This is a genomic window from Shinella sp. (assembly GCF_035998705.1).
Classification (GTDB): Bacteria; Pseudomonadota; Alphaproteobacteria; order Rhizobiales; family Rhizobiaceae; genus Shinella.
On sequence record NZ_DASYHH010000017.1, the window covers coordinates 1 to 110605 of the forward strand.

Below are 110605 nucleotides of genomic sequence, written 5' to 3' on the forward strand. Positions count from 1 at the left end.
GCCGCGCAAAGCTTGACACATCACTCGAACGAACTGACAACAATTACTGCCTGCAGACCCCTGAAACAGGGGGCGAGATCATCCCGGAATCCGGGGGCGCAATCATCTCGGAACAATGGGGCGGCTTCATCGGAATCGGCAGGTATGCGAGCCTATTGAACACCAAGCGACCTATGTACAACTCGTTGTTCAAAATTCCGGTCCCTCTTCGCCGATGGCCTCGGATCGCCGTTCCTCTCCAAGCCTGCCCGCGAGGGCCAACTATACCCTTCTTGTTAAGCCTGTCGGCGATTACGTCCGGACTAGAGCCCTTTGCATACTGTTCGAATATCCAAACGATGACATCGGCTTCGCCGGGATTGATATCTCTCAGGCCTCGGATGGGCTCACCGTCTGCACCAATGACCTTTTTGATCGCGTAGCCGTAGCAAATGCCGCCAGGCACTCTTCCCTTTTTTGCTACCGTCTTCATTCCTTCTCTTGTGCGATATCGGACCTGTTCCAGCATCTCACTGTTGAGGACGGCCCTAAGGCCAAGCTCCATTGACGACACCTGCGAGCTGCCATGAACGGTCCAGAGTTCGATTTCATGAAAGTGCAACAGCTTCAGCACTTTCGCGCTGTGCTCGAGGTCTCGCGACAAGCGATCAAGGGTCAGGCAGAGAAGGACGTCGAATGCGCCTTCTCGCGCCCCCTTCAAGGCGGCCTGAAGACCTGGCCTTGTATCGAAGCTAGCGCCGCTTACTCCTGCATCGACAAATGTCTGATAAAGCGTCCAGCCACGCTCCAAAACAAATGACGTTGCCAAATCGATCTGGGTTTCAATGGACGCAGGGTTCTGCTGATCTGTTGAGTAACGCGCGTAGATGACCACTCTCTTGCACATGTCGGCCTCCCAAAGACGATGGAGGTGGAAGGTATCACGACCTGCGCTCTCAGTTGTCGGCGGAGAACAAGCTCATTGGAGAGGTCAAGGTGAGGAGACAACAGCGCTTACTGGGGACGGCCAAATTTGGGCATTGAGTTAATTGCGAAACCCTCCATGGTTGGAGGGGCTGCGCGATCCAGCCCTATTCAGATCATCCGGGAGGCCCATGCTAATCGACCATGATAGTGACCTGGATCAGTACGACATCCGCAAGAGCCCTGCTGGCCAATGGGAAATCTATGACCTTGATACTGGCCTCGTCGTTGTCCTGAACGGCTCTCCGCTCCACGGGTTGTTTGTCGAGGAAGCTCAACAGGCAGCTGAGTTACTCAATCAAGAGCGGAAGAGACGGATGCCAGGAGCGATACATTGAGCAAAGACACAAAGGAATTGGTCGAGGCCGTATCAGCTATACACGCTGCACATACCAACGCACTTATGATCCTGGTGAAAACGCTCCGAGAGGCCGGCGTGCTCGATCCCGCGCATTATGCTGCCAATATTCGGATGACGATCGACGCCAACAGAACCACCATTGGGCTCGGCGCTCAGTGACTGTTGATGGATATAGCCGGTTTGCTAGATATCGAAGAGGACTCAGGCACTGCCTGAGTTCCGCGGTCAGCACCATCGTTCGCGCCTGACTGTTGCTAGAGCTCAAAGCGCGAGCCGTTGTGCGCCCCTATCGCGTTCGTCGTTCATGGTCTCACCTGAAGCCGAGGAAGGACAGGACGACCAGGACGATAACAACGAGGCCAACAATGTAGATTATGCGGTTCATCTGTATGCTCCATTGATCGAATGGCCGAACGCCGCTTGCATGTGGAAGTTCCAACCTCGAACGCAATGATTATTTCAGGATTTCCGAAAATAAGCCCTAGGTAACGGAACATCGACTGCCTTACCCTGTTAAGAGGGGCGATCCACCAGTGTTCCCAACACCACTGCTGGCCGCAGGAGGGGGCCGCCCTACGTCCCAGCCCGGTGGCCTCCTCCTAGCAAAAGCTTGAACCTGTCCCGCTTCAGCCATTTGAACGGAGTGTTCGAACGAGCAGACCACTATTTACCAAGCCATGTCCGAAACCGCTCGTTTTTGGGCACTTTCGCCGACGCTGTCCATAATTAGGCAAAATCTATTTCGGACACGCGGCTCATTTCGGACAGCAATTTTGGACAGCTCCGCGCTTGCGTGTAGCTTCAGTAGCGTAAGCCGTACACGCCTCGACAGTTCGTATCCGTGCAGGAGTCGCGCCGAAATTTCTCAGATTCAGCCAGTATGGCTCCCCTCCCACGCGGTAAGGTCAATGTCGATAAGGCTGCGCAGAGTTGCGCGGACCGGCCAAGGGCGGAGCTTGATCGCGGAGGTCCGTCGCGCCTCCAGATCGATCCCTTCGAAGGCGCTGACAAGCCTCTCCACGGTCCAATCTGAGCGAAACAGGAGGCAGTCGGAGACTGAGGCTATCGTCTCGCTCCAGAGGCCCGCTCTCGTTTCCTCTCTCGCTGTCAGGCAGTGAAGGACCCTTGCGAGGTGATCGGCACCGTAGCGATCGAAAATGGACTGGATAGCACCGAAGGCATGTGTTTCGCTCTGCGCGCAGCGCTGTTGGACGGGCACGCACCGCAGGTCAAAGGCGGTCATGAGGGCAGAAGCCTTATTGTTCAGCACCGGAAAAGCCTCGCCGCGTGATATGTGGATACTTCCCCGGTGACAGGCAATGTTCTAGCGCGGGGTAACAGTTTCCGCCTGTCGGAGCTCAACGTTCTCGATTGTGGGAAACTTCTTCGCCCTAAAGAGCTTTTTGAATGCAGGCCCAATTTTGGATACGGCCTTCATGCAGAACGCTGCCCTGTCAGGAGCGGCTGCGATTATCGATGGCAGAAGCGTTTGTAACTCGGCAATCCTAACAGCGGCCTCGGCGGTCTTTGCTGGCTCTAAGGTAGAAGTAAAGGTTACCCCCTTAATTGCGGATATGGGCAGGATCCCGCCTAAGTCTCTGCGAATCTGGAAGTACATTCTCCACGCGTCAAACATGTCACGATGGATAGACTCTAGTCGGATCAGATCTGCGTGCAGGTCAAATTCGCCTTCACTCACCAGGACGGCAAGGCCACCTGGCGAAAATTCGCGATGGGGATACGTGCTGGCGTGCGGAGTAATGAACTTCCAATAGTCCTCTGGAGACACACCCGCATCAGCATGCGGCTTTATTGCATGCTCAAGATAACCCACAAGATTGAGCACCTCGGTTTCCATCGTGGCGGCTTCAGCGAGCAGCACATATGCCGCGCCCATATCTGCTCGCCGCCGCTCGGCGGTTTGGAATGCATAAGTACCTGCGATGGACAGAGCGCCCCCAACGACGGCACCCAAGAGACTTGCTATCACTTCCGAGTATGACGCAACGCTAATTTGAACCGGATTGAGATGAAGCGCCGACAGTGCCAACCCTGTGCAAAACGTGCCGCTTGCCAGCCCGGCCAAAGCAGCGCCCATCACAAACCGGTCGCCCATATCGTCCCCCTATGAATGCCCCGTCGCCATCGTACCAGCGTACCCGGATTATCGGCACCCCCCATCAGCACCGTCTCTGGTACTTTCCGCGTGCCGCCCGCGCATCGCAAGGCAGGACAAACCATCCTCTCCATATCCCTCGCTTAGCGTCGTGGGCGGCCTTTTGCAGGCTGGCATAGGCATAGTTGCTGTATCGGGGCCAATCCATTGCATGGCCTTGTTCGACCATCCAGGCGTTCACGTTCGTCCCATCGGCCCTGAAGCAGATCCCGACGAACCGCTTGTTACGGTCTCGCTCGATGAACTCACACCGGGTCGGGCGTGACGCCGCGAGGAAGTCGTCCAGCGCCTCGGCTGATTCCTTGCCGCAGCGGTATTCCTGGCCGGCCTCGTCCTCACAGCGTTGCCAGCTTTCCGGCGCATCCACCCCGTTGAGGCGCACCCGCTCGCCGCTGATATCGATCGTGTCGCCATCGACCACCGAGGCCCGGCCGATGACGGCAGGATCAGCAAGGGCCGAAGGGGGAAGGAGGAGACAGGCAAGGAGGGCGTATCGCTTCATGGCCTGGACGATGCAATGGCACCGGGGTTTCACGCAAGCTCCAATCGCCGCGCGCGGGCCTGTTCGCGCACATCGTCATCCGTGACCTTATGCGTCGGCATTCCCGCCGGCACCGGGCCAAGGCATTTGTGGATGCCGAGCAGGTGATCCGGGTGAAATTGAAGGATGCGTGCCGGGTTCAGCATCTCCACGATAACGGTGGGCTCGACATTGCCGGTCCAGACGAAGTTTCGCGGATCTGTCCAATATTCGACCCGTGGCCCCGCGATCAACCTCTTGATGAGGATCTGGTGATCACCCGGCACCGTAAACTCCCGGCGCTTGAAGATGGCCACGAAGTCGCCGTGCTTATACCGATCCTCACGGCTGAAAAGCAGCTTTTGGCCATGCATCAGAACAGGTTCAAGGCAATGCCCGTCGCCGGTCATAACGTAGGTGTCGGGCAACTCGCTCGGGTGGTAGTCGAAGGTGAGCTTGCTCATTGGCGAGACTCCCCGTCCTGGCCCAAGCAGCTCCAATCGGTGTCGAATTCGTCACCGTTGTAATCTTGCTCATCGCCGTTGAACTCGGCCGGGTCGCTGTCCTCGTCGTTCTCGTCCTCAAGCTCCCGATCGTCCTCCTCGACGTTGCGGAGACGAGTAGCGCCCTGTCCAGGCCATCCTTCAGGCCAACCGAGCGTGGGCTCGTTGTCATTGCCGGGTTCGAGATCAACGTCGCCATCGAGGAGATCGAGAAGCGCGATCAGCTCCTCAATCTTCGCTTCCACCGCGCGGCGGGCTACACCGATGGGCAACACCATCACGCGCCCTCCTCAAGATCGGCCCACATCGCATTGGCGAGCCACTGACCTGCCGAGAAGCGTTCTTCGGCGCCGAGGCCTGCGTAGACGCCCGTCGCCCTGATCTTGATGGCCAGGCCTGCCGGTGTCCGCGCACGAACGTTTGCCATCTCACTGACAAGACGGCGAAGGCGGCATTCGGCATTGTGGTAGCCGTCGATTGCAGACGCCAAACCCGTTGTTTGAAGTGCCGCCTCTGTGCCTGCCTCGAAGTCGAGGGCTATCGTATGCATCTTCCGAATGCTCTCAGGCATCTCCTCGTCCTTGAAAATCTGATCGAGGCGATAGGAAGGTATGACCATGACACGCCGGCCCGTCGGCCCTTTCATGTCCTTGAATTTCGTGCTGGCCGGATCACGGTAAAAATCGGCATAGCGCCAGCCGCCGAAGGGTTGGTGCTCCTCGCCCGATATCTCTATCGGGATTGGCGGCGCGATAGCGCGGAAGACGGGCGTCAATTCGTCCACGCGGGCTGATGCCTCGACGAGCCGGGCGTAGGCTGCATCGAACTCGTCGCCGAGGGCGATCAGATCAGGGTTTTCTACGGGCGCCGTGGACGCGGTCGCCAGTGGAGCCGAAGCGAGAGCGCTTGCAGCAGCGGCACCGCGGAGAAAATGTCTGCGGGTCGTTTCCATCACAGGGCCTCCAGATAGCGAAGCACGGCAAGGCGCATGGGGTTGGCCATGCCGTCGCAGAAATTCGCGTCACCGAAGAACTTCAGCGCAGCTATCGCGCCTTCCAGGCTGGCGGCTGGCTGGTCCCATGCGCAGAGACGATCCATTGCCTTGCCATATGTCGCCGCCACGACGGCATCTTCGTCAACACCGGGCTCATCAACGTCGGGATGCTCGCGGTACGCCTTGCAGCCGGACAGATAGTCGTTGATCGCCTCAACCAGCGGATCGGTGAAGCCGGGCAGCTTGACTATCGTGTGGACGCCGCGTTCGGTGATGACGACGCGCTCGGCAGCAACAGCAGGATCATCCCTGAGTACGAGCGAAATCCTGCTTGCAAGCCGCGTGATCGTCTGCATTGGGAATTCCGCTGGACGGCGCATGTCTTCCTGCGTCTGGCCGAAGCTGACAGCGAAGTCGTTGCCTGCGGGCTGGATCAGGGCGAATTCCTCGTCGCCAGTTTCCGCCAGCGCCACGGACAGTTGCTTGCCCAGTTCCCGGCACTTTTTCCAGTCTGCTGCATATTCAGGCGTGGAGCGGTCGCGCATAGCTTCGCCGACGGCCAACAAAGTCTTTGGCATGATGGTCCCCATAGGTCTGGAAGAGATGATGGTAAGGCGACGTCCACCCGGTCGGGCGGTCAGTCTCAGCCGGGCGGCGCTGTGCCTGTGACGGGCTCGGCGACGTGGAGCGAGCGAAGGAACGCGTCCTGCGTCCGGTGCCCGCCGTAGACTTCATGGGTGAGGCATTCCATGAGCGTGGTGCGCTCGCCAACGCTGCCATTCAAGACGTACGCCACCTTCGCGGCCACGTCCTCGGGATTAAGGCACTGCACGGCGGCGAATAGCTTGAAGGCCTTCACCTCAGCGCGGAGCGTATGCGCGGCGTGGGCTTTGTCGACAGCGATGCCGTCGGGGTCGAAGGATGCCTCGTCAATCTCCACAGCGCGGCGGTGGAGTGCGATGACGTCGGCGACGGTGCAGAGGGTTGTTGTCGAGTGGAAGCCCATCACGCGGCCTCCCCTTGCAATGTGGCCAATTCCGTCACGAGAGCCTTGCGCTCTGCCGTAATGGTGTAACGGAAGGAGCGGGCGTCCAAGGTCTGGAGCTGCCGTGTAAGTTGCTCGACGCGCTCAGCGGCGCGCTGTGATGCCGTCTTGAGAGCTTCAGCGGCGGCGCGCTTGGCAGCATCCCAGGCATTGGCGAGAGAATTGGCGAACCATTTGCGGCGGCCGAAAATAGTGCTGGGGCGAGCGGTGCGCGTCATGGCACCATAGATCGCCCAAGCGTTTTTCATGATTTGGGAGAGGTTGAAGCGTCGTCCGCGTCCTCCTCCGTCTCCATCGCTTTCTCCGGGCAAACCTTCGGCGGTTGCCTGAACGGGTGTGTTCGGCATGGCTGAAATCCTGTTGCTAACTGGTCACTACATCTGTATTCATAAACTACACATGTAGTCACGTCAACAGTCATCGCTACAGGCGTAGTGAAAAGGAGCAAGATGGCAGAGCTAACCCCTGAAGCGAACCGGGCCGCGCGCGCCATTCTTAAGTGGTCTGTCCGGGACCTAGCGGACAATGCCGGCATAGCCTTCTCAACCGTTCATCGCTTCGAAACCACCGGCATCGCGACCGAGACGACGAAGGACAAGATCAAAGCCGCCTATGCGGCTCATGACGTCGAAATCACCAATGGTGAATACACCGGTGCCCGCTTGAGGCTGTCGAAAGGCTGACGATGACGAAGATATTCATGAGGCGCTATCTCTGCGTGCTGACCAGTGAGGCCGGCATCTGTCGCGTAAGCGTCTCGACCGGCCCGCATGGACACCTCAAAAGCCTACAATTCTCAAGCGATTATCGGCTTAGCCTGGTCGAGACGTTCCAAGTCCCCGCTGCCGTGGCGGACGAGATCAAAAAGCGGGTGGCAGACCTGTTGAAGGGCGCGCGAGTGTTCGGCGAATGGTTCAAGGTCCCGCCGGAGACCGCAGTGGTGGCGCTCAGGTTAGCCGTAAAAGAGGTCACGGGTACTACGGTCGATGGATAGCAGCCAGCCCGGTGTTCGGTTGGCCGGAAAGGGCGCCCATGGCGAATGACCACCTTCATCCAGCGATCCATGGAGTCTTCCTTTGACGAGAAAAGCCGTTATTCCCCATGGAGCATGGCCCGCGCTTTTGCGCGATGAGCATGCTGCAGCATACGTGGGCGAAAGTTCCGTCGAAACGTTCATGTCTCGGGTTGGAACGTTCTGGCCGAAACCCTTTATGGAAACTGGGACAGGCAAGGGAAAGTACAGGGTCTGGAGAAAGAGCGACTTCGACCAGCTTATCGATCCTCAATTGGCTGGTGGGGATCCGCCCGGCTGGTAGCTCGTGCTGAGGCAATTCTACTTGTCCGCGAGCCGGAAGACTGGTTCGATGAAGGAGAGGTGGTGGTCGATCCCTAGAGGCTCGGCCGTGTGAAGGTGGTGGATCGTCTTTGCCGAAAGGTGAAGGTGCCTGAGGAGGGAGCGCAATGCGCACGCAAGAGAGCTATGACAACGCGATCCGTCGGATCGAGGACATGATCCAGGAAATCGAAAGCGCGGCCGAGCCGATGAAGGCTGGCAAGTTCACGCTGTTCAGCTATCGCGACGGTGAGAAAGTCGACGAGACGAGCGCCATCATCGAGCGAGACAGCCGCGTCGTCGAGGGCCTGCAGAGCCTGGTCGCTGTCATCAAGGCGAAGCGCGACGATCGGGACGACGCGGAATGATGGTGGTCCGTGCTCTTCCGCTGGCCGCTGGTCTCGTGCTTGCAATGCCATGTGCGGCAACTCACGCAGCCGAGTGGCAAACACCGTCGGGGGACATGCACATGAAGACCATCAGCGGGGCGGCGAATCCTTTCGTGCTGACCTTGGCCGGAGCCCCGATCGAATGCAGCGTGGCTGACTGGCCGACTACCGAGCCCGTGGGTAAGCTGGGTTGCTTGGATGGATCCACGCACACGATCGAGCTGCTGCACAAGCAGACGGTGAAGGTGGACGGGGTTGTGCTCTTAGGCGGGGTGGAATAGCGCCGCCATTGGACTTTGCCTAAAACCTATTCTGATCCTTCTCCGCTTTTTCAACCTTCGTTGCCCCAATCTTCCGGTTCCAGTCGGCGCGGATCGAAGTTCCCGGCATCTACGTCGCCGATGCGGGCTCTCGCGCTGATAGCGGCGACGGCGAGCCGCAGAAAGTTAGCCAATTGTGCTCGCCTTCGAGAAATCCAACCTCTCAGACAGTGGAGCGATTGCTGCCGCCAAGGGTATCTTTCCCTACGCACGCTCTTGCGCGAACGCTTTACGCCGGGCATTTTTCAGGATTGGCATGGGCCAGCCTTGGGAGGTTGCGAAGAGATGTTCACGGTAGGGAAGCGATACGATTTCCGGATGATCGAGGCCGCTGACGAGGTATCTTTCACTGGGACCATAGAAGCGTTCGAGTACCCACTCATAAAGCTTCAAGACGCCCCACGTCTCAAATCTGAGACCATCGAGACGGCAGACGGCGGACTGATGATTACAATGGTCGAGGACGAAGGCGCGGCGCCTTATCCTGGCAGGATTATCAACGTCACATCCCCACATTTCATCAGCGCGGTGGAGCGTCAGGATTGACGTTCCTGCCCCTACCCTCTCCTGAGGATAGAAACGATGTGCATCCGAAATTTATAAACACCTGCGGCTCGTTAACCTGTCCGACGAGAGTGCGGAGTGGGATCATCTACTCACGGCCCTTAGCCATAAAGAACGAAGATGCTCATCCAAGAAGGCGACAAGAGAACCCCAGCAACAGACTTGATGCTGGCTTCGATTCTGGCGTTCGTTGCTGGGGGCGTGAACAGCGCAGGGTTCCTAGCCTACCACTACTTCTCGGCCAATATGACCGGCAACGTCTCCATGACTTCAGACCACCTGGCAGTCTCGCAACTCGATCTAGCCCTCGGCTTCCTGACAATCGTCGCGATGTTCATCTTCGGCGCCTTCACAGCATCTATTCTTATCGAGATCGGCAAGCGACAGCGCCGCAGTAACATTTATGCCCTGACGTTGATTGTTGAAGCCGTCCTTTTGATACTCGTTGGGCTTGCTGTCGCCCTTAGCGCGCAGCCACTGAACGGAGTGCTGGTTGTGGGCCTCCTGAGTTTGACCATGGGCATACAAAACGCCGCATCGACCAGGATTTCCGGTAGCCGCGTGAGAACGACCCACGTCTCTGGCGTTGCCACCGATCTAGGAGTTGGCCTCGCGATGCTACTAGGGGTCAGTTCCGGCGCCGACAGGTTGGCGATTGTGCCGCGGTTGAAGCTCCACTTGGTAACAATCGTCTTCTTTGCCTTAGGCGGGGTCCTTGGGGTAATAGGGCACCAGCTCCTCGGAGGCGTGTCCTTCTGCGTTTTCGCAATACCCCTAATAATTCTAAGCGTTCGATATCTCAGGTGAGGCACAGATCAGGACATCTGAGCCGGACCGTTAAGCCCGGCCCCCGGCCAGTCGTGCTGAACGGTATTCACCGCTTAGCGGCTACGTCGCTCTCGTCACGTGTCAAGAATTGCAGCGTGACCGCGCCGATGTTCTCCTCGAGCCATTTTGCCATCGCCAATTCTTCATCGAGAATGCGGCGGCAAACGGTGGCTGTCTCCTCGTCCCCAACATGCTCGGCGGTGGCGATAAGAATTCTGTAGCTCGCTATTTCCATATGCTCAAAGGTGTAGCTGGCGAGCGAGCCTTTCACCACCTCATCGCTGGCAAACACGCCGCCCATTCCTTGGGCCATTGCAGTCAGCTTGCCGGCTGCGTCCTTGAACGCGGAGTTTCCTTCCCCGAGCCGATCGAGGCATCCCTTCAGCAAGGAAGCCTGTTGTTTCGTCTCATCGATGTGCTTCCCGATGCGGGCTTTCAAATCAGGATAGTTTTCCAACCGCTCGAACTGTGCGTTCAGCATCGTCTCGGCTTGCTCCTCCATCGCGTGGGCGTCTCGAAGCCATGCGATAAGGTTGTCTCGGGCGCTTGTAGCCATCTGTTCTTCTCCTCTTGTGAAGGAAGCGGAACCCAAGGCCGTGTTGATTTGTTCCCAACGAGAAAGGAGACCAGCCATGACAACATCGGATCAACACAAATCCGTCTCGCCGACGCCCGTCGTCGAAGACCCACATCCGGGCAGCATCTCAGACGGGACGCATCCCGCCGCGAAAGAGCATAAGCCTCCCCGCGCGGATGCACGTAGTGGCGTGGGTGAGCGCATTTCAGGAACTGCCGACAAGCCTGCCCTCAAAAGGGGGCAAACAGACGTCAACGATGAGGCGCCCCGACACCCGAACAAGGGCGCTTATGGATCATAAGCGCTAGCCTGCAGTTCCAATCAGGGCAAAGGAGCGTCAGGCAGCGGGCTGTCTTTGAGCACGTCGCGCGGCTGCTGCTCGGGCTGCGCGCCAGGTGCGGCAAACCAGGCGAACGTTCTGCCGGGGGGGCTTGCGTCCTGACCTTGCCGATTTCCTCTCGATTGCTGAAGAACCAAAAGTCGCCCTCACCTACACGTCAAGCTCGGCCGTAATCCCGCACCTTCTGGCGTACTGATTTGATAGCTGAACCGGCTAGAAACCGCACAGCACATTAACCTTGTATTAACCAAATAAGTGATTGTATCGCCTCAATAAATATCCGCTCATGACGAGCACCTCCCATTTCAATTGAGCATGCCATGACTTCCATTCTTACGAATGTGAGCGCGCTCTCCGCGCTCCAAAACCTGCGTTCTATTTCATCGTCATTGCAGAGCACGCAGAACCAGGTCAGCAGCGGGCTCCGGATTGCGGCGGCCAAAGACAATGCGGCCTACTGGTCTGTGGCGACGACGATGCGCTCGGACAACATGGCCGTGTCCGCCGTGCAGGATGCCCTAGGATTGAGCGCGAGCGTCGTCGGAACCGCATATTCCGGCATGGAGTCCGCCATCGATGTGATGCACGAGATCAAAGCCAAGCTCGTCGCAGCACATGAGGAGGGTGTCGACAAGGAGAAGATCAATGGCGAACTCGATCAGCTAAAGGATCAGCTCAGATCAATCGCGGAGAGCGCATCGTTCTCCGGGCAGAACTGGCTGAGGATGACCGACAATACCGACCCCAAGCAAAACGGCGTCAAGTATCTACCGGCTTCATTCGCCCGCAGTCCTTCTGGCGGTGTTTCAGTCAACAGCATCGAAATCGACATGACTGCAGAGTGGTACAGCACCGACAAGGTTTTTTATCTGATATCCGAGGACGGATGCGACGGCATAATCACCAATTCCGGCTTCTCCACTGCCGCAGGCTATAGCAATGACTGGGTCCTGATCCGCGGCGAGCATCACCCGTTTCATAACGAGATGGTGCTAACAAATGACACGACGAGCGATGACCTTGAGGAAATGACCGTCGTTGTCGAGATGATGACGAAGAGGATGACCGATCTGGCGTCAATATACGGCGCCCTAGAGAAGCGCATTGAAATGTCGGAAGATTTCCTGAACGTTCTCTCAGATTCACAGGATAAAGGAATAGGCCGACTCGTCGATGCCGACATGAACGAGGCTTCGATGCGTCTCAAGGCAATCCAGACCCAAGAGCAGCTAGCTCTACAGGCGCTATCTATCGCGAATACAAGCGCCGAGAACATCATGCAGCTCTTCCGATAGCATTCAGGCTAAAGCGATAGCCAGAACCATTGCGGACATAGCATTCTGTTCGAACGCTCGTAGCGGACAGGTTAGCCAGTGCCTCATTCCGATCGGTTGATGGCATTTGGTGTCGGTTCGACTACGGGCTCGCCTGGCGTCCAGAATATGATGTAGATTCCGGCAATTAGCACAGCTGCCGCCAGAATGGTTACAACGAACCGGCTCATGCCGGCCTTAGTTTTTTGCTCGGTCTCCATGACAAGCGAACCGCATCACCGGACAAAAGTTCCCACTGACACTCGGTTGCGGTCCCCCGAGCCCCTGTCGTTAAAGCGCTGCACAGGGCTTCTGTGATCCGGCCCCCACGTTTCCAGAGGAACGATGTCACGAGCAGCGAAAGAGCCCACCGTTCTGGCTTTGATGAGTAGGGCGTTCGGTCCGGGTGCTACCCTTGGATCACCAGGAGTTCACGCCCATCATCTCCTTGCCGCTGTAGACCTCGACTTTGTTGGGAGCAACGAGTCGCCAACGCTCGCAGACCTCCTTGCCGTCGTCCAGAGCTTCCCATGTCCGGCAGAACTCGTCGCCTTTGATCCGCCATGTCCCGTTGATCACGATCTTGTCGCCGCTGTCGGGTTGAGCGGAACCTTTACCCGTTCCGTCTGCGGCGAGATCCAACGTTCCGGTGTACCCCATGCCTTTGCCGCCAAGCTGTAAGGTCTTGCCACCTTCCAGAAGGGCTTTCAGTTCGCCTTCCTTCATGTCTTTCCCGGCCGCGTACGCAGATAATGCGCCAAAGCCCAAAATGACCAGTGCGGGAATGAGTATGTTGCCCATAGTCTCCTCCTCTAAACAACCGCATGTTGAATTAGAAAAGCGAGGAGTCAAGGCATTGCTAGGTGGTAGGCACTTCAAGCCGTGCGAGAGACTACGAAAAGGCCCGCCGGTGAGGGCGGACTAAGAATGTCATGATGCTGAAGGCGTAAGGTTATTTGATAAAAGCAAAAATCCCAGCCGCAGCGGCCACAGCGGCGAGTACCAAGCCAAATATGACGGCAATCATGTTCACGACCCATCCTTGGTCCGGCTTGCCATCTAGCTTGCTGTCGATGCGCGCGAGCTGGCGTTGGATGCTTTCCAGCGTTCCGCGAGTGTCGCGGGCAATATCTTCGAGTGCTTTTACACGCGCTTCCATACCGTCAAATGTGCCACCCCCGCTACCAGTTTGCAAGGCTATTGGTTCTTGGGACGCTTTTCTCTCTAGGCGGGAGAGGCGTTCCATAAGCTCGTGGCTAATCTTAGGATCACTCATCGGTTGCCTCGTAATCGACCAGGGTCCGCACGGCATTAATTTCTGCCGATATCAGAGCCGACGTTGCGCGAATGGCTTTGGTTACATTCGATGTCAGTTCTTTCGAGGGGTTGGATTGGGTGATGAGTATCTCAGCAATTGCTACCTGCGTCTCCTGGATAGATTGAAGCAACTCTGTGATGGTAAGGCGATACTCTATGAAGCCATCATCTAACATGACCCGGCTTGGTATTTTCTTTTTTTCAGTCAATGCGTCGTCCCCTCACGTCTGGCGATGTATTCGGCATTCAACAGCTCGACCAGGTCGTCGGCCTGCTCGATATCGAGCCCGTCTTGCGGAATGCCATTCACCTCGGCCGTCAGCCCGGTGAAAATGTCGTAGACCGCCCACATGCCGGTGCCGTCTTCGCGCATAGCGTAGCGGTTCTCTGTTTTTGGCGTTTTCATCGCGGCAACCTGCCACGGGGCGGCGAGGAGTCAAGATTGAAGTTGGCCGTCTGGACCAAGCCTCCTTCTTATGTCTCCTGTATCCGGCGTTTAAGGTCACGTATCGCCTTGCTGAGCGGCAGGACGTTTGATCCGCCCTGAACTCGCGGGGAAGGCGGGGCCTCCTCTCCCTGCCCTTCCTTGGCCGTTTCCTGAGCGATCGGCTTGCCCCGGACATGCTCGTGGGTGAGCGTGGGGCTGTCTTCGTACCCGAAGCACCGGATCATGAACATTCGCAGCGTGGCGGCCGTCTTGTGATCGCCTGCGGCCTTGGCATCGGCGATGTCCTGCATGACCTCCACGAACATCTGCTTGGCGTCGAAGGATGCCACCTCCAAGGCCTTCTGCGCGGCGAACTCGTTCAACTCCTTCACCCTCGCCATGATGTCCGGCTGGGCTGCAAGGCGAGCGGCATTGCTCCGGTTCTGCTTGAAACCGGCTTCCTCATAGGCGGCGTCGATGGTCTTGCCCGCTAGACGGAGCAGGCAAAACCTTTCGTGGCGTGGGTCCGACAGAGCGGGCATGCTATATTCTCCTCAGTACAGGCCGACGCCGCCCTTATCGATGGCGTCCCTGAAGTCGCCGCTGTCGCTGTAGAAGCCCCGGCCTTTCTCGTTCAGATCGCCATAACCAACGCCGCGCCCCGTGCCGTCGCCGCCCGGAGGGGTAGACGGGAACATGCTTTGCGGCTTTCCCATCATGACGTTAAACAGGGCTTGAAGAGGCGTTTCGCGAGGGCGCTCTGCGGCCCTGAGGTCACCAAGCTTGGCTCCGACCCCGCCTAGAGCCATGGCACCAACCGGGCCGGCAAGGACGCCGCCGATCGTCGCCCCGAGGAGCGAGCCGATGGTCTTGGAGTTCGTGAAGCTCTTGGCGAACCGGTCCCTGTTGATCGCGTCCTGCTTCTCTTTTTCCGTCTGGGTTTTCTGAGCAGCCTGATCGACGGCCTGTTCGGCGCGCATAGGAACGTCAGCGGTCGGAGTGGTCACTGCGCTGAAGTCCTGCACCGCCTCGGGCTGGGCATACTCGCGCACCTCGAGCGCCGGATCTTTCTGCACCTTCGTCTCGATCGGCTGCGAATAGGTCGGATCGGCCTGCACCTGGGCAACTCGCGGATGGCGGCTGGTCTTTTCGTTGATCTCTTTTTGAAGGACGTCGCCCGCAAGGATATCGTTCGAGGCCTTCATCATCCCGTATTTGCCGTACTGGTCTTTAAGGTGGTCCACCTGCGACCGGGACAGGCCGGCGTTCTCAACGGCGGCTTCCACGCCGGTCGGCTGCGACAAGGTGGGATCAGCCAAGGCGGGCGTATTCCCCTTCATGCCAGCCGTCTGCACCTGTTGCGCAATCCGGGCATCAAGGGCGACACGGGCTTCATTCGCCCGCTGCTGCAGGCTGGCGATATTCTCATCGTTGACGATAGTCGGGCCGGCAAAGCGTGCCGCGTCGAACGATCTTTCCAAGGCGACGTTCGGGTCGCCTAGTCGGCTCGGGTCGGAGTTTGCAATCTGCTCCTGCGTCGGGCCGGCGAAGCGATCCATGTTGAAGGACGCTTCAAGCGCTTCGTTCGGATCGCCCAAGGAAGGGCTGATGGCAGAGTTTGCTATGTCGGACACCATCTGCCCCGGCTGCTCAGCAAGTGCGCGTTCAGCGAACTGAGGCGTCGGCACCGAGGGCTCCGGATCGACCGAGAACATGGACCGCGGATCGACAGGATTTCCGTCCTCGTCTTCCATCTGGAAGTGGAGATGGGGGCCGGAGGAATTTCCCGTGGACCCGACCGTGCCGACGGGCGTCCCTGCTGCTACCTCGTCGCCGATGTTCAGATTGCCGGCAATGCTGCCAAGGTGGCCATAGGTGCTCGTGTACCCGTCGGGGTGGCGAATGCTGACCTTGTTGCCGAATCCGCCGGGCGTGTAGGAAATGTCGGAGATGACGCCTGCGCCTGCGGCCTCAGCGGGATAGCCGCTCTGGCCCGGCTCGAGTGACATGTCGATGCCTGCGTGGTTGCGTGAGCCTTTGCCGCGGGACGTCTGTGGAGCGGCGCGCAACCCGAAACCGCTGGTGATCCGGTCGCCTTGGGCGCCGAATGGGGAGCTGTAACCCTCTCGCTCCACGGCGCCAAGCTCATTGAGCCCTTCTTGAGCGACGGCGTTCTCTATTGCAGTCTGCGCGGCCGCATCGAGAGGGGCTTCGGCAACGGCATCGAATGCGGCCAATTCCGGTCGGCGCTCGGGGACAGCCGTGTATTCGGCGACTGTGCTTGCCACCTCGGGGAGCCGCTCCGGGTTCGGGAGCTTGAAGCCCTTTGCCGTCCGGATGCTCCTGAACATCGGATCTTCGTAGAACTGGTGGCCCGTCGTCTTGTCGACGAGGTTCTTGCCGGCGGAGATGACATGCGCGCGGTTTGGGGTCGCGTAAAAGGTGCCGGTGTGGATCGGGCCGACTTCCTGGACTTCGTCCCATGCCTCTTGTGCCAACTGGCGATATCTCTCGACGCCGGCGGGCAGCGCCTTGTTGTAGGCGTTGAATTCGGCTCGAACAGAGACGACGTCCTTCGGGGTGACGCCGAGCAGCGCGGATCGATTGTGGATGACGCTGGCGATCCCAAGGAAGTCTTGGAAACGCTCCTCTTTGGTGCCACTCACGCCTTCGCCGAGGAGGACGTCAACAACCGATTTTGCAAGTGTAGGCATGTCTCAGTCCTCGTGTTCGGCGCTCAAGCGCTCATGAGTAGGGGGCAATCGAAGTGGGCAGGGTTTTGGCCTCGCGCATGCGGGGCGTGGATGCGGCCTATGCGGACTGCCTCAGCGTGCCCATCGAGCACATGGCCCAGGCGATAGAAACCCTTGCGCGCAGCCGGCTTGATGAAGCCCTCGGCCACCAGGGCGCGCGTGGTGAAATCGTTGATGTGAAGGGTGCGGGACACCTCGTCGGTGCTAAGCAGCCAGTCGCGGAGGGCTCGGCCTCGGTTGAGCACCGTCATGCCGCCACCTTTGCGGCTTTGATGAACCGCTGGGCTTGGGTATAGGTGATCCCGCTCTTGTCCTCGACCCACCGCCGGAAATGGCCGTGCGGCAGTTCGTGCTTGACCCGAAGAAGATCGGCGCCAAGCTGTGCGGCCTTCTCCTCGGACACCCGCTCGTATGGTCGAGGCAGGCGCGGGCGCGCGGGCTGGTCGGTTTCCCTTGTGTAGGTGACCGCCGCGTAAAGCCGGCTGTGGGCTGCCCAGGCCGCTTTCTGCTGGTGGATCGGCAGCGCCTTGAACTGGCGAAGCGTCATGCCGAGCCCGAAGGCGGCGAAAGCCAGAGAACGGTTCTCCCGGTTGGCGATGCATTTGACCCGGGCAAGCTGGAAATTGTTCAGGTGGCGCATCACGCCAAGCCCTTCGACCTCGATTTCTGTGTGCATTCTCAGTCACCTCCGGCTGATTTCTCGCGTCGGATATTAACTGAAATGTCGTTAATCTGAAAGGTGGCTTTGCCGCTCGACCTACCATCTCGACAAAGTGCCGATCGCTGATCAGAATGGGGGTACGAGAGGGTGCACGATGAAGAATCTGATCAACGAGCTGAGAGTACCAGGTGAACGCTATCGCCTGCTGGGCGGCGTTGGCATGTCCTGCGGCTTTTTCGCGCCGATGGTCTATTTGGACAAAGACTACCTTTATAAGGCCTTCGGCACGATCTGGACGTGGGAATGGCTGGCCTATCCCCACGTGTTCCTCGCCCTCGCAAACATGTTGATTTATGTTCACATGTCCGACAGCAGCAAGCAGCCCGACGCTGAGTGGGAGCGCCCGGTGATGTACCGGGCTATCTCCTTCTCGGCATTCATCTGGTGGTCCTGTTGGCTCGCCGCGCATCTCAAGGTTTGACCTTCTTGCCGGCCTCGTAGAAGTCCTTACGGGCCTCGTTCATTACCTTCAGCTCCTCGGCGTCCAGGGCTTCGAGTTCCTTGGCCATCTTGGCAGGATCCATCTTGCTACCCTTGACCTTCCTGCGGTCCTTGTTGATGGCGCGCCGCTGCTTCTCGGCCCAATCGAATGTCGGGATTGCCTTGATCTCGTGCGCGTGATCCTTCTCGAAATCAGCAGGCACTCTGCCTTCGGCCTCGTAAGATTTGAGCTGACCCTTGATTTCCTGCACCCGCTCACGTTGGCCGTAATACTCACCGCGGCGCCCATCCTCATCGACCGATCCATAGAATGAGCGGACCCAAGGGGTTTTCTTCGGCTCGAAATCAAGGCTGGCCGCCCGCTGTGCCGTCTCGGCTGTCTGCGAAACGAAGCGACCAATGCCCCCCGTGAAGAAGCCCCATAGGTGCTCCAGCGCGTCAGGATAGATATCGACCATGCCTGGCACGATATCGTCACCACCGGTAAGCTCGTTCATCTCCTCCGTCGTCATTTTGAACGCGGGGTGTGTGCTCTTGAAAGCCGTGTGGCTTTTCGGCGCCGGGCTTTGATCGAAGGGGTTGCCTTCGGGATAGATCGGGGTGCCGAAGAAGTTTTCGTTCATGCCAAGATCCCAAGCGGGATCAAACATGGTCGGCATGACCATGCTCATAATCGATCCTGAGCCCATCGGGTTGAAGGCGTCGATCGCGACACGCGTGCTGTCGATGACGGCCGGCAGGGCGTCCTTCTCACCCATCGAAACTGCCGCGCCCTGGGTTCCGAGATGCCAGAAGGCGTTGAAGCCAAAGCCGAGCGGCATGGACAGATAATCCGTCGTGCCCGGAAGGAAGAACACGGCCTGTCGCTCCAGCTTCCAAGGCTCGTTGCGAAGCATCTTCAGGTAGGCGTTTTCACCATCATCGTCGTCGCCGGCCATTGTGGCGTTCCAGACGTGCTGCATGAATCCGCCGAGCATGAACGTGGCTGCGGCGCCTCGCACCTTCGGGGATTTCGCCAGTGCCTTCGCCACGTTGTAATTGCCCTGTACCGCGGCATTGAAGAACACGTAGAGCGCGTTTGCCTGGGGACTGAACTCGCCTTTTTTCTGGAAATCGACCGTGAGGTCTCGAGCGAGGAACGCTGCCTGCTTGGCCGTTTTCTGCTGATATTTGCGTGCTGCGGCGAAGACAGAGAGGCGCAGGCCGTTCTCGCCCGTGTCGTTCAGATCCTCGACGAGCTTCACGAAGGATCGCCACCGGGCGCCGGCACCGGCATTGCCACGGCCGGCCCGCTGAAGGTCCTTCTGCACCTTGGCAAGCGTCTCCTCGATCGTCTTGTACTGGTCGAAGCTGATTTTGCCGCCAGCGGACATGTAGTCCTTCAGCAGGTTGTCCCACTCGCCAGTGCCCGGCCGACCGCGTGCATGCCGCCATAGTGCCGCCCATGCCTGTGGGATTCCGCCAGCAATGCGAGCCACCTGCGCCGCCGAGAAGCCCTTACCAAGGGCGAGCACCGTACCCGCCTGAAAGTCGCGGATGATGTTGATCGGCACGAATGCCGGGTTGGCGCGCGTGTTAATGATGGACTGCCAGTTCGAGACCGACCGGAATGCCTTCATGATGAAGCCGGTCACTTCGTCCACGCTCATCTTGCGTAGCGCGAGGCCCACCTTCGGGTCCTTGAAGCGGACGTAATAAGTCTTACCGCCGATCTTCGCCGCCATCACGTCGTCGCGGGTGCGGAAGGGATTGCCTACCTTCTGGCTCTTCACGATCCCGTCGGCGCCGAGCACGCGCTTGTAGACGTCAGGCACCCGCACGATGTCGGGCACGATGGTCGTATCCTTGGCCGCGGGATCATCCGACCAGTAAACCTCAGCGATGCTCTCGCCCTTCGGGTCGAACTCGTTGATGAACCGCATCACGGCGGTGGCCACCTTGTTTTTCTCTTGGCGGATGATGGAGCGCTCCGCGTCGGCGATGGCGTTGACGATCACGTTGTCGGCCTCGGCGAACCGGCCCAGCGCCGTTTTGCTCTCGTCGCCTCGCACGTCGAAGCCTCGACCGGCACCGGGGAGGAAGTTGCCCTCCTCGTCCATACCGTCCTGGCCCTTCAACGGGACGTAATGCTCCCATTGCTTTGTGAGGAGATCGTAGGTTTCCGTGGAGATCAGGCCCGCCTTGCGCTGTTCCTGGAGGCCCGCGTCGAGCATGTCGCGCATCAGGCGGCCGGCGCGACGGATGTGGTGGAATTTCGCCCGATCGGCGGCAAGCTCCTTGATGGTCTCGCGCGCCTTGTTCGTCGACCAGCCCGAAGCCCCGACAATCGAAGGGTCTGTGACGGCCTTGCGAAGCTGGCTTCCTTCCTCGTTGCGCATGCCGACCACGCGGTTCCGCTCGGGGACATGCATGGCATAGAGGTAGCGGTGCAACTCCTCGAGCGTGGCCCCTCCCTTCACCAGCTCCTCAATCATGGGCTGGGTGTACATGGCGTCAATCTGCTGGATCTGGTGGCGCATGGTTCCTTCAGACAGGCGAGCCGTCTGGTACGCGTCGTTCAGGTCATTCAGCGGGACGCCCACGCTCTCCTGCATCATGCGGAGCGGGTGGAGGTAGTCCACGAGCCGGCGGTGCGCATAGTCCGATAAGGACTCGCCGTCCTCGGCATGGCCGCGCTGCTTGCTGTCGATCGTCTTGACGCTCTTCACCAGCTTTTTACCGGCATCGCCAATCGTCTTCTTGAGCCGCTCGCCGAGCAAAGCCTTTGGCGCGTCCTGCGGGCGCTTGACGGCGGGCACTCGCTCCACAAGGGAATAGGACCTATCATCTTTGCCCTGGAGCGGCTCGGTGGCGCGCTTCTGCATCTTGCCGGTCTTCGCCTCAGCGAACACGTCCTCGCTCGTCCTGTAGCCGTTCCGGGTCAGGAAGTTGCCGACCCGGCGCAAAGCGGTCCGGATCTTCTCCCATACCCGTCGAATGCCAATGTGCGGCTGAGGTCCGTCGGCTTGTTTTCCGTCTTGCCGTTCGGACCAAATCGCAAAGGCCTCTGCCTCGATCTCCTTCGGGCTCATCTTGCCGGCCTGATCCTTGCGGCCCTCCGTGGAAGCGACGATCTTGCGCAGGCGATCGGTCTCGGCTGATAGCACGTTCCGCTCTCGATCGGTCATGAACACACGCTGGATGCGGTGGAACGCCTCGTGATAGGCGGCCTTGTCCGATGCGGTATCAAGTGCGAGCGTGATGGCGTCTCGCGTCGGGTCGTAGAAGCCTGCCGCCGTGGTCGGAGCGTTCGAGCCCCAGCCCGGGGCGCCGTCGGGGAGCTTGATGCTGTCTGCCCATTGGACTTCCGATAGGCCGGAAACGTCGCGCACGATGCCGGTAAGGCGCTCTTGCTCGGACTTCGGTATGCGATAGGCCGGCATCTCGCCGACTTCGCTCCAGCCGCCTGGGTCGACGCTCTTGCCTTTGGCGTCCCAGAACATTAGATTTAGCGGGCTGGCGCCAGCGTCCAAGCTTCCTGAACCGGAGCGATCCTGTTCACCGCGAGTTATCCGCGGAGCGCCAGTCCTCCCCTCTTCGACACGCGGCTCAATGTCATCGGATCGTGCATCGCGATCGGTGGTGAAGTCGTACTGGAACTCGCCCTCTGCCGTCTTGTGCACCGAGACCGCCAGCACATGCTTCTTGCCCTCGAGCGAGACAGGAGCGGAGATGACCAGTCGCTCGGCGACGTTCGGCTTGCTGCCCGGCTCGCGCAGGACCACCTTGCCCTTCTTGATGATTTCCGGGATGCAGGGGATGCATCGCAGCAGGACATCGCCCTTGCCGCCATAGGTGCTCTTATCGCGGCCACGGCGGTTGAAGCTGACGACCGTGCCGTCCTGCATGGTGACCGTCTCACCGCGAAGGTTCTCGTCGTACCACCGCCTGGCCGCCGCGCGCAGCGCCGGCATGTCATCGGCGCCTTTGAAGTCCATCAACTCCGTGCCCGTGAGCGTGGCGACCGGCTTCTCGTCTATCGGTGGCTCTTCCTCGGTCTGGTACTGCCGATCGTCTTTCGGCTGACGTGCGCGGTCCACGAGGTCGGTCTGGTCTCGATCATCGCTGAACAGACCATCAGGTTCCTTCTGCGCGGCCTTCGCCTTCATGGGCGCGTCTGCCTTGCGCTGCGCCGCGTCGGCCGCGCTGATGCGCTCGGCACCGGGAATAACCAGTTGCGATTTGCCATCAGCTCCAGACTCCTCAAGTTGAGGAGTTACCGGATCCAGGCCACCGACCTGCTCCGGATCGAACGCGATCCAGACGCGATGCTTCACGCCCTTGGAAGCCTTATGCCGACCGCCGCCGATATGGGTCACGCCGTCATGGCCCATCGAGCGCAAGCCGTCCTGCATGATCTCCGCGCCCTCGTAATCGGAGATCAATTCATTTCCGAGGTTTTCTTCCACCTCACGATAGGCGGCCTCATTGGTCGCGTAGACCAGCACGCTGGCCCGGTCGAAGTATTCGGGGAATGCCTTCTCCCACGCGGCGACGTCGGCCGGCGCATCCATGTCAAGCGGATTCGAAACAGTCAGGGAGGCACGGTAGACCGTGGGCTTATCGCCCCTGCCCTTGCGGGTGTATTCCAGCGCTATATCGGGGCTTTCGGTGAAGTAGCCACCGGAGCCGAAGAGACCGTATCGGCCGCCGTACGTGTCGAAGCTGTCGAAGCCACCGCTGGACGTGCCGTGATAGACGGTCTCGGGAACCGCCGGGACGCGGTAGGGTGTCAGCCCTTCGCGTTGGCCTTCGCTTTCGGCTTGTTCTGCGCCTTCCTTCCGACCTTCGCGACGAACCGCTCCAGTTCGGCCGCCTTCTCCAGCACGGCCTTCCGTTCCGGGTCCTTCTCCTCGAAGGCCTGATGCTTGATCAGCCGAGCCGCTTTCAGATGCTGTTCCGGGGTATGCCGCATTGGTTTCGTCTCCGAAGAATGGAATGTTTGGCTCGACATAGACCTGGATGGCGTTGCGCGTGGCAAACTCCGCCGATGCCGATTCTACCGCAGCTTCATAAGTCGCGCCACTGGCTACCCGCTCTGCAACCGATGCGGAGTATTCGTCACCGATCTCGCCCGGGTAGCCATCGTCCTTCAGGCGGTACATGACCCGATCGCGCGCCACTGCCTCGCGGTCTGCCGGATCGATGCCGGCCATGTCGTCCGTCTGCGCGTCCTCGTCGAGCGTAAACCCTGGGGGAAGTGCTGGAAGCTCCTGCTCTCCAAACCGCTCGCCGTCTGCCTTGCGGTTCCGCTCCGAGTGCCAGCGCTCCGCCCAGTCGCCATCCTGCTGAGAGAATGTGGTGCGGTTCGATCGGGCGTCCCTGTCGAGCATGTCGTACAGGTCCGAGAGGCTGGAGCCTTCCGGCAGATAACCGGCCTCCTCTGCCGCCTCACGGGCCGCGTCAGGCGTCATCCCGTTTCTGCGGACCACGGGGCCAGCGCCGACGACAAAGCCCGCACTGCGGTCCCGTAGGCCGATGGCGCGCAGCTCGCCGGTCTGCTCCTGAATGCCACCGCTCTTCGCGATGAATTCGAGTATGCTGTCCGGCTTCTTCACCGCGCCTTTCGCGTTGGCCGGATAGCCGTCTTCCGTGGTGCGCTGGTCCGGCTTGCCGTAGCGCAGGGGCTGGGTGGTGTCTCCCTCGGCCACCCACTTCCGAAACTGAGAGATGGACATGGGCGTTATGGCGCCGATCCGCTCCCGGCCGCGTCCGTCCGAAAACGCGCTGGCGTAGAGGTCACGGGCTTCGGCGAGCGAGTTCGCGCCCAGCACCGCCTTGTGCTCATCGAAGCGGCGCCCGCCATCGGCCTTCTGGTCTACGACATAGACGCGCTTGGACGCTGGATTGTCGCCCACGTAGACGTCGAGGTGATCACCGTCCGCACCCTTGCTGCGCTTGATGTAGCCATAGGCCGCCGGCAATTGGGATTCCCACCGCTCACCGGACAGGGAGGTGCCGCGACGGGTCGAGCCCTTCGGGTTCTCAATGGTGACATCGAGGCCACCTACCTTCACATGGCCCTTACGATAGTTGCCGGCCGCGGCCTGCGCCTCGGTGGGTTCCACATTCACCCGCTGGCCAGCAACCTCCATGTCCGCGGGCTGCTCGACGCGCACCGGCCTTGCCCTGCTGCCGGCGTTCGGATCGGCCTGAGCTACCTCCTCGCTGGCGGCGGCCGCAGCTTCCCGCTCCAGTTCATCAAGTACCCGACTATCCTGCTCGACATTGGCAAGCTCGGTATCGAGTGCCTGTTCGTCAAGCACGGGCTCTGCCTCTACCGGTAGGGGCGTGGCATCTGCGTTCGGCTGGACGGATTCTGCCTCGAGGTTCGTCGGCCGAATCTCCTCGTCTCGCGTTGTGACTTCCGAAAAATCTTCGCGAGCCGGCCGATACTCGCCTGCCACCTGGATCATGCGAGGGTTGACGCGCACGCCAGCGGATCGAGCTTCCTCAACCTGAGCGGCCACTTCCTCGGGGGACATAGCGTCAATGTCGGCATCCGGCACCATAGAACGGCGGAGAATGGCGCGCTGCTCGGCTGTGGCAGGTCCGAGGACGGCAGTTTCAGGGTCGGGTGTTCGTGTGACACGAATACCCTCATCGCCACCGGCCGGCGTTGGCTGGGTGTCGGTACTGTCTGCTGCCTCGTCGCTCGGCTGCGCGCCAGCAATGCGCGGTCCTTTGTCCACGTCAATTGTGGGCATATCGTCCAAGGTGAAACCCTCGGGAAGCGCTGGGATAGCCTCGCCTTCAACCTGCGCCTCGGCTTCGACCTGTTCGTTCGCGGGCCTGCCACGAACGGCATTGACGGCGCCCGAGGCGGCCATTTCGCCGCCCTTCATCGTGCCACCTACTGCCGCGCCGACTGCCGCTGCCTCAAGGACGCCTTCGGAAATATCCTGATCGGGTCGATAGACGTAGCGGGCAATGATGTTCTGCGCAGCCTGCTGCGCGGCTTCCTGGCCGCCTTCTACCGCGGCCTGCGCAACCACCTTTCCGATGGCCCCGATGACGCGGCCCATATGTGGCAGAGGGATACGCTCCAGCAGCGTTTCCATCGGAACCTGCTCGGTAAGGCCTGGAAGCTGTCCGTACCTGGCCGCCTGCATGATCTGCTCTTTGGTCGCGCCGGCTTGTATGGCCTTGTCGACGGCCTCGCCCGAACTAGCGTAGGAGCCGGCACCGGCACCGACGGCACCGCCCGCGAGAGGACCAAGTGCGCCAGCGGCAAGGAATGGGACCGTGGAGCCAAGACCCTCGGAAATCGAGCGCGTCCAAGTATCCTCGTAGGACTTCGCTGCGGCGAACTTGTCCTTGGCGAATTGCTGCATCTTCCGGCCGGTCTTGAAGATCGGGACGTCTTCCAGCTCCTGCTTGGGAAGGACGTCAAGCGGAACGGTATCAGCCTCCGGCGTGTCGATGCCGTTGCGGATGTTCGTTGCCTTGACGAGAAGGTTGATCTCGTTGCCGCCTCGTACGCCCGTCATCGCCTTCTTCTGGAAAGCTGCCCACTCGTCCGCGTTCATATCCTTGACGCGGGGAAGCTGTGCGACGAGTTCCGCGTAGACCGTTTCCTCGGTGGGCGAACGGGCCTCATTGGCGCCAACGCCTTTCAGCATCGTGCCGACAACGTTCGTGGCACCTGCTGCAACCCCCTTGCCGATCTCCGAGAATACGCCCGCGTCATCGGCCTCGGCAGCGACACCGGCAGGCTCGTCCAGCTTGAAGCCGGGCGGCAGTGCCGGAATATCTCCAACGGCCTTCACCGGGTCGAGCGTGAAGCCGGCCGGAAGCGCTGGTATATCGTCGTCGGTTGTGAAGCCCCCCGGAAGCTGGGCAGTCTCAGGGCGAGCGACAGGGACCGGGATCTTCTGTCCCGGCATCAGTTCGAAAGGATTTGCCATTGGTTCTTACCGCGCCAGCGGCTCCCATGTGCCGTTCCGCAGAATCAATTTCTCGCCGTTCGGGCCGGTCGCGGTGCGCTCGCCGCCCGAGAGCGCGGACCCACCGGAGAGGGTTTGCCCGGCATTTCCTTCGGCGGCATCGGCGCCGGTGATCTCCCGCGTTAACCGGGCTCGCTCCGTCTCGATGATGAGCGCTCGCTTTTCGGGATCACGCTCATTCTCTGCGGCCGCTTGAGAAAGGCGCTCGATCTGGATCTTGTCTCCCGTGGACAAACCCTTCGTCCTCGCAAGGCGCTCTGTGTCGGCCTTTGTCTTTGCGATGTCAGCCTTGCTTTTCTCAAGGCCCATCTCTGTGGTTTGCTGCTGCCGAGCATCGTTGCGCTTACGCAGGTCATGTTCAGCATCCCATTGGCGCTGATCAACATCTGCCTTCCGCTCAGCGAGGGCGCGCTCATAGTCCAACTTTTCCTGCTCCCTCTGGAGCTTAGCGGTCGCCGCCTCCTGGTCGCTGAAATACTTCTGGGCGCCGCCGAATCCCTTCGCTATCGCGCTCCACTTGCTGTCATGAGCGCCGCTTTCGGTCGCCATGCCGGCAGCGGCCGCGCGCAGCCGGTTTTTGAACTCGTCCGCGGGCATACCGAAAATGCTCTGGATGCCAGCGGGCACCGCATTTTGGGGCGACTTGTATCTCTCCGCCTCAGCGCTCACGACCTCTGATGGGCGTGCCTGTTGGGTCTGCTGAGGCGTATTGCCACCGAGAACCGAGGATAGGAATTCCATAATACCGGCCATGTCGTTCGTCCCTCACTTCCTCAGAAAAAGCCGCCGAGGCCAGAGCTGATCACCTTCCAGAGGTCGGTGTCATTGCTCTGCTTCTCCGAGGACGTTTTGGTGTAATTGCTCGTGCCATTCAGCGCAGCGAGGAGGTCCAGCGCGTCATCATATTTCTTGCTGTTGATGGCCTTGATGAAGTCCTCTTGCGTCTTTCGACGCTTCTCCTCGTTATCGCGAACGACCGTGCCCGCGTTGTAGAGGGCGTCGTTGATATCGGTGAACTTGTTGTAGAGGTTGTCGCCGATGCCGACGATGCCGGTGGCAGCGGTTCCCAGCCGGTCGGTCGCTATATCCTTGGCCCGCGAGTTGAACTGATCGGCATTCAACTTGCGGTCCTGGCCCGCGTTGTAGGAGTTGAGGTTTGTCATCGCTGCCTCAAGGGCGCGGTTCGTATTGCCGGTCTCCATCGTGTCGCGCCGGCCGATATCCGAGGCGCGCTGGCCCATCGCCGTATTGTAGGCGTCGGAGTAGACCCGGTTTGTCGCGTCGCCGACCGCCTCATTGGTGCGCGAGGACTGCTCGCCCTCCATAATACCATGACGGGCGTCGCCGAACGCGCCGGACATCTGCGCCATACCGCCGATGCGGTTCTTCTGCCGCTGGTCCTCCTGCTGCAGTTCACGGATGACAGGCGAGAGCACCCGGTCGGTGTACGGGTTCATGTAACTGTCGATCGAGCCCAGCCAGCCGTTCTCGTCGACAAGGCGCTCGGTGGAGATGTTCTTCGGCGCTGCCATCTTGCCGCCGGAATAATCGCCGCTGATCGTGTTCGGCCCGGCCTTGGCATACTGGTCCCACATGCCCTTGGCCTGATCCAGATGGAACATTTTGCCAAGGTCTTGATTCGCCAGCCACGCAACGTTGCCGATCGCGTCCGTCTGGAGCTTCGACATCTCGGTCCACAGGGACTCGCCGTCGCGGCTGCCGTAGATGTAATTATCTTTCGAGCCCAACCAGTCCTCGATATCCTTCAAGGACTTTTTCGTCGGGTCCTCCAGCCAGTCGGGAACGCCGGTGGTCGTCTTTGTCGTGTTCCCCATCTGCTCAGCCCTTCCTTACTTCGCCGGCCCTCAGATCGAGGACAAGGGTTCCGATGAAGTTGGCGACGTCCGTCATTGTCGCCGTCGCGCCGTCGAGGGTCCGTAGGGGTACGATGTTCTCCGGCGAGAAGGCGGTCGCAATGACGCGCTGGTCGTTCTCGCGGCTCGCTGTCTGGATCTCCGCAAGCGCTGCGGCCACAAACCGCATTTCCGGCGTCAGTATGACTGGAGAGCGTGGGGGCTCGGGGAGGTAAACCGGGCGCATGTCGGTCCTTTTTGCTCGAAGCGATCTTCGAAAAGGACAGCACCACAAGCCGTCTGGCTTGGGGAGAGGGTGAATTCTGGTCTATTCTCCGGTTTAGGGGTCTATTCCGGCGAAGTGGAAATAACGGGCGACGTCGGGATTGAACCGGTCGCCCTCGCGTAGCTTTTCCAACGCGTCATAGTCGCCGTGGAGCACCATCTCTAAACCTATCCGGCTTACATCGATGCGGGATCCCATGCCGGCCTGCCGGCCTATGCCATGCTCCGCAACCCATTTGCGGACCACCTTCACATCATAGCGGGCGTAGTCGGCTGCTGCCTTCAGGCTCATGACCTCGTTCGGCCGGCAAAGAATCGGCTTCACTCGAGAGGCTGGGAATGGGCTCAAGCCGCGCGCTCCTCCTGAGCCGGTGCGTTCTTGACGGGCGACGGCTTTGCTGCGCAATCTATTGTGGAAATCAATCGGTGCTGGCTCGCGTTACCGCACGAGCCAGCACCTACCATCCCTAAGTGTTTAGACCACCTGGAGACGATTGTGACGAAAGAACCCTTTGAGGTAGGGAATTCCCAACTGCCTTCAACCGAACTCGCGATGCCCGCAGGCGTCAGGCAGCCTACTCCGCCCACGCCAGTCAGGTACGCTCCTGTGCTATCCGCAGGCCAGGGAGAGAGAAGCGGCGGCGTTCGGCAGCCGAGTGGCGGTGGCGTGGGTGCGGGTCCGGGTCCACGCCAGCCAGCGGCACCGACACCGAGGCCCGTTCCGCCGCCGAGCAAAAAGTGAGCATGTAGATGAATCGCGAACTGGTACGTTTCAACGTCCTCCGCAATGCGCTGTATCACACGTCGCGCCGGCTGACATTCGATCGCTGGAATCGCTGGTTCAACTTCGTCGTGATAGTTCTGGGCGCCACCGCTATGACCGACTGGCTTGAAGGCTTTGGCATCGCCATGTCTCAAAGCATTTTTGGTGTAGCCGTGGCGGCCGTAGGCGCGGCGTCGCTCGTTTTTGACTTTGCAGGGAAAGCTAGGGACCACCAGAGTCTGCAACGCGAGTACTACCATCTGCTTGCAGAGATTGAGGGTAACCTTGACCCTACACCGCAGGATCTCGCGTCGTGGCAAAGCGCAATGATTCGAGTCGCCGGCGACGAGCCGCCTACTCTGCGTGCACTGGATGCGAAGGCATACAACGATGCACTCGGTGCCACGGAGATATTTGACCTCGGGCAAAGGATTCACATTCCTTGGCTTCATCGTTTCCTTGGCGCGGTCTGGGCATACGAAGGCTACGATTACAAAAAAGTGTGCGAGCTTCCTGGTTACCAGCAGCCTCACCACGATTAAGTGCGCGACTGCCGGAACGTACGGAGTCGAGGAATGGCACGGATATCTCACTCAGCTACCTCATCTTCGGGCTTGTCCAAGTCCTCCGGCCTCCCGAAGAGATTGTCGGCTACCCAGTCGCTGAAGCGCTGAAGAAATTCTCGGTCGGCTCCGGTGGCCTGATCAATCATCCTGCCTACCGGCGTCTTCCCGGGGGTCCACTCATCGCCGGTTGTCTTTCTGTAAGCGGCCAGCGTCTTTTCATCGCCTATGGCCCAATGTACGCACCCCATGAAGTCAGGAAGCATGAAATGCTCATCCCATGCGGTGACTATGGTCGGCTTGCTCATAGACGGCTCCCGTGAAAGTCGCGGTGGCGAAGGTCGGATTTCTGCTCGCTCGCCCTGATATGCTGGCCTTGATTACGATCGATCCAGCGCCATGCCTTGGCGTTCGTGTCGAATGGGCCCGCCACCTCTTGTTCACGGGAAACGACGAACCACTTGCCGTCTCGCTGAGCCGGGGTCACGCCGCGCCTCGCTTCAACGTCACGAGTTCGCCATTCCGAATAGGAAATGGGTAAGGCTGGGCAGCAATCTTGCTGATGAGCGCCGGCTTGATGTCGATTATCTTCGCTGTGGGCCGGCTTTCCGCCCATTCGAGAAGGTCGAGCTGTTTCATGCTGCACCTCGCATTGAGTTGTTGTCCCATTGTTCGATATCAAACGGAAACAGGTCGCCGGCCATTAAAGTTCGAAGCCGTTGCTCCAGCTCTCGTTGCGGGCACCCTCTCTCCACAAGAAAGCGAGTGCCGGCCGCGGCAGTTTCAGGCACCGGAAACGCATTGCTAGCTCGCGTATACGTACCCCCTCTACCCTTTTCAGGAGCCCGGGAATCTGGATCTCGTTCTGGGGCTGGATCTGAATATGGTTCTGGTTCTGGTTCTGGTTGCTTAGGCTTAGCTTTCTGTTCGGAAAAGCTATGCTTATAGCTTTGCTTTTCATCGCGGCGTGGACGGCCGCCCTTTTTACCCGCTTCAACTCGGGCAAGGTGCTTCTCCTCGGCCTCGTCTCTTTGAGCCTCCAGCTTAGGATCTCGCCAACCGTCTTCGAACAGCGGCCCGATCGAAGGCATGATGTCCCGCCATTGATCTGGCGCCACTTTCGCAATGCGCGCCAACCGCTCATCATCGGTCGGCAGGCTCCCGAAGCGCCAGTAGTGCATCTTGAGGAGGATGTACGAGCCGAACTCAGCCGGCGTCATGTGCGACGTGTTCGACAGCTCATCCCCTATGTACAGCTTCATCCAGTGGAGATGGTTCACCGTTCGGCCCTCCGAGAATTTGCGCTGGCCTCTGAAGCAAGGTATTCTGCGCCGGTCCAAAGCGTTTGATATCTGGCCCTGTCGATTTGCCGATCGGCAGGGCCTTTCCGTGCCTGGCGGTAAATCGCCGGCATCCGGGTGCTGCACGCTGTCATGCATCGTTCCTTTCATCGTCTCGGGAGGGGTTTGCCCGGTAATGCTGGGCGAGCGCGATGGCTTTGCACGCTTCGACCGCGCTGAGATCGAAGCGGCTCTTGAGCGCTGGGACGGCCGGATGCGGCGGCTCTGCCTGCTCGGCAAGCCACCGGGCGGCTCCGTCCACCTTGGCGCTGGTGACTGGTTCACTCATGCGCTGCCGGTCCCAGCGGCGTCGAGGATCGGGATGTCGCCATTCGGTTTCAACTGGTTTTGCGTGTAGACCGCGATCCCTTGCACGTCCTCTTGGCTGGGGCTGTAGGCCATCGGAACCCGCGTGCCATCGGTAAGGAGAAGATCGACCGCCCAGAGGTTTGCCGGCAGAGCGATTGAATAGGATCGAGAGATGCCGTGCTCGTCTTCCAGGGTAACTCGGACAGGCCGGAAAAACGCGACCTCTATGGCTGAGGTAACGGCATTGGCATCACGCTCACCCGTGGCGCGGTCGATCGCGCTATTCATCACCGTGTTCGGATCTTTGAAGAGGAAAAGCCCATCGCTCATGCCCGGCCCGCCTTTGGCGTATTGATCACAGGGACATTGAAGGTAGCCTTACCCCACTCAGCGATGCGCTCGACGTCGCCCTGGTCGGTAGAGATCGCGAGAGTTGCCCGGTTGCCGTCATCGAGAAGCAGGTCCACAGCCCATGCAAAGTCCCTGCACATACGGCCATAGCTGCGCTCAACCCCCGCCTCGTCTGTAACTGTGACGCTCCCGACCTTGAAAACAGTGACTTCAACAGCCGTGGGCATTCCATCGACATGGACTTCGGCAATTGCCAAGTTGACGATCGTGCTGTCGGAGAAGATCAGTTGAGGAGAGTTCATGCGCGGGCACCCCGCGTCAGGTCGGCTATCTCGGCCACACCGAAGTCGCGCTTGCAGGCTTCCGCCTCGTACTGGGCGAGCTGATAGTTTCGCCCGCTCCACATGGAAAGCCTTGCGCCACGCGCGTCGATAAGATCAACGAAGAACGTCAGACGACCGGCAGCGTAAGGGATTGTGCGCCGGCCTGTATTGTCGATGACGGTGATCGAGGTCACGAAGCCACTGTCTATTTCGACATGGCTCCATACCTGCTGGGCGGACTGAGCGCTCATCAGGCGGCTGTCTCCAGAAAGAAGGCAAGTAGCGTGTTGCGCTCTGCAACCCAGCGGCCGCCAACTTTTTTGGCCGGAAGCTCACCCTTTTGAAGCATATGGAACGTTTGGCGCGGTGACCTGCCAATAAGCTTCGCGATCTCTTCAACCTCCCAGATGAGGTCGATTTTCGTCTCAGTATCAGCCATGAATTTGCCTCTCGTCGATGGCATCGATAGATGTTATGGCTGGTAGCCACTTGCCAATAATGGCTAGTAGCTGGTATTGCGTCAACCCCTATCCCGTGGCTGATAGCCATCATGAGCAAAAAACCTATAGTCCAACCTCAAGACAAATACGTCCTTCGCATGCCGGACGGGCTTCGAGATCGTATCAAGGCTTACGCTGAGCGGCAGGGCACGAGCATGAACCACGAGATTATCCGCGTCCTGGAACGCGAGTGGCCAATGCAGTGGCCCGTGGACGATCGACTGGAAGAGTTAGGGAAGATGCTTGACATTTTGAGTGCTGGCCGGGGCGACCCCCGACTAGATGAATTCGTCAGCAGGTTCGAGGAGACGGTCAATGGGATCGTTTCCGGGCGAGTGACCGGTGTTGATGCTGAGACGCGCGAAGCAGTGCGAGAGCTTTGGGAATCATACCGTCAGCGCGAAGATGAAGCAGCTTTCCACCAGGCCGTCGACGAGCAGGCCGACAATTTCACCGAGGAAGAAGTCGAGGCGTTTGAACTGACCGGCAACTACGAGAAGTATGCTGTTCCACCTCCAAAGAGACCAGACCCGTTCAAGGACGGCCTACATCTCATGGAAATCATTCCCCGCGGACCACTGTCCGAAATTGTCGAACGGCTTAGCAAGGGCGACACCGAAGGGGCTGCGGAGATTGTCCGTAAAATACCGAAAGATGAAATTGAAAGGCGTTTAGCGTTCCAAGCTCTCTCAACGTTCGAGCAGGATCGCCTTCGACGAGATCCGAATGAGGAGATCCCCGAGTTGAACTACGACCCCTTCAAACTCCCGGAGTAGCCCTCCATGTCTGTCCGCAAACGCACATGGACCACGCCGAAGGGCGAAGAGAAATCAGCCTGGGTGGTCGACTACTTCGACACTACGGGCAAGCGCAGGCTGAAAACCTTCAAACTGAAGAAGGCGGCGGATGCTTTCGCAGCCACTGCCTCCGTAGAGGTCAGAGAAGGCGTTCACGTCGCCGACAGCGCAACGGTGACCATAGAGGAGGCTGGCAAGCTGTGGCTCCTGTCTGGGGATGCGGCGAGCCTGGAGCGCACCACGCTCGATCAGCGACGGCAGCACCTTAATCTGCATATCAAACCTCTGGCAGGCTCGACCAAGCTCACGAAAGTTACCGCCCCCTGGGTCCGCTCTTTTCAGGATGATCTACGAGGCAAAGGCTGCTCTGCGGCGATGGTGAAGAGGATTACCGTAAGTCTCGGCAGCATCCTCGCGGATGCCCAAGGTCGCGGCCTCGTAGTGCGCAATGCGGTTCATGAACTCTCTAAGGCCAGATCCGGCACCAAAGCATCTGATAAGCGGTCGAAAGCAAAACTCAGAGTGGGGACCGACATCCCAACCAACGCTGAAATCCGCGCCATCCTAGATGCCGCCACTGGTCGGTATCGACCGCTTCTGGTCACGATGATCTTTACCGGGATACGGGCGAGTGAAGCGCGAGGCCTCCGGTGGGAAGACGTCGACCTCGTGAAGGCGGCCCTTCACGTTCGCCAGCGCGCGGACCGATATGGTGTTGTTGGCATGCCCAAATCCGAAGCGGGTCAGCGAACAGTACCGCTCCCCCCTTTCGCCGTGAACACGCTCAAGGAATGGAAACTGGCCTGCCCCAAGAGCGAGGCGGGGCTGGTCTTCCCTAACACAGCAGGCAACATCGAGTATCACCAGAACATGCTGCAGAGGGGCTTGTGGCCAACTCAAGCCGCGGCGGGGTTGATGGTGCCGACTGAAAGGAAGGACGAAGATGGGAACCCCATCATGGCTCCGAAGTATTCCGGCTTCCATGCGCTGCGCCACTGGTACGCATCCTGGTGCATCAACCGCAAGGCGGATGGCGGGCTAGAATTGACGGCCAAAGCTGTCCAATCTCGGATGGGGCACAGTTCCATCCAGGTCACCTTCGATACCTATGGCCACCTCTTCCCAGCACAAGACGAAGGCGCCGAAATGGCTGCTGCCGAACAGGCCCTTTTTGCCGTCAGTGCGACATGAGTGCGACATGCGTCGAAAATCCCCTTATAGGTCAGCGATAAAGGAAACACTCTGACTCCGTTAATCTTGGTTCGAATCCAGGTTCCCCAGCCAATCTCTTCTCCCGTATATTTTCCCCTTGCCTATCAGAATGCTGTTAGCATTCGCGGGGAACCGTGCCGGATTGCGGTTGCAATCGGGGGTCGGGTTGCTAGTTGACACATGAAATCGCGGATTGGTGCCGAAAGTTGTTGTCGATGATGTGCATGCGGCGGTGGTTTGCCGACAAATTTGGCGGGGCTTTTGCTTGAGCGACGTGGGGGCGCCACGGCAAGGGTTTCGCGGCGAAAGCGATGGGCGGCCGGCGGCCTCGAGGGCGTTTTTGCGCCGGCTTCGGCTTTGGACCGGGCTGGTCCTGTTTCTCTATGCGACGATGCATCTTCTGAACCAGGCGTTCGGCATCCGCTCCGTGGAGGCCATGGACATGGCGAGCCTGGTGCTTTTCGACCCGTGGCAGAGCGCGCCGGGACGGGTGCTGCTCTACGGTTCGATGAGCGTTCATGCCGCGCTCGGCTTGCGCGCGCTCTACCGGCGGCGGCATTTGCGGCTGCCTCCGGTCGATGCGGTGCAGCTGATCCTCGGCCTTGCGATACCCGCCGTGCTCTTCGCCCATGCCGGTTCGATCGCCTATCTGAAGAGCGTTTATGGCGCCCGGGTCGGGTTCGACAAGATCATCTATGCGCTGTGGGTCGCCAATCCCCAGATCGGCCTGCCGCGGCAGTTGCTGCTGATCCTCGCCGTGTGGATTCACGGCTGTCTCGGCGTGCGGGCCTGGCTTCGGACGAAACAATGGTATGCGCGCCATGTTCCGGTCCTGATGTCGCTCGCGACGCTCGTGCCTGTGCTGGCGATCCTCGGCTTCGTCAATGCCGGGCTGGACATGCGCGCGCTCGCGGCCCTCGGCATCGACTACCTGTCGCCCGGGGCTTACGAAGCACCCGGCTCGGTGGCCGCCAACGCGACGGCGCAGGCCAGTGCGATCGCCGACCGCATTACCCTCGCTTACCTCGCGCTGCTCGGCGGCATCCTCGTGCTGCGTTTGGCGCGCGACTGGCATTCCTCGCGGTTCAGCTCGGTCAAGATCACCTATCCCGGCCCGCGCACCGTCTCCGTCCCGGTCGGGTTCAGCGTGCTGGAGGCGAGCCGCTGGTGCGGCATCCCGCACGCCTCCGTCTGCGGCGGTCGCGGCCGGTGCTCGACCTGTCGCATCGAGATCGTCGCCGGCGGGGAGGCCTTGCCGGCCGCGGCGGGCGATGAAGAGCGCCTGTTGCGGCGGATCGGGGCGCCGCCGTCGATCCGGCTCGCCTGCCAGATCCGGCCCCAACACGACCTCGCCGTCGTGCCGCTGGTGCATTCCGCCACCGCGGCGCAGACGAAGGGCGGCGCGTTCGCGCAGGTTGCCTCGGCCCGCCGGGAAACCGAGGTGGCAGCACTGTTCGTCGATCTGCGCCAATCCACCCGGCTTGCCGACGACCGCCTGCCCTATGACACCTTCTTCATCGTCGAGCGCTACATCAAGGCGGTCTCCACGGCCGTGCGGGAAAGCGGCGGCCATGTCACCAACATTGCCGGCGATGGCGTGATGAGCGTCTTCGGCGCGGACGGCCCGACGCATGATGCGGCGCGCGACGCCTTTCGCGCCGCCCTGCTTCTGTGGGAGGGCATCGATGCCTTGAACCAGGACCTGCACCAGGAGCTGAACGAGCCCCTGCGGGTCGGCATCGGCCTGCATGTCGGGGTCGCGGTCGTCGGCACCGAATGGACGGGCGGCCTGGAGGGCATGCCGTTCCTCGGCGATACCGGCAATGTCGCGGCGCGCCTGGAGGCGCAGACCAAGCGGCTGGACGCCATCATGGTCGCCTCCAGGGAAGCGATCCTGATGGCCGCCGGCCGGGAGCAGACGTTCGAATTCGCGCCCGTGCTGCTGGCCGGCAAACAGGAGCCTATCGAGGTCGCGTGTTTTCGCGAAAGCGAGGAGCTTCGTTTGCTCCTCGGTGCTCCTGTGGCCGGCTAACTCTCCACCACAGAAATTGCCGGCACTCTTGTCAGCGGTTTGCCCGACTGGCAGGTTGCACATGTCGATTCACACCTGCACGGAGGGGACACCCATGGCGCATAAGTTCGAGATCTACAAGGACAAGGCTGGCGAGTTTCGCGTTCGCTTCAAGTACAACAGCGAAGTGATGTTCTCCACGGAAGGCTATTCCAGCAAGGCGAGCGCCCAGAACGCCATCGATTCGATCAAGAAGAACGGCCCCGGCGCGCCCGTCGAAGACACGACGACAGCGCAGGCCTGATCGGGTCCAACCCTGGAAAAGCCCGCCATCGGCGGGCTTTTTGTCGTTCAGAAGGTCGGCGGCGTACAGGCGCTGATGACCTCGCAGGGCACCGGGCCGACGCAGCGGAAGCGGTGCGGCCGGCGGCTTTCGAAATAATAGGCATCACCCGGGCCGAGGATGCGGCGCTCGTCGTCGACGGTCACCTCCAGCCGACCGGAGAGCACGATGCCGCCCTCCTCGCCATCATGCACCAGCGGCACCTTTCCGGTGTCGGCGCCGGGCTGGTAGCACTCCTTCAGGATCTGCAGGCTGCGGCCGAACAGATTGTCGCCGACCTGGCGGAAGGAGATCGGGCCCTTGCCGATCTCGACCAGTTCGTCCGACCGGTAGAACGCCTTTTTCGGCCGGTCCGGCTCGAAGGCGAAGAATTCCGCCAACCCGATGGGGATGCCGTCGAGGATGCGCTTCAGCGCGCCGACGGACGGGTTGGAGGCGTTCGATTCGATCAGCGAGATCGTCGAATTGGTGACGCCGGCGCGTTTGGCAAGCTCGCGCTGCGACAGATTGTGGGCGAGACGCAGATGGCGCAGCCTGCCGCCGATATCGACCGACATGATCTTTCCTGTTCTAGATGTTCGGAATATCGCAAATCCCGGATTCCATATCCTTTCTTTTCAAAGGCTTGGCGTCAATCAGAAAAGGACTTGTTCGGCATCGCAAATCATGGCGTCTATCGCGCCAGCCAGAGGAGATCTGCCATGAACGCCCACAACAAGCCCAATGCACCGGTGCTCGACAGCTACTGGATGCCCTTTACCGCCAATCGCCAGTTCAAGGCGGCGCCGCGTTTGCTCGCCGCCGCCGAAGGCATGTATTATACCAGCGCCGACGGGCGCCGCGTGCTGGACGGCACGGCCGGCCTCTGGTGCGTCAACGCCGGCCATGGCCGCCGGCAGATCGCCGCCGCCGTCGAGCGCCAGCTCACCCAGATGGATTTTGCGCCCTCCTTCCAGATGGGCCATCCGATCGCCTTCGACTTCGCCGAGCGGCTCGCCGAAATCGCGCCCGGCCCGGACGGCGCCAAGCTCGACCGCATCTTCTACACCGGCTCCGGCTCCGAATCGGTCGACACCGCACTGAAGATCGCCATCGCCTACCAGCGGGCGATCGGCCAGGGCACGCGCACGCGCCTGATCGGCCGCGAGCGCGGTTATCACGGCGTCGGTTTCGGCGGCATTTCGGTCGGCGGCATCATCAACAACCGCCGCGTCTTCCCGCAGCTTCCCGGCTCCGACCACCTGCGCCACACCCATGACCTTGCCAAGAACGCCTTCGTGAAGGGCCAGCCGGAGCACGGCGCGGAGCTTGCCGACGATCTTGAGCGTCTGGTGGCGCTGCATGGCGCGGAAACCATCGCGGCCTGCATCGTCGAACCCGTCGCCGGCTCCACCGGCGTGCTGATCCCGCCGAAGGGTTACCTCGAACGGCTGCGCGCGATCTGCGACAAGCACGGCATCCTGCTGATCTTCGACGAGGTCATTACGGGTTTCGGCCGCCTCGGCGCATCGTTTGCCACCAACTATTTCGGCGTCACGCCGGATCTGGTGACGACCGCCAAGGGCCTCACCAACGGTGCGATCCCGATGGGTGCGGTCTTCTCCAGCCGCAAGGTGCACGACGCGCTGATGCATGGGCCGGAAAACGCCATCGAGATCTTCCATGGTTATACCTATTCCGGCCATCCGGCAGCCTGCGCCGCGGGCATCGCGACGCTCGACATCTACCGCGACGAGGGTCTGCTCACCCGCGCGGCCGAGCTCGAGGACGACTGGCAGACCGCGATGCATTCGCTGAAGGGCCTGCCGCATGTCATCGATATCCGCACCATCGGCCTGATCGCCGGCATCGAGCTAGCCTCGCGCGATGGCGCACCCGGCACGCGCGCCTATGACGTCTTCGTCGATTGCTTCGAGAAGGGCCTGCTCATCCGCGTGACCGGCGACATCATCGCCTTCTCGCCGCCGCTGATCGCGGAGAAGCAGCACTTCGAGGACATCGTCTCGATCCTCGGCGACGCGTTGAAGCGCGCGGCGTAAACTTTTTCCTGGAATTGCGTCGACTGCAATTTGCGAAAAACGCTGTTATAGCTGGGCCCGTAGCAGTACGGGCCCACATTCATGTCAGCATCCGCCAAGACCGAGCCGAAAATCATCTTCCGCCTCCAGTTCGAGCCGGAGGGGCGCCTCGGCCGGGGCAAGATCCAGCTTCTCTGCCATATCAAGGGCACCGGCTCGATTTCGGCCGGCGGGCGGGCGATGGACATGTCCTATCGCCGGGCCTGGCTGCTCGTCGACGAGATGAACCGGCTGTTTCGTGCGCCGGTGGTGGAATCGCAGCGCGGCGGAAAACAGGGCGGCGGGGCGGTGCTGACCCCCTTCGGCGAGGCGCTGATCGCGCATTACCAGGCGATGGAGGAAAAGGCGCGCGCAGCCCTTGCCGACGATATCGACTGGATCGTCGGGCAGCTCGCCGACTGAATAGAGCGTTTCGGCTTTTCTTCGAATCGCGAAAACACTCTATCTTTTTGTTTTTACGCAATTCCGGACGCAAAACCGCTATGCACTTTTGCTGGAATTGCTCTATTCCAGCGCCACCGTCTTGATGACGGCGTGAACGGAGAGGCCCGGCACAAGGCCGAGGCGCTCGACGGAAAATGCGGTGATGCGGGCGCGGACGGGATCGCCGCCGCAGGCGATGCGCAGGCTTACCATGCCCTCGCCGTCCGGCTCGATCGCCTCCACGATGCCTTCCAGAATGTTGAGTGCGCTGAGACCTTCCGGGCGCACGGTCGCGATCATGACGTCGCGGGCGGGGATGCGCAGCCGCACCGTCTCGCCGGGCGAAACGGCGGCACCCGGCACGAGGATCGTCGCGCCGCCATCGAGGCGGATGGTGGCGAGGCCATGGGCGGCGTCGCGCGCCTCGACGTGGCCGGAAAGCACGCTGCCGGCCTCGCGGCGGTCGGCGGCAGAGAACAGGCGCGGGCCGCCGAGCACGTCGGAGGCGGCACCGACCGCCTCGATGCGCCCGCCCGCCATCAGCACGACCCGGTCGGCCAGGCGCGCGACCTCGGCCACCGAATGGCTGACATAGACGATGGGAATGCCGGCTTCGTCGCGCAGGCGCTCCAGATAGGGCAGGATTTCCGCCTTGCGCTCCTCGTCGAGGGCGGCGAGCGGCTCGTCCATCAGGAGCAGGCGGGGAGACGCGAGCAGCGCCCGGCCGATGGCGACGCGCTGCTTTTCCCCGCCGGAAAGGTTGGCCGGCTGGCGGTCGAGCAGGTCGGCGATGCCGAGCAGGTCGACGACGCGTTCCGGATTTTCGGCGCGGGCGCCCTTCGGCGAGAACCAGCGGCCGTAATTGAGGTTCTGGCGGACGGTCAGGTGCGGGAAGAGGCGCGCTTCCTGAAAGACATAACCGAAGCGGCGGCGGTGGGCGGGAACGAAGATGCGCCGTGCGGTATCGACCAGCACCTCGTCGCCGAGCAGCACGCGGCCTTCCGCCGGGCGCGTCAGGCCGGCGATGATGCGGACCAGCGAGGTCTTTCCCGAGCCCGAACGGCCGAACAGCGCGGTGACGCCGCCGTCGGCGCTGAAGGCGGCATCCAGCGAGAAATCGCCGAGCCGGTGGCGGGCTTCGACGACGAGGCTCATTCGAGGTGCACCTTGCGACCGATACGCTGGGCGAGCACTTCCGAGGCCAAGAGTGCGACCATCGAGATGGCGATCGCGACCAATGTCAGCCGCATGGCGCCGGCATCGCCGCCGGGCACCTGGGTGAAGGTGTAGATGGCGGCGGACAGGGTCTGGGTTTCGCCGGGAATGTTGGAGACGAAGGTGATGGTCGCGCCGAACTCGCCCATCGCCTTGGCAAAAGCGAGGATCATGCCGGCGATGACGCCGGGGAGGATCAGCGGCAGGGTGACGGTGAGGAAGACCCAGAGGGGGCTGGCGCCGAGCGTTCCGGCCGCCTCCTCCAGCTTGCGGTCGACGGCCTCGATGGAGAGACGGATCGAGCGCACCATCAGCGGAAAGCCCATGACGCCGCAGGCAAGCGCCGCCCCCGTCCAGCGGAAGGACAGCACGATGCCGAACCATTCGTCGAGCACCGAGCCGATGGCGCCGCGCCGGCCGAACAGGATGAGCAGCAGGAAGCCGGTGACGACCGGGGGCAGGATCAGCGGCATGTGCACGATGCCGTTGAGGAGCGACTTGCCCCAGAAGCGGCCACGCGCCAACGCTAGCGCCACCAGAATGCCGAGCGGCAGGCTGGCGAAAACCGCAACCGCCGAGACCCTAAGGCTCAGCCGGATCGCCGTCCATTCCTCCTCGCTGAGAGCTAGCCAGTCCACGGCGTCTCTCCCGATCCGGGGGTATCTTCTGGGACGTTGGGAGGAATACCCCCCTCTGCCCTGCCGGGCATCTCCCCCTCAAGGGGGGAGATTGGATGGGACGCCGTTTCGCCCATCTCCCACGCCGCTATCAAAGCGCGGATATCGCCGCTTGCCGATCTCCCCCCTTGAGGGGGAGATGCCCGGCAGGGCAGAGGGGGGTGCGACAAGGTCATAGGGTTGCCAGCAAAGCCGTGAAATCAGACAGCCCCGGGTTTAGCGCCCAAAACTGTCGCGAGGCTCGTCTTACTTCAGGATGGTAAAACCCTGTTCGGTGAAGAAGGGGGCGGCCTTTTCGGACTTCAGGAAGTCGAGATAGGCGGCCGCGGCGGCGCTTTTCGATTCGTTCAGGATGGCGGCCGGGTAGATGATCGGCGGGTGGCTGTCTTCCGGGAAGGTGCCGACGATGGCGACGCCCGGATCGGCAGCGGCATCCGTCTGGTAGACGATGCCATAGGGCGCCTCGCCGCGCGAGACGAGGGCGAGTGCCGCGCGCACGCTTTCGGCACCGGCGACCTTGCCTTCGACCGACGACCAGACGCCGAGCTTTTCGAGCGCCGCCTTGCCGTATTTGCCGGCCGGCACGGTCTCGACCGCGCCCATGGCGAGCTTGCCGTCGCCGACGAGGCCGGCGAGGTCGAAGCCGTCCTTGATCTCGACGGTCGACGCCTTGTCCTTCGGCGCGACGAGCACGATGCGGTTGCCGAGCAGGTTGACGCGGGTGTCGTCCTTGACCAGCTTCTTTTCGGCGACATAATCCATCCAGGCGAGGTCGGCCGAGATGAAGAGATCGGCGGGTGCGGCGGCCTCGATCTGCTTGGCGAGCGCCGAGCTTGCCGCATAGGAGACCGTCGTCTCGTTGCCGGTTTCCTTCGACCAGGCGGCGTTGGCCGCATCAAGGGCGTTCTTCAGGCTGGCGGCGGCGAAAACGGTGACCTTTTCCGCGGCGGCGGCCGGCAGGGCGAGCGGGAATGCCGCAAAGGCGGCAACGACGAGTTTCAGAAGCAGACGACGGTTCATTCCTGTTCTCCCATAGTCCTGCCTTCGGGCAGCGTGATATCCTTTTGAATATATCGATGCTTCCGGCTTTGCCAGCGCTATATTTTCAAAAATACAGGGAAACAGACCGCCGCCAAACGGCCGTAAAGGCCGTCCGGGCAAGCCATGAGGTTCATCGGGAAATCCGGTAGCCTAGAACAACGCGTCGTCGAAGAGTTCGTCGTCGGTCTTCGCGGCCGTCGATTCGGCTGGCGCGTCCATCGGGGTGCCGAAGATGCGGGCGTGCACCTCGCGCTCGGAAACCATGGTGTAGGTTCGCGAAATCCGGCTGCCGAGATCGGCGATTGCTTCGTCGAGACCGGACAGGTCGGGAAGCTCGTGCCCGAGGAGGTCGCCGGCGCGGGCGGAGCAATCGGCCAGCACGTCGCCGAGTTCGGCGTTGAAATCGAGGTCGGCGATGGTCTGGCCAGCCTTGGCGGAAACGTCCGCGCCGCAGGCGCGCAGTGCCGTCATGTCCTCTTCCATGCGGGCGCCCGCGTGGCGGATATGGTCGAGCGCTTCTTCCAGATGCGCATCGAGCGAGCCGCCGGCGCTGGCGCCCGCCTCGCTCAGCCTTCCGGCATCGTCTTCCAGCGATTGCAGGGCGACGAGAATATGTTCGGCCGTCTCGTCGAGCCGCGCGGAGAAGGTGCGAAGTTCCGCCGTCACGACGTTGATCGCGCGTCCCTCCTCGCCGAGCTTGCTGCAGCGCAGGTTGGTGTTGAGCGCCATGTACTGGATGTCGGTGCGCACCAGCTTGATCGTCTCGACGCCCTTCAGCAGTTCATGAACGGTCTCGACCGTGCTGAGGCCGAGCGCATTGGCCTTGTCGGCCGCCTGTTCGATATCGCGCACGACGGCGCGCGCCGCGGCAATGTCGGCCTCCAGGATGCGCATGGCGCGGTCGGCCGACTTGCCGTCGGCGGCGTCCATGTCGCCGTAGAGCAGCATCAACCCGTCGATATCGGCGCCGAAACTGCGGATCGTGCCGACAACCGTCTTGCACTCGCGGGTGAAATCGCGGGCGATCTCGCCGAGCTGCGCATGGACGAGATGGCGCACGAGCGCGGTCAGGCGGCCGGCCGCCTCCGCGTCGAGCGTTCCGGCGGTTAGATAGTCTTCCAGGAAGGTGAAGGCGGATTGGCAATGTTCGATCCGCTGGCGGGTAATATCGCCGATCTGCATGGCCGAGAGCGTGGTCGCGACCTTGGTCTGCACCTGGCGCGCCGAGGCGCCGACCTTGGCGGCGAGCTGCGAGAGGTGGCGGCGCTGGGCCGTGAGGTCGCCGGCATTGCGCGACAGGTTGCCGGCAATATCCGGCACGCTGCGGCGAAAGCGCTCCAGCGCCTCCCCGCCCCCGGTCGAGGCGGAGCCGATCACGCTGCTCAGCGTGCCGATCTTCGCGCCGAGAGCATCGACCTGGGTTCGGCCGTACTGGATGCGTTCGAGAATTTCTTCCGCAAAGCCGGAAAAGTCCGGAATGGCGGCGCCGGTGATCTTGGCGGTCGTGGCGAAGGTGCGGAGATAGCGCAGCGTCTCCTGCATGTCGGCAATATAGGCGCCGAGCGACTTTTCCGTCACCGCGACATTGCCGAGGCGCTGCTGGCGCATCTCCTCGATGCCGGGCAGTGCCGTCAGCTGGTCGACGGTCGCGACAAGCCGGCCGATCGTTGCCTCGGCGGCCTCGTCGCCCAGCGAACCGGAAAGGTTTTCCAGCGCTGCGACCAGCCGGTTGAGGACATCGAGCACGTTGAGCAGGACGACGCCGCCATCGAGGAACCGCTGCTCGATGCGCGAGCGGGCTCCTTCAAGGCGCGATACGAGTTCGACTTCAGCCGTCTGTCGCTCCGCGCGCTTTGCGCTTGTTATTCCTGACACGCCATACCCCACTCACAAGAACCCGTAAGCGGCACACTAGGCCGAAGATTGTAACGCGCAGTAAATTCGCCATCCCTTATCTAGCTCACTTGCGCCCCCGCAGGTCCATTTCGGCACCACTACCCGAGGATGCAGGCATCCCTAGAATTAGGGATTGATAAATAATATTACTTATATCTAATTTTTTTATTATCATTACAAAACAACTAATTAAGTAGATTTCCTGCCCTAGGGTGAGGCGGTGTGGACGCAGCCCTATATCTACCAATGGATGAAATTAGCAACCGAACTTTACCCTTCATTAAGCGTGACTTGGGAATCTAGCGCGGGAAATACTTTGTCCCCAAACGATTATCGAGGCTTCCATGTCGTCAACCCTGCCGGGTGATCCGTCGTTAACCTTACCAACGACACTCACCATCAAGAATATATTGGCAGTTCAAGAGTTGATCTTGGACTGCTTGAATAGAAACACGTCCGCAGTCCTGGATATCGATGAGGAAGCACAGGTCGACCTTAGTTTCGTGCAGCTCGTTACGGCGGCGCGCAAACAGGCGGAGATCAAGGCGGGGCGCGTTCTACTTGCCCGGCCCGCTGCCGGAGACCTCTACGACGTGCTGAAGCGTGGCGGTTTCCTCGATGACATGACGCCGGACGCCGCACATTTCTGGTTGCATCAGGAGAAGAATTGATGACCGCGAAGATCTTGACCGTTGACGATTCCGCCAGCATCCGGCTGACGACGCGCGTCACTCTCTCCAATGCCGGTTATACGGTGACGGAGGCGGTCGACGGCGTCGACGGCCTGAACAAGCTGAAGGGCGGCGAATACGACCTCGTCGTCACCGACCTGAACATGCCGAACATGGACGGCCTGACGATGATCCGGGAGCTGCGCAAGCTGCCGGCGCATACGGGCGTTCCGGTCATCTTCCTCACCACCGAATCCGACGGCGAGATCAAGGCCCAGGCGAAGGCCGCCGGTGCGACCGGCTGGCTCACCAAGCCGTTCGATCCGGAAAGCCTCGTCAAGATCGCCAAGAAGGTGCTGGGCAAATGAGCAACCCGGACCCGATCTCAGTCTTCCGGACAGAAGCCGCCGAACTGCTGGAACAGATCGAGTCCGGCCTTCTGGATCTGACACGCAGCCTCGACGACCGCGACCAGATCGACGCCGTCTTCCGCGGCCTTCACACGCTGAAGGGGTCGGGCGCGATGTTCGGCTTCGACGCGCTCGCCGCCTTCACCCACCATTGCGAGACCGCCTTCGACCGGGTGCGCAAGGGCGACGTGCCCGCCACGCACGAGCTGGTCTCGGCCGTGCTTTCGGCGCAGGATCATATGCGCGCGCTGCTCGAAACGCCGAACGGCGACCATGATGCGATGAGCGCCAGCCTGCTCGACAACCTGCACCGCGCCGTCAACGGGGCGGGCTCCCCTTCCCCGGTAGCAGTTGCCGCCGCTGCCACGCCCGTCAAGGCCGACGCCGGCGGTTTGCGCGAATGGCGCATCCGCTTCCGCCTGCCGGCCAATGCCATGGCGAACGGCACCAATCCGCTCGGCCTGCTCGACGAAATGCGCGATCTTGGCGATTGCAAGATCGTCGCCGACATTTCGCAGGTGCCGGATCTCGCGACGCTCGAGCCGCGCGACATTCATCTCGGCTGGGACGTGACGCTGAAAACCGAGCGGCCGCGCGCCGATATCGAGGACGTCTTCATCTTCGTGATGGACGACATGGAGCTGGAGATCACGGAAGTCGCCGGGGAAAAGCCGGCCTCCGTACCGAAGCCGGTCGACGTTCCGGTCGCCAAGGCGGTGGTCGTCGCCGAGCGCGAGGCGCCGGCGATCCAGGCCGCCAACGATTCCAAGCAGAACAAATCCGCCGAAAACGTCCGCGTTCCGGCCGAACGGCTCGACGAGATGATGGACCGCGTCGGCGAGCTCGTCATCGCGCAGTCCCGCCTCACCCAGCTTGCCGGCACGGCGGCCGATCTCGGCCTGCGCTCGGTCTCGGAAGAAATCGAGCGGCTTTCCGGCGAGTTGCGCGACACGATGATGGTGCTGCGCATGATGCCGGTCGCGAGCCTTTTCAGCCGCTTCCGCCGCCTCGTGCACGACCTGTCGCGCGAAACCGGCAAGGAAATCGAACTCATCACCGAGGGCGAAACCACCGAGGTCGACAAGACGGTCATCGACCGGCTCGCCGATCCGCTGATCCATCTCGTGCGCAACTCGATCGACCATGGCCTGGAAAAGCCGGAAGAGCGCCTTGCCGCCGGCAAGGAGGCGAAGGGCCAGGTCATCCTTTCCGCACACCAGACGGGCGGCGAGGTCATCATCACCATCAAGGACGACGGCCGCGGCATCAACCGCGAGCGGGTGCGCGCCAAGGCGGAGGCCTCCGGCATCATCCAGCCGGGCGCGACCCTCACCGACCAGGACCTGCTCCAGCTGATCTTCCAGCCCGGCTTCTCCACCGCCCAGGCGGTGACGAACCTTTCCGGCCGCGGTGTCGGCATGGACGTGGTCAAGAAGACGGTGGAGGCGCTGCGCGGCACGATCGACATTGTCAGCAAGCCGGGCGAAGGCTCGACCGTGTCGCTGCGCATTCCGCTGACGCTCGCCATCATCGAGGGTCTTCTCGTGCGCGTCGGCCAGGGCTGCTACGTCATCCCGCTTTCGGCGGTGGAAGAGTGCCTGGAACTGTCGCTCGAAGACGATCTTCGCTCGCGCGGGCGCAGCTTCATCTCGCTGCGCGACAGCCTCGTGCCTTTCCTGCGGCTGCGGGAACTGTTCAGGACCGGCACCGAGCCCGACCAGCACCAGAAGGTCGTCGTCATCTCGACGGGCTCGGAGCGCGTCGGCCTCGTCGTCGACCAGATCATCGGCGACCACCAGACGGTCATCAAATCCATGTCCAAACTGCACCATGACGTTGTCACCTTCTCGGGCGCGACCATCCTCGGCGATGGCAGCGTCGCCCTGATCCTCGACGTCACGCATCTCATCGCAGTCGGACAGCAACAGGAGGCGCAATTGCGGGCGGCAGGATGAGCGAAGCGGCACGAAAACTCGACTACGAGACGATCTGGGGCGGCGAGGACGAGCTATCGGTCCTTACCTTCAACCTCAACGGCGAGACCTTCGCCATCGAGGCGATCGTCGTGCAGGAAATCCTCGATCTCCTGCCGGAAACCCGTGTTCCCGGCAGCAAATCCTTCGTTTCCAGCGTCATCAACTTCCGCGGCAAGGTCATTCCGCTTGCCGATATCCGCCTCGCCTTCGGCATGGACGCGACGGAGACCACGATCGACAGCCGCATCATCGTCATCGAGCTCGATCTCGACGATGAGGCGACGCTGATCGGCATCCGTACCGACAAGGTCAACGAAGTCACGACACTCCCGAAACTCGCCAGCGAACCACCGCCGAGCATCGGCATGCGCTGGCGCGCCGACTACATTAACTGCCTCGTCAAGCGCGGCGGAGAATTCATTATCGTTCCCAATTTACACGCGATTTTCTCTTCGCAGAAAGACCGCACCGGCACGGCGCAAGCGCCGAACTAGGATATCAGGAGAGACCCATGCGCTTCACCATAAAACTCAAGCTGTTCCTGGCCTTCGGCTTCATGCTCGCCGTTCTCGTCGGCACCGCTGCCTACAGCATCACGAGTCTCGCCGGCCTCAATACGGCGCTCAGCGACGTGCTGAACGGTCCCGCCGAGCGCCTCAGGCTCTCCCAGTCCCTGAACGTCCTGCAACTCCAGCAGATCAGACAGCAGAAGAACATGCTGTCTTCAACGAACGTGACACAGACCACAGGCTACATCGCGCTCAGCGATGAAGCCCGCAAGGCGTTCGATGCGGCATTCGCGGAGGTTCTGGGCAACGCGACGGAACAAGGCAAGGTGCTGTGGAACAAGCTTCACGGCTTCACGACCGACTTCCGCCGTAGCGACGACCGGGTCCGCTCGCTGGCGCTCGCCGGAGACACGGCAGGCGCGACGCGCATCTCGAACTCCGAGGCCCGTGAAGTGACCAACGAGATCGATCAGCTGCTGGACGAGGTCGTCAAGCTGGAAGTCAGCAGATTCAATGACGCCGAGATTACCGCCGAGGCGCAGTACCAGAGCACCCGCACCATCATGGTGACGGTCGCGGCCATCGCGCTCCTCGTCGCATCCATCGCTGCCTTCTGGATCGTGTTCTCGATCAACCGCGGCATCAGCCGGGCCGTCAGCGTCGTGAAGAACGTGGCGGATGGCGATCTTACCCGCTTTGCAGAGATTTCCTCGAAAGACGAAATCGGCGACCTGCTCGGCCACGTCAACACGATGATCGAGCGCCTGCGCGGCGTCGTTGCCGATGCGCTGTCGGCCTCCGACAACGTGTCGTCGGGCAGCCAGGAGCTTTCCGCAAGCTCGGAGACCCTTTCGCAGGGCGCCACCGAGCAGGCATCCTCTGCCGAAGAGGCCTCCGCCTCGATGGAGGAAATGGCGTCCAACATCAAGCAGAACGCCGACAACGCCGCCCAGACCGAAAAGATCGCACGCCAGTCCTCCAAGGATGCGGAAGCCTCCGGCCAGGCCGTCGGCCGCGCCGTCACGGCCATGCGCACCATCGCGGAAAAGATCTCCATCGTGCAGGAAATCGCCCGCCAGACCGACCTTCTCGCGCTCAACGCTGCCGTGGAAGCGGCCCGTGCCGGCGAACACGGCAAGGGCTTTGCAGTCGTAGCCTCGGAAGTGCGCAAGCTTGCCGAGCGCAGCCAGGCGGCAGCAGCCGAAATCAGCGCGCTCTCGGGCGATACGGTCTCCGTTGCCACCGAGGCCGGCGAAATGCTGACCCGCCTGGTGCCGGATATCCGCAAGACCGCCGAACTGATCTCCGAAATCTCCGCCGCCTGCCGCGAGCAGGATATCGGCGCCTCGCAGATCAACGAAGCGATCCAGCAGCTCGACAAGGTGACCCAGCAGAACGCCGGCGCATCGGAAGAAATGTCGGCAACGTCGGAAGAGCTGGCGGCCCAGGCCGAGGAGCTTCAGGCGTCGATTGCCTTCTTCCGCGTTGACAATGCGAGCCGCAAGGAGGCGAACCACGCCGACAAGCTGCGGGCGACCGCAGCGAAGATGGCAGCCCCCGTTGCGATCAAGCGCCCGGCCACTCCGGCGCACCGTCCGGCACCCGTTGCCGCAAAGGCAACCCGCGGCAATGGTTTCGCTCTCGACATGTCGATGGGCGGCCCGGATGCCGACGACGCGGATTTCCGCGAAAGCGCCTGATCAAGAATGACGGCGGCGCGCCCGGCACGGGTGCGCCGCGAGATCGACCCGGCGCGTGTAGGCGCCGGTGGAGGGCCGTTCCCACGGCTCGCGGAAGGGTGAATGCACTCGGTCTTCTCCGCATGCCTCATGAGGCGCTTCCCCGCCTCGACCAGCAACACCGGCATCTGCGACAAGGAGCCCTACGAAAATGCGTTTCACCATCAAACTCAAACTGGCCGTGGCATTCTGCCTGCTCGTCCTGCTATCGACCGGCATGTCCGTCATGGCGATCGTCAACCTCTCCTCGCTGAACTCGGCCATTACCGGCATCATTCAGGGACCGGCCACCAACCTGCGCGATTCAAGCGACCTTTCCGACGCCGTACAGGGCGCGATCCGCGACGAGAAAAACGCGATCCTGAACACCAACCCCCAGCTCATCAATGATTTCGTCAACGAGGTCCGCGCGGATCAGGCGAAGATCGACGGCATCGTTGCAAAAATCAGGACGTCGCAGGACGCGACGGTCCAGGCCAAGCTCGATAGCTTTACCGCCAGCGTACCGGCGTGGAAGAAGCTGCAGGACGATGTCATCCGGCTGGCCGTCGAAAACACCGACGACAGCAACCGCAGGGCGGCTCAAATCTCGATGACGCAGGGACGGGACGCGGCTGCCGCCGTTCTGGTGGCACTGACCGCGCTGAACGACCAGATCGCGATCGACCTCGACGAGACCGACGGCGAGACGAACGACCAATACACGAATTCGCGCAATCTGCTGATCGCCTCGCTCGCCATCATGTTCGTGCTGTCCGTCGCCATCGCGCTCTGGATCGCGATCGGCATCAACACCGGCCTCAAGAAGATCCAGGCTGCGGCGGAAGCCGTTTCCATCGGCGATCTCAACCAGAATATCGAGGTCAAGACGAACGACGAGATCAAGGACCTGGTCGATACGATCAATGTCATGACCGGCAACCTGCGCAACACCGCGACGATCGCCGACCAGATCGCCAATGGCGACCTGACCGTGACGCCGAAGCCGCTTTCCGACAAGGATACGCTCGGCATCTCGCTGGAAAGCATGGTCGAGCGCCTGCGTGGCGTCGTCGCCGATGCACTGTCGGCCGCCAACAACGTGTCGTCGGGCAGCCAGGAACTTTCGGCGAGCTCCGAACAGCTCTCGCAGGGTGCCACCGAGCAGGCATCCTCCGCCGAAGAGGCATCCGCCTCGATGGAGGAAATGGCCTCCAACATCAAGCAGAACGCCGACAACGCCGCCCAGACGGAAAAGATCGCCCGCCAGTCCGCCAAGGACGCCGAAGCCTCGGGCGAGGCTGTCGGCCGCGCCGTCGGCGCCATGCGCACGATTGCCGAGAAGATCTCGATCGTCCAGGAAATCGCCCGCCAGACCGACCTGCTCGCGCTGAACGCTGCCGTGGAAGCGGCCCGTGCCGGCGAACATGGCAAGGGTTTTGCGGTCGTCGCCTCCGAAGTGCGCAAGCTTGCCGAACGCAGCCAGGCGGCCGCGTCCGAAATCAGCGCGCTGTCCGGCACGACCGTCTCGGTTGCCACCGAGGCCGGCGAAATGCTGACCCGCCTGGTACCCGACATCCGCAAGACCGCCGAACTGATCTCCGAAATCTCGGCAGCCTGCCGCGAACAGGATATCGGCGCCTCGCAGATCAACGAAGCGATCCAGCAACTCGACAAGGTGACCCAGCAGAATGCCGGCGCCTCGGAAGAAATGTCCGGCACCTCGGAAGAGCTGGCGGCGCAGGCCGAGGAACTCCAGACCTCGATCGCCTTCTTCCGCGTCGATCGCGCCTCCAACTCCGCTGCCCCCGTCCAGCGCCGTCCGGCGCCGGTCACGCGCGCTGCCGCAAAGCCCGTCACCACGCAGGTTCGCAAATCCGACAACAGCGTCAACGCCCAGCAGGCCCGTGCCCGCGGCTTTGCCCTCGACATGTCGATGGGCGGCCCGGATGCCGACGACGCAGACTTCAGGGAAAGCGCATAATATGGCCGGCACATCCTCCGAATCCCAGTTCGTCACCTTCAGTCTCGACAACGAGATCTTTGCGGTCCCGGTCTCGGTCGTCCGGGAAATCCTCGACCATGAGGATGCCTTCAAGATCCCGCACGGCCCGGACTACCTGCTGGGGCTGCGGGATGTCCGGGGCCAGGGTGTGCCGGTCATCGATCTCCGTCTTCGTCTCGGCATGACGAGGACGGAGAAGACGCCGCACACGCGCGCACTCGTGCTCGACGTGCCGATCGGCGAGCGGACGCTGACCCTCGGCCTCGTCGCCGACCGGGTCTTCGAGGTCGTCCCCTTCCGCGAAGACGAGATCGAGGGGCCGCCGGATATCGGCGTGCGCTGGCCATCCGATTACATTGCCGGCGTGGTGCGCCGGAACGGCGGCTTCGTCGTCATCGTCGATCTCGCACGGCTGTTTTCCAGCACCGAGATGGCGATGATGGGCACGGCAAACCGCCTCGCCGCCACGGCATAATTACAGGAGAAACGGTGTGGGAGCAGCATTGCGGGCGCAGGCGACGGAAGAGGGCTTAACCAGCCGGAACTTCGACGCTCTGTCGCGCTACATATATGACTACAGCGGCATCAAGATGCCGGTGACGAAACTGACGATGCTGGAAGGCCGGCTGCGCCGCCGCCTCCGGGCGACCGGCATTGCGAATTTCAACGACTATTGCGACTATCTCTTCAAGCACGGCGGCATCGATAAGGAGGCGATCTTCCTCATCGATGCCGTGACGACCAACAAGACCGATTTCTTCCGCGAGCCGAAGCATTTCGATTACATGGCGCAGATCGCCCTGCCGGAGCTGGTGGCCGCCGGTCACAAGCGCCTGCGGCTGTGGAGTGCGGCCTGCTCCATCGGCGCCGAGCCCTATACGATGGCGATGGTGATGCAGGATTTCATCGAGGGCACCGCCGGCCTCGACTACCGCATCCTCGCCACCGATCTTTCGACCGACGTGCTGCAGGCGGCGCGGCGCGGCGTCTATCCGCGCGACATGGTCCTGCCGGTTCCGGCAGACATGCAGCGGCGTCATGTGATGGCGTCCCGCCATGCCGGCCGCAGCGAGGTGCGCATCCATCCGCGCTTGCGCTCGACGGTCGGCTTTGCGCGCCTGAACCTCATGGACAGCGCCTACAAGGTCGGCGACCCGATGCACATGATCTTCTGCCGCAACGTGCTGATCTATTTCGACAAGCCGACCCAGGCGAAGGTGCTGTCGCGACTCTGCGACTGCCTCACGCCCGGCGGCCTGCTCTATGTCGGCCATTCCGAAACGGTCACCGGCATCACCTTGCCGGTGCGCCAGGTCGCCAACACGATTTTCAAGAAGCTCTGATGGTTCTTCCCGGCAAGAAGATTCGTGTTCTCATCATCGACGACTCGGCAAGCGTGCGCCAGGCGCTGACCCATGTTCTGGAGCAGGATCCGGAGATCGAGGTGATGGGGGCGGCCTCCGACCCCTTCATGGCGGCCAAGAAAATTCAGGAGGAGATGCCCGACGTCATCACGCTGGACGTGGAAATGCCGCGCATGGACGGCATCACCTTCCTGCGCAAGCTGATGTCGCAGCGGCCGATCCCCGTCGTCATGTGCTCTTCGCTCACCGAAGAGGGCTCGGAAACCTTGATGCAGGCGCTGGAGGCCGGCGCGGTCGACATCATCCTGAAGCCGAAGATCGGGGCGGCCGACCATCTTGCCGAATCCGGCACGCGAATCCGCGAGGCGGTGAAGGGTGCGGCCGTCGCCCGCATCGGCTCCCACCGCCGCGCGGCCGTGCCGACCGGCCCGACCGCAAAGCTCACGGCCGATGCCGTACTACCGCCGCCGTCGGGCCGCGCCATGGCGAAGACGACCGAAATGGTCGCCTGCGTCGGTGCGTCCACCGGCGGAACCGAGGCGTTGCGCGTCATGCTCGAGCAGCTGCCGGGGAATTCCCCCGGCCTCGTCATCGTGCAGCACATGCCGGAAAAATTCACCGCCGCCTTCGCCAAGCGGCTGAACAGCCTGTGCGAAGTCGAGGTCAAGGAGGCCGTCCACGGCGATCCCGTGCTGCGCGGCCATGTGCTGATCGCGCCCGGCGACCGGCACATGATGCTGGAGCGGCAAGGCGCGCGCTACCATGTGGCGGTGCGCGAAGGCCCCCTCGTCTCGCGCCATCGCCCCTCCGTCGACGTGCTCTTCCGCTCCGCCGCGCGTTCGGCCGGGGGAAACGCCATGGGCGTCATCATGACCGGCATGGGCGACGACGGCGCACGCGGCATGGCCGAGATGCACCAGGCCGGCGCCTATACGGTCGCGCAGGACGAGGCAAGCTCCGTCGTCTTCGGCATGCCGAAGGAGGCGATCGCGCATGGCGGCGTCGAACGGGTCGTACCGCTCGACCAGATCGCCCGGGAAATCCTCGCCGCCGACCGGCGAAGGTAGGGCGATTTTTACGCGGCATTAACCATAAATGGCGAGGATGACGAAGCACCATGCAAGGTGTTTCTTCAGGAGCGATGACCGGCTCACGAACCGATCCGGGGACCATCATGCCTGTCATCACCTTCGCCAACACCAAGGGCGGCGCCGGCAAGACCACCGCCGTGCTGCTGCTCGCGACCGAACTCGCCCGCCTCGGCCACCGCGTCTCGGTGCTCGATGCCGATCCGCAACACTGGATCACCCGCTGGTTCGAGAATTCCGAAGGCGCACTCGGCAACCGCCTGAACGTCGTACCCTATGTCACCATGAGCTCGATCGACCGGCAGCTCAGCGACGAGAAGGCACGTGCCAATTTCGTGCTGATCGACCTGCCCGGCTCGCGCAGCTCCCTGCTCGCCAAGGCCGTCGGTTATTCCGATTATGTCCTGATCCCCGTGCAGGGCTCCGCGATGGACGCGCAGGGCGGCGCCAATGTCATCGAGCTGCTGCAATATCTGGAAGACAAGGCGGATATCCGCATCCGCCATTCCGTCGTGCTCACCCGGGTGAATTCCATGGTGACGACGCGCGCCATGAATGCCGTGAAGGACCTGCTCGCCGCGCGCCGCGTGCACCTGCTCGAAACGCCGATCGTCGAACGCTCGGCCTTCCGCGACATGTTCGGCTGCGGCGGCACGCTCTACTCGATGGACGCCAGACGCGTCAGCAATCTCGACAAGGCGCAGGAGAATGCCCGCGCGCTGGCGCTGGAAGTGCTCCAGCAGATCCCCGCCGCCCGCCAGGCCCAAGCACCGAGCCTTCGAAGCGTCGCCTGACGATTCGCGTTTGCGATCAAACATATAAGGCCGTGGTATTCTGCGGCCTTTTTCATTTTCAGGGAAAAACAGGGTCCAGAATTGGAAAAGCCTGCCGCGGGAGGAGGTGCGGCAGGCTTTCCGATAGAACCGAATGACGACTGGGAGGAGGAGTGTCGCCATTCCCGCAGTCGGCCCTGGGAGGAGGAGTGGGCCTTCTGCAACATCGAAGCTTCGTGGGAGGAGGTACGTTGCTTCGATAAGTATGACTATACGCGATTCTTGCTCAATTGATAGGCATCTTTTTGCAAGGCAGCTATGCGCTATGCGCTTAACGGGTACCTCAATCGAGTTGAATTATCCCCGCGGAAGGCGCATCCTTCGCAGATGCAAAAACGCCCGCCGGAGGCGAGCGTCTTCGAAATTCTGCCAGTTTTCGGCGTGTTTATCAGAAGCCGACGGCAGCGCGGGCGACTGCCTTGATTTCCGAACGCTCAATACCGAGATCGCGCAGTTCGCGGGCGGTCATGCGGTCGAGTTCGGTGACGGTCTGGCGGTACTTGCGCCAATTGTTGAAGGAACGTGCCATGTTCATGATGATCCCCTTTCCGGAGGTTCTCTGTTCGGCACCGGTCCGTGGCGCCGCGTCTTTCGATGACCCCTTTATAGGCTTATGCTGCACTGCGGAACAGCGCTAAGCTGGCAAGCCACCCATGCAGATCGTGCATGGGTCTCATGGGCCTCCATTGACGAAAATGGCCCGCCGGCGGACTTCAGGCCGCCAAAACGGCCTGTTCCTCCCGCAAAAACGCGGAAATTCGCTCCAAACCTTCGCGCAACACCGCTTCGCCGTTCGTGTAGCCGATGCGCAGGTGCCCTTCCATGTCCATGGCGCTGCCGGGCGTCAGCATGACGCCGGTGGTCTCCAGGAGCTTGATGCAGAAGGTTTCGGAGGTGAGCGGCAGGTCGTATTTCAGGAGCGCCGTCGTGCCCGATTTCGGCTTGACCCAGGAGATCAGCGGCTCGCCCTCCACCCATTCGGCGAGGATGGCGAGGTTCGTTCGGGTGATCGCCTGGCTGCGGGCGAGGATCTTGTCGCGATTCTCAAGGGCGATGGCGGCAAAGTGGTCGTCCAGCATGCCGACGCTGATCGTGTTGTAGTCGCGGTGGATCGAGACGGCGGAGAGCAGACTCCTTGGGCCGACGATCCAGCCGAGGCGCAGGCCGGCCAGCGAATAGGTTTTCGACATGCTGCCGGTGCTGATGCCCTTTTCATAGAGGTCGGCGATCGAGGCCGTCATGCCGTCGCCCTGCTGGTCCGTGCCGCGATAGACCTCGTCACAGAGGATCCACGCGCCGCAGGCCCGCGCGATCTCGACGACTTTTTCAAGAAAATCCCGGTCCATCAGCGATCCGGTCGGGTTGTTCGGGTTGTTGAGGCAGATGAGCTTGGTGCCCGGCGCCGCGAGGCGGCGCAGGTCCGAAAGGTCCGGCAGGAAGCCATGTTCGGCGGTGAGCTTCAGGATCTGCACGTCCGCGCCAAAACTTTCCGGAATGGAATAGTGCTGCTGGTAGGTGGGCAGGACCGAGATGACGCGGTCGCCGGGCTCCACCAGCGTTTCGTGCACCAGCGCATTGGCGCCGATCGCGCCATGGGTGACGACGACGTTTTCCATCGCCTGGCTGTCATACATGGCGGCGATGAGACGGCGCAGGCGCTCGCTGCCCTCGATCGCGCCGTAGGTGAGTTTCATCGGCAGGAGTTCGGCGAGGATCGTGTCCTTCTTGCCAGACATGTCGAGCAGTTCTTCCACCGTCAGCGATTCGACGCAGGTCTCCGCGAGATTGAGTTCGCAGTCGTTCTCGTAGCGGTTCATCCAGATCTCGACGCCGAAATCGCGTATCTTCATGACGGGGTCCTTTCGGGTTAGAAGGCGGCAGGCGGACGGTCCGCCCTTTTTGATGACGGAACGATATGAGCAATATATTGCACAGTCAAGAACGCGGCGACGTGCTCGCCCATGTCTCCGGCAATCTGCGCCGCCTGCGTCAGCAGGCCGGCCTCAGCCAGGCGGCACTTGCGGAGGCCTCCGGCATCAGCCGGCGCATGATCGTCGCGGTCGAGGGGGGCGACGCGAATATCAGCCTGTCGAGCCTCGACAAGCTCGCCGCCGCGATCGGCGTCGGTTTCGTCGATCTCGTGCGCGACCCGGCCCGCGCGCCATCCGCCGAGATCAACGAGGTGACGTGGCGCGGAAGCGATGCGGAGAGCACCGCGGTGCTGCTCGGCTCGGCACCGGCGACGACGGAGGCGCAGATGTGGCTCTGGTCGCTCGGCCCCGGCGAGCGCTACGAGGCCGAACCGGACCCTGCCGGCTGGCATGAAATGGTTTTCGTCACCGAGGGCACGCTGCGGCTGGAACTCTCCGGCAAAGCGAAGGATTTTCCGGCCGGCAGCTTCGCCGTCTACGGCACCGACCAGGCCTATGCCTATGCAAACCCCGGCGATACGCCGGTGCGTTTCGTGCGCAACGTGGTCAGCTGACGGCCAGCGTCCAGGCCATGCCGGCGAGCGCCGACAGGCCGAGCGTCAGCAGCACCGATGCCTTGAGGCGGAAGAGCGCGACGGCGGAGGCGGCCGCGAGCAGCGCCGAGGGCAGGATGAGCGTTGCCGGCACAGGCAGTTCGAGGTGCAAAGGCCCGGCGGCGAAGACCGTGACCTCGCGAAACAGCGTGTGCACGGCGAACCAGACCGCGAGATTGAGGATGACGCCGACGACGGCGGCGGTGATCGCCGACATGGCGCCGGAGAGCGCCGCATTGCCGCGCAGTTTTTCGATGAAGGGCGCGCCGAGGAAGATCCACAGGAAGCAGGGCACGAAGGTGACCCAGGTGGTGAGGATCGCGGCCAGCGTCGCCGCCGTCAGCGGGTTCAGGCTGCCGGGATCGCGCCAGGCGGCGAGGAAGCCGACGAATTGCAGCACCATGATCAGCGGGCCCGGCGTCGTCTCCGCCATGCCGAGGCCGTCGAGCATTTCGCCCGGCTTCAGCCAGCCATAGTGCTGCACGGCCTCCTGCGCGACATAGGCGAGCGCGGCATAGGCGCCGCCGAAGGTGACGACCGCCATCTGGCTGAAGAAGGTGCCGATCTCGGTGAACACGCTGTTGCCGCCGGCGATGACCCAGATCAGCGCCACCGGGCCGAGCCAGAGACAGGTGAGCACGCCGGAGATTTTCAACGACCAGCCGAGCGAAGGCCGTGCGTGGGCCGGCGTCGCCTCGCCGAGCAGCGAATCGCTATCCTGCAGCACCCTGCCCTTGGCCGCCGCATGGCCGCTTGACGTGCGAAACAGGCGGGAGCCGGATTTCGAGCCGATATAGCCGACGATGGCCGCCACCAGGATGATCAGCGGGAACGGCACCTTGAAGGCGAAGATGGCGACGAAGGCGGCGGCGGCGATCGTGAGCATCGCCGGATTGGTGAGCGCCCGGCTGCCGATGCGGAACACGGCCTGCACGACGACCGCCAGCACCGCCGCCTTCAGGCCGAAGAACAGGCCCTCGACCAGGCTCGCATCGCCGAAGAGCACATAGATGTAGCTGAGCGCCAGGATCGACAGGAAACCGGGCAGGATGAACAGCAGGCCGGCGACGAGGCCGCCCAGCGTGCGGTGCATCAGCCAGCCGATATAGACGGCGAGTTGCTGGGCCTCCGGGCCGGGCAGCAGCATGCAATAGTTCAGCGCATGCAGGAAACGGCTCTCGCCAATCCAGCGTTTTTCATCGACAACGATGCGGTGCATCAGCGCGATCTGCCCGGCCGGGCCGCCGAAACTCAACGCCGCCACGCGCGCCCAGACCTTGAGCGCCTCGCCGAAGGGCACGCCATGCGCCTCTGTCGGATGGCCGGGTTCGGCCGCTCGTTCTGTCATCTGCATATATCTCCCCGTTGCCGTCTCGATCGATCGCAGCGGTACCCTGCCCTGTCAAGGCGACGGGGGCTTGACGGACAATGTGGATGGCATTATTAAACCATCAAGTTAATTAACTGAATGGATAAGTACGTGAGCGATCCGCTGAGCCTGACCTTCGCCGCCCTTGCGGATCCCACGCGCCGGGCGATCCTCGCCCGGCTTTCCGAAGGCGATGCGACGGTGAACGACATTGCCGCCCCCTTCGAGATGAGCCTGCCGGCCGTCTCCAAGCACCTGAAGGTGCTGGAGGGCGCCGGGCTGATCACCCGCAGCCGCAGCGCCCAGTGGCGCCCGTGCCATCTGGAAGCGGCACCCCTGAAGGATGCCGACGGCTGGATTTCCCGCTACCGCCGCTTCTGGGACGCGAGCTTCGACCGGCTCGATGACTATCTCCGGGAATTGCAGGCCGGCGACCCGGACAAGAAAAGCTGAGGAGAGACCCATGCAGCAGACCGCCGAACCCATCGGCCTTTTCATCGAACGGCTGATCGATGCGCCCTGCCCGCTCGTCTTCAAGGTCTGGACGACGCCGGAACACATGGCCCGCTGGCTCGGGCCGAAGGATTTTTCGGCCCATGCGATCCGCCTGGATTTCCGACCCGGCGGCGCCTGGTCGGCGGTCATCCGCTCGCCGGAGGGCGAGGAATATCCGATGGGCGGCACCTATAGCGAGATAGAGGAAAACCGCCGCATCGTCTTCACCTTCCGCTGGAGCGGCGAGGACGACCCGGACACGCTGGTGACCGTGACCTTCGAGGACAGGGACGGCAAGACGCGCCTCACCTTCGCCCAGACACCGTTCGACACCGTCGAATCCCGCGACAGCCATGCCGAGGGCTGGGGCGAATGCCTCGACCGGCTGGTCGCCTATATCCTGCAAGCCCGAGGAGAAGGACGATGAAAAAGACCTATCACGGCCGTTGCCATTGCGGCGCCATCCGCTACGAAGCGGTGCTCGATCTCGACGAGGGCCTGCGCCGCTGCAACTGTTCCTTCTGCCGGCGCACGCGCATGCTCAAGACCTTTACACCGCGCGAGGATTTCAAGCTGCTGTCCGGCGAGGACCATCTCGTCAGCTACCGCGCCGACAAATCCGGTTGGCCGGAGGGCGATGTCGACCACTATTTCTGCAAGCGCTGCGGCATCCGCCCGTTCTCACGCGGCTATCTCAAGGACTTCATGGGGCACTTTTATTGCATCAATGCGGGCACGCTGGAGGATATCTCCGAGGAAGAGTTCAGCGCCGCGCCGATGATCTATGAAAACGGCCTGGCGGACGATTTCTTCAACCCGCCGCCCTACACGGCACATCTCTGAGCCCACGGAAAACCATTGCGCCGGCCGGATGGTCGGCTAGGGTCTCCCCGCCGGCGCAGAGCCCTTGCGACACCACCAGTTCCCGCGACTGTCGGAACTGGTCGCTGGCCCGTCGCAGACAGGCTGCACTGGCACCGAACGAGGCCCTAAAATCGGCTTCAATATTTCATCGGGGTCCAGAAAATGGCAGAGTTTCCGCAAAAGGCGAAGGTCGTCATCATCGGTTTGGGTGGCATCGTCGGCGCATCAATCGCCCACCATCTCATCGAGCGCGGATGGGACGATATCGTGGGCATCGACAAGTCGGGCGTGCCGACCGATATCGGTTCGACGGCGCATGCCTCGGACTTCTGCTACACGACCAGCCACGATTATCTTTCGGTCTGGACCACCCAGTACTCGATCGATTTTTTCGAGAAGATGGGCCACTACGCCCGCATCGGCGGCCTGGAAGTGGCGCGCACCGGCGACGACACCTGGATGGAAGAGATCAAGCGCAAGCTTTCCTCCGCCAAGGCTTTCGGCACGCGCGCGCATTATGTCTCGCCGGCTGAGATCAAGAAGCTGTTCCCGCTGATCGAGGAAGATCAGGTGATGGGCGGCATGTTCGATCCCGATGCCGGCCTCGTCGTGCCGCGCTCGCAGACGGTTGCCGGCAAACTGGTCGATGCGGCCGAAAAATCCGGCAAGCTCCAGGTCTATGGCAACACGCCGGCCCAGTCGCTGATCGTCGAGGGCGGCCGCATCAAGGGCGTCGTCACGCATCGCGGCACCATCATGGCGGACCATGTCATCGTCTGCGCCGGCATCTGGGGGCGTCTTATCGCCGAAATGGTGGGAGAAGACCTGCCGGTCATGCCGGTCGACCATCCGCTGACCTTCTTCGGCCCGTACAACGAGTTCGAAAACACCGGCAAGGACATCGGCTTCCCGCTTTTGCGCGACCAGGGCAACTCCGCCTATATGCGCGACACCGGCGACCCGAAGACCACCGAAGGCGGCCAGATCGAGTGGGGCTATTACGAGACCACCAATCCGCGCCTCTGCCATCCGCGCAACATCCTTGAAAAGCATGAGGCGCGGCTCTCGCCCTCGCAGCGCGATCTGGAAATGGAACAGATCATCGAGCCGCTCGAAAAGGCCATGGAGCTGACGCCGATCCTCGGCGAACTCGGCTACAATGAAAGCCACTCCTTCAACGGCCTGCTTCAGGTATCCGCCGCCGGCGGCCCGTCCTGCGGCGAGAGCCAGAAGGTGCGCGGCTTGTGGTACTGCGTCGCCATCTGGGTTAAGGACGGGCCCGGCTACGGCAAGCTGATCGCCGACTGGATGACGGACGGGCGCACCGAGATCGACCATAACTCGATCGACTATGCCCGCTTCTACCCGCACCAGCTGACGGAAGAGTTCATCGAGGGCCGCTGCTTCGAGGCCGCCCAGAAGATCTACTTCCCGGCCGTGCACACCCGCGAACCCTATGCGTCAGGCCGCGGCGCCAAGCGCTCGCCCTTCCATGAGCGCGAAAAGGAACTCGGCGGCTACTTCATGGAGCTCGGCGGCTGGGAGCGTGCGCATGGCTACAAGGCCAACGAGCACCTCTTGGAAAAATACGCCGACAAGGTTCCGGTGCGTGAGAACGAGTGGGACAGCCGCCACTTCTGGCGCGTGTCGAATGCCGAGCACCTGGCGATGAGCGAGGATTGCGGCATCGTCAACCTCTCGCATTTCCACATGGTCGATATCGAGGGGCCGGACCATGTCGCGCTGCTCGAATGGCTCTGCGCCGCAAAGATCGGCGGCGACGGCAATATCGGCAAGGGCATCTACACCCACTTCCTCGACGACGAGGGCATGGTGCGCGCCGACTTCACCGTCATCCGCATGGCGGACCGTTGCCGGCTGATCAACGGTGCGGACGCCGGCCCGCGCGACTTCCACTACATGAAGCGCGTTGCGGAAGATCGTGGCCTCGACGTCACCATCACCGATGTGACGGAGAAATTCATCACCATCGGCATCTGGGGGCCGAATGCCCGCGACACGCTGAAGAAGGCCGTGTCCGAGCCGGCCGCTCTCGATCCGGAAAATTTCGCTTTCGCCCAGATCAAGCAGATCGAGATCGGCGGCAAGGACGTCACCGCCTTCCGCATCTCCTATGTCGGCGAGCAGGGCTGGGAACTGCACATGAAATACGAGGACGGCCTCGCCGTCTGGGATGCGCTGCGCGCCACCGGCGTCATGGCCTTCGGCGTCGAGACCTATGCCAACTCGCGCCGCATGGAAAAGAGCCTGCGTCTGCAGAATGCCGACCTGCTCACCCAGTACAACCTCATCGAAGCCGACCTTGCCCGCCCGAAGGTCAAGGAAGCCGATTTCCGCGGCAAGGCGAAGCATCTTGAATACAAGGCGCGCGACCACCAGCCCGCCATGCTCTGCACGCTCGTCATGACGGAAAATACCGACAAGGCCGGCGTGAAGCGCTACCCGGTCGGTACGCTGCCGGTGATGGACCCGGAGACCGGCGAGGTTCTCGTCGACGAACTCGGCCGCCGCTCCTACACGACCTCCATCGCCTTCGGCCCGACCATCGGCAAGAACATCGCGCTCGCCTACCTTCCTCACGCCTACTGCCAGGAAGGCCGCAAGCTGAATGTGGAATATTTTGCCGAGACCTACCCGGTCGAGGTGGTCAGCATCGGCTACAAGCCGCTGTATGACCCTGAAAACCTGAAGCCGCGGACGTAAGGCTTCTGACTACCCGAAATTAAGGGTGTGCCAGCATCGCGGGCACGCCCTTTTTCTTGGCGCACCCCACTCCATTTTCTCCCTTGCACTCCCCTCTCCTCCGTCATCCTCGGGCTTGACCCGAGGATGACGGAGGAGGTTGGGAGGGCTTTACCACGCATGATGGTCTGGTGTTGACAGCCATCGCTACTACCGCACCACCGCCCCATTTTCCGCCACAAGACGCCCCTCCTTGAACACCCGCCGCGGCTTCGGCACCGCGACCACGGCCTCCGGCACATGTTCGGCGACGAGCGTGACAAAATCGGCCTTGGCGCCGAGCGCGATGCCGTAGCCTTCTAGGCCGAGGGCTTTCGCGCCGGCTATGGTGACCACGTCGAAGGCGGCGGTCAGGTCGTCGTCGGTGTAGAAGCCGGAGCGGTAGCCGATCATCATGGCGCGGCTCAGCATGTCGCCGTCACCATAGGGCCACCAGGAATCGCGGATATTGTCGCTGCCGCTGAAGACGGTGACGCCTTCCGAACGCAGCAAAGCGACCGGCGGGAAGACGTGGTCGCCGGGGGCGTTGGTCATGATCGAGACACCGGCCTTGGCGATTTTTGCGCCGATGCGGCGGGCGGCGTCTGGATCGAGATCGCCGAGGCCGTAGGCGTGGCTGATCGCCACTTTGCCCTGCATGCCGAGCGCCGCCGTGCGGGCGCAGATTTCCTCGACGGTGAAAGCGCCGAGGGAGCCGAAATCGTGCAGGTGGATATCGACGCCGACGCCGTGCTTTTCCGCCACGCCGAAAACGACGTCGAGATGGCCTTGCAGGTCGCGGTCGAAGCTTGCCGGGTCGAGCCCGCCGACGAGATCGGCGCCGAGCGCGATCGCCTCGTTCAAGAGTTCGGGCGTGCCGGGGCTTTTCAGGATGCCGTTCTGCGGGAAGGCGACGAGCTGGATGTCGATGATATCCCGGTATTCCTCGCGGATCGTCAGGATCGTTTCCAGCGACTTCAGCCCGACCGAGCCATCCACCATGACGTGGCTGCGCATCCGGAGGGAGCCGTTGGCGACGCAAAGTTCGAGCTGTTTTCGCGCGCGCTCGTCCATGGGTGCGGCCTGCGCCATGTTCTGCGCCTGGAAGGCGACGCGCTCGTGCACGTCAAAACCATTGGTGCAGGCTTTGTGCGGGATCCATTTGTCGCCGTAGAAGCTGGTGTCGAGATGGATATGGCCCTCGACGAAGGCCGGCACCAGCAGGGAACCGGTTATGTCGACCGTTCGCGACCCTGTTGGGATCGTGCCGGCCGGCTCGATTGCGACGATGCGGCCGCCGGAAACGCCGATATCCTTCCGCGAACCATCGGCCAGCTTCGCATGAGTGAAAAGCGTTTCGATCCCGGCCATGATATCGCGTCTCCGTCTGGGCACAGCTTGATCCGCCGCCTGAAGGGCGGATCAAGAATTGTGCGCAATAACGCGCGAAAATCGTATGCAGTCAATAGGCGGCGGCGACCGCGGCGTTGCCGAGCACGAGGATCGGCGTGCCGTTCTGCACGCGGTTGAAGAGATCGACCACGTCCTGGTTCATCATGCGCACGCAGCCCGACGAGACGGATTTGCCGATCGTCCACCATTCCGGCGAGCCGTGGATGCGGTAGAGCGTGTCCTCGTTGTTCTGGAAGATGTAGAGCGCGCGAGCGCCGAGCGGGTTCTTGAGGCCCGGCTCCATGCCGCCATTGGCGATGCTGTAGGGCTCCAGTTCCGGCTGGCGGGCGACCATTTCGTCCGGCGGGGTCCAGCGCGGCCATTGGCGCTTGTACTGGATGACGCCGCGGCCGGCCCATTCGAAGCCGGCGCGGCCGAGGCCGACGCCGTAGCGCATGGCCTGGCCGTCCTCATAGGTGAGATACAGGAAATGGCTTGCCGTATCGACGACGAGCACGCCGGGGCGTTCGCCGGTCGGGTTCGGCACCATCTGGCGATAGAAGCGCCGATCGATCTTCTGGTAGGGAATGGCCGGCAGCTCGTACTGGCCATCGAACTGCGCGCCGTACATGCCGGCATAGATGCTGGTATCGACCGGCTCCGGCTCTATCGCGACCCGTTCGCGCACCGGCGTGGTGCAGCCGGCCAGAACCGTGGTTGCCAATCCGGCGCTGCCGAGCAGGAAGGAACGGCGGCTTACGCTTTCACCCGTCAATGCGTGTCCTCACACTTCAATCGTCATAGGGGTCGGCCAAGGCCGCATCGGGCCGGCTGACCGGATATTTTGTGCGCGAGATCTGGGCCGCCAGGCCCTTCGCGCCCTGCTTCTTCAGAAGCGTGCGGAAGCTCGGATGCATGCCGCCGTCCACATAGGCGAAGCTGGAAACCGGTGTGGCGCCGGCAAAAGCCGCATCCAGCTTCTTTTGTTCCGCGCCGATCTTCGCCATCAGATCATTTTCTCCGACAGCCGCCGGGCATTGCGCCAGCGGATCGCTCGGCTCCCCATCGACGAACTCCCTGTTGAAGACGTAGCGGCCGCCGCAGACGGACACCTTCGGCTGGCTGCGGGTGAAGGCGAAGGCGTCGTAGCCCTCCTTCAGCGTGCGCCAGAAGGGCATGTTGGGGTCGCCCTTGTGCTTGGCCATGTTCTGCGTCGTCATGCGGAAGGGATAGGCCTGCACCTGGAAGCGCTGCTGGCCGCCATCGAGCGCCTTCTGCACGATGGCGTAGATTTCGCCGACGCCTTGGTCGGTCATGGCATAGCAGCCGGAGGACGAGCAGGCACCGTGCACCATCAGCGCTTCGCCCGTATAGCCGAGCGCGGATTCCAGCCGGTTCGGATAACCGAGGTTGAACGAGACGTAATATTGCGAGTTCGGGTTCAGCATGCCTTCCGAGACATGGTAAAACCCTTCCGGCGCCTGGCGGTCGCCGCTCTTCGTCTTCGGGCCCAGTTTTCCCGACCAGCGACACATCGGATAGGTCTTGAAGAGCGCATATTTGCCGCTCGCATCGACCTTCCAGACCTCCAGCTCGCTTTCCTGCTTGAAGATGCGCACCAGCACGGGGCTTTCCGGCCGCATCTTCTTCTTCGACATTTCAGCCTTCACCTTGTTGGAAAGCTGCGGCGCCTCGGCCAGCGACGCGACGTCCATGGCCATGCAGCCGGCAAGCAGGCCGCCGGCGATGGTCGCGGCGGCAAGGCGCGCGAGGAGCGAAAGACGCGGACGGGCGGTTTCAAGAGAAAAGCGATTGCGAAACATGGTGCGTTTTCGGTTGTTAGGGATCCGGGGGCGCCGAACAGGGACGGCGCATCTCGGGCTTAGACTCCAAGCGATTGCTTAGAACTTCGTTAATCTTAAGGCCTTTTAGCCTCTCCTGCGGCGTCGGCACCCCGAATCCGGGGCAAAACCGCCTCATGCGGCACGATCACGCCTCCGGCGCGCATCGGCGCGGCGACAGGCACGCTTGATTTGGCACGATTCTCCTCACATTTGTGTGGGATCATTGTAAGGCCATTGCGCGCGGCTTCTCTTCAGGATTTCGTGAAGGCCGAAAATGTCGCGGGTGGCGGGCTAGGAGAAGCGCATGCTGACGATCGGGGATCTTTCCAAGGCGACGGGCGTCAAGGTTCCGACCATCCGCTATTACGAGCAGATGGGGCTCCTGTCCCACGCCGAGCGCTCCGAGGGCAACCAGCGGCGCTATTCGAACGGCGAGCGCGAGCGCCTCGCGTTCATTCGCCATGCGCGCGATCTCGGCCTCACCATCGATGCCATCCGCGCCTTGATCGAGCTCAGCCAGCACCCGGAACGCCCCTGCCAGGATGCCGACCGCATCGCCGCCGAGCAGCTTGCGACCGTGCGGCAGAAGATCGCCAACCTGCGCAAGCTGGAGGCCGAGCTGGAGCGCATCACCACCCATTGCCATACCAACCAGGTGCGCGACTGCTACGTGATCCGCGCGCTGGCCAACCACGATCTCTGCCACGACGAGCACGACTGAGGGTCAACGGCATCATCGGATGGGCCGGAGCAGACGCAGCGCATTCAGCGTGACGAGCACGGTGGCGCCTGTATCGGCGAGGATCGCTGGCCAGAGGCCGGTGATGCCGACGATGGTCGTCACCAGGAACACGCCCTTGAGGCCGAGCGAGAGCACGATGTTCTGCACGATGTTGCGCATGGTGCGCTTCGACAGATCCGTCATCAGCGCGACGTCGCCGACGCGGCCGTGCAGGATGGCGGCGTCCGCGGTTTCCAGCGCGACATCGGTGCCGCCGCCCATGGCGATGCCGACATTGGCGGCGGCGAGCGCGGGGGCGTCGTTGATGCCGTCGCCGATCTTGCCGACGATGTAGCCTTCGCGCTGCAACTCGCCGACGATGCGCTGCTTGTCCTCCGGCATCAGCTCGGCGCGCACTTCTATGCCGAGTTCGACGCCGACGGCCTTTGCCGTGCGGGCATTGTCGCCGGTGAGCATGATGGTCTTGATGCCGGCATCCTTCAGCGCCTTGAGGCCTGCCGCGGCGTCCGCGCGTGGTTCGTCGCGCATGGCGATGGCGCCGGCGAGCACGCCGTCGACGACCAGCATGGAGACGGTCTTGCCGTCATCGTTGAGCCTTGCGGTGGCGGCCTTCACCGCGTCGGAAAGCGCAACCCGCTCGGCCGTTGCCTTAGGCGAACCGAGGAAGATTTCCTTGCCCTCGACGGTGGCCGTGACGCCCTTGCCGCCGAGTGCCTTCGAACCGCTCGCCGCCGGGGCGACGATGCCGTCCTCGGCCGCCTTGCCGAGAATGGCGAGCGCCAGCGGGTGGCTGGAGCCGGCTTCGAGCGCTGCGGCGAGGCGCAGCACCTCTTCGGCCGGCGTGGCGAAGGCGAGGATGTCGGTCACCTTGGGCTTGCCCTCCGTCAGCGTGCCGGTCTTGTCGAAGGCGATTGCCGTGAGCTTGCCGAGGCCTTCCAGCACCGCGCCGCCCTTCATCAAGAGGCCGCGGCTGGCACCGGCGGAAAGCGAGGCGGCGATGGCGGCCGGCGTCGAGATGACCAGCGCGCAGGGGCAGCCGATCAGCAGCACGGCGAGGCCCTTGTAGACCCATTCGCTCCAGATGCCGCCGAGGAAGAGCGGCGGGAGGATCGCGACGAGGGCCGCAACGACGACCACGCCGGGCGTGTAATATTTCGAGAAGCGGTCGATGAAGCGCTCAGTCGGAGCCTTGGATTCCTGGGCTTCCTCGACCAGCTTGACGACGCGGGCGATGGTGTTGTCCGCCGCCGCCGCGGTGACGCGCACGCGCAGCGCCGCATCGCCATTCACCGTGCCGGCGAAGACGGTGTCGCCGATCTCCTTGCGCACCGGCGTGCTTTCGCCGGTGACGGGCGCCTCGTCGATGGCGCTGTCGCCGTCGACGATCGTGCCGTCGGCGGAGATGCGGTCGCCCGGGCGCACGAGGATGACGGCACCGACGGCGAGCGATTCGGCCGGCACTTCGCGGGTCTTGCCGTTCTCTTCAAGCAGCGCCGTCTTCGGCACGAGGGCGGAGAGCGAGCGGATGCTGTCGCGCGCCTTGCCGGCGGCGACACCTTCCAGAAGCTCGCCGACGAGGAAGAGGAAGACCACCGCGGCCGCCTCTTCCGTGGCGTTGATGATCACCGCGCCGACGGCGGCGATGGTCATCAGCATCTCGATGGAGAAGGGCGTGCCGGCAAGGGCCGCCATGATGGCGCGGCGCGCGATCGGAACGAGGCCGACGAACATGGCGATGACGAAGGCGTAGGTCTCGATGGCCGGGAAGAGATGGCCGATACCATAGGCGACGACCAGCGCCGCGCCGGCGAGAATGGTCAGACGTCCCTTTTTGCCCTTCCACCAGGGACCTTCGGTCGGGCCGTGATCGTGGCCGTGCAGGCCCTCGACGGCGGCAGCCTTCGGCTTGTGGTCGTGGCCGTGCGAATGATCGTGCCCATGGTCGTGATCATGGCTGCAACCGGGGCCGTGCTCGTGTTCGGCCGCCGGCTTTTCTGCAACGGTTGTCGCCGGCGTCACCGCGTAACCGAGACCGGTGACCTTGCGGGCGATCGCCTCCAGGTCGCTTGCCGCATCGTGCTGCACGCGCATGGTGCCGGCGGTCACGGACACGGACACGTCGGAAACGCCCGGCATGCGGCGCACGGCGGTATCGATCTTGCTGGCGCAGGAGGCGCAATCCATGCCGCCAACCCGGAAACGCGTCTCTTTCACATCGGACATCATAATTCCTCATCAGTCTGTCGAGGATGTTCTACGACCTCTAGCGACTAGAGGTGCAAGAGGGAAATTCAGAAATTTCCGGACAAAGAGGCGCATTGAAATTGGCCGCACGCCCATGGTAGAGAGCCGCCACTGAATGCAGGTTTCATCTGCTGGTTGGGGAGGACGCCATGTCGTGCGACGCCCTCTTCCAATCGGGGATGGGCGCTCTCGATGCCCCCCGAACGGAAGAACGCTTTTTGATCGGTGCCCTTGCGGCACAGTCGGGCTTTTGTGCCGTTTTGCCGCTCAAGCACCGCCACCGGGGTAACAGCGCGAAAGCGCTGACCCATCGCCGTGTCCGCACGACGATACCGTAACATCGGCATTTCCCATTTCTGATCAGCGTCACGCAGGAGGTTTTTGCCTCCGCTATGCGCGTTCTGTCGACACCCCCGCAAAAGAGGTCCCTCCATGTCCCTCACCACGCCCTATTACCTGATCGACAAGTCGAAGCTTCTCGCCAACATGGAGAAGGTCGCGCGGCTGCGCGAACTCTCCGGCGCCAAGGCGCTGCTGGCGCTGAAATGTTTCGCCACCTGGTCGGTCTTCGATTTCATGCGCGACTACATGGACGGCACGACCTCCTCGTCGCTCAACGAGGTGCGCCTCGGCCACGAGCGCTTCGGCAAGGAAACGCACGCCTATTCGGTCGCCTATGCGGATTACGAGATCGACGAGGTCGTTTCCCACGCCGACAAGATCATCTTCAACTCGATCAGCCAGCTCGACCGTTTTGCCGACAAGGCCGCCAGCATCGTGCGGGGCCTGCGCCTCAATCCCGGCATTTCCTCCTCAAGCTTCGACCTCGCCGACCCCGCCCGCCCCTTCTCGCGGCTGGGCGAATGGGATGTGCGGCAGGTCGAGCCCGTGATGGACCGGATTTCCGGCTTCATGATCCACAACAATTGCGAAAACGGCGATTTCGACCTGTTCGACCACATGCTCGGTACGATCGAGGAGAAATTCGCGCCGCTGCTCAAGAAGGCGGAATGGGTGAGCCTCGGCGGCGGCATCCATTTCACGGGGGAGAATTATCCGCTGGAAAAATTCGCCGAGCGGCTGAAGCGGTTTTCCGGCGCGTTTGGCGTTCAGGTCTACCTGGAGCCGGGCGAGGCCTCGATCACCAAATCCACGACGCTGGAAGTGACGGTGCTCGACACGCTCGACAACGGCAAGCACCTCGCCATCGTCGATAGCTCGATCGAGGCGCATATGCTCGACCTGCTGATCTACCGCGAGAACGCCAAGATTTCTCCCAATACCGGCCCGCACCGCACCATGGTCTGCGGCAAGTCGTGCCTCGCCGGCGATATTTTCGGCGAGTTCAATTTCGAGACCGAACTGAAGGTCGGCGACCGCATCTCCATCCAGGATGCGGCCGGCTACACCATGGTCAAGAAGAACTGGTTCAACGGCGTGAAAATGCCGGCGATCGCCATCCGCGAACTGGACGGCACCATCAGAACGGTCCGCGAATTCACCTACGCGAACTATGAAGAAAGCCTCTCCTGAGGCTGTACCGGGTTAGAAGGAGATATCCCCCGACATGAAAAAGAACGTGCTCATCATCGGCGCCGGCGGCGTCGCACAGGTCGTGGCGCACAAATGCGCCCAGAACAACGACGTGCTCGGCGACATCCATATCGCTTCGCGCACCAGGGCGAAGTGCGACAGGATCATCGCGTCGGTCCATGAGAAGAAGGCCATGAAGCAGGCCGGCGTGCTCGAAGGCCATGCGCTGGACGCGCTGGACATCGAGGCGTCCAAGGTGCTCATCCAGTCCACCAAGTCCCAGATCGTCATCAATGTCGGCACCGCTTTCCTCAACATGTCGGTGCTGCGCGCCTGCATGGATACGGGCGTCGCCTATATCGACACCGCAATCCACGAGGAGCCGGGCAAGATCTGCGAGACGCCGCCGTGGTATGGAAACTACGAGTGGAAGCGCGCGGCCGAATGCGCGGAGAAGGGCATCACCGCCATCCTCGGCGCCGGCTTCGATCCGGGCGTAGTCAACGCCTATGCGAAGCTCGCCAAGGACGAATATCTCGACACGGTGACGGATGTCGACATCGTCGACATCAATGCCGGAAGCCATGGCAAATATTTCGCCACGAACTTCGACCCGGAGATCAATTTCCGCGAGTTCACAGGCGTCGTCTATTCCTGGCAGAACGGCCAGTGGCAGAGCAACCAGATGTTCGAGATCGGCGAGGACTATGACCTGCCCGTCGTCGGCACGCGCCGCGCCTACCTTTGCGGCCATGACGAAGTGCATTCGCTGGCCAAGAACATGGACGGCGCCAATGTCCGCTTCTGGATGGGCTTCGGCGATCACTATATCAACGTCTTCACCGTGCTGAAGAACCTCGGCCTGCTCTCCGAGCAGCCGGTCAAGACCGCCGAAGGACTGGAAGTCGTGCCGCTCAAGGTCGTCAAGGCGGTGCTGCCGGATCCGTCGTCGCTGGCGCCGAACTACGAGGGCAAGACCTGCATCGGCGACTATGTGAAGGGCCTGAAGGACGGCAAGGAAAAGACCGTCTTCATCTACAACGTGGCCGACCACAAGGAAGCCTATGAGGAAGTCGGTTCGCAGGGCATTTCCTACACCGCCGGCGTGCCGCCGGTCGCCGCCGCGATGCTTGTCGCGACCGGCGAGTGGGATGTGAAGACTATGGCCAATGTGGAAGAGCTGCCGCCGAAGCCGTTCATCAACCTGTTGAACCGCATCGGCCTGCCGACGCGCATCCAGGACGAGGACGGCGACCGCGCCGTCAGCTTCTAGGCCCGCCAACGCCGGCCGCGCCTTGCGTGCGGCCGGCCCCTTGGAAGCGACGTCCGCATTCACTACAACAAGCGACCGCCAACACACGGGCAGCGGACGATGAATCGGTATCCCATGTTCAGCCCGCAGCTTCTGGTGAGCTTCGTGGCCGTCGCAGAGACCAGCAGTTTTACCCGCGCGGCGGACCGGGTGTCGCTGTCGCAATCGACCGTCAGCCAGCAGGTGCGCCGGCTGGAAGAACTGCTCGGCAAGGCGCTGTTCGAGTGCACCTCGCATGAGGTGCGGCTCACCGAAGAGGGCATCAAGCTCCTCGGTTACGCGCGGCGCATCATCGCGCTCAACGAGGAAGCGCATGATGCGCTGACCGGCCCATGGCGCGACGGCGTGCTGTGGCTTGGCATGCTTGACGAGGAGACGATGTTGCAACATGCCATATCGCAGAGCCGCAGGGCTTTTCTGAGCCGCACCGGCCAGTTCACCACCGCCGCCGCCGTCGCCGGATTGGCCGGCGGCATGAGCCGCGCGGCCGCGGCACAGACCACCGATTGTGCCCCGGAGAATGCCGTGACCGCCGTGAAAGACAGCCATTACCTGCTCGCCAACGTGCGCCTCGAAGAGGGTTTCGAGCGGGACGGCGATGTCGTCGTCGCCACCCGCACGGCGCTCCACACGCTGGAGATCAAGGACGGCAGGATCGCCGCGCTGCATGGCGCAGGCGCAACGCTGCCCGCCGGCCTTCCGGCCTACCAGGCAAACGGCCAGCTCGCGCTGCCCACCATGCGCGACATGCACATCCATCTGGACAAGACGTTTTACGGCGGCCCCTGGCAGGCGCCACGTCCGCGCCAGGGCAAGACGATCATGGACATGATCGCGCTGGAGGAAAAACTGCTGCCGCAATTGCTGCCGACCTCCGTCGAGCGCGCCGAGGGGCTGATCGCGCTCCTGCAATCCAAGGGCAGCACCGTCGCGCGCAGCCATTGCAACATCGATCCGGTGAGCGGGCTGAAGAGCCTGGAACACCTGACGCTGGCGCTGGAGAAACACAAGGACGACTTCGTCTGCGAGATCGTTGCCTTCCCGCAGCACGGCCTGTTGCATTCCAAGGTCGACGGGCTGATGCGCGAGGCCATGCAGATGGGCGTGGACTATGTCGGCGGCCTCGACCCGACCAATGTCGACGGTGCCATGGAAAAGTCGCTCGACGCGATGTTCCAGATCGCGCTCGACGCCAACAAGGGCGTGGATATCCACCTGCACGAGACGAGTCCGGCGGGTGTTGCGGCGATCGACTACATGATCGATACGGTCGAGAAGAACCCGGCGCTCAAGGGCAAGGTGACGATCAGCCATGCCTTCGCTTTGACGACACTGACGCCCGAACAGCTGGAAGAGACGGCCGCGCGGCTTGCGGCAAACGGCATGACGATCGCTTCCACCGTGCCGATCGGCGGGCTGATGATGCCGCTGCCGCAGCTCAGCAAGGCGGGCGTCTTCGTGATGACCGGCACCGACAGCGTCATCGACCACTGGTCGCCCTTCGGCAGCGGCGACATGCTGGAAAAGGCCTGTCTCTACGCCCAGCTCTACAGCGGCTCGGACGAGTTCCACCTGTCGCGTTCGCTCGCCATTTCGACCGGCGGCATCCTGCCGCTCGACGATGACGGCAGCCGCGCCTGGCCGAAGGCCGGCGATGAGGCCGGCTTCACGCTTGCCGCCGCAAGCTGCTCGGCGGAAGCCGTCGCCCGCGTGGCGCCCCGCAGCGCGACCTTCCACAAGGGCCGGCTGGTCGCCGGCGGCGTCGGCAAGGCCTGATCGCCAGGACCTGAAGCAGAAAGGCCGGCTTGAAGCCGGCCTTTTGTTATTCGGCGAAGAATTTCCAGCGGGTCGGCCTGAAGCGGATGATGGTTCCGGCGGCGGCCTGGGCGTCGAGGGGGATCTCGATCTCGACGTGGTGGGATTCGCCCTGCCTGGAAATGTCGAGGTCGGCGATGCGGGTGCCGGCGAGGCGCCTCGAGGTGGCGACGCGGCCTTCCAGCGCCGGGGTCGCCGGGTCCGTGACGAGGGCGACGTCCTGCGGGCGGAAGAACAGGGTGCCACTGCCGCTCTGGATGTCGTTCGCCTTCTGGGCGATGCCGATCGCCTCGTCCTGGAAGCGCACGGCATTGTCCGCGACCGTGACGGGCAGGCTGGCGCTGTCGCCGATGAAGGAGAAGACGAAGGGCGAGTTCGGCCGGTCGTAGACATCGTCGGACGAGCCGACCTGCTCGATCTGGCCCTGGCTCATAACGACCACGCGGTCGGCGAGCTCCAGGGCCTCTTCCTGATCGTGCGTGACGAAGACGGTGGTGTGGCCGGTACGGTCGTGGAATTCGCGCAGCCAGCGGCGCAGTTCCTTGCGCACCTTGGCATCGAGCGCCCCGAACGGCTCGTCGAGCAGCAGCACCTTCGGCTCGATCGCCATGGCGCGCGCGAGCGCCACGCGCTGGCGCTGGCCGCCGGAGAGCTGGTTGGGATAGCGCTTTTCGAGGCCGGAGAGTTGCACCATCTCGAGAAGATCGCTGACCCGGCGGCGGATTTCCGTCTTGGGCGGGCGTTCACCGCGCGGGCGCACGGTCAGGCCGAAGGCGATGTTGTCGGCGACCGTCATGTGGCGGAACAGCGCGTAGTGCTGGAAGACGAAGCCGACGTGGCGTTCCTGCACGGTGCGGTGGGAGGCGTCCTCGTTGCCGAAGAAGATCTTCCCGAGGGTGGGCTGTTCGAGGCCGGCGATGAGGCGGAGCAGCGTCGTCTTGCCGGAGCCGGAGGGGCCGAGCAGCGCGATCAGTTCGCCGGAACGGATGTCGAGCGAGACATCGTTCAGTGCCGGGTAGCGGTCGAATTCCTTGCGGATGTTGGAAACCCTGACGTCCATGGAGGGCTTTAGCCTTTCAATGCTTGCGGCCGGCAGCGATTTCCGCGCCGTAGTGAAGTTCAAGGACCGTCTTGACGACGAGCGTGACGAGAGCGAGTGCCGCGAGCAGCGACGCCACCGCGAAGGCCGCGACGAAATTATACTCGTTGTAGAGGATCTCGACATGCAGCGGCATGGTGTTGGTGAGGCCGCGGATATGGCCTGAGACCACCGAGACCGCGCCGAACTCGCCCATGGCGCGCGCGTTGCAGAGCAGCACGCCGTAGAGCAGGCCCCATTTGATATTGGGCAGCGTGACGTACCAGAAGGTCTGCCAGCCGGATGCCCCCAAGGACAGCGCTGCCTCCTCGTCGCCGGTGCCCTGCTCCTGCATCAGCGGGATCAGCTCGCGCGCGACGAAGGGGAAGGTGACGAAGATCGTGGCGAGCACGATGCCCGGCACGGCGAAAAGGATCTCGATGCCATGGCTCTTCAGCCACGGCCCGAGCACGCTGCCGGCGCCGAACAGGAGCACGTAGACGAGACCGGAAATGACCGGCGAGACCGAAAACGGCAGGTCGATCAGCGTGGTGAGGAAGGCCTTGCCCTTGAACTCGAACTTGGCGATCGCCCAGGCCGCCGCCACGCCGAAGACGAGGTTGAGCGGCACGGCGATGACGGCGACCAGCAGCGTCAGCCGGATGGCGGCCAGCGTGTCGGGGTCGTTCATCGAGGCGAAGAATTCGCCCGGCCCCTTGCGGAAGGCCTCGATGAAGACGGCGGCAAGCGGCAGGAGCAGGAAGAGCGCCAGGAACAGGAAGGCCGCGGCCATCAACGCGTAGCGGGCGACGGGGGATTCCGTCGTCGGCGAACGTAGGCGGCGGGATGAATTATGCACCATGACCATACCTCCTGCGGCTCCAGGCCTGGATGAGGTTGATGACCAGCAGCATGGCGAAGGACATGCTCAGCATGATCGTGGCGATCGCTGTCGCCGCACCGTAGCTGAACTCCTCCAGCCGGATGACGATGAGGAGCGGCGCGATCTCGGACACATAGGGAATGTTGCCGGCGATGAAGATGACCGAGCCGTATTCGCCGACGCCGCGGGCGAAGGCGAGCGCGAAGCCGGTGAGGATCGCGGGCGACAGGCCCGGAAGCAGCACGCGGTAGATGGTCTGGAAGCGGTTGGCGCCAAGGGTCGCTGCCGCCTCCTCCACCTCGCGGTCGATCTCCTCCATGATCGGCTGCACCGTGCGCACCACGAAGGGCAGGCCGATGAAGACGAGCGCGATGACGATGCCGGTCGGGTTGAAGGCCGCCTTGATGCCGAAGACGTTCAGCACCTGGCCGACCCAGCCGTTCGGCGCATAGAGCGCGGCAAGCGCAATGCCCGCCACTGCGGTCGGCAGGGCGAAGGGCAGGTCCACCACCGCGTCGACGATGCGCCGGCCGGGGAATTCGTAGCGCACGATGACCCAGGCGACGATGACGCCGAAGACGACATTGACGAGTGCGGCGATGAAGGCCGTGCCGAAGGACACTTCCAGCGCGTTGATCGTACGCTGATCAGTGAGGATAGCGAAAAACTCCGCCCCCGACAGCGAGGCGGAGCGCCAAACGAGGCCGGCGAGCGGGATGAGGATGATGAGGGTCAGATAAGCGAGCGAAAAGCCGAGGGTCAGTCCGAAACCCGGAATGACACTCGGCTGTCTCAGTCGCCACCGCACCGAAGCAGCAGCAGATGTCGTCAAAGGACTTAGTTCCCCGGCTTGTAGATCTGGTCGAAGACGCCGCCGTCACCGAAATGCTCGGGCTGTGCCTTAACCCAGCCGCCGAAGATCGGATCGTCGATCGTCACCAGCTTAATGTCCGGAAGCTGTTGCAGCAACTCAGGCTTCACCAATTCGCGCTTCGACGGACGGTAGAAGTGTTTTGCCGCGATGTTCTGGCCTTCCTCGGAGTAGAGATATGTGAGGTAGGCTTCGGCCTGCTTGCGCGAGCCCTTGGCATCGACATTGCCGTCGACAACGGCAACCGGCGGCTCGGCGAGGATCGAAATCGGCGGAGCGACGATATCGAAGGAATCCGCACCGAACTCGGCGCCGGCCAGATAGGCCTCGTTTTCCCAGGCGAGCAGCACGTCGCCGATCTGGCGCTGGGCAAAGGTGGTCAGCGAACCGCGGGCACCCGTATCGAGAACCGGCGCACGCTTGAAGAGTTCGGCGATGTACGCCTTGATCTTGTCCTGGTCGCCGCCGAATTCCTCGTTGGCCCAGGCCCAGGCCGCAAGGTAGTTCCAGCGGGCGCCGCCCGAGGTCTTCGGGTTCGGGGTGACGATCTGCACGTCGCCCTTCACCAGGTCGCCCCAGTTATGGATGCCCTTCGGATTGCCCTTGCGCACCAGGAAGACGATGGTCGAGGTGTAGGGCGCGGAATTGTTCGGCAGACGGCCGCGCCAGTCCTTGGCGATCTTGCCGGTCTTTTCGACGATCGCGTTGATGTCGCTTTCGAGCGCCAGCGTCACCACGTCCGCTTCCAGCCCGTCGATCACCGAACGCGCCTGCTTGCCGGAGCCGCCATGCGACTGCTGCACCGTCACGTCTTCGCCGGTCTCGGCCTTCCAATGTTTCGCGAAGGCCTCGTTATACTCCTTGTAGAGTTCGCGGGTCGGATCGTAGGAGACGTTGAGCAGCGTCGTTTGCGCAAACGCTCCCGTCACCCCGCCGAGCACGAGCCCGACACCCACCACGAGAGCCCCAAACCGTTTAGCCAATATCGACATTCTCCAACCTCCTGGATTGTTATCCCTCATAAACCCTAGTGAATTAGTAGAGTTAGTCAACAATGCCGCATCAACTCGCAAAACGGGTTCCAAACGAGCCCGAAAGGCGCAATGGAAGACCTGCGGAGTCCGGCCGGAGGCGAACGGTTCACCCCGGGATGCCGTCCGGCAAGCAAAATGCATCCGCGTAAAACCGCCGTTTTTGCCACCACGGGCAAACTTTTTTGCAGGAACGCCTCAGCGATGCAAGACGCGGGCCTCGCCCTGCGGTGCGATATCGAGCACGGCCCGGTAGGCCTGCCGCACGGTTTCGGCGAATGTGAACGGGCCGGGACGCAGGCTGGAGGCGATGGCGCCGACCACCGAGAGCCCGCACAGCGTCTCGCCATGGCTGAGCAGGCGGCCGCAATCATCGACCGTCAGCGTCGCGGCATCGCGGCCAAGAAGCCCGGCGAGCGCGCGGGCGGACGGCATCTCACGACAATCGATGGTGTTTTCGTCAGCGGTTTTCGGATCGCAGGGTGGCACGAAGCGGGTGCGGCCGGTCTCGAATTCGGCACCGAGGCGGCGGTGCACATCCCGCGCGATGCGGATGGAAAAGTGCCGGTGCAGGCGCAGGAGATGGCGGCGATAGTGGTTGCGCTCGGCCTGGGGCAGGTTGCGCCAGACGACGGACAGGCGGGCGGAGGCGGCATCGACGACGGCCTGCCACTGGCCGCCGTCGCGCGCCTCCGCGGCGCTACATTCGTTGCGGATATAGCGGAAGGCATCCTTCAGCGAGCGGGTGGCGGGCGGCTCGCCGAAGGCCATGCCCTCATGGCCGCGGCCATGCGGCTGCGGCAGGCGGCCGGAGGCGGCAGCCACGTGGATTTCGCCGGCAAAGCCGCCCGCCCTGAGGTCGAGCAGGATGGCGGCAAGACGCGGGCCATTGCCGACCAGCGTCAGCGGCGGCGGGTCTGCCTGCTGCGACAGGCGTTCGGCAGCAGCTTCGGCGCCGCGCCAGGAAGCGGCCTCGCGCGCGGCGATGCCGAACCCGGTGGCGATGACGACATGGTCGAATTTGGCGCTCTCGCCATCGCGGAAGCAGACGCGTAGCCCGGCCTCCTCGACGCCGATATGACGCACCGCGCCGCGGAAGGTGCGGATGCGCACGTCGCGGCGCAGGCTCAGCGCCTCGCCGAAGCGGGCCATGGCATAATCCCGGAAGACAGCGCGCGGCACATGCATGTCCTGCGGCCCGCGGAGGGCGGCAACGGTGCTGCCGGCAAGCAGGCTGCCCCGCAGCCACTCGGCGAAATCATCCGGCCGATCGGGCAGGACGGACAGGTCGCGGGCGGGCTCTGTGGTCAATGCCCGTCCCGCCGGGCCATCGCCAAAAGCGCCGGGCGCATCCTCGGCATCGATCAGCCAGGCCTCGAACGGGCGGCGGAACCGCCGCATCAGCGCGATCGTCGTGGCAAGGCCCGACGGGCCGGCGCCGATGACCGCAATACGCATCGCCGGCACCGACGAAGCCCCTTCTTCCCTCACGGCCCTTTCGAAGAACATGCGCTGTCCTTTCCCTCACGGTGAACGAGAAGCCAGACCGCCATGATAGCGCGGCCTGCGATAGTTTTCTACCTTTTTAGTAGAATAATTGACGGGCGTTTGTCCGCGGGTGAATCCGGGGCGCCGCCGGACGCTTCCGGGGTGTCCTGCAGAAAGTCTGCCAGCGTCGTGCCATCGAGGATTTCACCGGAGGCGGCGGCGACCCGGGCGAAGACGCGGCGCACGGCGCAGAAGCGTTCGTCGCGGCAATCGGCACAGCGCCGGCCGCCGTCCTCCGCAAGGCAGGCGAGCGGCACGAACGGGCCTTCCAGGATGCGCAGCACCTCGCCGAAGGCGATATCCTGCGGGCGCCGCAGCAGACGATAACCGCCGTGCTGGCCGCGCCGGCTGACGACGAGGCCGGCATGTTTGAGATCGAGCAGGATCTGTTCGAGGAATTTCTTGGGGATGCCCTCGCGCGCGGCGATCGTGCCGATCTGCACGGTCTCGCCGGGTCCGGCCCGGGCGAGCTCCAACAGCGCGCGCAGCGCATATTTGGATTTTTGCGCGATCATGGCGAGGGGCCACGCCGCCTCATCATCCGGCCGCGACCGTGGCGCTGATGCACGCCGCGACGGCACGGGCCTGGATGCGGATGTCGGGAACGGCGGTGATCTCCCAATGGCGGCCGGCGGTGAGCGGCCCGAGCGCGTAGAGACCGGCGTTGCTGGTCTCATCGGCGGCAAGAACGCTGTCCTCGTCGTCGACCGCAATGCCGAGGCCGCGCGGATCGGGCCGCACGAGGCCTTTTTCCGCAAGGCTCGTCAGCAGCGGCGATGCGCTGACCGTACATCGGTCCAGCCCGGTGCAGTTGACCACCAGGTCGGCCGTCACCGGCGCGCGCCCGCGAAGAACGACCGCCAGCCGGCCGTCTTCCCGGCGCAGCGCCTCCAGCCGGCCGCGGTGGATGACGAGCTGGCCGGTGCGGCGAAGCGCCTCGATCTCCTCGGCGACGGCGGGCGCCATGCGGTGGCGGTGGACGTTCCAGAAGGAAGCGGCATGGCGCAGGAAACGGCCGCGCTGCGCCTCGCTCAAGGCCTGCCAGAAGTCATGGGTCGTGTGGCGCAGGCCATCCATGACGGCCCGCCAGTCCGGCGCGGCATCGGCCTGGGCGCGAAGTGCCGCGAGCATGGCGCTCACCTCGCTTTTACCCGGAACGAGCACGGTTTCCACCGCATCGGCGCGGCGCGCCAGATGCGGCTGCGGCAGGAGGCCATGCCGCGACACGGCATGCATGGTGCCGCGGAAACCGCGGCGCTTCAAAAGCAGCAACTGGTCGACCGTGGTGAGGCCCGTGCCGACGAAGAGCACGTCCGCATCCGCCGGCAGCCGTTCCCACCAGGCATCGGCCCAGGGATCATGCACGACGAAGCCACCGAGCCCGGGCGACAGCGCCTCTTCCGGCAGCGGCAGGCGGCGCGTACCGGCACCGGTACACAGCGCCGAGGCGTGCGCGGAAAGCTGCGTGCCGTCCGAAAGCGCGAAACACAGGCCGCCATCCTGCGCCGCTTCGGCGCTGAGCGCCTCGGCATCGACGAGGGTGAGGGCCGCGCGATTGCCGGTGCGTTTCAGGGCGGCATCGAGGCAGTCGCGGATGTAGTTGCCATAGATGCGGCGCGGCACGAAATCGTCGGTCGACCACGGATAACCTTCTTCGGCAAGCCAGGCCAAGAAGTGATTCGGACGATCGGCGAAGAGGCTCATGCGGCCGGCCGGCACGTTGAGCAGGTGGCACTCGGCCTTGGTGGAATAGGCGATGCCCCGGCCCTGCCCGGCCGCCTTGCCGACAAGGCTGACCTTGGCCGTCGGCGGCAGGAGATCGATGAGATTGAGCGCCAGCGCGACGGCCGAAAAGCCCGAGCCGATGACGGCCACATCCGTTTTGAGCGTCATGCATTCCTCCTGCGAAGACCTTGGCAAACAGTCTAGTCAGATTTATCCAGTAAATCTATAGACTATTATCGGCCAAAATCTGCAAGGGAAACGGCGAAGGCGTGGAGCGGGTTCCGTGAGGTTCCCGCTCCATTCTAGAGCCGCATTATCCGACGCCAAAGCGATGCCGCTTTGGCTGGAAATGCTCTAACGGTTGCCGACCAGCATGCGGTAGCGCAGCTGATCGATGACGACGGCGAGCACGAGCAGGCTGCCGAGCAGCACCATCTGCATGTAGGAGCCGATCTGCATGATGTTCATGCCGTTCTGTACCAGCACGATGAAGAAGGCGCCGAGCACGACGCTTTCCACCCGGCCGATGCCGCCGCGCAAGGACACGCCGGCAATGACGCAGGCGGCGATCGATTCGAGCGCGATGGTGCCGCCGAGATTTGTCTCGCCGGTTTCGACGCGGGCGGTCAGCAGGATGCCGGCGAGCGAGGCGAGCAGCGCACAGACGACATAGGCGATGAACAGCGTGCGCCGCGTGTTGATGCCTGATAGATGCGCCGCCTTGATATTGCCGCCGACGGCATAGATCTGCGCGCCTGTACGGGTGCGGTTCATCAGGATCCACATGGCGGCGATCGCCAACAGGGCCACGAGCACCGGCACGGGCACGCCGAAGATTCGCCCGAAGCCGAAGAATTCCCCGAATTCATAGGGCAGGCCCGAAACCGGCACACCGCCGGTGATGAACAGCGCCACGCCGGCGCCGACCGATTGCACGCCGAGCGTCATGATGAAGGGCGAGACGCTGAAGCCGGCAATGCCGAGGCTGTTCAGGCTGCCGATCAAGAGCGCGGAGCCGAAGCCTGCGGCAAGACCCAGCGCGATGACCAGCCACACCGCATCCGGAAACATGCCTGAAGCCGCGACCATCGCCGTGGCCGACACCACCGAGGTGAGCGCAATCGCCGTTCCGACGGACAGGTCGAAGCCGCCGGTGATCAGCACCAGCATCTGCCCGAGCGACACGAGGATCAGGTAGACCGACTGGCGCGCGACATTCGTCAGGTTCTGCACCGACAGGAACTGCGTCGAGGCGAGCGTGAAGATGATGAGGGCGGCAAGGAGGAAGAACGGCAGGACGCCGGCGCGCACGAAAACGGTGCGCAGGAAGGCGAGGATCGGCGAGCCGGCCGAAGCCTGTGTCTCCGCCACCGGTTGGGCGCTGGTGTTCATGCGTCTGGCCTTTCATGGGAGAAGAAGGAGGCGAGGATCACTTCCTCGTTGATGGCGTCGCCCTCGAGCTCCGCCGAGATGCGGCCGGCCGAGAAGACGATGAGGCGATGGGCGAGGTTCATGGCTTCGGGCAGATCGGAGGAGATGACCACTATGGCCTTGCCGGCCTCCGCCAGTTCCTTGATCAGCCGGTAGAGGGCTGCGCGCGTGCCCATATCGACGCCGACGGTCGGTTCGTCGAAAATGTAGATGTCGTAGTCGCGGCCAAACCCCTTGCCGAACAGCGCCTTCTGCTGGTTGCCGCCGGACAGCGTCGAGATGGCGCGGCCCATATAGGCGTCCGGGATATCGACGCGCCGCGCGATGCCGTCGGTGATAGTGCGCAACCGGGCCGGCGAGAGCGCGCCGAGCAGGCCGGATGCATCCCTGCGCTCAAGCGCACCGAGCGCGATATTGCTGCGCGTCGTCGCCGAGAGCATCAGTCCTTCGGACTTGCGGTCCGGCGGCAGATAGAAGACGCCGTCCTCGACGAAGCGGCGGGTCGGCGCATGGGTCACGTCCCTGCCCTTCAGCGACACCGACCCGGCCTTGATCGGCAACAGCCCGACGGCGGCGCGCCAGGTGCGCGACTTGCCGCTGCCGACGAGGCCGGCGACGCCGAGCACCTCGCCTGCCCGGACATCGATATCCACACCGCCGACGCCCCAGGCTTTCAGCCCTCGGATCGACAGCAGCACGTCGCCATCCGGCTTGCGGGCAATCGTCGGATAGATTTCGTCGATGGCGCGGCCCGTCATCATCTCGACCAGCGCCTTGGGAGAGAGCGCATCGACGCCGACCGTGCCGATCAGCTTGCCGTCACGCAGCACCGTGATGCGGTCGGCGATCTGCGAGAATTCCTGGATGCGGTGGGAAATATAGACGATGCCGACGCCGCGGGCCTTCGCCTCGCGCACGATGCGGAACAGCGTTTCCGTCTCGCGCTCCGTCAAGGAGGCGGTCGGCTCATCGAGAATGAGGATGCGCGCCTCGGAATGGATCGCCTTGGCGATCTCCGTCATCTGCTGCTCGGCGCGCGAAAGGCTGACGACGGAGCGGCGCACATCGATCGGGAAACCGAGATCGGCGAAGAGCTTTTCGGCACCGCGGCGCATGGCGCCCTTGTCGGTGAAGGGGCCGCGCTTCGGCTCGCTGCCGAGATAGATGTTTTCCGCCACGCTCATGGTCGGCACGAGCGAGAATTCCTGGAAAACTGCGGCGACGCCGTTCTTCTTGGCGTCGCCCACCGAGGCGAAGGATATTTCGTCGCCATTGAGCAAGAGCGCGCCTGCCGTCTGCGGATAGACGCCGGACAGGATGGAAATCAGCGTCGATTTGCCGGCACCGTTCTCGCCGAACAGCACATGCACTTCGCCCGGCATCAGCGTGAAGGACACGCCGTCCAGCGCCTTCACCCCCGGAAATGTCTTGGTAATGCCCGTCATCTCGACGAGCGGCATCGCGGAACCGGTCACCCTCGTCCCTCCTCAATGGCGGCCCCGGCGCGTGCCGGGACCGCATGCGGTCGTCTTGGGTTCTTTTAGTTCACGCCGAAGACCGGCTTGAAGCCATCCGGCGGCAGGATGTTGGTCTGCGGCACGGTCTCGACATTCGACGGATCGACGACGAAGATCTTCGGGCCGACATGCTTGGTGAGTTCCTTGCCTTCCAGCGCGCGCACCGCCTGGTCGATGGCGATACGGCCCTGGATGACCATGGAATCGGCGGGGGCCGCGAGGATGAAGCCGCGCTTGATGCCCTCGTAGACGCCGGGCGTCATGTAGAAGGCGAGAAGCTCGACCTGGCCCTTGAGGCCGCGTTCGCGGATGAGGCCCTGGGCCGCTTCCGCCGTCACCGCCGTGCCGGCGATGTAGCGCACATCGGGTTCGGCCTGCAGCACGTCCTCGACGAGCTTCAGCTGGGCTTCCTTGCCGGTATCGCCGAACTTCGGATCGAGCACCTGCACGGCGGAGCCGGCAACGGCTTCCATGAAGCCCTTGTTGGCGGCTTCCACCCAGCCCGCACCTGCCGGGCCGGGGAACCAGCCGACCTTGACCGGATCGCTGCCCGCCGGGTGCTTCTTGGCGAGATAGGCGCCGGTCTCGTGGCCCATCGTGTAGAAGGAGACGAGCGACTTGGCGGTCACGTCCGGCGAGGAGATGCCGTTGATGACGTCGATGACCGGGATGCCCTTCTTGGTGACTTCCGAGACGAGGTTGTTGAGGCCGTCGAACGAGATAGCGCCGATCACCACGGCCTCAGCGCCGCCGGCGACGCAATCCTCGATCTGGCTGATCTGCTTGGCGAGTTCGGTATAGCCGCCGGCATCGACGAGGTTCATCTTGACGCCGAGATCCTTCGCCTGTTCGGCGACGCCGTAATCGACGCCGAGCCAGTAGGCATCCTTCATGTGCGGGAAGGAGACGCAGATGTTCCAGGGCTTTTCAGCCTTGGCGAGCGGTTCGTATTTCACGTCGACCGGCTTGCCATCCGCGGCAAAGGGCGGTTCGATCGCCTGGGCGTCATAGGGATACCAGGTCTCGGCCATGGCCGCGCCGTTGAGCGCGAAGGCCAGGGCCGTGGTGGCGAGTGCAGTTCTGACGAGCGTGTTCATTATCGTTCCCTCTCTTGTTTTGATGAATGCGTTTGGTGTCAGTTGAAGGTCGCGCGCAGCCTCCCGAGAAGGCCGGCGCGGTCCTTGCGGGCGGCGAGCGCTTCTTCCATCGTCACCTTGACGAAACGGGTGGGCGTGTGCGGCTGGAGCTGGCCGATCAGGTCCATGTCGGCCGAGATGACCGTGCCGACCATGAAATAGCCGCCGCCGGAGACGGCATCCCGATGCAGGATGATCGGTTCCGTGCCGCCCGGCACCTGGATCGAGCCGTAGGGGTAGCAGCTATCGACGATGTTCGACGGGTCGGAGCCGGCGCCGAAGGGCTGTTCGCGCTCGACGAAATCGAGCTTGCGGCCGCCCTTGAAGCGATAGCCCATGCGGTCCGCCTCGTTCGCCACCTTCCATTCGTCGGCGAAGAAGTTTTCCTGCGACTGTTCGGTGACGCGGTGCCAGTAGAGGCCCGGCAGCACGCGCAGTTCCGCCGGCATGCCCGGCTTGCGGCGCAGGTCTTCGGCAACCGTCTTGCCCTCGTTGGCAAGGCTGCCCTTGCCGACCGGCAGTTCGTCACCCGTGGCAACCGGCCGGCCCTTGAAGCCGCCGAGCGCGCCGATCGGATAGGTCGAGCGGCTGCCGAGCGCTTCCGGCACATCGATGCCGCCGGAAACGGCGATGCAGATGCGGGCGCCGGACTTGAGGAAATCGAAGGTCAGCGTCTGGCCGGCCTTGACCTTGAAGGCGGTCCAGCCGGGCTGTGCCACGCCATCGACCTTGGCCGGCATGTCGGCGCCGGTAATGGCGACGAGCGCGTCTTCGGTGAATTCCAGTTTCGGGCCGATGAAGACGGCTTCGAGGCCGGCGGCACCCTCGTCATTGCCGACGAGCAGGTTTGCCGCGCGCATCGCATAGCGGTCCATCGCGCCGCCGACCGGAATGCCGAGGTGGAAATAGCCGGGGCGGCCGAGATCCTGGACGGTGGTCGCGAGACCGTGGTGGAGAACCTTAATGGCCATAGAGCATGCCCTCCAGCTTGGCATTGGTGCCGTCGATATCCTTCTGGAATTCCCGGAGGTCGAAGCTGACCTCACGGATCGGGGGCGCGAAGCGGCCCTTGTCGACATCCTCCACCGCCTGGTCATAGGCGTCGCGATCGATCGGCTTGAACTTCACGATGTCGCCGGGGCGGAAGAACACCATGAAATCGCGCAGGTAGCTGGTCGTCTGGGTCGGGTCGAAGATCGGCATCGGCGTGATGCCGAACATCTGGTAGCCGCCGGCACCACGCACCGAATAGATGCAGCCGAAGCAGCCGCCATGGCCGACCGTCAGCTTGGGCGTGTCCGTGCGGGGGCGCAGGTACTTCGGCACCTGAATCTGCCGCTGGCGCTCGACCATCTGGTACATGAAGGGCAGGCCGGCGACGAAGCCGACCATCGAGACGAACCAGGGCGAACCGGAATGCGCGCCGACGAAATCGTCGACCGAGCCGTAGTCGTTGATGCGGGCTGCGTAGTCGAGGTCGGTGCCCGCCGGGTCCTGGTGACGCTCGCGAAAGCGCATCAGCGTCTCGTGCGTCCACGGGTCGTTGTAGAAGACGGGGATTTCGACGATGCGGGTCTTCAACACCGGCTCGGCCTTGGCGGCAGCACCCTCGATCGACTTCACTTCCTTCAGGATGTCGTCGGGATGGATGATGTCCGGGTTGAACTTGATCTGGAACGAGGCGTTGGCCGGGCAGATTTCCGTGACGCCCTTGATGCCGCTTTCGCGCACGCCCTTGGCCATGGAGAGGCTCTTGAAGAAGGCCTCGAGCGACATGTCCTCGCTGCATTCGACGAAGAGGTGCTCATCGCCCCCGAATGTGTATCTGATGCTCATCAGGCAACCTCCGCAGTCGCGCCGGCTTTCGCGGCGAATTCGGTTTCAAGCCATGTTTCGAGGAATCGCGTGTCGAAGGCGCCGCGCCGGACGCTGTCGTCCTCGGCGAGTGCGAGGTGCAGCGGCACCGTCGTCCTGATGCCCTCGATCGTCAGGCCTTCCAGCGCGCCCTTCAACTTCTTGAGGCAGGCATCGCGCGTCTCGGCCCAGACGATCAGCTTGCCGACGAGCGAGTCGTAGAAGGGCGGGATCGTGTAGCCTTCGTAGAGCATCGTATCGAAGCGGATGCCCTCGCCTTCCGGCACGACGAGTTTGGTGATGGTGCCCGGTGCCGGAAGAAAGCCCTTGGCCGGGTCTTCGGCATTGATGCGGCATTCGATGGCGTGACCTTCGGCCTGCACGTCCTCCTGGCGGATCGACAGCGGCGCGCCGCCGGCGATGCGGATCATCTCTTCGACAAGGTCGATGCCGGTGATCATCTCGGTGACGGGGTGCTCGACCTGGATGCGGGTGTTCACCTCGATGAAGTAGAACTCCTTCGTCACCTCGTCGTAGAGATATTCCACCGTTCCGGCGCCGCGGTAGCCGACCTCGCGGGCAAGCGCCACGGCACTGTCGCAAAGCCGGGTGCGCACGTCTGCGGGCAGCAGGAAGGACGGGGCTTCTTCCCAGACCTTCTGGCGGCGGCGCTGAAGCGAGCATTCCCGCTCGAAACAATGGATGAAGTTCTTTCCGTCGCCGAGGATCTGCACCTCGACATGGCGCGCTTTGGTGATGACCTTTTCCAGATAGAGGCCGCCATCGCCGAAGGAGGCGAGCGCTTCGGCAGACGCCTGCGGGAAATGGCGCTCCAGATCGGCAAGGTCGGCGGCGATGCGGATACCGCGACCGCCGCCGCCTGCCGCCGCCTTGATCATGATCGGAAAGCCGGTCTTCGCCGCCACGGCCCGTGCTTCCTCGATCGTTGCAAGGCGTCCGGCACTGCCAGGCACGGTCGGAACACCAGCCTTGGCAGCAACTTCACGGGCCGCGACCTTGTCGCCGAGCAGGCGGATCGCATCACCCTTCGGGCCGATGAAGATCAGGCCGGCTGCCTCGACCGCGTCGGCGAAATCGGCGTTTTCCGACAGGAAGCCGTAGCCCGGATGCACGGCATCGACGCCGGCCGCCTTGGCGGCATTCACCACCGCCTCGATGTTGAGATAGGATTTCTTCGGCGCCGGCGAGCCGATATCGACGGCCGCATCGGCGAGCTTCACCGCCAGCATGTCGGCGTCCGCGGCGCTGTGGACCTGCACGGTGCGAATGCCGAGCGCCTTCGCCGCCTTGATGATGCGCACCGCGATCTCGCCGCGGTTGGCAACGAGGAGCGAGCGGATCGTCATGCCTCCACCTCGGCGATGACCTGGCCGGCCATGACCGGCTCTTCATTGTCGACGAGGAAGGTGATGTTCTTTCCCTCGACGCCGGCCGGCACTTCCTGGAAGGTCTTCATGACCTCGATGAGCCCGATCGCATCGCCGCTCGCCACGCTGGCGCCATCCGCCTTGAACGGCGGCACATCCGGCGAGGAGGCCCGGTAGAAGGTGCCCGGCAGGGGCGATCTGATCTCGATCTTGCTCATGTCTCTCTCCACTTAGGATGTTAGTGTCAGGCGACGTCGGAGACCGACGTTATGCGAATGCCTTCGGCAACGAGCGCCTCGCGCATCTGGCGCACGATATCGAGCGCGCCGAGCGTATCGGAATGGAAGCAGATGGACTCGAAATCGATTTCGATGTCGTTGCCCTTGACGGTCTTGACCTTGCCTTCCTTGCAGGCGCGCACGACCTTGCGGGCGATGGCCGCGGGATCCGGCCGGCCGGCATCGCGGGTAAAGACGATGGAGCCGCTGTCGTCGTAGTCACGATCGGCGTAGAACTCGCGCACGACCGGCTGGCCGACCTCTATGGCCGCGCGCCAGGTGGCCGAGCCGCCCATGCAGAAGATGTAGGCGTTCGGCTCCACGGTGCGCATATATTGCACGAAGATCTGCGACAGCTCCGGATTGACCGCCAGTTCCATGTAGAGCGCGCCATGCGGCTTCACATGCTGGAGGCGGGCGCTGTGGCGGTGGGCGAATTCCTTGATGGCGCCGACCTGGTAGACCATGTCGTTGACGAGTTCCTTGGCGGTGCCGGCGATCTTGCGGCGGCCGAAACCCTGGAGGTCGTTGTAGCCCGGATGGGCGCCGATGCCGACGCCGTGCTGGGTGGCAAGCCGGACGGTCTGGTCCATCAGGCTCGGATCGCCGGCATGGAAGCCGGCGGCGATATTGGCCGAGCTGATCAGCGGCATGAGGGATGCGTCATCGGTATCACCGACGCGCCAGCGGCCGAAGGCCTCGCCCATGTCGCAGTTGATGTCGACTACCTCACGCAATGTCTCTTCCCTCAATGCTTCTGTCGGACGAGGGAAACGCTAGGGCATCTATCTTCATTTGAAAAATTCTATTTTTACATATATGAATTCTGAAAATCAGAACACTATGCCCATTTTTGTTGCGCTGCAAAAGCAATATAAAACAGATGAATAGGTTGGCAATGCCCACAATGAAGCGGCTTCGTGCCCATTTCGATATCGCCTGTTCTGATTTTTTGATACCGCTTCGCGAGAAACCAGATAGGGGCACACAGCCTTGACGATCAGCCTCAGACAGATCCGCTACTTTGTCGCGACCGCCGAGCTTGGCCAGATCTCACAGGCCGCGGTGGACCTGTCGATTTCGCAATCCGCGGTGACGACGGCGATCAAGGAACTGGAGCGGACCGTCGGCGTCAGCCTGTTCCTGCGCACGCCGCATGGCATGGACCTGACGTCGGCCGGCCGGCAGTTCCTGTCGCATGCCTATGAGATCCTGAAGAAGGTCGACGAGGCGATGCATTTGAATGTCGTCAGCAGCGAGATCGAGGGCACGCTGACCGTCGCAGCGACCTATACCGTCATCGGCTATTTCCTGCCGCTGCATATCGAGCGGCTGCGCCGGCTGTTTCCGAAGCTGGAAATCCAGCTCTTCGAACTCAATCGCGAGTCGATCGAGGAAGGGCTCTTGAGCAACCGCTACGACATGTCGGTGCTGCTCACCTCCAACATCCTCAACCCGGCGCTCATTACGGAAAAGGTTCTGAGCTCGACGCGCCGCCTCTGGCTGCCGGCGCAGCATCTCCTGCTCCAGGCCGAGACCGTGGGGCTGCGGGAGATCGCCGACGAGCCCTACATCATGCTGACGGTGGACGAGGCGGCGCATTCGGCGCTGAAATACTGGAGCGCTACGCCCTACCAGCCGCGCGTCATCCTGCGCACCTCGTCGGTGGAGGCGACGCGATCGCTCGTCGCCAACGGCCAGGGGGTGGCGATCCTCTCGGACATGGTGCACCGGCCCTGGTCGCTGGAGGGCCGGCGCATCGAGACGGTCAATATCAGCGATCCGGTGCCGGCGATGGATGTCGGCCTCGCCTGGCGCCGCAACATGGAGCTGACGCCGCCCATGCTCGCCTTCCGCTCCTATTTCCAGCAGGCCTTCCACCTGCCGGAGCGGTAAACTTAGCGGCGAACGCGCGGATAGCTGTAGGAGATAATCTCCTCGACCGGCGGAGGCCGTATGATGCTCGTTCCAATCTATAGGATGCAATTATTGTATGCATATATTTTCGAAGTAAGCCCGTATTTCTTCGGGCGTAAAGAGCCCCATAGGGAAGAAGGAATATTCGCCAGGCGCCGGTCTTCAACCCTATCTGCTCCCAAGCGCGGCGCGCGAACCGGTGGACAGAATCGGCCTTTGTGTGCAATTTGCGCGAGATATTTTGTGCGTATGGAGACCGCGAATGGCGAAGAAAGTTGACGATCAGGGCCGCGGCCGCTCGCAAGCCGTTCATCGTGCGCTGAAGCGCGCCATTCTCGACCAGGCGTTGTCGCCCGGCTCGAAGCTGCCGGAGGATTCGATCGGCGAACGGCTCGGCGTCAGCCGCACCCTGGTGCGCGAGGCGCTGGTGAGGCTCAGCGAGGAAGGTCTCGTCGACCTGCGACCCAACAAGGGTGCGACGGTGGCGCGGCCGACGCTCGAAGAGGGCCGCAACCTGTTCCTGACGCGCATGGCGCTGGAGCGCCTCGTCGTCGAGACGCTTGCCGGCAAGCTCACCAAGGAGCAGATCGACACGCTCGCCGCCCATATCGCGGCGGAGGATGCCGAGAAGGAACATGCGACCTCGATCCGGCTTGCCGGCGAGTTCCATACAATGCTGGCGCAGATGACCAACAATGCCAGCCTCATCCGCTATGTGAACGAACTCGTCGCCCGCAGCTCGCTGATCCTGGCGCTCTACGGCCGGCCGCATTCCTCGGACTGCGCCGTCTCCGAACATCAGGAACTGCTCGACAGCCTGATCGCCGGCAAGGCCGAAGACGCCTCCAAGCTGATGGCCCACCATCTCGATTCGATCACCACGCGCGCGCTGCTGCCGCGCGAAGACGATCGCAACATCAAGGATGTGCTCACCGCCTATGCGGCAGCCGAAGGCCTCGCCTGACCGGCTCGCCGTTCAGGCGCCGGTTGCCAGGGTCAAGCGCTCGGCCGGCGTGTCGACGACCATCCGCCGGACCCAGTTCACGAAATTGCGGATATCGGGCTCGTTGCGGCGGGCGTGTTTGACGTTGAGATAATACGCCCGGCCCGACGGCATGCGCGCGTCGTTCCAAACCTGGAGCCCGCCCTCCGAAACCCGCTGCTCGGCGAGAAAATACGGGACCAGCGCGATGCCGAGGCCCTGCTCGGCCATTTCCACGGCGAAGAGATAGTGGCTCGCGCCGAGCACGGATGCATTGTCCAGCAGGTCGCTGCCACCGATCAAGTCGAGATAGCCCTGCCAGTCCGACATGAAATCGCGCTCCTCGACCTCCGTCGTGATGAGCGCATAACCGCGTTTGCGATCCGGCGGGATCTGCTCGGCGGTGCCCACGGCAACCAGATCCTCGGGCAGGAGCTTGACGCTCCAGAACCCGTCCTTGACCGGCGTGGTGGTGAAGAAGATATCGGCGATCGCGTCGCTGAGTTCCGGCTGGTAGGCCTGCAATTTGATCTGCATGCGGCAGTCGGCGGCTTGCGGATAGAGTTTCACCCGGGGGATCAGCCAGCCGGAGCCGAAGGACGTGCAGACCGCGACACGAAGCGCCGGCGTCGTCTCGCTGATGCTGCTCCGGATCGAATTTTCGATCTGGGCGAAGGCGAAGGACAGGGACCTGGCGAGCTTGGTGCCGCGATCCGTGAAAGCCAGGTTACGGCCGGCCTTCTCGATCAGGTCCTCGCCGATCTGGGTGCGCAGATAGCGCAGCTGATGGCTGATTGCGCTGCGTGTAATCGCCAGCTCATCGGCCGCATTGGCGATGGAGCGATGGCGAAAGACGCATTCGAATACCTGTAAGGCCCTGATATTGCATTGCATTCGTGCGTCACCTCATCCCCTGGCATTTCGGATCGCATACCGCAAGGCAAGGCACCTGCCACCGTCCGTGAAACAGCCCGCAACGCCTTTCCCTCTTAATTGGTAATTTAGAACCCCATTCAAGAGAACCTGCGCAAATGCACAGATAGCGCGCAATTCACTGCGAAAGAGGGGTAGGAGTGTGAATTCTCCTCATCGAAGTTAAGAGCCTTCACAAAATCTGTCATCACGTGCCTCCGCTTTATACGGGTCCGCCGCGTGAGTATGGTTTACGAAACTGTCCTTACAAGGTGTTCAGGGACGGAACCGCGCGTAGCCGTCGCAACCGCGTTCGGCTTGGCGGCAGTCCTGCTGGCGGTAGAGCCGGCGGTAGTTGCCCTCTTCGTAGCGGATGCGCTGCTTTCGCCGGTGCTCCCGCAACGCCGGCGATACCGAACCGGAATAGCCGGGGCGGATATCCGGTGCGCGTTCCGTCGTGCAGCCGGCGAGGACGAAACCGGTCGCCAGCACGATCATCAGCAGCTTGGGAATGGCCGGGGTTGAATGCATCTCACCTCTCCTTGCCCGCGCGCCACGGTTTTGCCTTCGAATGGCACGTTTGCGAACAATTTTCTTTAAAACGCTGTTAACTGCGTATCGTACAGATTGCCATGGGCCGGATGACTCCAGAATGAACGTCGTGCTCAGCGATGGTTCAGGTCACGGCAGTCATATCTTCAGACGAACGTCAGGTTCGTTTCGAAATCGAGGAAAACTCATGAAAATCGTTGGTATCGCGCTCGCATCCCTCTTTCTTGCCACGGCCGCGCAGGCCGACGACATTTCGCTCGGCAAGCCCGGTTACGGCGGCAGCGGCTGCCCGGCCAACAGCGTTTCGGCAACGCTGAGCCCGGATGGCAAGGCGCTCAGCCTGCTGTTCGACGACTATGTCGTGGAAGCCGGCGGCGAAACGGGCAAGTCCTTCGACCGCAAGACCTGCAACGTCGCGATCCCGGTGCACGTGCCGCAGGGCCGCAGCGTCTCGGTGCTGGCGATCGACTATCGCGGCTTCAACCAGCTGCCGCGCGGCGCCCGCTCGCAGTTCAACGTCGAATATTTCTTCGCCGGCACACGCGGCCCGGCCTTCCGCCAGACATTTACCGGCCCGCAGGAAAAGGACTACCTGATCTCCAACAAGCTGGTAGCAGAATCGCTGATCTGGTCGGCCTGCGGCGAGGACGTCAACCTGCGCACCAATTCCAGCATTCGCGTCAACACGACGCGCGGCCAGGAAGCCATGGCGACGGTCGACACCCAGGACGTCAAGGCGGCGATCATTTATCGGCTGCAGTGGCGCACCTGCCGCTAAAGCATTTCCGCTTTTCTCCGAATCACGAAAACGCTTTACCGATTGTTTTCTTACGCAATTCCGGACGCAGAACCGCTTCGCACTTTTGCTGGAATTGCTTCTAATCTTGCATAAAGCCGGGCGGCGTTGATCGCTGCCCGGCCGTTTTCAGGGAATTTTTGCATGCGTGTTGCGTTTCGTCTCGCCCTTCTCGCCGCCGCTTCGGTCCAGCTTCCGGGGCCCGCGCTCGCGGCAAACGGCTGCGCGGACGGTACGTTCTCCACCACGCATTCGCCGGACGGCAACGCGACGAGCATCCTGTTCGACGATTTTTCCGCGATGGCGGGCGGGGCTTCGGGCGTGCGGCGCGCCACCAGTTCCTGCAAGCTCAGCGTGCCCGTGACCCAGAAGGACGGGCACTCGGTCTACGCCGTGGATTATCGCGGCTTCGCTTCCACGGAGGACGGCCAGACCGCCTCGCTTCGCACGACGCAGGATGGCAAGCAGATCCTGCAATACGAGATCAAGGGGCCGCTGCAGGACGACGTCGCCATCTCCGACAGGGTCGGCGTTTCGGGCTCCGATTCGCTCGACCTCGCCGTAATCCTCGATGCGACGGGGCCGCTCGACGAAAACGGCTTCGAATCCACCCTCTCCATCGACTCGATCGACTTCGCGCGCATCGGCTTCACCACCACGGCCTCGGTCGTCGGCTCGATGAACCAGATCGCGCGCCAGCGCCAATCCATCGCGCTCGACCTGATCGACACCGCGCAGAACCTGCTCGGCCAGACGAGCCGCTTCGACGAGGGAAGCTACCTCGCCGCTTTCGCCAGCTCGGATGCGGCCGCGGGCTTCAACGGGCGCTGGGAGGCCGGCAACGGCGTGAGCGTTCTCGGTGGTGCCGCCATCGTCAACCCGAACCGCACCGATGTCGGGCTCGACACGCTGGCGCTGCTCGCCGGCGCCGTGCGCTACACCACGCCCGCCACCACCTGGCGGGCCTTCGGCGAGGCTGGCGCCTGGGGATCGCCCGATATTTCGGCCTCGCTGTCGCGCAGCTACGTGAACCTCGATTCGCTGGTCTTCGCCGGCGGCACGGCCTCCGGCTCGCTGTTCAGCGCCTATGGTCGGCTCGGCGTGATCTATGCGCCGGACGATGCCAACGAGATCGCGCTCTCCACCCGCTTCACCCGCTCCTGGCTCGACCTCGACGGCTATGACGAGGATGCCTCCGGCAAGAATCTGTTTGCGGCCCATATCAAGGGCGGCCGCTCGCATTCGGATACGGTCAGCGCCGAGCTCGCCTGGAGCCGCAGGCTGGACGACAGGTTCGACTATACCCTGCTCGGCGCGGTCGGCCGGACCTTTGCCGGCAGCAATGGTGTGAAAGCCTCCGTCGACTGGGTCGGCGATGTGAAGGGCAAGGCCGACGACCAGACCTTTGCGACGGTCGGCGGGCGCGTCGGCTGGAAATTCGACCAGCGCTGGCAGCTCGACACCGCCGTTTCCGCCACCTTCCGCGAAAGCGACAAGCCGGACTGGAACATCGGCGGGCAGATCAAGGCGTCGTTCTGACGGCTGTGAATGCTGCGACCTTCCGGCGGGATGTGACGCTATCGCACTTTCGGCCGGATGCGGCGCGGGTTAAGAGTGGCGACCACAGGAGCGCCATCATGACCCCAGCCGACGCCCGACCCATCATTCTCAGCCGTGACGAAGCGGGCGAATTCCTGCTGCCGGCGGAAATGCTGGCGGAGCGTTTCGGCTGGCCGACGCAGACGCTGCGCGACATGATGCGACGCGGCTTCGTCACGTCGCGCGTCGAGCGTGGCGAGGGGGAGGATGCGGGCCGCTGGCGGCTCACCGTGCGCTGCGGCAACCGGCGCTGGCAGGCGATCGTCGAGGCGGACGGCACCGTCGGCACGCAGAGCATCGAGGTCATCCCCTCCGCGCCGCGGCGCACGGGGCGCTGACATTCAGTCGCCGAGAAGCTGGCGATCGTCGCCGTCGCGACGGCTCACCAGTTCCTCCTTGATGCTGCGCAGCGTCTTCAGCGCCTTCGCCCTATCGGTATAGGCGACGAGATTGGCCAGCATGTCGATGACCGCCAGGTAGGCATAGCGCGTCGAGGTCGGCCGGAAGATGTTCTTGCCCTCCGGCAGATCGACGGAGATGACCACGTCCGCCGCGGTCGCGACCGGCGAGCCGCTCTGGGTGACGACGATGGTGGGGATGGCGCGCTTGCGCAGCAGGCCCAGGCAATGCACCAGCGCCGGATCGCGCCCGGTGAAGGACGAGCCGAACACCACCGTGCCCGGCAGGGCGGCTGCCGAGATCATCGCATTCATATTGTGGTCGTTGGAGGCATTGACGCGGCAGCCGAGCCGGAAGAGCCGGTTGTGCAGCTCGTTGACGATCATCGCCGAATTGCCGCTGGCGCCGAAGGCCTGGATGAAATCAGCGCCGCGCAGCAGGCGGGCCGCCGTGTCGAGGGCGGCGAAATCGAGCTGGCGGTGCAGCTGGAACAGCGCGTTCTGCGCCTTGGCGATGATGTCCTCGGCCACCTCGTCCGCCGTCTCGGTCGGCACTTCCGGCTTCACATAGCGCAGGCCGACATAGGTGAGCCGGGCGAGCTGCACCTTGAAATCCGGATAGCCCTTGCAGCCGAGCCGGCGGCAGAAGCGGGTGACCGTCGGCGGCGACACGCCGGCACGCTCGGCAAGCTCGCCGATCGACGAATTGACGACGAAATCCACATCCTCCAAAGCAAGCTGCGCAAGTTTGCGATCCAACCCGGAAAGCCGGCCGTCCTCATCCGACAATGCGTGAAAAAGGTCCATCGGCTCTCCGCCCCTGCGCGATGCGTGAAAACGAATTTCTTATGCGTCAGTCATAACACAGTGCCGCTTCGCATCAATGGTTTTGGCATGAGGCTTCGCAGATGGGCGCCGCTTTTTCCTGGGCGAAATGCCGGAATAGCAGGCCCTACAGCATTCCTGCCTCGTTTCGGAGGTTGCGCGGCGTCCGATTTTTTACACGCGGAGGAGAAATATTTTTTCATAATTTCACGTCGAACAGCTGCAACGCCGAGGCGACGGCAGACGGCGCTGAAATTCCGGCACTCTTCGCCACCTTGCATTTTCAGGTCATTTTCACCGCTCGCACTCTACAACAGCAAGTGCCGGCTTCGGAACGGTTTGATATTCAAAGCGGATTCGAAGTGCTTGCTTCACCGCTGACCTCTCCGCGCAATTTGGCTGCGTGAAAATTCCTCTCTTTTCCGACCCGCAAGAAAACAGATTACACAATGAGCCGGCATAAGCGCACCCGATCTTGACTTTCTGTGAAATTATCGCATTATCGGGAAAATAAATTACACCGCACAGGCGGTGAAACAAACACGGGAACATTATCGGAAAGCCTCACGGCCGAACGCGTCAACGCCCTCACCGGCGGATGATGGCGGCTGGGCGCGTCCTAAAGCTTCAACCCATTCGGACGGATAGACATGCGCATCTTCACGGCCTCGCTGGCGACCGAGACCAATACATTTTCCCCCGTTCCGACGGACATGAACGCCTTCAAGGCCGCCTTCTATGCGGGGCCGGGTGAACATCCCGACACGCCGACGCTCTGCTCCTCCGTCGTGCCGATCCTGCGCCGGCGCGGACGCGCCGAGGACTTTACCGTCATCGAGGGCACTTCCTGCTGGGCGGAGCCGGCCGGGCTTATTCAGCGCAGGACCTATGAGACGCTGCGCGACCAGATCCTTGACGAGTTGAAGGATGCGCTGCCGGTGGATGCGGTCGTGCTCGGCCTGCATGGCGCGATGGTGGCGCAGGGTTATGACGATCCCGAGGGCGACCTCTTGTCCCGGGTCCGCGCCATCGTCGGTCCGAAGGTGCTGGTCGCGGCGGAATTCGATCCGCACAGCCACCTGACGGCGCTGCGCGTCGCCAGTCTCGACCTCATGGCGACCTTCCTCGAATTCCCGCATACGGATTTCGAGGAGCGGGGCGACCATGTCGTCGACCTTGCTCTGCGCACGCTGCGCGGCGAGATCCGGCCGGTCATCTCGACCTTCGACTGCCGCATGATCACCCTCTACCCGACGAGCCGCGAGCCGATGCGCTCCTTCGTCGACCGTCTGAAGGCGATGGAGGGCCGCGGCGGCATCCTGTCGATCTCCGTGATCCACGGCTTCATGGCCGGCGACGTGCCGGACATGGGCACCCGCATCCTCGTCGTGACCGACAACGACAAGGCCAAGGGCGACGCGCTGGCGGAAGTGCTCGGCCACGAGCTTTACGCCCTGCGCCGGCAGGCGGCGATGCCGATGCTCGACACCGAGAACGGGCTCGACCGGGCCTTGGCGGTACGCGCCGAACGGCCGGATGTGCCGGTCGTCATCGCCGATGTCTGGGACAATCCGGGCGGTGGCGTGGCGGGGGATGCGACCCATATCCTGCGCCGGATGATCGAGCGCGGTTTTGAGAATGTCGCGGTGGCGACGATCTGGGATCCGATTGCCGTATCCTTCTGCCATGCGGCGGGCGAAGGGGCGGAGCTTGCCCTGCGCTTCGGCGGAAAATCCGGGCCGGAGGGCGGCGAGCCGCTCGACCTGCGCGTGACGGTGCAGGCGGTGTTCGATGCCGGCTGGCAGAGTTTTCGCAACAGCCGCGTGACGCTCGGCGCCGCCGCCGTGGTGCGCCCGCTCGGCACGAGCATCGACATCGTGCTGATCACCAGCCGCACCCAGACCTACCAGCCCGACATCTTCGCCAACCAGGGCATCGACTTCACGCGGAAAGCCTTCCTGCTGGTGAAATCGACCAACCATTTCCATGCCGGTTTCCAGCCGGTCTCCTCCGAGATCGTCTATGTCGCCGCGCCGACCTCCTACCCGACGGACCCGGCCACGACGGCCTATCGCAAGGCAAGCCATACGCTCTGGCCGCGTGTCGCCGATCCGCTCGGACTGGAAAGCTGAACCACCTGCCGGACGGGAGCCGGCGTCAACGTTGAAAAAAGAGAGGGTTACAAGATGAAACGTGCATTGGTTCTCATGACATTGGCCGCACTTGCCGGCACCAGCAGCCTGGCGATCGCCCAGACCACCGACGGCGTGCTCACCGTCGCGACCATCGGCGAGCCGCCGACGCTCGACGCCATGCAGACGCCGACCGACATCGTGCTGACCATCGACCAGCACATTTTCGAGACGCTCTACACCTATGACACCGAGTGGCGCTCCGTGCCGCTGCTCGCCGCCGCCATGCCGGAGATTTCCGAGGACGGCCTCACCTATCGCATCCCGCTGCGCGAAGGCGTGAAATTCCATGACGGCAGCGATCTCGACGCCAAGGACGTCACCGCCTCGTTGACGCGCTGGATGGCAGTCAACTCCAAGGGCAAGCAGGTCGCCGAAGTGATCGAGAGCCTTTCGGAAGACGGTGCGAACGCCGTCGTCGTCAAGCTGAAGTCGCGGTATGCGCCTCTGCTCGCCACCTTCTCGCAGGCCTCCATCATCATGCCGTCGGAAAAGATCGCCGATACGCTGACCGACTTCATCGGCACCGGCCCCTATGCGCTGAAGGAGCGCAAGCCCGACCAATATACCCAGCTCGTGCGCTTCGACGGCTACACGTCGCCGGAGGGCGAGCCCAGCAACTATGCGGGAAAACGCGAGGCGATCGCCAAGGAAATCCGTTTCGTGCCAGTGCCGGACGCCAATACCCGCGTCGAGGGGCTGATCTCCGGCCAGTTCGATTTCGCCGATTCGCTGCCGGTCAGTGCCTATGAGCGCGTCGAGGCGAGCGGCAATGCCAAGCCGGTCATCTACGAAAACACCGGCTGGGCCTCGCTCAACATGAACATGAAGGAAGGCCTGCTCACCAGGAAGGCGCTGCGCCAGGCCGTGCAGGCGGCACTTAACCCGAACGACATGATGCTCGCCGCCTTCTCCGACGAGCGCTTCTTCAGCGTCGACGGCTCGATCTTCCCGAAGGGCTCGCTCTGGCACACGGAATCCGGCGTCGCGCGTTATGGCGAAGGCGACCCTGAAACCGCCGCGAAGCTGCTCGAAGAGGCCGGCTACGACGGCACGCCGCTGCGCCTGATGACCAGCCGCCAGTACGAGTTCCACTACAAGATCGGCGAGGTCGCCAAGGCCTATCTCGAAGCCGCCGGCTTCAAGGTCGACATGCAGGTGGTGGACTGGGCGACGCTGACCACCCGGCGCGCCGACCCGAAGGAGTGGGACATCTTCATCACCCATTCCAACTTCCCCGGCGACCCGACGACGATCAACACGATCACCGACGCCTATCCCGGCTGGTACGTCTCGGACGAGAAAGCCAAGGTCGTCGCGACCTATATGGACGCCGTGTCCGACGCGGACAAGCAGAAGGCGTGGGAAGGCATCCAGGCCGTGATCTACGACGATGCGCCGCTCTTCAAGGCCGGCAATTTTAATGCGGTCACGGGGGTTTCCACCGGCATTTCCGGCTATACGCCCACCTACTGGCCGCATTTCTGGAACGTAACCCCGAAGAAGTGAGGCCCTGAATCATGGTTCGGATCGCTCAGGCACTGTTGAAACGGCTGGGGGGCATGGCCATCGTGCTCGCTTTGGTCGTGACGGTGGTTTTCGTCATCGTCCGCGTGACGCCGGGCGATCCGGCCGCCGTGATGCTGGGGTCGGATGCGACCCCGGAGGACATTTCGCAACTGCGTAGCAAGATGGGTCTCGATGCGCCGCTGATCGCCCAGTACGGCCAGTTCGTGCTGGGCATCCTCAAGGGCGATCTCGGTCAGTCGATCTTCCTCGACCAGCCGGTGACGACGGCGCTTGCGGCGCGCGCCGAGCCGACCTTCTTCCTCACGCTGTTCTCGATCCTGATTGCGGTGGCGATCGCGCTGCCGGTCGGCATCTTCTCCGCCGTCAGGCGTGGCACGCTGTTCGACCAGGTCGTCGTGACGCTCACCATGGTGGCGGCGAGCGTGCCGAGCTTCTGGCTCGGCCTTATCCTCATCCAGGTCTTCGCCGTCGGCCAGGGCTGGTTTCCGGCCTCCGGTTACGGCGGGCCGGATACGTCCTTCCTTGAGCGGCTGCATCATCTCGTGCTGCCCGCGGTGGCGCTCGGCATCGTCAACTCGGCGCTGATCACCCGCTTCACCCGTGCCGCGATGCTGGACGTGCTCGGCGACGATTATGTGCGCACCGCGCGCGCCAAGGGGGCGAGCGAACGGCGCGTTATCCTCAAACACGCGCTGAAGAACGCCCTGATCCCGATCATCACCGTCATCGGCCTGTCCATCGCCATGCTGGTGGCGGGCGCGGTGGTGACGGAAACGGTGTTCGGCCTGCCGGGCGTCGGCAATCTCGTGGTCTCGGCCGTGCTGCGGCGTGATTACCCCGTCATCCAGGGCGCGCTGCTGGTCGTCGCGGCGATCTACGTGCTCATCAACTTCATGGTGGACATGCTCTACATCCTCGTCGATCCGCGGGTGCGCCTATGACGACAGCCTCCCTCCCCTTGCCCTTCACCGCCAGCCTGCGCCGGCTCTTCCGCAACCGCGCCATCCTCTTCGGCGCGATCATCCTGGCGATCGTGCTCCTGGCTGCGATCCTTGCGCCCTGGATCGCGCCCTATGCGCCGAACAAGCTGTCGATCGTCAACAAGCTGAAGGCGCCGTCCTTCGCGCATGTCTTCGGCACCGACGAATTCGGCCGCGACATCTTTTCCCGCGCCATCTTCGCCGGTCGCATCTCGCTGCTCGTCAGCCTCGGCGTGGTCTCCATCTCCACCGTGCTCGGCGTGCTTTTGGGGGTGACCGCCGGCTTCTTCCGCAAGCTAGACGCGCCGATCTCGCGGCTGCTCGATGCCATGATGTCCTTTCCGGATATCCTGCTCGCCATCGCGCTCGTCGCCGCCCTCGGGCCATCGCTCACGACCGTCATCCTGGCGCTCGGCATCACCTATGCGCCGCGGCTCGCCCGCATCGTGCGCGGTTCCACGCTGGTGCTGCGCGAACTGCCCTATATCGAGGCCGCCGTCGCCATGGGCCTGCCGACCTGGCAGATCCTGACGCGCCATGTGCTGCTCAACCTTGCCTCGCCCATCCTCGTCCAGGCGACCTTCGTCTTCGCCTCGGCGATGCTGGCGGAAGCGAGCCTTTCCTTCCTCGGTGTGGGCGTTTCCACCGACATGCCGACCTGGGGCACCATGCTCGCCTCCGGCCGCGAATATATGAACAACGCCCCCTGGCTGATGGTGTTTCCGGGGCTGGCCATCGTCTTCTCGGTGCTCGCCCTGCAACTGCTCGGCGACGGGCTGCGCGATCTGGTCGATCCGCGCCTTGCGAAGGAAAGCTGACATGACGGACACTGTGCTTTCGGTCGAGAACCTGACGACGTCGTTCAAGACCGCGGAGGGATGGCGCGCCGTCATCCGCAACATCAACCTGACGGTCGATGCCGGGGAAACCGTCGCCATCGTCGGCGAATCCGGCTCGGGCAAGAGCGTCACCGCGCTCTCCACCATGCGCTTGCTGCCGCCCGGCCGGGCGCGCTACGAGGGCCGCATCCTGCTCGAAGGCCGCGATCTTTTGCAGGCGAGCGAGGCGGAGATGCGCGCGGTGCGCGGCGGCGTCATCGGCATGATCTTTCAGGAGCCGATGACCTCGCTCAACCCGGTCTTTACCATCGGCAACCAGATCGCCGAGGCGCTGGTGCTGCACCGCGACCTCTCGTGGAAGGCGGCCGAGGCGGAGGCCCTGCGGCTGATGGAGCGGGTGCGCATCCCCGCCGCGAAATCCCGCCTGCAAGAATATCCGCACAAATTCTCCGGCGGCATGCGCCAGCGCGTGATGATCGCCATGGCGCTCGCCTGCCGGCCGAAGCTGCTCATCGCCGACGAGCCGACGACGGCGCTCGACGTGACCGTACAGGCGGAAATCCTCCACCTGCTGCGCGAATTGCAGCGCGAGGAAAACATGGGCGTGCTCTTCATCACCCATGACATGGGCGTGGTGGCCGAGGTGGCGGACCGCACCGTGGTGATGTTCCGCGGCGACATGATCGAGACCGGCCGGACGCAAGACATCTTTGCCGCGCCGAAGGCGATCTATACGAAGGCGCTGCTCGCCTCCATCCCGCGCCTCGGCACGATGGGCGATGCGGCGGCGCCGCGCCGCTTTCCGGATGTCGATCCCGCGACGGGTCTCGCGACCGATGGCCGCGTCACGCAACCCGTTTCGACGGACGCCAAGCCGATCCTGACGGTCGACAAACTCTCCGTGCGCTTCGCCCTGCCGCAGGGACAGATCCACGCCGTCGAGGATGTCTCCTTCGATCTCAGGCCGGGCGAGACGCTGTCGCTCGTCGGCGAATCCGGCTGCGGCAAGTCGACCACCGGCCGGGCGATCATGCGCCTCGTCGATCCGAGCGCCGGCTCCGTCGTCATCGACGGGCAGGACGTGACCAAGGCCGGATCGAGTGTGTTGCGCGCCATGCGCCGCACCTCGCAGATGATCTTCCAGGACCCCTTCGCCTCGCTCAATCCGCGCATCACCATCGGCTCGGCCATCGCCGAACCGATGCTGGCGCACCGCCTGCTGGAGCGGCGCGAGGCGAAGGAGCGCGTCGCCGAACTGTTGGAACAGGTCGGCCTGTCGGGGGCGATGGCGGGGCGGCATCCGCACGAATTTTCCGGCGGCCAGCGCCAGCGCATCTCGATTGCCCGCGCGCTGGCGCTCCAGCCGAAATTCATCGTGGCGGACGAGGCGGTGTCCGCGCTCGACGTGACGGTGAAGGCGCAGGTGTCCAACCTGCTGCTCGACCTCCAGGAAAAGCACCGCCTCGCCTATCTCTTCATCTCGCACGACATGGCGGTGGTGGAGCGCGTCAGCCATCGCGTCGCGGTGATGTTCCTCGGCGAGATCGTCGAGATCGGCCCACGTGCCGCGATCTTCGACAACCCGCAGCACGCCTATACGCGCCGCCTCATCGCGGCCGTGCCGATGCCCGACCCCACCCGCCGCGGCCACCAGCCGCCGCCGCTCAACGAGGAGATCAAGAGCCCGCTGCGCCCACACGGCTACGTGCCGCCGAAGCGCGCCTATCGCGAGGTTTCGCCGGGGCATTTCGTGCAGGAGGCGGCTTAATCCAGAACAGCCGCACGGCCGCGGTTCCCGCCAGGGGCCCTATGGAACTTTTTGCGCCATCTGGGATTGTATCGGAACAACGCCCACAAGGCAGGTTCCGATATGGAAAGCGATCACAGGTGGCAGATGCCCGTCGTTCTGGCGAACCCGGAAGCGCAAGCCTTCGTCATCGTTCGCAGCTCCGTCGAGGCGGCGGCCTATCTCATGCAATTCTGGCCAAAACAACATGGCAGCGCCTTCTACAAGGCGATGCGCCTGTGTGCCGACGCGCTCGACGGCGACGCCGAGGACCAGGAGGCGCGCGATGCCTTTCTGGCAGCCGCGCATGAGGCGAAGATCGCCATAACGCTGCACTGAGCTGCCCTTGCCGCAGGAGAAATGCGGGCCATATCGCCTGATGAACCCCTGAACGGAGCCAGAGAGCGATCACCCGAGCGGCCCTCCCCATCCTGCTGATCCCGCTGAGCGGCTGCGCCGGCGCGCAGTCGGCACTCGACCCGGCGGGCGAGGAAGCGGCGGCGGTCTACACGCTCTTTCTCGTCATGGTGGTCGGCGGCGCGCTGATCTGGCTTGCCGTGGTTGGCCTGCTGGTCCAGGCCGGGCGCCGGCGCGAAACACCATGGTCGGCGGAGAAGGCCGGACGGCTGATCGTCTGGGGCGGGGTCGCCTTTCCCGTCGTCGTCCTTCTGGCGCTGCTCGCCTATGCGGTCTGGCTGATGCCGGCGATCCGGCCGTGGCTGACGCGCATGGCTCCGGCGCCGGAAACCATCGAGGTCACCGGCGAGCAGTTCTGGTGGCGCATCCGCTATCCGGCAATCGACGGCATGCCGGGTTTCGAGACGGCGAACGAACTGCGGCTGCCGGTCGGCACGCGCACCGGCTTTTCGCTGAAAGCCGCCGACGTCATCCATTCCTTCTGGATTCCCGCACTCGGCGGCAAGATGGACATGATCCCCGGCCGCACCAACACACTGTCACTGGAGCCGACGCGCACCGGCCTTTTTCGCGCGCCCTGCGCGGAATTCTGCGGCACGTCGCATACGCTGATGGCCTTTTCGGTCGTCGTCATGGAACCGGACGACTATGCCGCCTGGCGCCGCGCGCAGGCCGTTGGCAACCGGCCGGGTGCCGGCGAAGGCGAGCGGCTTTTCGCCCATCACGGCTGTGCCGGCTGTCATGGCGTGCGTGGCGTGACGGCGCCCGCCAGCCTCGGCCCGGACCTCACCTTCTTCGGCCAGCGCCAGACGGTCGGCGCCGGCACACTCGCCAACACGGCGCAGAATGTCGCCCGTTTCATCCGCGATCCCGCCGCGGTGAAACCCGGCGCCGAGATGCCGGCCTTCGACATGCTGCCGCAGGAGGATATCGCCGCTATCGCCGCTTATCTGGTGGGGCTCAAATGAGCGATCTTTCGCGTGAGGACCGGGCGGCACAGGAGGCGCAGTTGCGCGAGGTGTGGCGCACGCCCACCGGCTGGCGCTACTGGACCTCCGTCAACAATACCGAGATCGGCCTGTGGTACGGCGCCGCCGCCTTCATCTTCATGCTGTTTGCCGGAATGCTGGCGCTGCTGGTGCGCGTGCAGCTTGCCGTGCCGGGAAACGATTTTCTCTCCGCCGACATGTTCAACCAGGCCTTCACCCTGCACGGCACGGTGATGATGTTCCTCTTCGCCGTGCCGATCTTCGAGGCGGTGGCGATCTTCCTTTTGCCTTCGATGCTCGGCGCGCGGGAACTGCCCTTCCCTCGGCTTTCGGCTTTCGGCTTCTGGAGTTTCGCGCTCGGCGGCGTTTTCGTCTGCGGCTCGATCTTCTTCGGTGCTGCACCCAATACCGGCTGGTTCATGTATCCGCCGCTTGCCACCGACAAGGAATATTCCGGCATCGGCGCCGATATCTGGCTGCTCGGCCTCTCCTTCATCGAGGTGGCCTCGATCGCCGCCGCGGTGGAGCTGATCGTCGGCATCATGAAGTGCCGCGCGCCCGGCATGCGCATCAACATGATGCCGCTCTTCGCCTGGTATCTCTTGATCGTCGCCGGCATGATCCTCTTCGCCTTCCCGCCGCTGATTGCCGGCGACATCCTGTTCGAGATGGAGCGGATGTTCGACTGGCCGTTCTTCGACGCGGGGCGCGGCGGCGATCCGCTGCTCTGGCAGCACCTGTTCTGGATCTTCGGCCATCCGGAAGTCTACATCATCTTCCTGCCGGCAATCGCGCTGATGGCGATGATCGTGCCGACCTTCGCGCAAAGGCCGATCGTCGGCTATTCCTGGATCGTGCTTGCCGCCGTCGGTACCGGCTTCCTGAGCTTCGGCCTCTGGGTGCACCACATGTTCACCACGGGCCTGCCGCAGATCTCGCTCGCCTTCTTCTCGGCCGCCTCCGAAGCGGTGGCGATACCGACCGGCGTACAGGTCTTCGTCTTCATCGCCACCATGCTCGCCGGCCGTGTCATCTTCTCCGTGCCCATGCTGTTTGGCGCAGGCGGGCTTGCGATCTTCATCATCGGCGGGCTGACGGGCGTGATGGTGGCGCTGGTGCCCTTCGACTGGCAGGCGCACGACACCTATTTCATCGTCGCCCACCTGCATTACGTCCTGATCGGCGGCATGCTCTTCCCGATCGTCGCCGGCATCTACTATTATTACCCGCTGCTGAACGCGCGAAAACTCTCCGACAGGCTCGGAAAAATCGCTTTCTGGCTGATGTTCGCCGGCTTCAACCTGGCCTTCTTCCCCATGCATCTCGCGGGCCTGCGCGGCATGCCGCGGCGCGTCTTCACCTACCCGGCCGATATCGGCTGGGACTGGTTCAACCTGATCTCGACGATCGGCGCCTTCGTCTTCGCCTCCGGCGTCGCCCTCGTGGTGATCGACGTCATCCGCCCCAAACACCGCCAGCCGAAGGGCGGGCAGAACCCCTGGAATTCCGGCACGCTGGAATGGATTTCCGAACCGGAGGAAAAATGGGGCGTGCGCTCCATCCCGATCATCAGGAGCCGCTACCCGATCTGGGACCAGCCCGGCCTGATCGAGGACATCAAGGCAGGCCGCGGCTACCTGCCCGACACCAGGGACGGCGCGCGCGAAACGCTCGTGACCTCGGTGCTCGACGCAAAACCCATCCAGTGCCTGCGCGTCGGCGGCACCTCGATCCTCACCATCGTCGCCGCCTTTTCGCTCGGCGGCGTCTTCATCGCGTTGACCTTCCACTGGTGGATCGCGACGATCGTCTCGGCCCTCGTCACGCTCGCCACCATCATCGCCTGGCTGTGGACCGGCACGGCCACCATCCCGGAGGAGGAGATGCGCGACGTCGGTCGCGGCGAGACGCTGCCGCTCTATACGTCCGGGCCGCAATCGGTCGGCTGGTGGGCGATGTTCATCACCATGGCCGGCGACGGCACCGCCTATGCCAGCCTGATGTTCGGCTATTTCTTCTACTGGACGATCCACGAGGATTTCACCGCCGGCCATGCCGGCCCCGGTCTGCTCTGGCCGCTCCTCGCCGCCGGCCTCTTCACGCTCGCCTGGGTGGCCATGCTGTTCGCGCGATGGGTCAACGAAACCGACCGGCACGGCCTCACCCGTCTTGCGCTCGTCGTTGCCATGCTCCTGGCGCTCGCCGCCTGTTGCGCGGGCCTTGCCGGGCCCTATCTCACCGGCATGAACCCGACCCTGCATGTCTATCCGGCGATCGTCTGGGTCGTCGCCCTGTGGACCGTCGTGCATGGCGGCGTCGGCATCATCATGCAGCTCTATTGTCTCGCCCGCAGCTTCGCGGGGCGGATGAGCGCGCGCCACGACATGGACCTGCGCAATGTCGCGCTCTACTGGCATTTCCTCGTCGTCACCGCGATCACGTCCTTCGGCGTGCTCGGCCTGTTTCCGGGATTGAGGTAACGCCATGCGCCTCATCCCCAAGGAAGTCGAAAGTCTCTGGACGCTCTTCACCGCACCGACGATCTGGGCGCTGCATTTCCTCGCCTGCTACGTCACCGCCGCCGTCTTCTGTGCCAAGGCGGGTGCGGCGCCGTTCTCCTTCGAGGCGATGCGGCTCGCCCTCGGCGCGGTCACGCTGGTTGCGCTCACGGGCATCGTGCTCTCGGCCTATCTTGCCTGGCGGCAATGGGGTTTCGGTTCGGGCGACCCGCCGCATGACGAACCGACCCGCAAAGACCGCCTGCTCTTCCAGGGGTTTGCGACGCTGCTGCTCTCCGGCCTCAGTTTCGTCGCGGTGGTCTTCGTCGCCGTGCCGCTCCTCTTCATCGGGGCGTGCCAGACATGAGGACGATCGCGCTCCCCGCCGGCTTCGGGCTTCTCGGCCTTGCCCTCGTGCTCGGGTTTGGCGCGGGCTCCTTCACCGTCCATATGGTCGCGCATATGGGTATCGTCGCGGTGGCCGCGCCGCTGATCGCCTACGGCCTCGTCGGCACGCGACGCGACCCGCTGGCGCGCTGGAACTGGATGACGCCGATGCTGGCCTCGCTGATCGAGCTCGTCGTCGTCTGGTTCTGGCATATGCCGGTGCTGCGCGCCGCGGCGGATGCGAGCCTTGTGCTGCTGCTCGTCGAGCAGGCGAGTTTTCTCGCCGCCGGTCTGCTGCTGTGGACAACCTGCCTAAGGCCCGGTGACGGGCGGCTTGCCGGGACGATCGGGCTGCTCTTCACCTCCATGCACATGACGCTGCTCGGCGTGCTCCTGGCGCTGGCGCCGCGCCCACTCTATGGCGACGGCGCGGTCACATGTTTCGGCATCCCCCTCTCCGCGGCGGCCGACCAGCAGATCGGCGGCGTGGTCATGCTGATGGTCGGCGCGCTTTCCTATCTCGCGGGCGGTGTGGCGCTTCTTGCCGGCCTGCTCCGGGAGGATGGGCCGCAACCGGCGGAGGGACCGCGATGCTGATCGGCTGGAGACATGTCGTCGGCCTCGCCATCGCCGGCGTGGCGGCCGCTTTCCTTGTCGCCTGGAGCGGCGTCTTCGGCATCGGCGCAAGCTCGGGCCATTGGAAGGCGACCGACTGGTTTCTGCACTGGGCGATGCGCGCCTCCGTGCGCACGGCGGCGCTTGGAACCGAGGTGCCGGCCTTCAGCGAGGGCATGCTGCCGATGGCGGCGGGCCATTTCGAGCGGGGCTGCGCCATCTGCCACGGCTCGCCCGCCATGGCGCGGCCGGACAGCGTGCGCCATATGCTGCCCGCCCCGCCCGACCTCAAGGGCCTCATTTCCACCTGGAGCGACGCCGAACTGTTCCAGATCGTGCGGCACGGCGTGCGCTTCACCGGCATGCCGGCCTGGCCGGTCGCCGGGCGCGAGGACGAGGCCTGGGCGATGGTCGCTTTCCTGCGGCGCTATCCGGCGCTGGATGCAGCGGGCTACCGGGCGCTGGCCGGCTTTTCGGGAAACCAGTCGCAGGCGATGGACCGCATCGTCGAGACCTGCAACGGCTGCCATGCAGCCGAGCGGCTCGGCCCCGACAGCCTGATCCCTCACCTCGCCGGGCAATCCGAGACCTATCTCGCGGACGCGCTTGCCGCTTACGACAAAGGCGCGCGCCCAAGCGGCATCATGGCGGTGGCGATACAGGGATTGAGCGAAATGGACCGGCAGGCCCTTGCCCGCCATTTTGCCGGCGAGACTCGCGGGAATGTATCCCCGGACGAGGACGAGCAGATCATCGAGCGCGGCAAAATGCTGGCGATGCAGGGCGATCGCGCGCGGCGCATTCCCGCCTGCCTGTCCTGCCACGACAAAACGGGCGGCAACCCCGCCTATCCGCGCCTTTCCGGCCAGCCGGGCGGCTATATCGCCAACCAGCTCCGCCTCTTCGTTGCCGGGAGCCGTGGCGGCGGGCCGTTTCAGGCGCTGATGGCCCGGGCGTCGGAAAATCTCGAAGAGAACGACATCATGGCGCTTTCAGCCTACTTCGCCGCGCGCCCGTTCAAGTAGCGCACATGTTTCGGCGGCTGGTCGTTCTCGTCGGGATTGGGTTCCGGGTTTTCGTCCGGCAGGCGCTCGGGGTCCGGCTCCTCGATCGGCGGGCTTGGATCGTCGATCGGCGGCAGGTCCGGAATGGGGACCGGACCGGGCGTGGGCTCGTTGGGGATGATGGCCATGATTGCCCTCCTGTTCACCGAACCAACCCGGTGACGGAGGCAATTGTTCCCGCCGCTCTGGGCTTCCGTTTTTTCCGCATTATCCGACGCCGAAGCGATGCCGACGGGATCGAAGGTGACGGCGGGAAAGGTCTCGAACAGGTATTTGGCGAAACTCTCGCGCGCCTCCACCGTACGCAGCGCTCGGCTATTCGTCGACATCACGCGGCATGTGGCTATCGACGCCGCGCGCCAGAAGTGCCTCTGCCTGGACGTCGCGCACGCCCTTCTGCCGGCGCACGAGGTCGATAAGATGCCGCCGGTCAGCCTCGCTGTCGACGGAGCCTTCGAGGTGGGCGACGCCATCGCGGATGGCGATTTCGAGAAAGGCGGGATCGACCCGCGCATCCACTTCCAGCACCTGCGTGATGCGGTCCTCCAGCTCATCGTCGGCAATGGAGTCCTTCTCCTCATCGGAAAACGGCAACGGCACGCCGTCCACATCCTGCACGGCCGGATCGGTGGTGATTTCGACGCCTTCGTTTTCCAACTGGTCGAGATTGGCCTCGGGCTTGCCATAGGGCGCATTGCGCGCGGCGCCAGGATCGCCGTCCCTGTCGGCATAGGGCCATCCGTCGCGAATGTCGCGCTCCTCGAAATCACGGAAATCGTCCTCGCGGGATACCTGCTTGCGGTCGGTCATCGCGTGTCTCCTATTGCTTTTCGTTGGAGAAGACCGAACCGATCGGGGCGGGCTTTGTTCCGCTGCGAAACGCCGCCGTTGCTGCGGGGCGTCAAAACGCGCCGGTTCTGCTTGATCATCGCATGGCTCCTCGGAGCACCGCCCACCCCGACCGGGTTCAAGGGAGCATCATCACGCAGCAATCACGCGGAAAGGCGACGGCGCCTCATGCCCGCTCGGCCGTCGTCTGCCATGCCGTGTGCAATGCCTCGAAAAGCTGGGCATATTGGGAGGCGCTGCGCTCCCAGGAGAAATCGGCCTTCATGGCCTGGCGTTGCAGGCTGCTCCAGGCCTCGCGGTCCTCGAAAGCCTCGCAGGCCCGGCGCACCGCCTCGCGAAAACTGTGCGGATCGACCGGGTGGAACTGAAAACCCGTGGCGACCGCCCGCGCCATCGCCGCCTCGTTGGCGTCGATGATGGTTTCCGACAGGCCACCGG

117 protein-coding genes (1 of these 117 cut by a window edge) are annotated in these 110605 nt (G+C 63.1%); 52 read left to right on the top strand and 65 right to left on the bottom strand.

Going from position 1 to position 110605, the window contains the following annotated elements:
- Positions 1-43: 43 nt before the first annotated feature.
- Complete coding sequence (locus VGN93_RS13175; protein ID WP_327507853.1) at positions 44-886, bottom strand: recombinase family protein; 843 nt, start codon at positions 884-886, stop codon at positions 44-46.
- A gap of 411 nt (positions 887-1297) precedes the next feature.
- On the opposite strand from VGN93_RS13175, the gene VGN93_RS13180 reads away from it, so the two are divergent.
- The gene (locus tag VGN93_RS13180; protein WP_327507854.1) at positions 1298-1483 is read left to right on the top strand and encodes a hypothetical protein; all 186 of its coding nucleotides are present in this window, start codon (positions 1298-1300) and stop codon (positions 1481-1483) included.
- 1165 nt (positions 1484-2648) lie between these two features.
- On the opposite strand, the gene VGN93_RS13185 is transcribed toward VGN93_RS13180, so the two are convergent.
- From VGN93_RS13185 to VGN93_RS13220, 8 genes are all read right to left on the bottom strand, one after another.
- The gene (locus VGN93_RS13185) at positions 2649-3440 is read right to left on the bottom strand and encodes a hypothetical protein (RefSeq protein ID WP_327507855.1); all 792 of its coding nucleotides are present in this window, start codon (positions 3438-3440) and stop codon (positions 2649-2651) included.
- Between the two features lie 64 nt (positions 3441-3504).
- Positions 3505-4002, bottom strand: coding sequence for a thermonuclease family protein (locus VGN93_RS13190; protein ID WP_327507856.1), 498 nt, complete (start codon positions 4000-4002; stop codon positions 3505-3507).
- A gap of 29 nt (positions 4003-4031) precedes the next feature.
- On the bottom strand, positions 4032-4484 hold the full coding sequence (locus tag VGN93_RS13195) for a hypothetical protein (protein WP_327507857.1): 453 nt from the start codon (positions 4482-4484) through the stop codon (positions 4032-4034).
- Positions 4481-4801 carry a hypothetical protein gene (locus VGN93_RS13200; protein ID WP_327507858.1) on the bottom strand — a complete coding sequence of 107 codons (321 nt, stop codon included), beginning with the start codon at positions 4799-4801 and terminating at the stop codon, positions 4481-4483. Before VGN93_RS13200 ends, VGN93_RS13195 begins: the two co-directional genes overlap by 4 nt.
- Positions 4801-5475, bottom strand: coding sequence for a hypothetical protein (locus VGN93_RS13205; RefSeq protein ID WP_327507859.1), 675 nt, complete (start codon positions 5473-5475; stop codon positions 4801-4803). The genes VGN93_RS13200 and VGN93_RS13205 overlap by 1 nt, the downstream gene beginning before the upstream one ends.
- A complete protein-coding gene (locus VGN93_RS13210) occupies positions 5475-6095 on the bottom strand; it encodes a hypothetical protein (protein ID WP_327507860.1) in 621 nt (206 codons plus the stop codon). Before VGN93_RS13210 ends, VGN93_RS13205 begins: the two co-directional genes overlap by 1 nt.
- A gap of 65 nt (positions 6096-6160) precedes the next feature.
- Entirely contained in the window at positions 6161-6523 is a 363-nt protein-coding gene (locus VGN93_RS13215; RefSeq protein ID WP_327507861.1) for a hypothetical protein, read from the bottom strand.
- Complete coding sequence (locus VGN93_RS13220; RefSeq protein ID WP_327507862.1) at positions 6523-6909, bottom strand: hypothetical protein; 387 nt, start codon at positions 6907-6909, stop codon at positions 6523-6525. The genes VGN93_RS13215 and VGN93_RS13220 overlap by 1 nt, the downstream gene beginning before the upstream one ends.
- A gap of 102 nt (positions 6910-7011) precedes the next feature.
- Between VGN93_RS13220 and VGN93_RS13225 the strand changes: the two genes are divergently transcribed.
- The 6 genes from VGN93_RS13225 (at position 7012) to VGN93_RS13250 (ending at position 9975) form a co-directional block, all read left to right on the top strand.
- Positions 7012-7245, top strand: coding sequence for a transcriptional regulator (locus tag VGN93_RS13225; protein WP_327507863.1), 234 nt, complete (start codon positions 7012-7014; stop codon positions 7243-7245).
- Between the two features lie 2 nt (positions 7246-7247).
- Positions 7248-7556: a hypothetical protein gene (locus VGN93_RS13230; RefSeq protein ID WP_327507864.1), complete on the top strand. Its 309-nt coding sequence runs from the start codon at positions 7248-7250 to the stop codon at positions 7554-7556.
- A gap of 467 nt (positions 7557-8023) precedes the next feature.
- Positions 8024-8263 carry a hypothetical protein gene (locus VGN93_RS13235; protein ID WP_327507865.1) on the top strand — a complete coding sequence of 80 codons (240 nt, stop codon included), beginning with the start codon at positions 8024-8026 and terminating at the stop codon, positions 8261-8263.
- A gap of 101 nt (positions 8264-8364) precedes the next feature.
- Positions 8365-8565 (top strand): hypothetical protein, encoded by a 201-nt coding sequence (locus VGN93_RS13240; protein WP_327507866.1) that lies wholly within the window; start codon positions 8365-8367, stop codon positions 8563-8565.
- A 324-nt stretch (positions 8566-8889) separates the two neighbouring features.
- The gene (locus VGN93_RS13245) at positions 8890-9150 is read left to right on the top strand and encodes a hypothetical protein (RefSeq protein WP_327507867.1); all 261 of its coding nucleotides are present in this window, start codon (positions 8890-8892) and stop codon (positions 9148-9150) included.
- Between the two features lie 138 nt (positions 9151-9288).
- Positions 9289-9975, top strand: coding sequence for a YoaK family protein (locus VGN93_RS13250; RefSeq protein WP_327507868.1), 687 nt, complete (start codon positions 9289-9291; stop codon positions 9973-9975).
- A 67-nt stretch (positions 9976-10042) separates the two neighbouring features.
- Here the strand turns inward: VGN93_RS13250 and VGN93_RS13255 are convergent, their stop codons facing one another.
- The gene (locus tag VGN93_RS13255) at positions 10043-10552 is read right to left on the bottom strand and encodes a ferritin-like domain-containing protein (RefSeq protein ID WP_327507869.1); all 510 of its coding nucleotides are present in this window, start codon (positions 10550-10552) and stop codon (positions 10043-10045) included.
- Between the two features lie 681 nt (positions 10553-11233).
- Between VGN93_RS13255 and VGN93_RS13260 the strand changes: the two genes are divergently transcribed.
- Positions 11234-12208 carry a flagellin gene (locus tag VGN93_RS13260; protein WP_327507870.1) on the top strand — a complete coding sequence of 325 codons (975 nt, stop codon included), beginning with the start codon at positions 11234-11236 and terminating at the stop codon, positions 12206-12208.
- Between the two features lie 438 nt (positions 12209-12646).
- On the opposite strand, the gene VGN93_RS13265 is transcribed toward VGN93_RS13260, so the two are convergent.
- The 8 genes from VGN93_RS13265 to VGN93_RS13300 all read right to left on the bottom strand — a co-directional run bounded on the left by VGN93_RS13265 (position 12647) and on the right by VGN93_RS13300 (position 17399).
- Entirely contained in the window at positions 12647-13027 is a 381-nt protein-coding gene (locus tag VGN93_RS13265; protein WP_327507871.1) for a hypothetical protein, read from the bottom strand.
- A gap of 151 nt (positions 13028-13178) precedes the next feature.
- Entirely contained in the window at positions 13179-13502 is a 324-nt protein-coding gene (locus VGN93_RS13270) for a hypothetical protein (protein WP_327507872.1), read from the bottom strand.
- Positions 13495-13752 carry a hypothetical protein gene (locus VGN93_RS13275; RefSeq protein WP_327507873.1) on the bottom strand — a complete coding sequence of 86 codons (258 nt, stop codon included), beginning with the start codon at positions 13750-13752 and terminating at the stop codon, positions 13495-13497. The genes VGN93_RS13270 and VGN93_RS13275 overlap by 8 nt, the downstream gene beginning before the upstream one ends.
- On the bottom strand, positions 13749-13949 hold the full coding sequence (locus VGN93_RS13280; protein ID WP_327507874.1) for a hypothetical protein: 201 nt from the start codon (positions 13947-13949) through the stop codon (positions 13749-13751). The genes VGN93_RS13275 and VGN93_RS13280 overlap by 4 nt, the downstream gene beginning before the upstream one ends.
- A gap of 68 nt (positions 13950-14017) precedes the next feature.
- On the bottom strand, positions 14018-14512 hold the full coding sequence (locus VGN93_RS13285; RefSeq protein ID WP_327507875.1) for a hypothetical protein: 495 nt from the start codon (positions 14510-14512) through the stop codon (positions 14018-14020).
- Between the two features lie 12 nt (positions 14513-14524).
- Entirely contained in the window at positions 14525-16684 is a 2160-nt protein-coding gene (locus VGN93_RS13290; RefSeq protein WP_327507876.1) for a M23 family metallopeptidase, read from the bottom strand.
- A gap of 23 nt (positions 16685-16707) precedes the next feature.
- Positions 16708-16974, bottom strand: a complete 267-nt coding sequence (locus VGN93_RS13295; protein WP_327507877.1) for a hypothetical protein — start codon at positions 16972-16974, stop codon at positions 16708-16710.
- Complete coding sequence (locus tag VGN93_RS13300; protein WP_327507878.1) at positions 16971-17399, bottom strand: hypothetical protein; 429 nt, start codon at positions 17397-17399, stop codon at positions 16971-16973. Before VGN93_RS13300 ends, VGN93_RS13295 begins: the two co-directional genes overlap by 4 nt.
- A gap of 139 nt (positions 17400-17538) precedes the next feature.
- Here VGN93_RS13300 and VGN93_RS13305 point away from each other — a divergent pair, with 139 nt between their 5' ends.
- Positions 17539-17865: a hypothetical protein gene (locus VGN93_RS13305; protein ID WP_327507879.1), complete on the top strand. Its 327-nt coding sequence runs from the start codon at positions 17539-17541 to the stop codon at positions 17863-17865.
- Here the strand turns inward: VGN93_RS13305 and VGN93_RS13310 are convergent.
- The 5 genes from VGN93_RS13310 to VGN93_RS13330 form a co-directional block, all read right to left on the bottom strand.
- The gene (locus tag VGN93_RS13310; protein ID WP_327507880.1) at positions 17855-25831 is read right to left on the bottom strand and encodes an LPD38 domain-containing protein; all 7977 of its coding nucleotides are present in this window, start codon (positions 25829-25831) and stop codon (positions 17855-17857) included. The two genes, VGN93_RS13305 and VGN93_RS13310, sit on opposite strands and share 11 nt — an antisense overlap.
- A 6-nt stretch (positions 25832-25837) precedes the next feature.
- Entirely contained in the window at positions 25838-26623 is a 786-nt protein-coding gene (locus VGN93_RS13315) for a hypothetical protein (RefSeq protein ID WP_327507881.1), read from the bottom strand.
- Between the two features lie 20 nt (positions 26624-26643).
- Entirely contained in the window at positions 26644-27705 is a 1062-nt protein-coding gene (locus VGN93_RS13320; protein WP_327507882.1) for a hypothetical protein, read from the bottom strand.
- Between the two features lie 4 nt (positions 27706-27709).
- On the bottom strand, positions 27710-27904 hold the full coding sequence (locus tag VGN93_RS13325) for a hypothetical protein (protein ID WP_327507883.1): 195 nt from the start codon (positions 27902-27904) through the stop codon (positions 27710-27712).
- 159 nt (positions 27905-28063) lie between these two features.
- Positions 28064-28300: a hypothetical protein gene (locus VGN93_RS13330; protein WP_327507884.1), complete on the bottom strand. Its 237-nt coding sequence runs from the start codon at positions 28298-28300 to the stop codon at positions 28064-28066.
- A 458-nt stretch (positions 28301-28758) separates the two neighbouring features.
- Here VGN93_RS13330 and VGN93_RS13335 point away from each other — a divergent pair, with 458 nt between their 5' ends.
- A complete protein-coding gene (locus VGN93_RS13335; protein ID WP_327507885.1) occupies positions 28759-29313 on the top strand; it encodes a hypothetical protein in 555 nt (184 codons plus the stop codon).
- Positions 29314-29360: 47 nt separating this feature from the next.
- Here VGN93_RS13335 and VGN93_RS13340 read toward each other — a convergent pair whose 3' ends face one another.
- From VGN93_RS13340 to VGN93_RS13375, 8 genes are all read right to left on the bottom strand, one after another.
- Positions 29361-29642 (bottom strand): hypothetical protein, encoded by a 282-nt coding sequence (locus VGN93_RS13340; RefSeq protein ID WP_327507886.1) that lies wholly within the window; start codon positions 29640-29642, stop codon positions 29361-29363.
- Between the two features lie 175 nt (positions 29643-29817).
- Complete coding sequence (locus tag VGN93_RS13345; protein WP_327507887.1) at positions 29818-29973, bottom strand: hypothetical protein; 156 nt, start codon at positions 29971-29973, stop codon at positions 29818-29820.
- Positions 29970-30614 (bottom strand): DUF1376 domain-containing protein, encoded by a 645-nt coding sequence (locus tag VGN93_RS13350; protein ID WP_327507888.1) that lies wholly within the window; start codon positions 30612-30614, stop codon positions 29970-29972. The genes VGN93_RS13345 and VGN93_RS13350 overlap by 4 nt, the downstream gene beginning before the upstream one ends.
- Before the next feature lie 151 nt (positions 30615-30765).
- Positions 30766-30963: a hypothetical protein gene (locus VGN93_RS13355; RefSeq protein ID WP_327507889.1), complete on the bottom strand. Its 198-nt coding sequence runs from the start codon at positions 30961-30963 to the stop codon at positions 30766-30768.
- Complete coding sequence (locus tag VGN93_RS13360; RefSeq protein ID WP_327507890.1) at positions 30960-31313, bottom strand: hypothetical protein; 354 nt, start codon at positions 31311-31313, stop codon at positions 30960-30962. The genes VGN93_RS13355 and VGN93_RS13360 overlap by 4 nt, the downstream gene beginning before the upstream one ends.
- Positions 31310-31636 carry a hypothetical protein gene (locus tag VGN93_RS13365; RefSeq protein WP_327507891.1) on the bottom strand — a complete coding sequence of 109 codons (327 nt, stop codon included), beginning with the start codon at positions 31634-31636 and terminating at the stop codon, positions 31310-31312. The genes VGN93_RS13360 and VGN93_RS13365 overlap by 4 nt, the downstream gene beginning before the upstream one ends.
- Entirely contained in the window at positions 31633-31908 is a 276-nt protein-coding gene (locus VGN93_RS13370; protein ID WP_327507892.1) for a hypothetical protein, read from the bottom strand. Before VGN93_RS13370 ends, VGN93_RS13365 begins: the two co-directional genes overlap by 4 nt.
- Positions 31908-32096, bottom strand: coding sequence for a DNA-binding protein (locus VGN93_RS13375; protein WP_327507893.1), 189 nt, complete (start codon positions 32094-32096; stop codon positions 31908-31910). The genes VGN93_RS13370 and VGN93_RS13375 overlap by 1 nt, the downstream gene beginning before the upstream one ends.
- A gap of 111 nt (positions 32097-32207) precedes the next feature.
- On the opposite strand from VGN93_RS13375, the gene VGN93_RS13380 reads away from it, so the two are divergent.
- The 4 genes from VGN93_RS13380 to VGN93_RS13395 all read left to right on the top strand — a co-directional run bounded on the left by VGN93_RS13380 (position 32208) and on the right by VGN93_RS13395 (position 36481).
- Positions 32208-32933: an Arc family DNA-binding protein gene (locus VGN93_RS13380; protein WP_327507894.1), complete on the top strand. Its 726-nt coding sequence runs from the start codon at positions 32208-32210 to the stop codon at positions 32931-32933.
- Between the two features lie 6 nt (positions 32934-32939).
- The gene (locus VGN93_RS13385; protein ID WP_327507895.1) at positions 32940-34145 is read left to right on the top strand and encodes a tyrosine-type recombinase/integrase; all 1206 of its coding nucleotides are present in this window, start codon (positions 32940-32942) and stop codon (positions 34143-34145) included.
- Positions 34146-34440: 295 nt separating this feature from the next.
- A complete protein-coding gene (locus VGN93_RS13390) occupies positions 34441-36198 on the top strand; it encodes an adenylate/guanylate cyclase domain-containing protein (RefSeq protein WP_327507968.1) in 1758 nt (585 codons plus the stop codon).
- Between the two features lie 94 nt (positions 36199-36292).
- Positions 36293-36481: a YegP family protein gene (locus VGN93_RS13395; protein ID WP_256118448.1), complete on the top strand. Its 189-nt coding sequence runs from the start codon at positions 36293-36295 to the stop codon at positions 36479-36481.
- 47 nt (positions 36482-36528) lie between these two features.
- On the opposite strand, the gene VGN93_RS13400 is transcribed toward VGN93_RS13395, so the two are convergent.
- Entirely contained in the window at positions 36529-37077 is a 549-nt protein-coding gene (locus VGN93_RS13400) for a cupin domain-containing protein (protein ID WP_256118447.1), read from the bottom strand.
- Between the two features lie 144 nt (positions 37078-37221).
- On the opposite strand from VGN93_RS13400, the gene VGN93_RS13405 reads away from it, so the two are divergent.
- The gene (locus tag VGN93_RS13405; RefSeq protein WP_327507896.1) at positions 37222-38559 is read left to right on the top strand and encodes an aspartate aminotransferase family protein; all 1338 of its coding nucleotides are present in this window, start codon (positions 37222-37224) and stop codon (positions 38557-38559) included.
- Between the two features lie 81 nt (positions 38560-38640).
- A complete protein-coding gene (locus tag VGN93_RS13410; protein WP_327507897.1) occupies positions 38641-39000 on the top strand; it encodes a winged helix-turn-helix domain-containing protein in 360 nt (119 codons plus the stop codon).
- 102 nt (positions 39001-39102) lie between these two features.
- Here the strand turns inward: VGN93_RS13410 and modC are convergent, their stop codons facing one another.
- From modC to VGN93_RS13430, 4 genes are all read right to left on the bottom strand, one after another.
- The gene (gene modC / locus VGN93_RS13415; RefSeq protein ID WP_327507898.1) at positions 39103-40176 is read right to left on the bottom strand and encodes a molybdenum ABC transporter ATP-binding protein; all 1074 of its coding nucleotides are present in this window, start codon (positions 40174-40176) and stop codon (positions 39103-39105) included.
- Positions 40173-40874 (bottom strand): molybdate ABC transporter permease subunit, encoded by a 702-nt coding sequence (gene modB, locus VGN93_RS13420; RefSeq protein ID WP_327507899.1) that lies wholly within the window; start codon positions 40872-40874, stop codon positions 40173-40175. Before modB ends, modC begins: the two co-directional genes overlap by 4 nt.
- A 285-nt stretch (positions 40875-41159) precedes the next feature.
- Positions 41160-41933, bottom strand: coding sequence for a molybdate ABC transporter substrate-binding protein (gene modA / locus VGN93_RS13425; RefSeq protein ID WP_327507900.1), 774 nt, complete (start codon positions 41931-41933; stop codon positions 41160-41162).
- A 171-nt stretch (positions 41934-42104) separates the two neighbouring features.
- Positions 42105-43829 carry a chemotaxis protein gene (locus tag VGN93_RS13430; protein ID WP_327507901.1) on the bottom strand — a complete coding sequence of 575 codons (1725 nt, stop codon included), beginning with the start codon at positions 43827-43829 and terminating at the stop codon, positions 42105-42107.
- Positions 43830-44194: 365 nt separating this feature from the next.
- Between VGN93_RS13430 and VGN93_RS13435 the strand changes: the two genes are divergently transcribed.
- The 10 genes from VGN93_RS13435 (at position 44195) to VGN93_RS13480 (ending at position 54385) form a co-directional block, all read left to right on the top strand.
- Positions 44195-44521 (top strand): hypothetical protein, encoded by a 327-nt coding sequence (locus VGN93_RS13435; protein ID WP_327507902.1) that lies wholly within the window; start codon positions 44195-44197, stop codon positions 44519-44521.
- On the top strand, positions 44521-44889 hold the full coding sequence (locus tag VGN93_RS13440; protein WP_327507903.1) for a response regulator: 369 nt from the start codon (positions 44521-44523) through the stop codon (positions 44887-44889). Before VGN93_RS13435 ends, VGN93_RS13440 begins: the two co-directional genes overlap by 1 nt.
- The gene (locus VGN93_RS13445; RefSeq protein ID WP_327507904.1) at positions 44886-46886 is read left to right on the top strand and encodes a chemotaxis protein CheA; all 2001 of its coding nucleotides are present in this window, start codon (positions 44886-44888) and stop codon (positions 46884-46886) included. Before VGN93_RS13440 ends, VGN93_RS13445 begins: the two co-directional genes overlap by 4 nt.
- Complete coding sequence (locus VGN93_RS13450; RefSeq protein ID WP_327507905.1) at positions 46883-47401, top strand: chemotaxis protein CheW; 519 nt, start codon at positions 46883-46885, stop codon at positions 47399-47401. The genes VGN93_RS13445 and VGN93_RS13450 overlap by 4 nt, the downstream gene beginning before the upstream one ends.
- 17 nt (positions 47402-47418) lie before the next feature.
- Positions 47419-49116 carry a methyl-accepting chemotaxis protein gene (locus VGN93_RS13455; protein ID WP_327507906.1) on the top strand — a complete coding sequence of 566 codons (1698 nt, stop codon included), beginning with the start codon at positions 47419-47421 and terminating at the stop codon, positions 49114-49116.
- Positions 49117-49306: 190 nt separating this feature from the next.
- Positions 49307-51118: a methyl-accepting chemotaxis protein gene (locus VGN93_RS13460; protein ID WP_319310276.1), complete on the top strand. Its 1812-nt coding sequence runs from the start codon at positions 49307-49309 to the stop codon at positions 51116-51118.
- A gap of 1 nt (position 51119) precedes the next feature.
- The gene (locus tag VGN93_RS13465; protein ID WP_319310275.1) at positions 51120-51614 is read left to right on the top strand and encodes a chemotaxis protein CheW; all 495 of its coding nucleotides are present in this window, start codon (positions 51120-51122) and stop codon (positions 51612-51614) included.
- Positions 51615-51630: 16 nt separating this feature from the next.
- On the top strand, positions 51631-52482 hold the full coding sequence (locus tag VGN93_RS13470; RefSeq protein ID WP_319310273.1) for a protein-glutamate O-methyltransferase CheR: 852 nt from the start codon (positions 51631-51633) through the stop codon (positions 52480-52482).
- Positions 52482-53570, top strand: a complete 1089-nt coding sequence (locus VGN93_RS13475) for a chemotaxis response regulator protein-glutamate methylesterase (RefSeq protein WP_319310272.1) — start codon at positions 52482-52484, stop codon at positions 53568-53570. Before VGN93_RS13470 ends, VGN93_RS13475 begins: the two co-directional genes overlap by 1 nt.
- 107 nt (positions 53571-53677) lie before the next feature.
- Positions 53678-54385, top strand: coding sequence for a ParA family protein (locus tag VGN93_RS13480; RefSeq protein WP_327507907.1), 708 nt, complete (start codon positions 53678-53680; stop codon positions 54383-54385).
- Between the two features lie 427 nt (positions 54386-54812).
- On the opposite strand, the gene VGN93_RS13485 is transcribed toward VGN93_RS13480, so the two are convergent.
- Together VGN93_RS13485 and VGN93_RS13490 are read right to left on the bottom strand one after the other, a co-directional pair.
- On the bottom strand, positions 54813-54959 hold the full coding sequence (locus VGN93_RS13485) for a DUF1127 domain-containing protein (protein WP_256118430.1): 147 nt from the start codon (positions 54957-54959) through the stop codon (positions 54813-54815).
- 178 nt (positions 54960-55137) lie between these two features.
- Entirely contained in the window at positions 55138-56274 is a 1137-nt protein-coding gene (locus VGN93_RS13490) for an aminotransferase (protein WP_327507908.1), read from the bottom strand.
- A gap of 77 nt (positions 56275-56351) precedes the next feature.
- Between VGN93_RS13490 and VGN93_RS13495 the strand changes: the two genes are divergently transcribed.
- The gene (locus VGN93_RS13495; RefSeq protein WP_327507909.1) at positions 56352-56909 is read left to right on the top strand and encodes a helix-turn-helix domain-containing protein; all 558 of its coding nucleotides are present in this window, start codon (positions 56352-56354) and stop codon (positions 56907-56909) included.
- Here VGN93_RS13495 and chrA read toward each other — a convergent pair.
- Positions 56902-58296, bottom strand: coding sequence for a chromate efflux transporter (gene chrA, locus VGN93_RS13500; protein ID WP_327507910.1), 1395 nt, complete (start codon positions 58294-58296; stop codon positions 56902-56904). The two genes, VGN93_RS13495 and chrA, sit on opposite strands and share 8 nt — an antisense overlap.
- A 120-nt stretch (positions 58297-58416) precedes the next feature.
- Between chrA and VGN93_RS13505 the strand changes: the two genes are divergently transcribed.
- From VGN93_RS13505 to VGN93_RS13520, 4 genes are all read left to right on the top strand, one after another.
- Positions 58417-58770 carry an ArsR/SmtB family transcription factor gene (locus VGN93_RS13505; RefSeq protein WP_413818582.1) on the top strand — a complete coding sequence of 118 codons (354 nt, stop codon included), beginning with the start codon at positions 58417-58419 and terminating at the stop codon, positions 58768-58770.
- 10 nt (positions 58771-58780) lie between these two features.
- On the top strand, positions 58781-59239 hold the full coding sequence (locus VGN93_RS13510; RefSeq protein ID WP_327507911.1) for an SRPBCC domain-containing protein: 459 nt from the start codon (positions 58781-58783) through the stop codon (positions 59237-59239).
- Entirely contained in the window at positions 59236-59655 is a 420-nt protein-coding gene (locus VGN93_RS13515) for a GFA family protein (protein WP_327507912.1), read from the top strand. The genes VGN93_RS13510 and VGN93_RS13515 overlap by 4 nt, the downstream gene beginning before the upstream one ends.
- 183 nt (positions 59656-59838) lie before the next feature.
- Entirely contained in the window at positions 59839-62400 is a 2562-nt protein-coding gene (locus tag VGN93_RS13520; protein ID WP_327507913.1) for an FAD-dependent oxidoreductase, read from the top strand.
- A 189-nt stretch (positions 62401-62589) separates the two neighbouring features.
- Here VGN93_RS13520 and VGN93_RS13525 read toward each other — a convergent pair whose 3' ends face one another.
- The 3 genes from VGN93_RS13525 to VGN93_RS13535 all read right to left on the bottom strand — a co-directional run bounded on the left by VGN93_RS13525 (position 62590) and on the right by VGN93_RS13535 (position 65633).
- Positions 62590-63789 (bottom strand): amidohydrolase family protein, encoded by a 1200-nt coding sequence (locus tag VGN93_RS13525; protein WP_327507914.1) that lies wholly within the window; start codon positions 63787-63789, stop codon positions 62590-62592.
- Positions 63790-63880: 91 nt separating this feature from the next.
- Positions 63881-64585, bottom strand: a complete 705-nt coding sequence (locus VGN93_RS13530) for a L,D-transpeptidase (RefSeq protein ID WP_319310248.1) — start codon at positions 64583-64585, stop codon at positions 63881-63883.
- Positions 64586-64601: 16 nt separating this feature from the next.
- On the bottom strand, positions 64602-65633 hold the full coding sequence (locus VGN93_RS13535) for a L,D-transpeptidase family protein (RefSeq protein WP_256118417.1): 1032 nt from the start codon (positions 65631-65633) through the stop codon (positions 64602-64604).
- A gap of 325 nt (positions 65634-65958) precedes the next feature.
- On the opposite strand from VGN93_RS13535, the gene VGN93_RS13540 reads away from it, so the two are divergent.
- Complete coding sequence (locus tag VGN93_RS13540; protein ID WP_327507915.1) at positions 65959-66375, top strand: helix-turn-helix domain-containing protein; 417 nt, start codon at positions 65959-65961, stop codon at positions 66373-66375.
- Between the two features lie 12 nt (positions 66376-66387).
- Here VGN93_RS13540 and VGN93_RS13545 read toward each other — a convergent pair whose 3' ends face one another.
- Positions 66388-68619 carry a heavy metal translocating P-type ATPase gene (locus VGN93_RS13545; RefSeq protein WP_327507916.1) on the bottom strand — a complete coding sequence of 744 codons (2232 nt, stop codon included), beginning with the start codon at positions 68617-68619 and terminating at the stop codon, positions 66388-66390.
- 68 nt (positions 68620-68687) lie between these two features.
- A complete protein-coding gene (locus VGN93_RS13550) occupies positions 68688-68951 on the bottom strand; it encodes a hypothetical protein (RefSeq protein WP_319310242.1) in 264 nt (87 codons plus the stop codon).
- Between the two features lie 121 nt (positions 68952-69072).
- On the opposite strand from VGN93_RS13550, the gene VGN93_RS13555 reads away from it, so the two are divergent.
- The 3 genes from VGN93_RS13555 (at position 69073) to VGN93_RS13565 (ending at position 73261) form a co-directional block, all read left to right on the top strand.
- Complete coding sequence (locus VGN93_RS13555) at positions 69073-70173, top strand: carboxynorspermidine decarboxylase (protein WP_327507917.1); 1101 nt, start codon at positions 69073-69075, stop codon at positions 70171-70173.
- Between the two features lie 34 nt (positions 70174-70207).
- Positions 70208-71446, top strand: coding sequence for a saccharopine dehydrogenase family protein (locus VGN93_RS13560; protein ID WP_327507918.1), 1239 nt, complete (start codon positions 70208-70210; stop codon positions 71444-71446).
- Positions 71447-71545: 99 nt separating this feature from the next.
- Positions 71546-73261: an amidohydrolase gene (locus VGN93_RS13565; RefSeq protein ID WP_327507919.1), complete on the top strand. Its 1716-nt coding sequence runs from the start codon at positions 71546-71548 to the stop codon at positions 73259-73261.
- Positions 73262-73307: 46 nt separating this feature from the next.
- On the opposite strand, the gene VGN93_RS13570 is transcribed toward VGN93_RS13565, so the two are convergent.
- The 15 genes from VGN93_RS13570 to VGN93_RS13640 form a co-directional block, all read right to left on the bottom strand.
- On the bottom strand, positions 73308-74360 hold the full coding sequence (locus tag VGN93_RS13570; RefSeq protein ID WP_327507920.1) for a sulfate/molybdate ABC transporter ATP-binding protein: 1053 nt from the start codon (positions 74358-74360) through the stop codon (positions 73308-73310).
- A gap of 16 nt (positions 74361-74376) precedes the next feature.
- Positions 74377-75246, bottom strand: a complete 870-nt coding sequence (gene cysW, locus VGN93_RS13575; protein WP_413818581.1) for a sulfate ABC transporter permease subunit CysW — start codon at positions 75244-75246, stop codon at positions 74377-74379.
- Positions 75230-76093 carry a sulfate ABC transporter permease subunit CysT gene (cysT, locus tag VGN93_RS13580; RefSeq protein ID WP_327507921.1) on the bottom strand — a complete coding sequence of 288 codons (864 nt, stop codon included), beginning with the start codon at positions 76091-76093 and terminating at the stop codon, positions 75230-75232. The genes cysW and cysT overlap by 17 nt, the downstream gene beginning before the upstream one ends.
- Before the next feature lie 5 nt (positions 76094-76098).
- Positions 76099-77124 (bottom strand): sulfate ABC transporter substrate-binding protein, encoded by a 1026-nt coding sequence (locus tag VGN93_RS13585; protein WP_319310227.1) that lies wholly within the window; start codon positions 77122-77124, stop codon positions 76099-76101.
- Between the two features lie 237 nt (positions 77125-77361).
- The gene (locus tag VGN93_RS13590; RefSeq protein WP_327507922.1) at positions 77362-78672 is read right to left on the bottom strand and encodes an FAD/NAD(P)-binding protein; all 1311 of its coding nucleotides are present in this window, start codon (positions 78670-78672) and stop codon (positions 77362-77364) included.
- A 68-nt stretch (positions 78673-78740) separates the two neighbouring features.
- Positions 78741-79226 (bottom strand): Rrf2 family transcriptional regulator, encoded by a 486-nt coding sequence (locus tag VGN93_RS13595; RefSeq protein WP_319310223.1) that lies wholly within the window; start codon positions 79224-79226, stop codon positions 78741-78743.
- Between the two features lie 22 nt (positions 79227-79248).
- Positions 79249-80604, bottom strand: coding sequence for an FAD/NAD(P)-binding protein (locus tag VGN93_RS13600; RefSeq protein ID WP_319310222.1), 1356 nt, complete (start codon positions 80602-80604; stop codon positions 79249-79251).
- Positions 80605-80790: 186 nt separating this feature from the next.
- The gene (locus tag VGN93_RS13605) at positions 80791-81828 is read right to left on the bottom strand and encodes an ABC transporter permease (RefSeq protein WP_319310219.1); all 1038 of its coding nucleotides are present in this window, start codon (positions 81826-81828) and stop codon (positions 80791-80793) included.
- Entirely contained in the window at positions 81825-83342 is a 1518-nt protein-coding gene (locus tag VGN93_RS13610; RefSeq protein ID WP_327507923.1) for a sugar ABC transporter ATP-binding protein, read from the bottom strand. Before VGN93_RS13610 ends, VGN93_RS13605 begins: the two co-directional genes overlap by 4 nt.
- 65 nt (positions 83343-83407) lie before the next feature.
- Complete coding sequence (gene torT / locus VGN93_RS13615; RefSeq protein ID WP_327507924.1) at positions 83408-84481, bottom strand: TMAO reductase system periplasmic protein TorT; 1074 nt, start codon at positions 84479-84481, stop codon at positions 83408-83410.
- Positions 84482-84519: 38 nt separating this feature from the next.
- On the bottom strand, positions 84520-85491 hold the full coding sequence (locus tag VGN93_RS13620) for a biotin-dependent carboxyltransferase family protein (RefSeq protein WP_327507925.1): 972 nt from the start codon (positions 85489-85491) through the stop codon (positions 84520-84522).
- On the bottom strand, positions 85481-86356 hold the full coding sequence (locus VGN93_RS13625; protein WP_327507926.1) for a 5-oxoprolinase subunit B family protein: 876 nt from the start codon (positions 86354-86356) through the stop codon (positions 85481-85483). The genes VGN93_RS13620 and VGN93_RS13625 overlap by 11 nt, the downstream gene beginning before the upstream one ends.
- Positions 86356-87741, bottom strand: coding sequence for an acetyl-CoA carboxylase biotin carboxylase subunit (locus tag VGN93_RS13630; RefSeq protein WP_327507927.1), 1386 nt, complete (start codon positions 87739-87741; stop codon positions 86356-86358). The genes VGN93_RS13625 and VGN93_RS13630 overlap by 1 nt, the downstream gene beginning before the upstream one ends.
- Positions 87738-87980, bottom strand: coding sequence for an acetyl-CoA carboxylase (locus VGN93_RS13635; protein WP_327507928.1), 243 nt, complete (start codon positions 87978-87980; stop codon positions 87738-87740). The genes VGN93_RS13630 and VGN93_RS13635 overlap by 4 nt, the downstream gene beginning before the upstream one ends.
- Positions 87981-88006: 26 nt before the next feature.
- Positions 88007-88777, bottom strand: a complete 771-nt coding sequence (locus VGN93_RS13640; RefSeq protein WP_327507929.1) for a 5-oxoprolinase subunit PxpA — start codon at positions 88775-88777, stop codon at positions 88007-88009.
- A 256-nt stretch (positions 88778-89033) separates the two neighbouring features.
- On the opposite strand from VGN93_RS13640, the gene VGN93_RS13645 reads away from it, so the two are divergent.
- Positions 89034-89936 (top strand): LysR family transcriptional regulator, encoded by a 903-nt coding sequence (locus tag VGN93_RS13645; protein WP_327507930.1) that lies wholly within the window; start codon positions 89034-89036, stop codon positions 89934-89936.
- A 283-nt stretch (positions 89937-90219) separates the two neighbouring features.
- Entirely contained in the window at positions 90220-90921 is a 702-nt protein-coding gene (locus VGN93_RS13650; protein ID WP_327507931.1) for a GntR family transcriptional regulator, read from the top strand.
- 12 nt (positions 90922-90933) lie between these two features.
- Here VGN93_RS13650 and VGN93_RS13655 read toward each other — a convergent pair whose 3' ends face one another.
- Complete coding sequence (locus VGN93_RS13655) at positions 90934-91833, bottom strand: LysR family transcriptional regulator (RefSeq protein ID WP_327507932.1); 900 nt, start codon at positions 91831-91833, stop codon at positions 90934-90936.
- A gap of 294 nt (positions 91834-92127) precedes the next feature.
- Positions 92128-92382 (bottom strand): hypothetical protein, encoded by a 255-nt coding sequence (locus tag VGN93_RS13660; protein ID WP_327507933.1) that lies wholly within the window; start codon positions 92380-92382, stop codon positions 92128-92130.
- Positions 92383-92590: 208 nt separating this feature from the next.
- On the opposite strand from VGN93_RS13660, the gene VGN93_RS13665 reads away from it, so the two are divergent.
- The 3 genes from VGN93_RS13665 (at position 92591) to VGN93_RS13675 (ending at position 95136) form a co-directional block, all read left to right on the top strand.
- Positions 92591-93181, top strand: coding sequence for a DUF4360 domain-containing protein (locus VGN93_RS13665; RefSeq protein ID WP_327507934.1), 591 nt, complete (start codon positions 92591-92593; stop codon positions 93179-93181).
- 162 nt (positions 93182-93343) lie between these two features.
- Positions 93344-94738: a DUF4360 domain-containing protein gene (locus VGN93_RS13670; RefSeq protein WP_327507935.1), complete on the top strand. Its 1395-nt coding sequence runs from the start codon at positions 93344-93346 to the stop codon at positions 94736-94738.
- A 98-nt stretch (positions 94739-94836) separates the two neighbouring features.
- Positions 94837-95136 (top strand): DUF6522 family protein, encoded by a 300-nt coding sequence (locus VGN93_RS13675; RefSeq protein ID WP_319310189.1) that lies wholly within the window; start codon positions 94837-94839, stop codon positions 95134-95136.
- Between the two features lie 3 nt (positions 95137-95139).
- On the opposite strand, the gene VGN93_RS13680 is transcribed toward VGN93_RS13675, so the two are convergent.
- Positions 95140-96003, bottom strand: coding sequence for a MurR/RpiR family transcriptional regulator (locus VGN93_RS13680; protein WP_319310186.1), 864 nt, complete (start codon positions 96001-96003; stop codon positions 95140-95142).
- A gap of 101 nt (positions 96004-96104) precedes the next feature.
- On the opposite strand from VGN93_RS13680, the gene VGN93_RS13685 reads away from it, so the two are divergent.
- The 12 genes from VGN93_RS13685 to VGN93_RS13740 all read left to right on the top strand — a co-directional run bounded on the left by VGN93_RS13685 (position 96105) and on the right by VGN93_RS13740 (position 109279).
- Positions 96105-96428 (top strand): hypothetical protein, encoded by a 324-nt coding sequence (locus VGN93_RS13685; protein ID WP_327507936.1) that lies wholly within the window; start codon positions 96105-96107, stop codon positions 96426-96428.
- Positions 96429-96671: 243 nt separating this feature from the next.
- The gene (locus VGN93_RS13690) at positions 96672-98153 is read left to right on the top strand and encodes a M81 family metallopeptidase (protein ID WP_327507937.1); all 1482 of its coding nucleotides are present in this window, start codon (positions 96672-96674) and stop codon (positions 98151-98153) included.
- Positions 98154-98207: 54 nt separating this feature from the next.
- Complete coding sequence (locus tag VGN93_RS13695; RefSeq protein ID WP_327507938.1) at positions 98208-99722, top strand: ABC transporter substrate-binding protein; 1515 nt, start codon at positions 98208-98210, stop codon at positions 99720-99722.
- Positions 99723-99733: 11 nt separating this feature from the next.
- Positions 99734-100684, top strand: a complete 951-nt coding sequence (locus VGN93_RS13700; RefSeq protein WP_414714091.1) for an ABC transporter permease — start codon at positions 99734-99736, stop codon at positions 100682-100684.
- On the top strand, positions 100681-101541 hold the full coding sequence (locus tag VGN93_RS13705; RefSeq protein ID WP_256118377.1) for an ABC transporter permease: 861 nt from the start codon (positions 100681-100683) through the stop codon (positions 101539-101541). Before VGN93_RS13700 ends, VGN93_RS13705 begins: the two co-directional genes overlap by 4 nt.
- Position 101542: 1 nt before the next feature.
- Positions 101543-103330, top strand: a complete 1788-nt coding sequence (locus VGN93_RS13710; RefSeq protein WP_327507939.1) for an ABC transporter ATP-binding protein — start codon at positions 101543-101545, stop codon at positions 103328-103330.
- 126 nt (positions 103331-103456) lie between these two features.
- Positions 103457-103687 carry a DUF982 domain-containing protein gene (locus VGN93_RS13715; protein WP_319310176.1) on the top strand — a complete coding sequence of 77 codons (231 nt, stop codon included), beginning with the start codon at positions 103457-103459 and terminating at the stop codon, positions 103685-103687.
- A 104-nt stretch (positions 103688-103791) separates the two neighbouring features.
- The gene (gene coxB / locus VGN93_RS13720) at positions 103792-104733 is read left to right on the top strand and encodes a cytochrome c oxidase subunit II (protein WP_327507970.1); all 942 of its coding nucleotides are present in this window, start codon (positions 103792-103794) and stop codon (positions 104731-104733) included.
- A complete protein-coding gene (gene ctaD, locus VGN93_RS13725; protein WP_327507940.1) occupies positions 104730-107234 on the top strand; it encodes a cytochrome c oxidase subunit I in 2505 nt (834 codons plus the stop codon). Before coxB ends, ctaD begins: the two co-directional genes overlap by 4 nt.
- Positions 107235-107238: 4 nt before the next feature.
- Positions 107239-107619, top strand: coding sequence for a hypothetical protein (locus tag VGN93_RS13730; protein WP_327507941.1), 381 nt, complete (start codon positions 107239-107241; stop codon positions 107617-107619).
- Positions 107616-108236, top strand: a complete 621-nt coding sequence (locus VGN93_RS13735) for a cytochrome c oxidase assembly protein (RefSeq protein WP_327507942.1) — start codon at positions 107616-107618, stop codon at positions 108234-108236. Before VGN93_RS13730 ends, VGN93_RS13735 begins: the two co-directional genes overlap by 4 nt.
- Positions 108230-109279 (top strand): c-type cytochrome, encoded by a 1050-nt coding sequence (locus VGN93_RS13740; protein WP_327507943.1) that lies wholly within the window; start codon positions 108230-108232, stop codon positions 109277-109279. Before VGN93_RS13735 ends, VGN93_RS13740 begins: the two co-directional genes overlap by 7 nt.
- Here VGN93_RS13740 and VGN93_RS13745 read toward each other — a convergent pair.
- From VGN93_RS13745 to glgA, 3 genes are all read right to left on the bottom strand, one after another.
- A complete protein-coding gene (locus VGN93_RS13745) occupies positions 109252-109446 on the bottom strand; it encodes a hypothetical protein (RefSeq protein ID WP_327507944.1) in 195 nt (64 codons plus the stop codon). The genes VGN93_RS13740 and VGN93_RS13745 overlap by 28 nt on opposite strands.
- A gap of 187 nt (positions 109447-109633) precedes the next feature.
- On the bottom strand, positions 109634-110128 hold the full coding sequence (locus tag VGN93_RS13750) for a BON domain-containing protein (RefSeq protein WP_327507945.1): 495 nt from the start codon (positions 110126-110128) through the stop codon (positions 109634-109636).
- 205 nt (positions 110129-110333) lie between these two features.
- Positions 110334-110605, bottom strand: the 3' portion of a protein-coding gene (gene glgA / locus VGN93_RS13755; RefSeq protein WP_327507946.1) for a glycogen synthase GlgA. It continues 1189 nt past the right edge of the window; the window shows 272 of its 1461 coding nt (coding positions 1190-1461); its start codon lies off the right edge, out of view; its stop codon occupies positions 110334-110336.

What these genes read in the sequence shown, in the direction of transcription:
- VGN93_RS13730 (WP_327507941.1), top strand. Translation starts at nt 107,239, where the DNA reads ATGCGCCTCATCCCCAAGGAAGTCGAAAGTCTCTGGACGCTCTTCACC.
- VGN93_RS13675 (WP_319310189.1), top strand. Translation starts at nt 94,837, where the DNA reads ATGACCCCAGCCGACGCCCGACCCATCATTCTCAGCCGTGACGAAGCG.
- VGN93_RS13355 (WP_327507889.1), bottom strand. Translation starts at nt 30,963, where the DNA reads ATGAGTGAACCAGTCACCAGCGCCAAGGTGGACGGAGCCGCCCGGTGG.
- VGN93_RS13340 (WP_327507886.1), bottom strand. Translation starts at nt 29,642, where the DNA reads ATGAGCAAGCCGACCATAGTCACCGCATGGGATGAGCATTTCATGCTT.
- VGN93_RS13360 (WP_327507890.1), bottom strand. Translation starts at nt 31,313, where the DNA reads ATGAGCGATGGGCTTTTCCTCTTCAAAGATCCGAACACGGTGATGAAT.
- VGN93_RS13175 (WP_327507853.1), bottom strand. Translation starts at nt 886, where the DNA reads ATGTGCAAGAGAGTGGTCATCTACGCGCGTTACTCAACAGATCAGCAG.
- VGN93_RS13650 (WP_327507931.1), top strand. Translation starts at nt 90,220, where the DNA reads ATGGCGAAGAAAGTTGACGATCAGGGCCGCGGCCGCTCGCAAGCCGTT.
- VGN93_RS13400 (WP_256118447.1), bottom strand. Translation starts at nt 37,077, where the DNA reads ATGTCGGTCGATATCGGCGGCAGGCTGCGCCATCTGCGTCTCGCCCAC.
- VGN93_RS13265 (WP_327507871.1), bottom strand. Translation starts at nt 13,027, where the DNA reads ATGGGCAACATACTCATTCCCGCACTGGTCATTTTGGGCTTTGGCGCA.
- VGN93_RS13560 (WP_327507918.1), top strand. Translation starts at nt 70,208, where the DNA reads ATGAAAAAGAACGTGCTCATCATCGGCGCCGGCGGCGTCGCACAGGTC.
- VGN93_RS13635 (WP_327507928.1), bottom strand. Translation starts at nt 87,980, where the DNA reads ATGAGCAAGATCGAGATCAGATCGCCCCTGCCGGGCACCTTCTACCGG.
- VGN93_RS13195 (WP_327507857.1), bottom strand. Translation starts at nt 4,484, where the DNA reads ATGAGCAAGCTCACCTTCGACTACCACCCGAGCGAGTTGCCCGACACC.
- VGN93_RS13525 (WP_327507914.1), bottom strand. Translation starts at nt 63,789, where the DNA reads ATGGCCGGGATCGAAACGCTTTTCACTCATGCGAAGCTGGCCGATGGT.
- VGN93_RS13285 (WP_327507875.1), bottom strand. Translation starts at nt 14,512, where the DNA reads ATGCCCGCTCTGTCGGACCCACGCCACGAAAGGTTTTGCCTGCTCCGT.
- VGN93_RS13185 (WP_327507855.1), bottom strand. Translation starts at nt 3,440, where the DNA reads ATGGGCGACCGGTTTGTGATGGGCGCTGCTTTGGCCGGGCTGGCAAGC.
- VGN93_RS13565 (WP_327507919.1), top strand. Translation starts at nt 71,546, where the DNA reads ATGAATCGGTATCCCATGTTCAGCCCGCAGCTTCTGGTGAGCTTCGTG.
- chrA (WP_327507910.1), bottom strand. Translation starts at nt 58,296, where the DNA reads ATGACAGAACGAGCGGCCGAACCCGGCCATCCGACAGAGGCGCATGGC.
- VGN93_RS13450 (WP_327507905.1), top strand. Translation starts at nt 46,883, where the DNA reads ATGAGCGAAGCGGCACGAAAACTCGACTACGAGACGATCTGGGGCGGC.
- VGN93_RS13600 (WP_319310222.1), bottom strand. Translation starts at nt 80,604, where the DNA reads ATGACGCTCAAAACGGATGTGGCCGTCATCGGCTCGGGCTTTTCGGCC.
- VGN93_RS13570 (WP_327507920.1), bottom strand. Translation starts at nt 74,360, where the DNA reads ATGGACGTCAGGGTTTCCAACATCCGCAAGGAATTCGACCGCTACCCG.
- VGN93_RS13260 (WP_327507870.1), top strand. Translation starts at nt 11,234, where the DNA reads ATGACTTCCATTCTTACGAATGTGAGCGCGCTCTCCGCGCTCCAAAAC.
- VGN93_RS13310 (WP_327507880.1), bottom strand. Translation starts at nt 25,831, where the DNA reads ATGGCAAATCCTTTCGAACTGATGCCGGGACAGAAGATCCCGGTCCCT.
- modC (WP_327507898.1), bottom strand. Translation starts at nt 40,176, where the DNA reads ATGAGCCTCGTCGTCGAAGCCCGCCACCGGCTCGGCGATTTCTCGCTG.
- modA (WP_327507900.1), bottom strand. Translation starts at nt 41,933, where the DNA reads ATGAACCGTCGTCTGCTTCTGAAACTCGTCGTTGCCGCCTTTGCGGCA.
- VGN93_RS13475 (WP_319310272.1), top strand. Translation starts at nt 52,482, where the DNA reads ATGGTTCTTCCCGGCAAGAAGATTCGTGTTCTCATCATCGACGACTCG.
- VGN93_RS13410 (WP_327507897.1), top strand. Translation starts at nt 38,641, where the DNA reads ATGTCAGCATCCGCCAAGACCGAGCCGAAAATCATCTTCCGCCTCCAG.
- VGN93_RS13385 (WP_327507895.1), top strand. Translation starts at nt 32,940, where the DNA reads ATGTCTGTCCGCAAACGCACATGGACCACGCCGAAGGGCGAAGAGAAA.
- VGN93_RS13655 (WP_327507932.1), bottom strand. Translation starts at nt 91,833, where the DNA reads ATGCAATGCAATATCAGGGCCTTACAGGTATTCGAATGCGTCTTTCGC.
- VGN93_RS13485 (WP_256118430.1), bottom strand. Translation starts at nt 54,959, where the DNA reads ATGAACATGGCACGTTCCTTCAACAATTGGCGCAAGTACCGCCAGACC.
- VGN93_RS13750 (WP_327507945.1), bottom strand. Translation starts at nt 110,128, where the DNA reads ATGACCGACCGCAAGCAGGTATCCCGCGAGGACGATTTCCGTGATTTC.
- VGN93_RS13550 (WP_319310242.1), bottom strand. Translation starts at nt 68,951, where the DNA reads ATGGGTCAGCGCTTTCGCGCTGTTACCCCGGTGGCGGTGCTTGAGCGG.
- VGN93_RS13700 (WP_414714091.1), top strand. Translation starts at nt 99,734, where the DNA reads ATGGTTCGGATCGCTCAGGCACTGTTGAAACGGCTGGGGGGCATGGCC.
- VGN93_RS13375 (WP_327507893.1), bottom strand. Translation starts at nt 32,096, where the DNA reads ATGGCTGATACTGAGACGAAAATCGACCTCATCTGGGAGGTTGAAGAG.
- cysW (WP_413818581.1), bottom strand. Translation starts at nt 75,246, where the DNA reads ATGGTCATGGTGCATAATTCATCCCGCCGCCTACGTTCGCCGACGACG.
- VGN93_RS13220 (WP_327507862.1), bottom strand. Translation starts at nt 6,909, where the DNA reads ATGCCGAACACACCCGTTCAGGCAACCGCCGAAGGTTTGCCCGGAGAA.
- VGN93_RS13215 (WP_327507861.1), bottom strand. Translation starts at nt 6,523, where the DNA reads ATGGGCTTCCACTCGACAACAACCCTCTGCACCGTCGCCGACGTCATC.
- VGN93_RS13620 (WP_327507925.1), bottom strand. Translation starts at nt 85,491, where the DNA reads ATGGCCATTAAGGTTCTCCACCACGGTCTCGCGACCACCGTCCAGGAT.
- torT (WP_327507924.1), bottom strand. Translation starts at nt 84,481, where the DNA reads ATGAACACGCTCGTCAGAACTGCACTCGCCACCACGGCCCTGGCCTTC.
- VGN93_RS13440 (WP_327507903.1), top strand. Translation starts at nt 44,521, where the DNA reads ATGACCGCGAAGATCTTGACCGTTGACGATTCCGCCAGCATCCGGCTG.
- VGN93_RS13205 (WP_327507859.1), bottom strand. Translation starts at nt 5,475, where the DNA reads ATGGAAACGACCCGCAGACATTTTCTCCGCGGTGCCGCTGCTGCAAGC.
- VGN93_RS13480 (WP_327507907.1), top strand. Translation starts at nt 53,678, where the DNA reads ATGCCTGTCATCACCTTCGCCAACACCAAGGGCGGCGCCGGCAAGACC.
- ctaD (WP_327507940.1), top strand. Translation starts at nt 104,730, where the DNA reads ATGAGCGATCTTTCGCGTGAGGACCGGGCGGCACAGGAGGCGCAGTTG.
- VGN93_RS13190 (WP_327507856.1), bottom strand. Translation starts at nt 4,002, where the DNA reads ATGAAGCGATACGCCCTCCTTGCCTGTCTCCTCCTTCCCCCTTCGGCC.
- VGN93_RS13290 (WP_327507876.1), bottom strand. Translation starts at nt 16,684, where the DNA reads ATGCCTACACTTGCAAAATCGGTTGTTGACGTCCTCCTCGGCGAAGGC.
- VGN93_RS13505 (WP_413818582.1), top strand. Translation starts at nt 58,417, where the DNA reads ATGGATAAGTACGTGAGCGATCCGCTGAGCCTGACCTTCGCCGCCCTT.
- VGN93_RS13670 (WP_327507935.1), top strand. Translation starts at nt 93,344, where the DNA reads ATGCGTGTTGCGTTTCGTCTCGCCCTTCTCGCCGCCGCTTCGGTCCAG.
- VGN93_RS13540 (WP_327507915.1), top strand. Translation starts at nt 65,959, where the DNA reads ATGCTGACGATCGGGGATCTTTCCAAGGCGACGGGCGTCAAGGTTCCG.
- VGN93_RS13715 (WP_319310176.1), top strand. Translation starts at nt 103,457, where the DNA reads ATGCCCGTCGTTCTGGCGAACCCGGAAGCGCAAGCCTTCGTCATCGTT.
- VGN93_RS13685 (WP_327507936.1), top strand. Translation starts at nt 96,105, where the DNA reads ATGGGCGCCGCTTTTTCCTGGGCGAAATGCCGGAATAGCAGGCCCTAC.
- VGN93_RS13305 (WP_327507879.1), top strand. Translation starts at nt 17,539, where the DNA reads ATGAAGAATCTGATCAACGAGCTGAGAGTACCAGGTGAACGCTATCGC.
- VGN93_RS13235 (WP_327507865.1), top strand. Translation starts at nt 8,024, where the DNA reads ATGCGCACGCAAGAGAGCTATGACAACGCGATCCGTCGGATCGAGGAC.
- VGN93_RS13335 (WP_327507885.1), top strand. Translation starts at nt 28,759, where the DNA reads ATGAATCGCGAACTGGTACGTTTCAACGTCCTCCGCAATGCGCTGTAT.
- VGN93_RS13210 (WP_327507860.1), bottom strand. Translation starts at nt 6,095, where the DNA reads ATGCCAAAGACTTTGTTGGCCGTCGGCGAAGCTATGCGCGACCGCTCC.
- VGN93_RS13535 (WP_256118417.1), bottom strand. Translation starts at nt 65,633, where the DNA reads ATGTTTCGCAATCGCTTTTCTCTTGAAACCGCCCGTCCGCGTCTTTCG.
- VGN93_RS13690 (WP_327507937.1), top strand. Translation starts at nt 96,672, where the DNA reads ATGCGCATCTTCACGGCCTCGCTGGCGACCGAGACCAATACATTTTCC.
- VGN93_RS13270 (WP_327507872.1), bottom strand. Translation starts at nt 13,502, where the DNA reads ATGAGTGATCCTAAGATTAGCCACGAGCTTATGGAACGCCTCTCCCGC.
- VGN93_RS13455 (WP_327507906.1), top strand. Translation starts at nt 47,419, where the DNA reads ATGCGCTTCACCATAAAACTCAAGCTGTTCCTGGCCTTCGGCTTCATG.
- VGN93_RS13595 (WP_319310223.1), bottom strand. Translation starts at nt 79,226, where the DNA reads ATGATCGCGCAAAAATCCAAATATGCGCTGCGCGCGCTGTTGGAGCTC.
- VGN93_RS13745 (WP_327507944.1), bottom strand. Translation starts at nt 109,446, where the DNA reads ATGGCCATCATCCCCAACGAGCCCACGCCCGGTCCGGTCCCCATTCCG.
- VGN93_RS13250 (WP_327507868.1), top strand. Translation starts at nt 9,289, where the DNA reads ATGCTCATCCAAGAAGGCGACAAGAGAACCCCAGCAACAGACTTGATG.
- VGN93_RS13300 (WP_327507878.1), bottom strand. Translation starts at nt 17,399, where the DNA reads ATGCACACAGAAATCGAGGTCGAAGGGCTTGGCGTGATGCGCCACCTG.
- VGN93_RS13460 (WP_319310276.1), top strand. Translation starts at nt 49,307, where the DNA reads ATGCGTTTCACCATCAAACTCAAACTGGCCGTGGCATTCTGCCTGCTC.
- VGN93_RS13280 (WP_327507874.1), bottom strand. Translation starts at nt 13,949, where the DNA reads ATGAAAACGCCAAAAACAGAGAACCGCTACGCTATGCGCGAAGACGGC.
- VGN93_RS13315 (WP_327507881.1), bottom strand. Translation starts at nt 26,623, where the DNA reads ATGGCCGGTATTATGGAATTCCTATCCTCGGTTCTCGGTGGCAATACG.
- VGN93_RS13630 (WP_327507927.1), bottom strand. Translation starts at nt 87,741, where the DNA reads ATGACGATCCGCTCGCTCCTCGTTGCCAACCGCGGCGAGATCGCGGTG.
- VGN93_RS13605 (WP_319310219.1), bottom strand. Translation starts at nt 81,828, where the DNA reads ATGAACACCAGCGCCCAACCGGTGGCGGAGACACAGGCTTCGGCCGGC.
- VGN93_RS13245 (WP_327507867.1), top strand. Translation starts at nt 8,890, where the DNA reads ATGTTCACGGTAGGGAAGCGATACGATTTCCGGATGATCGAGGCCGCT.
- VGN93_RS13680 (WP_319310186.1), bottom strand. Translation starts at nt 96,003, where the DNA reads ATGGACCTTTTTCACGCATTGTCGGATGAGGACGGCCGGCTTTCCGGG.
- VGN93_RS13380 (WP_327507894.1), top strand. Translation starts at nt 32,208, where the DNA reads ATGAGCAAAAAACCTATAGTCCAACCTCAAGACAAATACGTCCTTCGC.
- VGN93_RS13695 (WP_327507938.1), top strand. Translation starts at nt 98,208, where the DNA reads ATGAAACGTGCATTGGTTCTCATGACATTGGCCGCACTTGCCGGCACC.
- VGN93_RS13625 (WP_327507926.1), bottom strand. Translation starts at nt 86,356, where the DNA reads ATGAGCATCAGATACACATTCGGGGGCGATGAGCACCTCTTCGTCGAA.
- VGN93_RS13515 (WP_327507912.1), top strand. Translation starts at nt 59,236, where the DNA reads ATGAAAAAGACCTATCACGGCCGTTGCCATTGCGGCGCCATCCGCTAC.
- VGN93_RS13405 (WP_327507896.1), top strand. Translation starts at nt 37,222, where the DNA reads ATGAACGCCCACAACAAGCCCAATGCACCGGTGCTCGACAGCTACTGG.
- VGN93_RS13590 (WP_327507922.1), bottom strand. Translation starts at nt 78,672, where the DNA reads ATGTTCTTCGAAAGGGCCGTGAGGGAAGAAGGGGCTTCGTCGGTGCCG.
- VGN93_RS13200 (WP_327507858.1), bottom strand. Translation starts at nt 4,801, where the DNA reads ATGGTGTTGCCCATCGGTGTAGCCCGCCGCGCGGTGGAAGCGAAGATT.
- VGN93_RS13295 (WP_327507877.1), bottom strand. Translation starts at nt 16,974, where the DNA reads ATGACGGTGCTCAACCGAGGCCGAGCCCTCCGCGACTGGCTGCTTAGC.
- VGN93_RS13660 (WP_327507933.1), bottom strand. Translation starts at nt 92,382, where the DNA reads ATGCATTCAACCCCGGCCATTCCCAAGCTGCTGATGATCGTGCTGGCG.
- VGN93_RS13370 (WP_327507892.1), bottom strand. Translation starts at nt 31,908, where the DNA reads ATGAGCGCTCAGTCCGCCCAGCAGGTATGGAGCCATGTCGAAATAGAC.
- VGN93_RS13510 (WP_327507911.1), top strand. Translation starts at nt 58,781, where the DNA reads ATGCAGCAGACCGCCGAACCCATCGGCCTTTTCATCGAACGGCTGATC.
- VGN93_RS13545 (WP_327507916.1), bottom strand. Translation starts at nt 68,619, where the DNA reads ATGTCCGATGTGAAAGAGACGCGTTTCCGGGTTGGCGGCATGGATTGC.
- VGN93_RS13345 (WP_327507887.1), bottom strand. Translation starts at nt 29,973, where the DNA reads ATGAAACAGCTCGACCTTCTCGAATGGGCGGAAAGCCGGCCCACAGCG.
- VGN93_RS13555 (WP_327507917.1), top strand. Translation starts at nt 69,073, where the DNA reads ATGTCCCTCACCACGCCCTATTACCTGATCGACAAGTCGAAGCTTCTC.
- VGN93_RS13365 (WP_327507891.1), bottom strand. Translation starts at nt 31,636, where the DNA reads ATGAACTCTCCTCAACTGATCTTCTCCGACAGCACGATCGTCAACTTG.
- VGN93_RS13395 (WP_256118448.1), top strand. Translation starts at nt 36,293, where the DNA reads ATGGCGCATAAGTTCGAGATCTACAAGGACAAGGCTGGCGAGTTTCGC.
- VGN93_RS13445 (WP_327507904.1), top strand. Translation starts at nt 44,886, where the DNA reads ATGAGCAACCCGGACCCGATCTCAGTCTTCCGGACAGAAGCCGCCGAA.
- VGN93_RS13230 (WP_327507864.1), top strand. Translation starts at nt 7,248, where the DNA reads ATGACGAAGATATTCATGAGGCGCTATCTCTGCGTGCTGACCAGTGAG.
- VGN93_RS13435 (WP_327507902.1), top strand. Translation starts at nt 44,195, where the DNA reads ATGTCGTCAACCCTGCCGGGTGATCCGTCGTTAACCTTACCAACGACA.
- VGN93_RS13330 (WP_327507884.1), bottom strand. Translation starts at nt 28,300, where the DNA reads ATGAGCCTGAAGGCAGCAGCCGACTACGCCCGCTATGATGTGAAGGTG.
- VGN93_RS13465 (WP_319310275.1), top strand. Translation starts at nt 51,120, where the DNA reads ATGGCCGGCACATCCTCCGAATCCCAGTTCGTCACCTTCAGTCTCGAC.
- VGN93_RS13705 (WP_256118377.1), top strand. Translation starts at nt 100,681, where the DNA reads ATGACGACAGCCTCCCTCCCCTTGCCCTTCACCGCCAGCCTGCGCCGG.
- VGN93_RS13225 (WP_327507863.1), top strand. Translation starts at nt 7,012, where the DNA reads ATGGCAGAGCTAACCCCTGAAGCGAACCGGGCCGCGCGCGCCATTCTT.
- VGN93_RS13320 (WP_327507882.1), bottom strand. Translation starts at nt 27,705, where the DNA reads ATGGGGAACACGACAAAGACGACCACCGGCGTTCCCGACTGGCTGGAG.
- VGN93_RS13665 (WP_327507934.1), top strand. Translation starts at nt 92,591, where the DNA reads ATGAAAATCGTTGGTATCGCGCTCGCATCCCTCTTTCTTGCCACGGCC.
- VGN93_RS13585 (WP_319310227.1), bottom strand. Translation starts at nt 77,124, where the DNA reads ATGTCGATATTGGCTAAACGGTTTGGGGCTCTCGTGGTGGGTGTCGGG.
- VGN93_RS13520 (WP_327507913.1), top strand. Translation starts at nt 59,839, where the DNA reads ATGGCAGAGTTTCCGCAAAAGGCGAAGGTCGTCATCATCGGTTTGGGT.
- VGN93_RS13740 (WP_327507943.1), top strand. Translation starts at nt 108,230, where the DNA reads ATGCTGATCGGCTGGAGACATGTCGTCGGCCTCGCCATCGCCGGCGTG.
- VGN93_RS13490 (WP_327507908.1), bottom strand. Translation starts at nt 56,274, where the DNA reads ATGAAGATACGCGATTTCGGCGTCGAGATCTGGATGAACCGCTACGAG.
- VGN93_RS13735 (WP_327507942.1), top strand. Translation starts at nt 107,616, where the DNA reads ATGAGGACGATCGCGCTCCCCGCCGGCTTCGGGCTTCTCGGCCTTGCC.
- VGN93_RS13255 (WP_327507869.1), bottom strand. Translation starts at nt 10,552, where the DNA reads ATGGCTACAAGCGCCCGAGACAACCTTATCGCATGGCTTCGAGACGCC.
- VGN93_RS13710 (WP_327507939.1), top strand. Translation starts at nt 101,543, where the DNA reads ATGACGGACACTGTGCTTTCGGTCGAGAACCTGACGACGTCGTTCAAG.
- VGN93_RS13240 (WP_327507866.1), top strand. Translation starts at nt 8,365, where the DNA reads ATGAAGACCATCAGCGGGGCGGCGAATCCTTTCGTGCTGACCTTGGCC.